93 protein-coding genes (1 of these 93 only partly in view) are annotated in these 108,928 nt (G+C 62.4%); 58 read left to right on the top strand and 35 right to left on the bottom strand.

Annotated elements, in window-relative coordinates:
• The 8 genes from Q5H89_RS13515 to groL all read left to right on the top strand — a co-directional run.
• A protein-coding gene (locus Q5H89_RS13515) for an anthranilate synthase component I family protein (RefSeq protein ID WP_305019857.1) crosses the window boundary here: on the top strand, positions 1–943 show its 3' portion. 335 nt of this gene lie to the left of the window's left edge; the window shows 943 of its 1,278 coding nt (coding positions 336–1,278); its start codon lies off the left edge, out of view; it ends in the stop codon at positions 941–943.
• Positions 944–1,082: 139 nt separating this feature from the next.
• On the top strand, positions 1,083–2,522 hold the full coding sequence (miaB, locus tag Q5H89_RS13520; protein WP_305019858.1) for a tRNA (N6-isopentenyl adenosine(37)-C2)-methylthiotransferase MiaB: 1,440 nt from the start codon (positions 1,083–1,085) through the stop codon (positions 2,520–2,522).
• A gap of 138 nt (positions 2,523–2,660) precedes the next feature.
• Complete coding sequence (locus Q5H89_RS13525; RefSeq protein WP_305019859.1) at positions 2,661–3,995, top strand: sigma-54 interaction domain-containing protein; 1,335 nt, start codon at positions 2,661–2,663, stop codon at positions 3,993–3,995.
• Positions 3,976–4,521: an LptE family protein gene (locus tag Q5H89_RS13530; RefSeq protein WP_305019860.1), complete on the top strand. Its 546-nt coding sequence runs from the start codon at positions 3,976–3,978 to the stop codon at positions 4,519–4,521. Before Q5H89_RS13525 ends, Q5H89_RS13530 begins: the two co-directional genes overlap by 20 nt.
• A gap of 103 nt (positions 4,522–4,624) precedes the next feature.
• Positions 4,625–5,809 (top strand): hypothetical protein, encoded by a 1,185-nt coding sequence (locus Q5H89_RS13535; protein ID WP_305019861.1) that lies wholly within the window; start codon positions 4,625–4,627, stop codon positions 5,807–5,809.
• A 15-nt stretch (positions 5,810–5,824) separates the two neighbouring features.
• Complete coding sequence (secG, locus tag Q5H89_RS13540) at positions 5,825–6,199, top strand: preprotein translocase subunit SecG (RefSeq protein ID WP_305019862.1); 375 nt, start codon at positions 5,825–5,827, stop codon at positions 6,197–6,199.
• 233 nt (positions 6,200–6,432) lie between these two features.
• On the top strand, positions 6,433–6,723 hold the full coding sequence (gene groES, locus Q5H89_RS13545; protein WP_305019863.1) for a co-chaperone GroES: 291 nt from the start codon (positions 6,433–6,435) through the stop codon (positions 6,721–6,723).
• 47 nt (positions 6,724–6,770) lie between these two features.
• On the top strand, positions 6,771–8,417 hold the full coding sequence (gene groL / locus Q5H89_RS13550) for a chaperonin GroEL (RefSeq protein ID WP_305019864.1): 1,647 nt from the start codon (positions 6,771–6,773) through the stop codon (positions 8,415–8,417).
• Positions 8,418–8,518: 101 nt separating this feature from the next.
• Here groL and Q5H89_RS13555 read toward each other — a convergent pair whose 3' ends face one another.
• Entirely contained in the window at positions 8,519–10,093 is a 1,575-nt protein-coding gene (locus tag Q5H89_RS13555; protein WP_305019865.1) for a peptide MFS transporter, read from the bottom strand.
• 357 nt (positions 10,094–10,450) lie between these two features.
• Between Q5H89_RS13555 and pckA the strand changes: the two genes are divergently transcribed.
• Entirely contained in the window at positions 10,451–12,070 is a 1,620-nt protein-coding gene (pckA, locus tag Q5H89_RS13560) for a phosphoenolpyruvate carboxykinase (ATP) (RefSeq protein ID WP_305019866.1), read from the top strand.
• Positions 12,071–12,158: 88 nt separating this feature from the next.
• Here pckA and Q5H89_RS13565 read toward each other — a convergent pair whose 3' ends face one another.
• Both Q5H89_RS13565 and Q5H89_RS13570 read right to left on the bottom strand, forming a co-directional pair.
• The gene (locus Q5H89_RS13565; RefSeq protein ID WP_305019867.1) at positions 12,159–12,596 is read right to left on the bottom strand and encodes a hypothetical protein; all 438 of its coding nucleotides are present in this window, start codon (positions 12,594–12,596) and stop codon (positions 12,159–12,161) included.
• Positions 12,597–12,649: 53 nt separating this feature from the next.
• Positions 12,650–13,345: an NUDIX hydrolase gene (locus tag Q5H89_RS13570; RefSeq protein ID WP_305019868.1), complete on the bottom strand. Its 696-nt coding sequence runs from the start codon at positions 13,343–13,345 to the stop codon at positions 12,650–12,652.
• Positions 13,346–13,485: 140 nt separating this feature from the next.
• Between Q5H89_RS13570 and Q5H89_RS13575 the strand changes: the two genes are divergently transcribed.
• Positions 13,486–14,010 (top strand): metallophosphoesterase family protein, encoded by a 525-nt coding sequence (locus Q5H89_RS13575; protein ID WP_305019869.1) that lies wholly within the window; start codon positions 13,486–13,488, stop codon positions 14,008–14,010.
• A gap of 56 nt (positions 14,011–14,066) precedes the next feature.
• On the opposite strand, the gene Q5H89_RS13580 is transcribed toward Q5H89_RS13575, so the two are convergent.
• The gene (locus tag Q5H89_RS13580) at positions 14,067–14,597 is read right to left on the bottom strand and encodes a hypothetical protein (protein WP_305019949.1); all 531 of its coding nucleotides are present in this window, start codon (positions 14,595–14,597) and stop codon (positions 14,067–14,069) included.
• A 98-nt stretch (positions 14,598–14,695) separates the two neighbouring features.
• Here Q5H89_RS13580 and Q5H89_RS13585 point away from each other — a divergent pair, with 98 nt between their 5' ends.
• From Q5H89_RS13585 to Q5H89_RS13625, 9 genes are all read left to right on the top strand, one after another.
• The gene (locus Q5H89_RS13585; RefSeq protein WP_305019870.1) at positions 14,696–15,748 is read left to right on the top strand and encodes a threonine aldolase family protein; all 1,053 of its coding nucleotides are present in this window, start codon (positions 14,696–14,698) and stop codon (positions 15,746–15,748) included.
• 75 nt (positions 15,749–15,823) lie between these two features.
• Positions 15,824–17,110, top strand: coding sequence for a cation:proton antiporter (locus Q5H89_RS13590; protein WP_305019871.1), 1,287 nt, complete (start codon positions 15,824–15,826; stop codon positions 17,108–17,110).
• Between the two features lie 69 nt (positions 17,111–17,179).
• Positions 17,180–17,833 (top strand): metallophosphoesterase, encoded by a 654-nt coding sequence (locus tag Q5H89_RS13595; RefSeq protein ID WP_305019872.1) that lies wholly within the window; start codon positions 17,180–17,182, stop codon positions 17,831–17,833.
• Between the two features lie 9 nt (positions 17,834–17,842).
• Positions 17,843–18,514: a DNA-3-methyladenine glycosylase family protein gene (locus tag Q5H89_RS13600; protein WP_305019873.1), complete on the top strand. Its 672-nt coding sequence runs from the start codon at positions 17,843–17,845 to the stop codon at positions 18,512–18,514.
• A 387-nt stretch (positions 18,515–18,901) separates the two neighbouring features.
• Positions 18,902–20,476: an acyl-CoA carboxylase subunit beta gene (locus tag Q5H89_RS13605; RefSeq protein WP_305019874.1), complete on the top strand. Its 1,575-nt coding sequence runs from the start codon at positions 18,902–18,904 to the stop codon at positions 20,474–20,476.
• A 137-nt stretch (positions 20,477–20,613) separates the two neighbouring features.
• Positions 20,614–21,684 carry a M42 family metallopeptidase gene (locus Q5H89_RS13610; protein WP_305019875.1) on the top strand — a complete coding sequence of 357 codons (1,071 nt, stop codon included), beginning with the start codon at positions 20,614–20,616 and terminating at the stop codon, positions 21,682–21,684.
• A 73-nt stretch (positions 21,685–21,757) separates the two neighbouring features.
• Positions 21,758–22,567 carry a helical backbone metal receptor gene (locus Q5H89_RS13615; RefSeq protein ID WP_305019876.1) on the top strand — a complete coding sequence of 270 codons (810 nt, stop codon included), beginning with the start codon at positions 21,758–21,760 and terminating at the stop codon, positions 22,565–22,567.
• A gap of 50 nt (positions 22,568–22,617) precedes the next feature.
• Positions 22,618–23,475, top strand: coding sequence for a dienelactone hydrolase family protein (locus tag Q5H89_RS13620; RefSeq protein ID WP_305019877.1), 858 nt, complete (start codon positions 22,618–22,620; stop codon positions 23,473–23,475).
• Positions 23,476–23,488: 13 nt separating this feature from the next.
• Entirely contained in the window at positions 23,489–23,881 is a 393-nt protein-coding gene (locus Q5H89_RS13625) for a hypothetical protein (RefSeq protein WP_305019878.1), read from the top strand.
• 134 nt (positions 23,882–24,015) lie between these two features.
• On the opposite strand, the gene Q5H89_RS13630 is transcribed toward Q5H89_RS13625, so the two are convergent.
• A complete protein-coding gene (locus Q5H89_RS13630) occupies positions 24,016–26,220 on the bottom strand; it encodes a xanthine dehydrogenase family protein molybdopterin-binding subunit (RefSeq protein WP_305019879.1) in 2,205 nt (734 codons plus the stop codon).
• 76 nt (positions 26,221–26,296) lie between these two features.
• Here Q5H89_RS13630 and Q5H89_RS13635 point away from each other — a divergent pair, with 76 nt between their 5' ends.
• Positions 26,297–26,815 (top strand): hypothetical protein, encoded by a 519-nt coding sequence (locus Q5H89_RS13635; RefSeq protein ID WP_305019880.1) that lies wholly within the window; start codon positions 26,297–26,299, stop codon positions 26,813–26,815.
• 75 nt (positions 26,816–26,890) lie between these two features.
• Here Q5H89_RS13635 and Q5H89_RS13640 read toward each other — a convergent pair whose 3' ends face one another.
• From Q5H89_RS13640 to Q5H89_RS13650, 3 genes are all read right to left on the bottom strand, one after another.
• Positions 26,891–28,249, bottom strand: a complete 1,359-nt coding sequence (locus Q5H89_RS13640) for an MFS transporter (RefSeq protein ID WP_305019881.1) — start codon at positions 28,247–28,249, stop codon at positions 26,891–26,893.
• Between the two features lie 182 nt (positions 28,250–28,431).
• Positions 28,432–29,118, bottom strand: a complete 687-nt coding sequence (locus Q5H89_RS13645; RefSeq protein WP_305019882.1) for a hypothetical protein — start codon at positions 29,116–29,118, stop codon at positions 28,432–28,434.
• A 262-nt stretch (positions 29,119–29,380) separates the two neighbouring features.
• Positions 29,381–30,970 carry a M28 family metallopeptidase gene (locus Q5H89_RS13650; protein WP_305019883.1) on the bottom strand — a complete coding sequence of 530 codons (1,590 nt, stop codon included), beginning with the start codon at positions 30,968–30,970 and terminating at the stop codon, positions 29,381–29,383.
• A gap of 295 nt (positions 30,971–31,265) precedes the next feature.
• On the opposite strand from Q5H89_RS13650, the gene Q5H89_RS13655 reads away from it, so the two are divergent.
• From Q5H89_RS13655 to Q5H89_RS13670, 4 genes are all read left to right on the top strand, one after another.
• Positions 31,266–32,642, top strand: a complete 1,377-nt coding sequence (locus tag Q5H89_RS13655; protein WP_305019884.1) for a TolC family protein — start codon at positions 31,266–31,268, stop codon at positions 32,640–32,642.
• A gap of 17 nt (positions 32,643–32,659) precedes the next feature.
• Positions 32,660–33,802: an efflux RND transporter periplasmic adaptor subunit gene (locus tag Q5H89_RS13660; RefSeq protein ID WP_305019885.1), complete on the top strand. Its 1,143-nt coding sequence runs from the start codon at positions 32,660–32,662 to the stop codon at positions 33,800–33,802.
• Between the two features lie 140 nt (positions 33,803–33,942).
• Positions 33,943–37,179 (top strand): efflux RND transporter permease subunit, encoded by a 3,237-nt coding sequence (locus Q5H89_RS13665; RefSeq protein WP_305019886.1) that lies wholly within the window; start codon positions 33,943–33,945, stop codon positions 37,177–37,179.
• A gap of 114 nt (positions 37,180–37,293) precedes the next feature.
• A complete protein-coding gene (locus Q5H89_RS13670) occupies positions 37,294–38,334 on the top strand; it encodes a glycoside hydrolase family 43 protein (protein ID WP_305019887.1) in 1,041 nt (346 codons plus the stop codon).
• Between the two features lie 86 nt (positions 38,335–38,420).
• On the opposite strand, the gene Q5H89_RS13675 is transcribed toward Q5H89_RS13670, so the two are convergent.
• The 8 genes from Q5H89_RS13675 to Q5H89_RS13705 all read right to left on the bottom strand — a co-directional run bounded on the left by Q5H89_RS13675 (position 38,421) and on the right by Q5H89_RS13705 (position 46,726).
• Positions 38,421–39,242: an enoyl-ACP reductase FabI gene (locus Q5H89_RS13675; RefSeq protein ID WP_305019888.1), complete on the bottom strand. Its 822-nt coding sequence runs from the start codon at positions 39,240–39,242 to the stop codon at positions 38,421–38,423.
• A 136-nt stretch (positions 39,243–39,378) separates the two neighbouring features.
• Positions 39,379–41,052: a DNA repair protein RecN gene (gene recN, locus Q5H89_RS13680; RefSeq protein ID WP_305019889.1), complete on the bottom strand. Its 1,674-nt coding sequence runs from the start codon at positions 41,050–41,052 to the stop codon at positions 39,379–39,381.
• Positions 41,053–41,334: 282 nt separating this feature from the next.
• On the bottom strand, positions 41,335–42,243 hold the full coding sequence (gene porD / locus Q5H89_RS13685; RefSeq protein WP_369810663.1) for a type IX secretion system protein PorD: 909 nt from the start codon (positions 42,241–42,243) through the stop codon (positions 41,335–41,337).
• Positions 42,236–42,889: a phosphopantothenoylcysteine decarboxylase domain-containing protein gene (locus tag Q5H89_RS23270; RefSeq protein WP_369810664.1), complete on the bottom strand. Its 654-nt coding sequence runs from the start codon at positions 42,887–42,889 to the stop codon at positions 42,236–42,238. Before Q5H89_RS23270 ends, porD begins: the two co-directional genes overlap by 8 nt.
• Before the next feature lie 47 nt (positions 42,890–42,936).
• A complete protein-coding gene (locus Q5H89_RS23275) occupies positions 42,937–43,488 on the bottom strand; it encodes a flavoprotein (protein WP_369810665.1) in 552 nt (183 codons plus the stop codon).
• Positions 43,489–43,574: 86 nt separating this feature from the next.
• Positions 43,575–43,913 (bottom strand): DNA-directed RNA polymerase subunit omega, encoded by a 339-nt coding sequence (locus Q5H89_RS13695; RefSeq protein ID WP_305019890.1) that lies wholly within the window; start codon positions 43,911–43,913, stop codon positions 43,575–43,577.
• Positions 43,914–43,999: 86 nt separating this feature from the next.
• Complete coding sequence (locus Q5H89_RS13700; RefSeq protein ID WP_305019891.1) at positions 44,000–44,857, bottom strand: outer membrane protein assembly factor BamD; 858 nt, start codon at positions 44,855–44,857, stop codon at positions 44,000–44,002.
• A gap of 93 nt (positions 44,858–44,950) precedes the next feature.
• The gene (locus tag Q5H89_RS13705) at positions 44,951–46,726 is read right to left on the bottom strand and encodes an OstA-like protein (protein ID WP_305019892.1); all 1,776 of its coding nucleotides are present in this window, start codon (positions 46,724–46,726) and stop codon (positions 44,951–44,953) included.
• Between the two features lie 89 nt (positions 46,727–46,815).
• On the opposite strand from Q5H89_RS13705, the gene Q5H89_RS13710 reads away from it, so the two are divergent.
• From Q5H89_RS13710 to mdh, 3 genes are all read left to right on the top strand, one after another.
• Positions 46,816–47,367, top strand: coding sequence for an adenylate kinase (locus Q5H89_RS13710; protein ID WP_305019893.1), 552 nt, complete (start codon positions 46,816–46,818; stop codon positions 47,365–47,367).
• A 51-nt stretch (positions 47,368–47,418) separates the two neighbouring features.
• Positions 47,419–48,747 carry a tRNA lysidine(34) synthetase TilS gene (tilS, locus tag Q5H89_RS13715; RefSeq protein WP_305019894.1) on the top strand — a complete coding sequence of 443 codons (1,329 nt, stop codon included), beginning with the start codon at positions 47,419–47,421 and terminating at the stop codon, positions 48,745–48,747.
• A 256-nt stretch (positions 48,748–49,003) separates the two neighbouring features.
• Complete coding sequence (gene mdh / locus Q5H89_RS13720) at positions 49,004–49,942, top strand: malate dehydrogenase (RefSeq protein ID WP_305019895.1); 939 nt, start codon at positions 49,004–49,006, stop codon at positions 49,940–49,942.
• Between the two features lie 179 nt (positions 49,943–50,121).
• Here the strand turns inward: mdh and Q5H89_RS13725 are convergent, their stop codons facing one another.
• Positions 50,122–50,562, bottom strand: a complete 441-nt coding sequence (locus Q5H89_RS13725) for a hypothetical protein (RefSeq protein ID WP_305019896.1) — start codon at positions 50,560–50,562, stop codon at positions 50,122–50,124.
• A 399-nt stretch (positions 50,563–50,961) separates the two neighbouring features.
• Between Q5H89_RS13725 and Q5H89_RS13730 the strand changes: the two genes are divergently transcribed.
• Positions 50,962–51,996: a glycosyltransferase family 9 protein gene (locus Q5H89_RS13730; RefSeq protein WP_305019897.1), complete on the top strand. Its 1,035-nt coding sequence runs from the start codon at positions 50,962–50,964 to the stop codon at positions 51,994–51,996.
• A gap of 3 nt (positions 51,997–51,999) precedes the next feature.
• Here Q5H89_RS13730 and Q5H89_RS13735 read toward each other — a convergent pair whose 3' ends face one another.
• From Q5H89_RS13735 to pxpB, 4 genes are read right to left on the bottom strand one after another with little or no spacing between them, the layout of a single operon-like run.
• Positions 52,000–53,187, bottom strand: a complete 1,188-nt coding sequence (locus tag Q5H89_RS13735) for an NRAMP family divalent metal transporter (protein WP_305019898.1) — start codon at positions 53,185–53,187, stop codon at positions 52,000–52,002.
• Positions 53,184–53,984 carry a LamB/YcsF family protein gene (locus tag Q5H89_RS13740; protein ID WP_305019899.1) on the bottom strand — a complete coding sequence of 267 codons (801 nt, stop codon included), beginning with the start codon at positions 53,982–53,984 and terminating at the stop codon, positions 53,184–53,186. Before Q5H89_RS13740 ends, Q5H89_RS13735 begins: the two co-directional genes overlap by 4 nt.
• Positions 53,981–54,988: a 5-oxoprolinase subunit C family protein gene (locus Q5H89_RS13745; protein ID WP_305019900.1), complete on the bottom strand. Its 1,008-nt coding sequence runs from the start codon at positions 54,986–54,988 to the stop codon at positions 53,981–53,983. The genes Q5H89_RS13740 and Q5H89_RS13745 overlap by 4 nt, the downstream gene beginning before the upstream one ends.
• Complete coding sequence (pxpB, locus tag Q5H89_RS13750) at positions 54,978–55,709, bottom strand: 5-oxoprolinase subunit PxpB (protein ID WP_305019901.1); 732 nt, start codon at positions 55,707–55,709, stop codon at positions 54,978–54,980. The genes Q5H89_RS13745 and pxpB overlap by 11 nt, the downstream gene beginning before the upstream one ends.
• 58 nt (positions 55,710–55,767) lie before the next feature.
• On the opposite strand from pxpB, the gene Q5H89_RS13755 reads away from it, so the two are divergent.
• The 7 genes from Q5H89_RS13755 (at position 55,768) to Q5H89_RS13785 (ending at position 66,994) form a co-directional block, all read left to right on the top strand.
• Complete coding sequence (locus Q5H89_RS13755) at positions 55,768–58,383, top strand: M1 family aminopeptidase (protein ID WP_305019902.1); 2,616 nt, start codon at positions 55,768–55,770, stop codon at positions 58,381–58,383.
• A gap of 187 nt (positions 58,384–58,570) precedes the next feature.
• Positions 58,571–59,809 (top strand): M16 family metallopeptidase, encoded by a 1,239-nt coding sequence (locus Q5H89_RS13760; protein WP_305019903.1) that lies wholly within the window; start codon positions 58,571–58,573, stop codon positions 59,807–59,809.
• An 8-nt stretch (positions 59,810–59,817) separates the two neighbouring features.
• The gene (locus tag Q5H89_RS13765; protein ID WP_305019904.1) at positions 59,818–60,717 is read left to right on the top strand and encodes a YDG/SRA domain-containing protein; all 900 of its coding nucleotides are present in this window, start codon (positions 59,818–59,820) and stop codon (positions 60,715–60,717) included.
• A gap of 7 nt (positions 60,718–60,724) precedes the next feature.
• Entirely contained in the window at positions 60,725–61,177 is a 453-nt protein-coding gene (locus tag Q5H89_RS13770; protein WP_305019905.1) for a YDG/SRA domain-containing protein, read from the top strand.
• 9 nt (positions 61,178–61,186) lie between these two features.
• Positions 61,187–61,831 (top strand): O-methyltransferase, encoded by a 645-nt coding sequence (locus tag Q5H89_RS13775; RefSeq protein ID WP_305019906.1) that lies wholly within the window; start codon positions 61,187–61,189, stop codon positions 61,829–61,831.
• Positions 61,832–61,928: 97 nt separating this feature from the next.
• Entirely contained in the window at positions 61,929–64,880 is a 2,952-nt protein-coding gene (locus tag Q5H89_RS13780) for a TonB-dependent receptor (RefSeq protein ID WP_305019907.1), read from the top strand.
• 257 nt (positions 64,881–65,137) lie between these two features.
• Positions 65,138–66,994 (top strand): LysM peptidoglycan-binding domain-containing protein, encoded by a 1,857-nt coding sequence (locus Q5H89_RS13785; RefSeq protein WP_305019908.1) that lies wholly within the window; start codon positions 65,138–65,140, stop codon positions 66,992–66,994.
• Positions 66,995–67,103: 109 nt separating this feature from the next.
• Here the strand turns inward: Q5H89_RS13785 and Q5H89_RS13790 are convergent, their stop codons facing one another.
• Positions 67,104–68,582 carry a TlpA family protein disulfide reductase gene (locus Q5H89_RS13790; protein WP_305019909.1) on the bottom strand — a complete coding sequence of 493 codons (1,479 nt, stop codon included), beginning with the start codon at positions 68,580–68,582 and terminating at the stop codon, positions 67,104–67,106.
• A gap of 149 nt (positions 68,583–68,731) precedes the next feature.
• Here Q5H89_RS13790 and panB point away from each other — a divergent pair, with 149 nt between their 5' ends.
• The 11 genes from panB (at position 68,732) to Q5H89_RS13845 (ending at position 79,109) form a co-directional block, all read left to right on the top strand.
• A complete protein-coding gene (panB, locus tag Q5H89_RS13795; RefSeq protein WP_305019910.1) occupies positions 68,732–69,547 on the top strand; it encodes a 3-methyl-2-oxobutanoate hydroxymethyltransferase in 816 nt (271 codons plus the stop codon).
• A gap of 204 nt (positions 69,548–69,751) precedes the next feature.
• Positions 69,752–71,209, top strand: coding sequence for a cell envelope integrity protein CreD (gene creD, locus Q5H89_RS13800; RefSeq protein WP_305019911.1), 1,458 nt, complete (start codon positions 69,752–69,754; stop codon positions 71,207–71,209).
• Between the two features lie 161 nt (positions 71,210–71,370).
• A complete protein-coding gene (locus tag Q5H89_RS13805; protein WP_305019912.1) occupies positions 71,371–72,084 on the top strand; it encodes an RluA family pseudouridine synthase in 714 nt (237 codons plus the stop codon).
• 232 nt (positions 72,085–72,316) lie between these two features.
• Complete coding sequence (locus Q5H89_RS13810; RefSeq protein ID WP_305019913.1) at positions 72,317–73,090, top strand: acyl-CoA desaturase; 774 nt, start codon at positions 72,317–72,319, stop codon at positions 73,088–73,090.
• A gap of 143 nt (positions 73,091–73,233) precedes the next feature.
• Complete coding sequence (locus Q5H89_RS13815) at positions 73,234–73,791, top strand: 30S ribosomal protein S16 (protein WP_305019914.1); 558 nt, start codon at positions 73,234–73,236, stop codon at positions 73,789–73,791.
• A 114-nt stretch (positions 73,792–73,905) separates the two neighbouring features.
• Positions 73,906–74,472, top strand: coding sequence for a ribosome maturation factor RimM (gene rimM, locus Q5H89_RS13820; RefSeq protein ID WP_305019915.1), 567 nt, complete (start codon positions 73,906–73,908; stop codon positions 74,470–74,472).
• Positions 74,473–74,538: 66 nt separating this feature from the next.
• A complete protein-coding gene (trmD, locus tag Q5H89_RS13825; RefSeq protein WP_305019916.1) occupies positions 74,539–75,219 on the top strand; it encodes a tRNA (guanosine(37)-N1)-methyltransferase TrmD in 681 nt (226 codons plus the stop codon).
• Between the two features lie 203 nt (positions 75,220–75,422).
• The gene (gene rplS / locus Q5H89_RS13830; protein WP_305019917.1) at positions 75,423–75,803 is read left to right on the top strand and encodes a 50S ribosomal protein L19; all 381 of its coding nucleotides are present in this window, start codon (positions 75,423–75,425) and stop codon (positions 75,801–75,803) included.
• A gap of 190 nt (positions 75,804–75,993) precedes the next feature.
• Positions 75,994–76,806 (top strand): rhamnogalacturonan acetylesterase, encoded by an 813-nt coding sequence (locus tag Q5H89_RS13835; RefSeq protein WP_305019918.1) that lies wholly within the window; start codon positions 75,994–75,996, stop codon positions 76,804–76,806.
• A gap of 1 nt (position 76,807) precedes the next feature.
• Positions 76,808–77,758: a pectinesterase family protein gene (locus Q5H89_RS13840; RefSeq protein WP_305019919.1), complete on the top strand. Its 951-nt coding sequence runs from the start codon at positions 76,808–76,810 to the stop codon at positions 77,756–77,758.
• Between the two features lie 91 nt (positions 77,759–77,849).
• Complete coding sequence (locus Q5H89_RS13845) at positions 77,850–79,109, top strand: pyridoxal phosphate-dependent aminotransferase (RefSeq protein ID WP_305019920.1); 1,260 nt, start codon at positions 77,850–77,852, stop codon at positions 79,107–79,109.
• Positions 79,110–79,253: 144 nt separating this feature from the next.
• Here the strand turns inward: Q5H89_RS13845 and Q5H89_RS13850 are convergent, their stop codons facing one another.
• Positions 79,254–81,554 carry a glycoside hydrolase family 3 C-terminal domain-containing protein gene (locus Q5H89_RS13850; protein ID WP_305019921.1) on the bottom strand — a complete coding sequence of 767 codons (2,301 nt, stop codon included), beginning with the start codon at positions 81,552–81,554 and terminating at the stop codon, positions 79,254–79,256.
• Positions 81,555–81,722: 168 nt separating this feature from the next.
• On the opposite strand from Q5H89_RS13850, the gene Q5H89_RS13855 reads away from it, so the two are divergent.
• Complete coding sequence (locus Q5H89_RS13855) at positions 81,723–83,159, top strand: glycoside hydrolase family 30 protein (RefSeq protein WP_305019922.1); 1,437 nt, start codon at positions 81,723–81,725, stop codon at positions 83,157–83,159.
• 33 nt (positions 83,160–83,192) lie between these two features.
• On the top strand, positions 83,193–85,592 hold the full coding sequence (locus Q5H89_RS13860) for a glycoside hydrolase family 3 C-terminal domain-containing protein (RefSeq protein WP_305019923.1): 2,400 nt from the start codon (positions 83,193–83,195) through the stop codon (positions 85,590–85,592).
• A 77-nt stretch (positions 85,593–85,669) separates the two neighbouring features.
• On the opposite strand, the gene Q5H89_RS13865 is transcribed toward Q5H89_RS13860, so the two are convergent.
• Together Q5H89_RS13865 and Q5H89_RS13870 are read right to left on the bottom strand one after the other, a co-directional pair.
• Positions 85,670–85,939, bottom strand: a complete 270-nt coding sequence (locus tag Q5H89_RS13865; protein WP_305019924.1) for a hypothetical protein — start codon at positions 85,937–85,939, stop codon at positions 85,670–85,672.
• Positions 85,940–86,019: 80 nt separating this feature from the next.
• Positions 86,020–87,087 (bottom strand): SDR family oxidoreductase, encoded by a 1,068-nt coding sequence (locus Q5H89_RS13870; RefSeq protein ID WP_305019925.1) that lies wholly within the window; start codon positions 87,085–87,087, stop codon positions 86,020–86,022.
• A gap of 138 nt (positions 87,088–87,225) precedes the next feature.
• Here Q5H89_RS13870 and Q5H89_RS13875 point away from each other — a divergent pair, with 138 nt between their 5' ends.
• From Q5H89_RS13875 to Q5H89_RS13885, 3 genes are all read left to right on the top strand, one after another.
• Positions 87,226–88,407 carry a 1-deoxy-D-xylulose-5-phosphate reductoisomerase gene (locus Q5H89_RS13875; protein WP_305019926.1) on the top strand — a complete coding sequence of 394 codons (1,182 nt, stop codon included), beginning with the start codon at positions 87,226–87,228 and terminating at the stop codon, positions 88,405–88,407.
• A 141-nt stretch (positions 88,408–88,548) separates the two neighbouring features.
• On the top strand, positions 88,549–89,892 hold the full coding sequence (rseP, locus tag Q5H89_RS13880; RefSeq protein ID WP_305019927.1) for an RIP metalloprotease RseP: 1,344 nt from the start codon (positions 88,549–88,551) through the stop codon (positions 89,890–89,892).
• A 162-nt stretch (positions 89,893–90,054) separates the two neighbouring features.
• Positions 90,055–90,561: a DUF6702 family protein gene (locus Q5H89_RS13885; RefSeq protein WP_305019928.1), complete on the top strand. Its 507-nt coding sequence runs from the start codon at positions 90,055–90,057 to the stop codon at positions 90,559–90,561.
• 49 nt (positions 90,562–90,610) lie between these two features.
• Here the strand turns inward: Q5H89_RS13885 and Q5H89_RS13890 are convergent, their stop codons facing one another.
• A complete protein-coding gene (locus Q5H89_RS13890) occupies positions 90,611–91,336 on the bottom strand; it encodes a DUF2461 domain-containing protein (RefSeq protein ID WP_305019929.1) in 726 nt (241 codons plus the stop codon).
• Between the two features lie 56 nt (positions 91,337–91,392).
• Between Q5H89_RS13890 and Q5H89_RS13895 the strand changes: the two genes are divergently transcribed.
• The 4 genes from Q5H89_RS13895 (at position 91,393) to meaB (ending at position 95,737) form a co-directional block, all read left to right on the top strand.
• A complete protein-coding gene (locus Q5H89_RS13895) occupies positions 91,393–92,139 on the top strand; it encodes a L,D-transpeptidase family protein (protein ID WP_305019930.1) in 747 nt (248 codons plus the stop codon).
• A 302-nt stretch (positions 92,140–92,441) separates the two neighbouring features.
• Positions 92,442–93,557 carry a WD40 repeat domain-containing protein gene (locus Q5H89_RS13900; RefSeq protein ID WP_305019931.1) on the top strand — a complete coding sequence of 372 codons (1,116 nt, stop codon included), beginning with the start codon at positions 92,442–92,444 and terminating at the stop codon, positions 93,555–93,557.
• A 57-nt stretch (positions 93,558–93,614) separates the two neighbouring features.
• A complete protein-coding gene (locus tag Q5H89_RS13905) occupies positions 93,615–94,535 on the top strand; it encodes an FKBP-type peptidyl-prolyl cis-trans isomerase (protein WP_305019932.1) in 921 nt (306 codons plus the stop codon).
• Between the two features lie 218 nt (positions 94,536–94,753).
• Entirely contained in the window at positions 94,754–95,737 is a 984-nt protein-coding gene (meaB, locus tag Q5H89_RS13910; protein ID WP_305019933.1) for a methylmalonyl Co-A mutase-associated GTPase MeaB, read from the top strand.
• A gap of 14 nt (positions 95,738–95,751) precedes the next feature.
• On the opposite strand, the gene Q5H89_RS13915 is transcribed toward meaB, so the two are convergent.
• Together Q5H89_RS13915 and Q5H89_RS13920 are read right to left on the bottom strand one after the other, a co-directional pair.
• The gene (locus Q5H89_RS13915; protein ID WP_305019934.1) at positions 95,752–96,474 is read right to left on the bottom strand and encodes a hypothetical protein; all 723 of its coding nucleotides are present in this window, start codon (positions 96,472–96,474) and stop codon (positions 95,752–95,754) included.
• 1 nt (position 96,475) lies between these two features.
• Positions 96,476–96,676, bottom strand: a complete 201-nt coding sequence (locus tag Q5H89_RS13920; RefSeq protein WP_305019935.1) for a hypothetical protein — start codon at positions 96,674–96,676, stop codon at positions 96,476–96,478.
• Positions 96,677–96,771: 95 nt separating this feature from the next.
• Here Q5H89_RS13920 and Q5H89_RS13925 point away from each other — a divergent pair, with 95 nt between their 5' ends.
• Positions 96,772–97,752, top strand: a complete 981-nt coding sequence (locus Q5H89_RS13925; RefSeq protein ID WP_305019936.1) for a DNA-methyltransferase — start codon at positions 96,772–96,774, stop codon at positions 97,750–97,752.
• A 124-nt stretch (positions 97,753–97,876) separates the two neighbouring features.
• On the opposite strand, the gene Q5H89_RS13930 is transcribed toward Q5H89_RS13925, so the two are convergent.
• Positions 97,877–99,343, bottom strand: a complete 1,467-nt coding sequence (locus tag Q5H89_RS13930; protein ID WP_305019937.1) for a pectate lyase family protein — start codon at positions 99,341–99,343, stop codon at positions 97,877–97,879.
• 150 nt (positions 99,344–99,493) lie between these two features.
• On the opposite strand from Q5H89_RS13930, the gene Q5H89_RS13935 reads away from it, so the two are divergent.
• Positions 99,494–100,144: a YoaK family protein gene (locus Q5H89_RS13935; protein ID WP_305019938.1), complete on the top strand. Its 651-nt coding sequence runs from the start codon at positions 99,494–99,496 to the stop codon at positions 100,142–100,144.
• 113 nt (positions 100,145–100,257) lie between these two features.
• Positions 100,258–101,028 (top strand): hypothetical protein, encoded by a 771-nt coding sequence (locus Q5H89_RS13940; protein ID WP_305019939.1) that lies wholly within the window; start codon positions 100,258–100,260, stop codon positions 101,026–101,028.
• Here the strand turns inward: Q5H89_RS13940 and Q5H89_RS13945 are convergent.
• The 6 genes from Q5H89_RS13945 to Q5H89_RS13970 all read right to left on the bottom strand — a co-directional run.
• Positions 101,025–103,616 (bottom strand): DUF5916 domain-containing protein, encoded by a 2,592-nt coding sequence (locus Q5H89_RS13945; RefSeq protein WP_305019940.1) that lies wholly within the window; start codon positions 103,614–103,616, stop codon positions 101,025–101,027. The genes Q5H89_RS13940 and Q5H89_RS13945 overlap by 4 nt on opposite strands.
• Before the next feature lie 97 nt (positions 103,617–103,713).
• Complete coding sequence (locus Q5H89_RS13950) at positions 103,714–104,580, bottom strand: DUF4097 family beta strand repeat-containing protein (RefSeq protein WP_305019941.1); 867 nt, start codon at positions 104,578–104,580, stop codon at positions 103,714–103,716.
• A 119-nt stretch (positions 104,581–104,699) separates the two neighbouring features.
• Positions 104,700–105,482: a DUF4097 family beta strand repeat-containing protein gene (locus Q5H89_RS13955; protein ID WP_305019942.1), complete on the bottom strand. Its 783-nt coding sequence runs from the start codon at positions 105,480–105,482 to the stop codon at positions 104,700–104,702.
• A 255-nt stretch (positions 105,483–105,737) separates the two neighbouring features.
• Positions 105,738–106,628: a HEAT repeat domain-containing protein gene (locus Q5H89_RS13960; protein ID WP_305019943.1), complete on the bottom strand. Its 891-nt coding sequence runs from the start codon at positions 106,626–106,628 to the stop codon at positions 105,738–105,740.
• 54 nt (positions 106,629–106,682) lie between these two features.
• Positions 106,683–107,234 carry an RNA polymerase sigma factor gene (locus tag Q5H89_RS13965; RefSeq protein ID WP_305019944.1) on the bottom strand — a complete coding sequence of 184 codons (552 nt, stop codon included), beginning with the start codon at positions 107,232–107,234 and terminating at the stop codon, positions 106,683–106,685.
• A 192-nt stretch (positions 107,235–107,426) separates the two neighbouring features.
• A partial coding sequence (locus tag Q5H89_RS13970; protein ID WP_305019945.1) for a hypothetical protein occupies positions 107,427–108,928 on the bottom strand: 1,502 nt, incomplete at its 5' end.

The raw sequence follows: 108,928 nt of genomic DNA on the forward strand, positions 1-108,928 counted from the left end.
GCGCTGGCAGGGCGAGGTGCTGCTGCTGGAGGGCCAGACGGCGGGCGTGCTGGCCGCCATCCTGACCACCGAGGTGCCTGGCGCGGCCCGGCCGGTGGTACCGCCCCTGCGCCCGCGCCTGCCCCGCGCTGAATATCTGCGCGCCGTGGAGGCCGTGCGCGAGGATATTCTCAACGGCGAAGTGTACGAGTTGAATCTGTGCCAGGAGTTCTACGCTGAAAACGTGGCGCTCGACCCTCTGGCTGCTTTTTGGCGGCTTAATGAAGTCTCACCCGCACCTTACGCGGGCTTTCTGCGCCACCACGACCACTACCTGCTGTGCGCCTCGCCCGAGCTGTTTTTAGCGCAAGCAGGCCCTGGCATCGTCTCGCAGCCCATCAAGGGCACCCGGCGCCGCGGCGCCAACCCGGCCGACGATGAGCAGCAGCGGCTAGCCTTGCTGCACGACGAAAAGGAGCGCGCCGAAAACCTGATGATAGTGGACCTCGTGCGCAACGACCTGGCCCGCGTGGCCCGCACGGGCACCGTGCGCGTGCCCGAACTGTTCGGCACCTACGGCTTCCGGCACGTGTGGCAGCTGATTTCGACCGTGCAGGCCGAGCTGCGGCCCGATGCAGAGCTAGCCGACATTCTGCGCGCCACCTTCCCGATGGGCTCGATGACGGGCGCGCCCAAAATCAAGGCCATGCAGCTGATTGAGCACTACGAGGCCAGCTGGCGTGGGCTCTACAGCGGCAGCTTTGGCTACGTGCTGCCCGGCGGCGACTTTGTCTTTAATGTGGTGATTCGCAGCCTGCAATACCGCGCCGACACGGGCTACCTGAGCCTGCAAGTGGGCTCAGCCATCACCTACGACTCGGTGCCCGCGCAGGAGTACGCCGAGTGCCTGCTCAAAGCCCAGGGCGTGCTGGAGGCGCTGGGCACTGTCATCAGTGCGCAATAAGCCGCTAGTACGTTCTCCTCAGGGTAAGTGCTGGCTGCTTGGTGATAACTGGTAATTGCACTCTGCCATTCTGTCATTTACTCGCCCCGTTTCGTATCTTTGTCGCTTGCCGCGCACCCGGCTAAGGTGCCTGCCTGCTATGTCCCAACCGCTCATTACGTTAGATTTTCTCGATAAGGCGCCGGCTGCCGAGGCGGCCGCCCCAGCCACCGACGTGCGCGTGAGCGCCGCTACCCGCACCGGCGGTGCTCGCAAGCTCTACATCGAGAGCTACGGCTGCCAGATGAATTTCTCCGATTCCGAAATCGTGTCCAGCATCCTGGCCGCTGAAGGGTTTGACACCACGGAAGACGTGGCCGTGGCCGACCTCGTGCTGCTCAATACCTGCTCCATTCGGGAGAAGGCCGAGCAAACCGTGCGCATGCGCCTCAAACAAATCAACTCGCACAAGAAGCGTAAGCCCGGCATGCTGGTGGGCGTGCTCGGCTGCATGGCCGAGCGCCTGAAAAGCAAGTTCTTGGAGGAAGAAAAAATCGTGGACCTTGTAGTTGGCCCCGATGCCTACCGCGATTTGCCCCAGCTCATTGCCCAGGTCGATGGCGGCCAAAAGGCCGTGAACGTGCTGCTGAGCCGCGAGGAAACCTACGCCGACATCACGCCCGTGCGCCTGAACTCGAACGGCGTGTCGGCCTTCATCAGCATCATGCGCGGCTGCGATAATATGTGCTCGTTTTGCGTGGTGCCCTTCACCCGCGGGCGCGAGCGCAGCCGCGATGCCCACAGCATTGTACAAGAAGCCCGCGACTTAGTGGCCGCTGGCTACAAAGAAGTTACCCTGCTGGGCCAGAATGTGGACAGCTACAAGTGGGCTAGCGAAGACGGCACCGAGCGCGTCAACTTCGCGCAGCTGCTGGAGCGCGTGGCCCTCATCAGCCCCGAATTGCGGGTGCGCTTCTCGACCTCGCACCCCAAGGATATTACCGACGAGGTGCTGCACACCATGGCGCGCTACGACAACATTTGCAAGTACCTGCACTTGCCCGCCCAAAGCGGCAACTCGCGCGTGCTGGAGCTGATGAACCGCACCTACGACCGTGCCTGGTACGAGGACCGCGTGGCCGCCGTGCGCCGCATCCTGGGCGATGACTGCGCCATCTCGACCGACATGATTGCCGGCTTTTGCTCCGAAACCGAAGCAGAACACCAGGATACGCTCAGCCTGCTCGACCACGTGCAGTACGACATGGCCTACATGTTTTTCTACTCCGAGCGCCCCGGCACCCTGGCCGCCCGCAAGCTCGAAGACGATGTGCCGCTGGAAGTCAAAAAGCGCCGCCTCCAGGAAATCATCGACCGCCAGCAGGCGCACAGCCGCGCCCGCTACGAGCGCGGCGTGGGCCGCGTGCACCAGGTGTTGGTCGAGAATTTCTCAAAGCGCTCGAAAGACGACCTTAGCGGCCGCAACAGCCAGAACCAGGTCGTAATTTTCCCCAAGGGTAATTTCCAGAAGGGCGACTACGTTAACGTACTTGTGCATACCAACACGGGCGGTTCACTCATTGGGGAAGCCATTGGCTAGGCCCTGGCCATGCAGATAATCTCCGTAGAAATAGGCTGGCTAGGGTGGTTTTATCTATCACTGATAGGCGGCGCGCTGCTTTTCGTGCTGATTCGAAAGTTTCGCGCACGTTCGCAACGCCATTAAATAGCATTTGCCTTGACAAATCAAGAAATTCAATCCATCAAGCAGCGCTTCGGCATTATCGGCAACGCGCCGGCGCTCAACTACGCCATTCAGGTGGCTACGCAGGTGGCACCCACCGATATGACCGTGCTCATCACCGGTGAGAGCGGGTCGGGCAAGGAGTCGTTTTCCAAGATTATCCACGCGCTCTCGCCCCGCAAGCACGGGCAGTTCATTGCCATCAACTGCGGCGCCATTCCGGAGGGTACCATCGACTCGGAGCTGTTCGGCCACGAGAAGGGCGCCTTTACGGGGGCTAACGAGGCGCGCAAGGGCTACTTTGAGGTCACCGACGGCGGCACCATCTTCCTGGATGAGATTGCCGAGATGCCGCTCGGTACCCAGGCCCGCCTGCTGCGCGTGCTCGAAAACGGCGAGTTTATCCGCGTGGGCAGCAGCAAGGTGCAGAAGACGGATGTGCGCGTAGTAGCCGCCACCAATGTCAATTTGCTCGACCGCGTGCAGGCCGGCAAGTTTCGCGAAGACCTGTATTACCGCCTTAATACGGTGCCCATCACGGTTCCACCTTTGCGTGAGCGCGGCGATGATATCTACTTGTTATTCCGCAAGTTTACCGCTGATTTTTCGGAGAAGCACCGCGTGAAGCCCATCAGCCTCACGCCCGACGCGGTGCGGCTGCTTACGCGCTTTCGCTTCCCCGGCAACATCCGCCAGCTCAAGAACCTGGCCGAGCAGATTTCGGTGCTGGAGATGGAGCGCGAGGTCGATGCTACCCGCTTAGCCACTTACCTCCCCGCCGCCCAAACCTCGCAACTACCGGCCCTTTTGCCCGGCCACGGGGCTAGCGGTGGTGATTTTGGCTCGTACTCGGAGCGTGACATCCTGTACCGGCTGCTCTTCGACATGCGCCGCGACATGACTGACCTCAAAAAGGTGGTGCTGGAGCTGGCCACCGGCAACCGCCCCGCCGCCGCCGACACCCAGGAGTTGCTGCGCCAGAACAGCCACCTGTTCAACAACTTAAACGAAGCCTCACCCTATCCTGGCCCCGAAAACCCGGCCGAAGCCGGCGCGGGCTACTACCTGCCCGCTAGCCCCGCCGCGCCACTGCGGGTCGATGTATCGGCCGCCAGCCCCTACGCCGACGAAGACGACATCGACCAGACCGAGGACATCTCGCACGAAACGGAGGAAGAGACGCTCTCGCTCGACGCCATTGAGAAAGAGATGATTCTCAAGGCCTTGAAAAAGCACCACAACAAGCGCAAGTACGCCGCCCAGGACCTGGGCATCTCGGAGCGTACCCTCTACCGCAAGCTCAAGCAATATGACCTCGAATCGGCTTAACTGCACGCGCCGCCGGGCGCTGGGCCTGCTAGCGCTGCCCGCCCTGCTGCTAGCCAGCGGCTGCGGCATCTACTCCTTCAACGGCACCAACATCGACCCGTCGGTGAAAACGATTTCGATTCAGACGTTCCAGAACAGCGCGCCCAACGCGCCGGCTTATCTCTCGCAGCGCTTCACGGAGGATATTAAGGACTATTTTCAACGCAACACCACGCTGAAGCTGGTGCCGCGCGATGGCGACCTGCAATTTGAGGGCAACATTGCGGCCTACGACTTTGCGCCGGCTCAGATTCAGCAAACCGGCGGCCTGCCCGGCGCCGGCGCCAACCGCCTCACCATCCAGGTGCAGCTACGCTTCACCAACACCAAGAATACCAAGCAGGATTTCGAGCAGACCTTTCAGAGCCAGAAGGACTTCGCCTCGACGCAGGACATTGCGACCGTGAACAACGACCTTAATTCGGTGCGCGAAATCACGCGTAACATCATCAGCGACATGTTCAACAAGTCGGTAGCCAACTGGTAGCCGCGGCGGCCGCACTAGCCCCTGGCGCGCTATTCTGCCTCCTTTGCCGTAATGTTGCGGGCCCAAAGCGCGCCCTTTCAACGACGCTGCCCTTCTTTTTTCTATGACCCGCGCCACGCTTTTACAGTTGCTAGCCCACCCCACGGCCCTCACCGGGGCCGACGTGCGCGCGCTGGAGCAGCTGGCCGAAGCGTTTCCGTACTGCCAAACGGCGCACCTGCTGCTGGCCAAGGCCGCGCACGACCAGGGCTCGATGCTGGCCGGCCAGCGCCTGCGCCGCGCCGCCACCTACGCCGCCGACCGCACCCGGCTGCGCCAGCTTATCGAGCTGCCGGCCCCGGCCGAGCAGCTAGCGCCCCCGGTTGCCGTTGAGGCCCAGGCCGATGCAGGAACCAGCTCGCAGCTGCCAGCGGCGGCCCTGGCCCACGTGAGCGAGCCTCTGGCCGAGCAAGAGCTTTTCGCTGCTAATGAGCAGGTTGCAGCCAGCCCCACAGCGTTACTGGAAGACAAGCCTGACCAGGTAATCGAACCACTGGCGCCCGAGCCAGCACCTGTGCTAAGCCCAGCGCCCGAAGCAGCTGCTCAACCAGAACCAACCCCAGCTGCGCCCCAGCCAGAGGCAGAAATAGAAACCGAGCTGCCGCCGCAGGCCCCGCCCATCCGGCCACCAGCCGAGGCCGAGGTAGCCCGCTTCGAATTTGGCCTGGCCCCTGAAGAGCCAGCCGAGATTATGGCCTACCGCCTGCCCGGGCTGGAGGAGGCTAGCGCGCCTGCACTTATAACTAGTGCCCCAGCCACGCCGCTATTACCCGCCTTCAATGGCTTGGCCGATGTTTGCTACGCCCCTAGCGAAGGCAGCCGCCTGGGCTTCGGTTTAGTGGCAGCTGCCAGCTCCGAGGCAATACCAGGCGCGAGCTTACCGCCCGCCGACGAGTTCTTTGCGCCCGATGCCTTGCTCCTGGCGCACCTAGCTGTCCACCAAGCGCCTGCGCAGCCCAAGCCCAGCTCGCTCGACTTGATAAACAGCTTCTTGCAGCGGGCGCCCGCGCCCACGCGCCGCCGCACGGCCCCGCTGCCCAGCGCGCCCGAACCCGATGCGCAGGCCGACCTATCGGTGCGCAGCACCCGGGCCGAGCCCGATTTGGCCTCCGAAAGCTTGGCTAAAATTCTGGCCCGACAGGGCAAAATTGACCGCGCCATCGCAGTTTATGAGCGCCTTATGGTGAAACAGCCAGAAAAAATGGCGTACTTTGTAGCCCAAATTGAATCTTTGCGCCCTTCAGCGTAGCTTTTACTTTTTCCCATGTACCTTTTTCTCGTCATTTTCATCCTGCTCATTTGCTTTCTGCTAGCCCTCGTGGTGCTGGCTCAAAACCCCAAAGGCGGCGGCCTCAGCAGCCAGTTTGGCGCGGGCGGCGCAGCTAACCTCATGGGCGTGAAGCGCACGGGCGACTTGCTTGAGAAACTAACCTGGGGCTTCGCCGTGGGGTTGATTATCCTGACCCTGGCCACGCACATCATCGGCGGCAGCAGCGTGGGCCCCGCGCGCAGCATCAACCAGCAGGCTGCACAGCGCGCCGTGGTGCCTGCTGCTCCGGCCGCCCCCGCCTCTGCGCCGACGGCGCCAGCCGCGCAGCCTTCTACTATCCCGGCTCCGGCTCCGCAGTCGGCTAAGTAGGGTAAATACTGCTTCGAATTTCCTAACAAGCCAGCGGTGCCCGTTTCAAGCGGGGTCGCTGGCTTGTTGCTTTTATGCCGGTTTGGGCAGGCTAGCGGCTGTGCTTCTGCCAATCCGGCTAGTTGGGGCGCGCATTCTGTCAGGTTTCGGCGGTTGGCACATTTCGTGTCCTTCGCGGCGCAGAAGTTCCCCACTTCTTTGACACCCCACACCTCCATTTCCCATTTCAACCAATGGCACTGAGCATTAAACCGCTAGCCGACCGCGTAGTCATTAAGGCCGCCGCCGCCGAAGCCACCACCAAATCTGGCATCATCATCCCCGACACTGCCAAGGAAAAGCCCCAGCGTGGCGAAGTAGTAGCCGTAGGCGAAGGCAAAACGTCGGATAACGGCACCGTTATCAAGCCCGAGGTGAAAGTAGGCGACCAGGTTCTGTACGGCAAGTGGACCGGTACGGAAATCACCCTAGATGGCGAGGACTACCTCATTATGCAGGAAAAGGATATCCTGGCGGTTCTCTAAGCCGGTTTTCCACTTAACATCAACCTAACCTACCACTTAACCACCCAATGGCTAAGAACATCCAATTTGACACCGAAGGCCGCGACCGCCTGAAGCGGGGCGTCGATAAACTCGCCAACGCCGTTAAAGTAACCCTCGGCCCGAAAGGTCGCAACGTTATCATCGACAAGAAGTTCGGTGCTCCTTCCATCACGAAGGACGGCGTAACGGTAGCGAAAGAAATTGAGCTGCGCGACCCCATCGAGAACATGGGCGCCCAGCTTGTGAAGGAAGTGGCTAGCAAGACGGCCGACCAGGCCGGCGACGGCACCACGACTGCTACCGTACTGGCCCAGGCCATCTACACCGCTGGCTCGAAAAACGTAGCTGCCGGCGCTAACCCGATGGACCTCAAGCGTGGCATCGACAAGGCAGTAATTGCCGTGGTTGCCAACCTGAAGGCTCAGTCGAAGCCGATTGCCAACAGCGCCGAAATCGCGCAGGTTGGTACTATCTCGGCCAACAACGACGCGGAAATCGGCAAAATGATTGCCGACGCTATGGATAAGGTTGGCAAAGAAGGTGTTATCACGGTAGAAGAAGCCCGTGGCACCGAGACCGAAGTGAAAACGGTAGAAGGCATGCAGTTCGACCGCGGCTACCTGTCGCCCTACTTCGTGACCAACCCCGAGAAGATGGAGACGGAGTTCGAGAACCCCTACATCCTCATCTACGACAAGAAAGTGAGCACCATGAAGGAGCTGCTGCCCGTGTTGGAGCAAGTGCTTCAGACCGGCAAGCCGCTGCTCATTATCTCGGAAGACGTTGACGGCGAGGCCCTGGCCACGCTCGTAGTAAACAAGCTGCGCGGCTCGCTGAAAATCGCGGCTGTAAAGGCTCCTGGCTTCGGCGACCGCCGCAAGGCCATGCTCGAAGACATCGCTACTCTCACGGGTGGTACGGTAATTTCGGAAGAGCGCGGCTACAAGCTGGAGAACGCTACCCTCGATTACCTCGGCACCGCTGAGAAAATCATCATTGACAAGGACAACACGACCATCGTCAATGGCAAAGGCCAGAAAGAGGATATCACCGCCCGCGTGAACCAGATTAAGGCCCAGATGGAAACTACCACCTCGGACTACGACAAAGAGAAGCTGCAAGAGCGCCTGGCCAAGTTGAGCGGCGGTGTAGCCATCCTCTACATCGGTGCCAGCACTGAGGTAGAAATGAAAGAGAAGAAAGACCGCGTTGACGATGCCCTGCACGCTACCCGCGCCGCCGTTGAGGAAGGCGTGGTACCCGGCGGTGGCGTGGCCCTGGTGCGCGCTATCGAAGCTCTTGACGCTGTGGAAACTCACAACAGCGACGAGAAAACCGGTGTACAAATCGTGCGCACGGCCCTCGAAGCGCCCCTGCGCACCATCGTGGCCAACGCCGGTGGCGAAGGCTCGGTAGTAGTGCAGAAAGTGCGCGAAGGCAAAGGCGACTTTGGCTACAACGCCCGCGAGGACCGCTACGAGAACATGACGGCCGCTGGCATCATCGACCCGACCAAAGTAACCCGCCTGGCGCTCGAGAACGCTGCTTCTATCGCCGGCTTGTTGCTGACGACCGAAGCCGTTATCTCGGACGAGCCTGAGCCGAAGGAAGCCGCTGGCGGCCATGGCGATGGTGGCATGGGCGGTATGGGTGGCATGGGCGGCATGATGTAGACCGCAGAGTACGGTTGATTCAACAGATTTTGCTGAGTCGACTAGCCCACAAAAAAGCCCCGCTGGACAATGTCCGGCGGGGCTTTTTGTTGGGCTAACTTTTAAGCCTGCGGAGCGGGAGCAGGATAATTGCGGGCATCCATCATCTTAGCCAGGCGGCCGCTGATGAGAAATAGGATGCCAGCGGCCACCGCGGCCGATACGACAAACACCATGAAGAAATCGTAGAGATTGGTGATGTGGAACCCTAGCACAGTGGGCGCGGGTGCCGTCGATTTAGGGTCGGGGTAGAGGCTGCTCATGTAGCCGGCCAGGTAGTTGGCGGCGGCATTGGCCAGAAACCAGACGGCCATCAGTAAGGAGGCAAACTTGGCCGGGGCCAGCTTATTTACCAGCGACAAGCCAATGGGCGACAGGCAAAGCTCGCCGGCCGAGTGCAGGAAATAGAGCGCTACCAGGAAAAACATGCTCACCTTAACGCCGGGCTGCAGGTTGTGCACCCCGAAGCACATCACGAGGTAGCCGGCGGCCAGCAAGGCTAGTCCCATTGCCATCTTAACGGGCGAAGCGGGCTCGGCGCCGCGCTTGCCCAGGGCCGTCCAGACCATGGCCATGAGCGGCGCGCCGGCCACTACGAAAATAGCATTCAGGTTTTGGAAGATGCTGGCGGGCAGCGTAATACCGAAAATGGTGCGGTCCATCTGCTCATCGGCGAAGAAGGTGAGCGAGGCGGGCGCCTGCTCGAACGCCGCCCAGAAGAAGACCACGAAGAAGGATACGATGAAGATGACCATAATGCCCTGTACATCGGCGCCGCTCAGTGACTTATCGCTGAAAATCATATAGATAATGGCGACCAGCGCAATACCCAGCAGCGGCGCAATAGTGGGAAACATGGCCGAATCGAGCCACAAAATGCCCAGTACCAGGGCTAGCAATACCGGCAGCAGCGCATAAACTCCCTTTACGCCGCCCGAGTGCACCGGCGTCAGGCCCACCTGCTCGCCTTCGGGCGTGTGCAGGTATTTGCCCTTGCCCCAGTTGAAAACGGCCGTACCGAGCAGCATGGCGATGCCACAGGCCAGGAAGGCCCAACGGAAATCGCCGGGGTGCCCGGTATCGCCGATAAGGCTGGTAATGGTGTTGCCGATAAATGAGCCCAGGTTGATACCCATGTAAAAGATGGTGTAGGCAGCATCCTTGCGCGTATCGGTGGGCGAGTAGAGCGAGCCGACCATGCTCGAAATATTGGGCTTGAAGAAGCCATTGCCCACAATCATGGTGCCCAAGCCCGCATAGAGCAGCCAGTGGCTAAGCTGGTGAGTGCTGGCGGGCCCGTAGTTGCTGGCCGAAAAGAAGAGCGTAAACTGCCCGATGGCCATCAGCAGGCCACCCACCGTAATGGAGCGCCGGTTGCCCCAGTAACGGTCGGAAATAAAGCCCCCGATGAGCGGCGTGAGGTACACCAGGCTTGTGTAGCCACCGTAGAACTTCGACGCGAACGCCTTGTCCATCATCATGGCCTTGGTAAGGAACAGCACCAGCACGGCGCGCATGCCGTAGTAGCTGAAGCGTTCCCACATCTCGGTGGCAAACAAGAGGTAAAGGCCGCGCGGGTGGCTGCCCGAGGCCGTTTGGGGCGGTTGCGGGCGCAGGCTGGCGGTAGCAGGTTGCATGCAGGTAACGAAGGGGAAAAAGAAGAAAAAAGAAAATACCCCCTGCCGCGCTGGGTTGGGGGTGGGTAAAGCTAAGAAAACTTTGGGTAATAGCCCGACGAAGGCCTAGCTGGCTCTAAGCTTACAGGTAGGGCTAGCCAGCCCCAAACCCAGGATGAGCAGGCTTAGCTAGCCCACTTTTGAGAGCCCGATAGTGGCGCTAACCGAGAATTTTCTTCAAAGCATAGCACTTACTGTATTTTTAAAAAATGGCGCGAAGTTGATTTCCGCAAACGTTTGCGGCCGAAATTTCCGCGCCTGAACTACCTTTGTGGCACGATTTCACTCTCCTCCCACCCATTTTTTCGTTCTTTTTACATGGCAGACCAAAAAGCTGTCGCTACCCGCCTGGCCTCGCTAGGCTTCCCGCAGGCCCCCACCCTCGCCCACCTCAACCTACCGCCGGCCGCCCTGGTCGAGCATGCGTTGCGGCGGGGTGAAGGCACACTCACCGACACCGGCGCGCTCATGGCCGACACCGGCGCCTTCACGGGCCGCTCGCCCAAAGACCGCTTCGTAGTGCGCGATGCCAACACCGAAGACAGCGTGTGGTGGGGCGACATCAACATTGCCTTCGACCCGGCCAAGTTTGAGCAGCTGCACCAGAAAATGGTGGCTTACCTCGCCGACAAGGAAATTTTTGTGCGCGATGCCTACGCCGGGGCGCACCCCGCTACCCAGCTCAAGCTGCGCGTGGTAAACGAATTGGCTTGGCACAACCTGTTCTGCTACAACATGTTTCTGCGCCCCGCTACTGGCGCAGACACTTCTTGGATGCCCGACTTCAGCATCATCTGCGCCCCCGGCTTCGAGGCCGACCCTAGCGTGGATGGCACTCGCCAGAAGAACTTCGCCATCATCGACTTTACCCGCAAGCTCATCCTCATTGGCGGCACGGGCTACGCGGGCGAGATGAAAAAGGGCATTTTTGGGGTGCTCAATTACCTGCTGCCCCACCAGCACGATACCCTGTCCATGCACTGCTCGGCCAACGTGGGCGAGGCCGGCGACACGGCTATTTTCTTTGGCCTTTCGGGCACGGGCAAAACGACGCTCTCTACCGACCCCAACCGCGGCCTTATCGGTGATGATGAGCACGGCTGGCTGCCCGGCGAGGGCGGTATTTTCAACTTTGAGGGCGGCTGCTACGCCAAGGTCATCGACCTGTCGGCTACTAAGGAGCCCGAAATCTGGAATGCCATTCGCTTCGGCTCCATTGTCGAAAACACGCGCTTTGTGCCCGGCACCCACACCGTAGACTACGCCAACAAGAGCGTGACCGAAAACACGCGCACGGCCTATCCCATCAGCTTCATTCCCAATGCAATAGAGCCTTCGGTGGCGGGCGCGCCGAAAAATATTTTCTTCCTCACGGCCGATGCCTTTGGGGTGTTGCCACCCATCAGCCGGCTCGATAAGAGCCACGCCATGTACCACTTCATGTCGGGCTACACGGCTAAGGTAGCCGGCACCGAGATGGGCATTACGGAGCCGCAAACTACGTTTTCGGCCTGCTTCGGCCAGGTCTTTCTGCCCCTGCACCCTACGCGCTACGCCGAGATGCTAGGCCGCCAGCTGGAGGAAAACCCGGAAATAAACGTCTGGCTCATCAATACCGGCTGGACGGGCGGCGCCTACGGCACCGGCCACCGCATGAAGCTGAGTTACACCCGCACCATGATTACGGCTGCCCTGTCGGGCGTGCTCAGCGAGGTGCAGTTCAGGACGCACCCGGTTTTCGGGGTGGCCGTGCCCGGCGCCGTGCCCGGCGTGCCCGCCGAAATTCTGGACCCGCGCAATACCTGGGCTGACAAAGAAGCCTACGACCGCACGGCCGCGAGCCTGGCCGAAAAATTCGTGAAAAACTTTGAGAAGTACGCCGAGTATGCCACGGCCGACCTGCTGGCCGGCGCCCCCCGCCTGGCAGTGGAGGCCTAGCCGCGCCCCCACACCCTGGTAACGATAAGTCCCCGCTGGCCGTGCCAGCGGGGACTTATGCGTTCTATACGAGGCTAGTATAATTCTTTTACTGCGGAGCAGTGGCGATTACGCGCAGCCCTAGCAAACGATTAGGGTTATCGGGCCGGAAAACGGGCAGCACCAGGTAGTCGCGCGCGCTGCTGCGTAGCGAAGCCCGCCCCATCAGGCTGTCTTCCTGCTGGCCAAGCACCAGCAAGTCATGCACTTGCCGGGTGTGGGCGTTATAAGTAGCTACGAGTTGCAGGCCGCCGGTGCGAAAAGCCAGCAGCGAATCGGTGCTGGCTACGCCGACCGATAGGGGGTCGAGGTAACCCGCTGGCAAGGGGTAGGCGGCGCCCAGGCGGCTGCGCAGCCCATCAATCGAGCTGTTCAGCAAAGCCGGCACATTGGTGGTAGGCGCCACGGCCGCGTGTGCCGTAGCGCTAGCCGTTTGCGTGGGCTCGTGCGCGCCCGAGCAGCTCGCCAGCCACCAAGTGGTGGCCACCAGCAATGCCCTTAAATAAGAGCGCGCTACCTGCTGTTGCCCACCACCAGCCATTAATCGGAGGTTGCTTTAGCGGGTTTGCCGGCCATCTCGCTCAGGTAGTGGCGCACTACCAGGGTGATGGAGGCGTAAGACTCTTCGAGGCGGGCTAGTGCATCCTGGGGCGACATCCAGCGCACTTCTTCAATGTATTCTTCAGTTTGCGGGCGCATCACCGAGTCATCGAGGCACTGCATCACGAACCAGCTCGTCTTTTTGAGCATTTTATTGCCCTTGTAGGCGTAGGAATGCCAGGTGCTGGGCAGTTTTTCGCCCAGCTCTACCTTGATGTTGCATTCCTCTTCCACCTCACGTATGGCGCCCAGGGCCACGTCTTCGTCGCTTTTGAGCTTACCCTTGGGCAAGTCCCATTTGCCGAGGCGGTAAATCATGAGTACCTGACCGTTTTTCACGACCAGGCCACCGGCCGCCTTGGCAATCTTAAACTGGTCTTTGAGGTGCAGAATAAGGTTGCTTTTTTTGCGGGCCATCATGGTCAGTGTTTTCAGCTTTTTCAGCTTTTTCACTTCCATCAGCCGCAGCAGGCGGTCAAGAAAGGCCGAGGTGGCGTCGCGCACCAGCACATCGCCCACCAGGTCTTTGCTGGTAAACTCGTCGTCGGCCCCGAGCACGAGGTCGTATTTGTGCTTGTACACCTTGTCGCTAACCTTTTTAATAATCAGCGGCACATCGTTGATGAAGACGTTCATCGGAAGTAATTCAAAAGAAAACGGCGGGAGTGAGCTATTGCCCGTGCCAATACCTGCCCCATACGGGAGGAAGCGCCGCAAGATACGGGCTAGCCGCTTTTCGCGGTGCCCACCGCCCCGGCTGCATCTTTGCACTTCTTATGACGCGCATCGCCCTCCTTTCAGACACCCACGGCTACTTCGATGCCCGCATTGCGCACCATTTGCGCGGGGCCGACGAAATCTGGCACGCCGGCGACTTCGGCTCGTCGGAGCTGGTGCTGCAGCTTACGGCCCTGGCCCCTACTTTCCGGGGCGTGTACGGCAACATCGACGGCACCGACATCCGCTACACCGAGCCACTGGTGCAGGATTTCAGGGTGGAGGGCCTGCACGTGCTCATGACGCACATCGGCGGCTACCCGGGCCACTACGCCCCCGCCGCGCGGCAGCTGCTGGCCCAGGTGCGTCCCGGCCTGTTTGTGTGCGGGCACTCGCACATTTTGCGGGTTATGCCCGACCCCAAGCTGGGGCTGCTTACGCTGAACCCCGGCGCGGCCGGCCGCCACGGCTTTCACAGGGTGCGCACCCTGCTGCGCTTCGGCATCGACCAAGGCAAGGTAGTAGACATGCAGGCCGTGGAGCTGGGTCCCCGCACTGCCATTTTAGACACCGAAGGATATTAAAAAAGCGTTCGGCCGGGCTGGCCAAACGCTTTTTTAAGTTTTAGAACCTGGCTGCTTTACAGCGCGATTTCGGGCTTGGGGTGCTCGCCGGCCTGGCCATCTTCGGTTACGGGCTTGGTCTCGGCCTCCGCGGCATCAAAGCCTTCCTTGCCGGTCTGGTTGGCTTCGGTAGCCTGGTTTTCTTCGGGGCTCTTGCTTTCGAGGGCGTGCTTGGCGCCTTCCACGAGGTTGTGGGCGGCTTCCTGCACGGCTTCGGTGGCTTTTTCCACGAGGCTGTTGTGGGCTACGGCATCGGCCGCATCGGCGGCCAGGTGCTTCACCTTGTCGGCAGCGGCCGAGGCGGCGTGGGCGGCTTTGGCCAGCAGGCCTTCTTCCTTAGTGGCGGGCTTAGCCGCCTCGGCCGCTACGCTAGGCTTTTTTTTTTCGTCCGCCTCCGCAGGGGCCGACGTAGTGAAACGCGATTTCAGCTCGTCCAGGTCCACGTTCTTCAGCACGGGCGTACGCAGCAAGTTCTTGATTTTGCGCGTTTCATTGTTGGCACGGGCAATGTTTTTGCGGTGCTTGCGCTTCAGACGGGTAACGGACATGATATTCGGGGCAATTAGAGTTCTAGGGGGGACTTCTGGCAAATGAGGTGCAAAAATAAGGCTTTACATTTGAAATCGCAAACCTTTTGCTCAATCCCTTGGCTTTAGCTCCTTCTCCCCTGCCGATTATCGACCTGCGCTCCGATACCGTGACGCGCCCCACTCCCGCCATGCTCGCCGCCATGCAAGCCGCCGCCGTAGGCGACGACGTGTACGACGAAGACCCCACCGTGCGTGAGCTGGAAACCAGCCTGGCCGCCCGCTTCGGCATGGAAGCCGGCCTGTTTTGCCCCTCGGGCACCATGACTAACCAGCTGGCTATCATGGCGCACTGCGCGCCCGTGTCGGAGGTTATCTGCGAAGCCACGGCCCACGTGTACTTGTGGGAAGTGGGCGGCATTATGCACCACGCCCGCGCTTCGGTGGCCCTGCTGCCCGGCGAGCGGGGCCGCCTCACGGCCAGCCAGGTGGCCGGCGCCGTGCGCCCGGCGGGCAATGTGCACTACCCCACCACCCGCCTCGTGTGCCTCGAAAACACCCACAACCGGGGCGGCGGCAGCTGCTACGCCTGGGAGGATTTAAAGGAAATTGCGGCCTTTACTAAAAAGCAGGGGCTAGCCCTGCACCTCGACGGGGCGCGCATCTTCAACGCCCTCGTGGCCACCGGCCAGCGCAGCGAGGACTACGGAAAATTATTTGACTCTATTTCGGTGTGCCTGAGCAAGGGGCTGGGCGCGCCGGTGGGCTCGGTGCTGCTGGGCGCGCAGGAGCTTATCAACGGCTGCAAGCGCCTGCGTAAGCTGTTTGGCGGCGGCTGGCGGCAGGCGGGCTACCTGGCCGCGGCCGGGCTTTATGCCCTGGAAAATAACGTGGCCCGCCTGGCCGACGACCACCGCCGCGCCGCCCAGCTAGCCGGGGCGCTGCGCCCGCTGCCCTACGTGGCCGAAATTCTGGAGCCCGAAACCAACCTCGTTATTTTCCGCCTCGACGAAAGCCGCCTCACGGTGGCCGATTTCCTGGCCCGCCTCGAAGCGCAGGGCATCAGGGCCAGCGGCTTTGGCGGCAGCTGGGTGCGCTTCGTAACGCACCTCGACGTGACGGAGGAGATGCTAACGCGGCTGCTGGCCGCCCTGCCGGGGCTAGCCGGCTAGGCCGGCCCACCGCTTGTTTCTGACCGTGGGGGCGGCCGGCTGCGTATGCACTGGCAGCCCCTACGGCTTTTTTTGATGGATTTATACAATGCGCTAGCCCTGCTGCTAGTACTGGCGGCGGCCTTCGCCTACCTCAATCACCGCTTCCTTAAAATGCCCCCCGCCATTGGGCTGATGGTGCTGGGGCTGGTGACCTCGCTGGGGCTGGTGGGGCTGGCCCGGCTGGGCGCAACGCCGGTGGTGCGGCTGGCCGGGGTAGTGGGTAAAATCGATTTCAGCGCCCTTGTGATGCAGGTGATGCTGGGCTTTCTGCTCTTCGCCGGCTCCATCCACGTCGATACCCGGCGGCTGGGGCGGCTGCGCTGGTCGGTGGGCACGCTGGCGCTGCTGGGCACGCTCCTGAGCGTGGCGCTGGTGGGCGGGGCCATGTACTGGCTGCTGCCGGTGCTGGGGCTGCCTACGCCGCTGGTATACTGCCTGCTGTTTGGGGCCCTCATCTCGCCCACCGACCCGGTGGCGGTGCTCAGCATTCTGACCAAGGCCAATATTGACAAAGACCTGGAAATTAAGATTGTGGGCGAGTCGCTGTTCAACGATGGCGTGGGCGTGGTGCTGTTTGTGGTGCTGCTCGAAATGGCGCAGCTAGGCCCGCAGGATGTGACGCTGAGCCACGCCCTGGCCGTATTTGCCCAGGAAGCCGGGGGCGGCGTGGCGCTGGGGGCAGCCCTGGGCCTGAGCGCGGCCTGGCTGCTGCGCTCGATAGACAACTACCAGGTGGAAGTGCTGCTGACGCTAGCCCTGGTGGCCGGCGGCACGGCCCTGGCCGCCAGCCTGCACACCTCGGGCCCGCTGGCCATGGTGGTGGCCGGGCTGCTGGTGGGCCATTTCAGCCGCAATGCCAGCATGCTCTCGGAGCAGTCGCAGGACTACGTGGACAAGTTTTGGGAGCTGCTAGATGAAGTACTCAATGCCGTGCTATTTGTGTTGGTGGGCCTGGAGGCGCTGGTGCTGCCCATTACGGGCCGCATAATTGGGGCGGGGCTAGCGGCGATAGTAGTGGTGCTGGGGGCGCGGCTGCTGTCGGTGTGGCTGCCGCTGGTGCTGCTGCGCGGCAGCGGCTTGTTTACGCCCTCGCACCGCAGCGTGCCGGTGCTGACCTGGGGCGGGCTGCGCGGCGGCCTGTCGGTGGCGCTGGCCCTGAGCCTGCCGGCCTCGGCGCCGCGCGAGCTGCTGGTGGGCATTACCTACGTTATCGTCGTGTTTTCCATTATTGGCCAAGGCCTTACGATTGGGCCGCTGGTGCGCTGGCTGGGGGTGAGCCGGCCGACCGGGCCGCCTGGCACCCCGCCCGATGCAGCGTAGCTTTTGCCAGCCAAAACTCGTAGTAGGGGCACTTTGGCCGACTAGCTGAAGTTCGAGATAGCCTAGCCTATGGATTTTTTCGTAATCGGCGACGTCCACGGCTGCCTGCACACGCTGCGCGAGCTGCTCACGCACTGGCGGCCCGCCGAGGAAACCCTGGTGCAGCTTGGCGACCTCGTGGACCGCGGCAATTACTCGCCCGCCGTGGTAGAGCTGTGCCGCCAGCTCAGCCAGGATTTTCCGGAGAAAACCATTTTTCTGCAAGGCAACCACGACTGGGGCATGGCCGAACACCTGGGGCCCGATGGCCCGTACCGCGCCTGGCTAAGCTGGGGCGGGCGCGCCACTTTGCAGCAATACCAGCAGCACCGCACCTGGCTAGCCGAGCACGCCGCCTGGCTGAGCCAACGCCCGTTGTACTGGCGCAACGACTATATCGTATTCTCCCATGCCGGCTTTGCCGACGTAGTTGACCCGCTCGACCCAAATAGCAACGACGGGGTGTTGTGGCGGCGCGGGCCACTGCGCAACCTCGAACTGCTGCAAGTAGTAGGCCACACGCCCACCGCCAGCCACGCGCCCGAGTACGTGGAAGCTTCCAATACTATTTACCTCGATACCGGCGCGGCCCAGGGTTACTGCCTCACCGCCCTGCGCCTGCGCGAAACCGGCGAGGTACTTGAAACTGTTGCTATCCCGACCCACGAGGCCGATTTCCAGTAGTCCTGCTTTATGTCTGATTCCATTTCCGAACCCCACTGGCACGCCGCCGCGCTGGCCCACCTGCGCCAGGCCGACCCTATTCTGGCCCAGGCCATTGCCCGCGTAGCCGGCCCGGTGCGCCCCGCCGCCCACGAAGACCTGTACCTGGCGCTGCTGCGCGCCATCGTCAGCCAGCAGATTTCGACCAAGGCGGCGGCGGCCATCTGGCGGCGCTTCACCGCCCTCTTTCGGCCCGATGGCTACCCCGAGCCCCGCGAGGTGCTGCGCCTGGAAGAAGATGAGCTGCGCGAGGCTGGCCTGTCGCGCCAAAAAATTGGCTACCTCAAGGCCATTGCCGAATACCAGGAGCGCGGCCAGCTCGACTACGAGCACCTGAGCCAGCTCGATGAGGAAGCCTTCACCGCCCACCTCACCGCCATCAAAGGCGTAGGCCGCTGGACCGCCCAGATGCTGCAAATGTTTGCCCTCGACCAGCCCGATGTGTTCAGCGAAGGCGACCTGGGCATCCAGAACGCCATGCGCAAGCTCTACGGCCTGGAAGAAACCGGCCGCGCCCTGCACAAAAAAATGCTGTTGCTGGCCGAGCCCTGGCGCCCCTACCGCTCGCTAGCCTGCAAATACCTGTGGCGGTCGCTCGACCCCACGCCTCCTATTAATGCCGACCTGGGCTGGGATGGCTAACTTTCTGCCATGAAAAAGTCCGCTCAAGTTGGCATCTACTACGTGTTTGCTGTGCTAGTAATACTTTATTGCTCAAAGTATTATAGAACCGGACCTTGCACACCAAATTTTGACCTTTTGTCTTTCTTAGTGTTACTGCCGTTGAGCTTTGCACTGCTAGTACAAAGCTTTTTGAGAATTGTGACTAGAAGACAGGAAAGAAAAACTTCTCTTCTTATTCACGCAGTTGGAGTCGCTGCGATGTTACTTCTATTTCTAAAATAGAAACACAGTCATATCGCCTCACAATAAGGGGGCTGCTTCAGCAACAGGAAATCAAGGTCTGCGCTACGGCCGCCTATCTTTGGGCTTTACCTGAAAGTTATCCCAACCTCCCCGCCCTACCCAATGGCCGACCCCCACGTAGCCGCCCACCCTACCCTCTCCAAAACTGAGCTGCTCGCTGCCAAAAACCAGGAAGCCCTGCTCGGCGGCGGCCAGACCCGCATCGATGCCCAGCACAAAAAAGGCAAGCTCACCGCCCGCGAACGCATTGACTTACTGCTTGATGAAGGCTCCTTCGAGGAAATCGGCAAGTTTGTGATGCACCGCGCCAAAGACTTTGGCCTCGACAAAGAATACTACCTCGGCGACGGCGTGGTGACCGGCTACGGCACCATCCACGGCCGCCTGGTCTACGTTTTCTCGCAGGATTTTACGGTGTTCGGTGGCTCGCTGAGCGAGACGCACGCCGAGAAAATCGTCAAGATAATGGACCTGGCCATGAAGAACGGCGCGCCCGTTATCGGCCTCAACGACTCGGGCGGCGCCCGCATTCAGGAGGGCGTGGTGAGCCTCGGCGGCTACGCCGATATCTTCTACAAGAATACCCTGGCCAGCGGCGTGGTGCCGCAGCTTTCGGCCATTATGGGGCCGTGCGCGGGCGGCGCGGTGTACTCGCCGGCCATTACGGACTTCATTCTGATGGTCGAAAACACGAGCTACATGTTCGTGACCGGCCCCAACGTGGTGAAGACCGTAACCCACGAAAACGTGACCAGCGAGGAATTGGGCGGGGCCAGCACCCACTCGGCCAAGAGCGGCGTCACGCACTTCACGGCACCCAACGAGGTGGTCATCATTCAGCAGCTCAAGCAATTGCTGAGCTACATGCCCCAGAACTGCGAGGAAACCGCCCCCGCCGCGCCCTACGAGGCTAGCAGCGACGAAAGCCGCCCGGCGCTCGACACGCTCATCCCCGACAACGCCAACCAGCCCTATGACATCCGCGAAGTCATTGAAGGCCTGATTGATACTGGCTCGTTCATGGAAGTGCACCAGAACTTTGCCGAGAACATCGTGGTGGGTTTTGCGCGGCTGGCGGGCCGCAGCATCGGCATCGTGGGCAACCAGCCGGCCGTGCTCGCCGGCGTGCTCGACATCAACGCCAGCACCAAGGCCGCGCGCTTCGTGCGCTTCTGCGACTCGTTTAATATCCCGCTGCTCGTGCTCGAAGACGTGCCCGGCTTCCTGCCCGGCACCGACCAGGAGTGGCGCGGCATCATCACCAACGGCGCCAAGCTGCTCTACGCTTTCTGCGAGGCCACCGTGCCGCGCATCACCGTCATCACCCGTAAAGCCTACGGCGGGGCCTACGACGTGATGAACAGCAAGCACATCGGGGCCGACCTCAACTTTGCCTGGCCCACCGCCGAAATCGCGGTAATGGGCGCCAAGGGCGCCGCCGAAATCATTTTCAAGCGCGAAATCGCCCAAGCCGAAGACCCCGAAGCCAAACTCCAGGAAAAGGTAGACGAGTACCAGCAAAAATTTGCCACGCCCTACCGCGCCGCCCACCGCGGCTTTGTCGATGAAGTAATTCTGCCTTCGCAAACGCGCCAGAAATTAATTCGCGCCTTTAAAATGCTGGAAAATAAAGTGGACACGCTGCCGCGCAAGAAACACGGTAACATTCCGCTGTAAACCTTGGCTCTTTCCTATTTGTCATGCTGACGAAGGAAGCATCTTATCACGGCTGCTTTTATCAGCATTTATTCCGAACCCGAGCATTGCGAACGTGATAAGATGCTTCGCAAGCTCAGCATGACACCGTTTTAAAAATGCGTTCCGAATCGTTCGAGTTTCTTGAGAAATACCTGAATAATCCCTCGCCCACCGGCTTCGAAAAAGAAGGCCAGAAGCTGTGGCTGGACTACATCAAGCCATATATCGACGAGTATTTTGTTGATACCTACGGCACCGTAGTTGGGGTAATTAACCCCGACGCGAAATACAAAGTCGTCATTGAGGCGCACGCCGATGAGATTTCGTATTTCGTTAACTACATCACCAAGGAGGGTTACCTGTATCTGCGCCGCAACGGCGGCTCCGATGCACTGGTAGCCCCTAGCAAGCGGGTAAATATTTTCGGTGAAAAAGGCATTGTGAAAGCCGTGTTCGGCTGGCCCGCCATCCACGTGCGCAAGGTGGAGCAGGACAAAGCGCCCACCATCGAAACCATATTTCTCGACTGCGGGGCCAGCAGCGCCGACGAGGTAGCCGAAATGGGCATTCACGTGGGCTCAGTCGTGACGTTTGAGGACGAGTTTACCGTGCTCAACGATAAGTATTACGTGGGCCGCGCCCTCGACAACCGCGTGGGGGGCTTCATGGTAGCCGAGGTGGCCCGGATGCTGAAAGAAAACGGTAAAAAGCTGCCTTTCGGCCTGTATATCGTGAATGCAGTGCAGGAAGAAATAGGCCTGCGCGGCGCCGAAATGGTGGCGCACCGCATTAACCCCGATGTGGCAATCATTACCGACGTGACGCACGATACGCAGTCGCCGATGTACGAGAAGAAAACCAGCGGCGATATTTTCTGCGGCAAAGGCCCGGTAATTACCTATGGCCCGGCCGTGCAAAATAATCTGCGCGACTTAATTATTAATACGGCCAAGGAAACGGACATTCCGTTTCAGCGGGCCGCCGCGACCCGCGCCACCGGCACCGACACGGATGCGTTCGCCTACTCGGGCTCGGGCGTGGCTGCCGCGCTTATTTCGCTGCCACTCAAGTATATGCATACCACGGTAGAGACCGTGCACAAGGACGACGTGGACAGCGTGACGCGCCTCATTTACGAAACGCTGCTGCGTATTGAAGACGGGCAGGATTTCCGGTATTTCTCGTAATACTTTATTTCCTTCTAAAAAGCGGCTGCATCCCTTATGCAGCCGCTTTTTTGCTTCGTACTAGCTCCTTACAATGGCCTATAATTCTCACCAACGCCAGGTTAAAACAATCGACCAGATGGGTCGGGAAGTCCACTTTCCGTACCCACCCCTACGTATTGTCTCGCTAGTACCTTCCCAAACCGAGCTATTATTCGACCTCGGCTTGCAAAAACAATTAGAAGGCGTTACAAAGTTTTGCACGCATCCACACAATGCCCGCCACAAGGCTAGTGTGATTGGGGGCACGAAGAATTTTGATTTTATCAAAATCAGGGCCGCCCGCCCTGACTTGATTATTGGTAATAAGGAGGAGAATTATCAGGATGGGATTACAGAGCTGGCCAAGCACTACCCCGTGTGGATGAGCAACGTAACGGATTTGCCAGAGGCGCTAGAGATGATTCGCGGCGTTGGGGAAATTACCGGAAAATTGCACCTTGCTGAGTCATTAGCAGCAGCAATTAAAGCCAAGTTTGATGCAATCCAGGCACGGCCTGCTTTGGTGCCAGTCGCCTATTTCATCTGGCGTAAGCCCTATATGGTGGCCGCCGCCGGCACATTTATTAATGACATGCTGCAGCGGGCTGGCTTTTCCAATGTATTTGCCCACCTAGGGCGCTACCCCGAAGTGATACCCGAACAACTAGCCAAGGCTGCCCCGGCTCGCATTTTCCTGTCGTCGGAACCCTACCCTTTTGGAGAAAAACACGTGGCTGAATTTCAGGAGATTTGCCCGGCCGCAAAAATTCAATTAATAGATGGGGAGCTTTTTAGCTGGTATGGCACAAGGTTATTATTCTCAGCTTCTTACTTCCAGACGCTACAACACGTGCAAGGCTAAGAATCAACTGGTGCGCAATATCTTGCGGCTATAATCTCACCCTACCCCCTATGGACCAGCGCATCATCAACCTGTTCGACGAGTACACCCACCGCCCGCTGTCGCGCAAGGAATTTCTGGACCGCCTGCTGATGCTGGCGGGCAGCGCTGCCCTGGCCACTACTGCTCTTTCCGTGTTGGAACCCGGTTATGCCCACGCGGCCACTATCTCGCCCCTGGCCGAAAATCTGGTGGAGGAAACCGTGACCTGGCCGGGCGATGGGGCCACCGTGAGTGGCTACCTGGTGCATCCTAAGGCCAAGAAAAAGCGCGGCGCAGTAGTCGTAATCCACGAAAATCGGGGCCTTACGCCCCACATAAAAGATGTGACGCGGCGGGTGGCGCAGGCCGGCTACCTGGCGCTGGGCGTCGATGCGCTGTCGGTGGCAGGCGGCACGCCCGCCGACGAGGATAAGGGCCGCGAACTCATCGGCCAGCTCGACCCGCAGAAAAACCTGAATAATTACCTGGCGGCCCTCACCTATCTGCGCGCCCGGCCCGAGTGCAACGGCCGCACCGGCTGCGTGGGCTTCTGCTGGGGCGGCGGGCTAGTCAACCAGCTGGCGGTGCACGACCCCAAGCTCAACGCCGCCGTGGCCTACTACGGCCAGCAGCCCAAGGCCGAAGACGTGCCCCGGATTAAAGCCGCTCTCATGCTGCACTACGCCGGCCTCGACCAGCGCATCGACGCCGGCATCCCGGCCTATGAAGCCGCCCTGAAAGCCGCTCACATTCCCTACGAGCTGTTTGTGTACGAAGGCGTTAACCACGCGTTTAATAACGACACCTCGCCCGCTCGCTACAATGCCGAGGCGGCTAAATTGGCCTGGGAGCGCACGTTGCGGCTGTTTAAGGAAAAGCTGGGGTAAGCCGCAAGTAGACATGAGAGTTTGCTATCTATTTGCCGCTTCCGCGTTGTTGGCGACGAGCTGTTCAATGCTTAATTATGAATCTGATTTCATAGATTCTCCCCAGGCAGATTATTCTATAAAATCGAAAGTCAATCGCTTAGATTCTAACCGTAAGGATTATGCGTTGGTAAAGCTATTTTTATTTGATAAAAATCACAAGCAGCTGGATAGCTTAAATACTCATGCCAGCGATGTAATGGCTTGGGCCGTTGGCTGGGCCAATGCCAATAATCTTGTAGTATACAGCGGTGACGTAGGTACTCAGGCATGGGCTGTAAATGGTGGTAAGTTCCAGCCAATAGCAGTTACCCAGACCTTGCAGAAGCAAGCCGATACCTTCTATAAAAAGAAGTTTAAGGAATAGCTGGTTAGAACTTTGCAAGAGCCATATTCTGTCATGCTGAACGCAGTGAAGCATCTCGCCTAGCGCAGTAATCAGTGCGTAAGCAACAACGCGAACGAGATACTTCACTGCGTTCAGCATGACAAATGTGTTCGCTATATTAGTTTATCCGGTGTAATCGGCAAGTCGCGCACGCGCTTGCCGGTGGCGTGAAATACCGCATTCGCAATAGCGGCGCTGACGCCGACAATACCGATTTCGCCTAAACCTTTGGCACCCATGGGGTCTAAGTAATTATCAGGCTTATCGATGAAAATGACGTCGATATTGAGGGGCATGTCGGCGTTGACGGGTACGTGGTAATTGGCCAGGTCGTGGTTGGTGATGCGGCCGTAGCGGTGGTCGAGCACGGCGTCTTCCATCAGGGCTAGCCCCAGGCCCCAGGTGAGGGCGCCGTAGACCTGGCTGCGGGCAGTTTTGTGGTTCATAATGCGGCCCGCGTCGATGGCTGATACCACGCGGCTCACGCGCACCTCGCGGGTATGGGCGTGCACGCGCACCTCCACAAAGCAGGCGCCGAACGACTTGCCCGACTTCTCGCCTTTCTCGGGCACCTCGGGCGATTCATGGGTGACTTCGAGCGCGGGCTGACCGGCCTGGCGCAGCACGTCGGCGTAGGTGCGGCTGGTGGCGGGGTGGCTAGCCAGGTGCACGGTGCCGCCCTCGGCCACCAGGTCGGGTAGCTTGGCTTTGGCGAAGGGCGAGCCGGGCATACTGAATGCGAGGTTAACCAGCTGCTGGCGGAGCGCCGTGCAGGTGTCGTGCACGGCCGCGCCTACCGAGGCCACGGTGTGCGAGCCAAACTGGCCCGGTGCCTCGGGGTAGGCCGCGTCGCCGAGTTCGAAGCGGATGTTTTCGGGGGCTACGCCGCTGGCGTCGGCCGCAATCTGGGTCATGACGGTGGCGGTGCCGGGGCCCACGTCGGCGGTGGCGCTTTGCACCAGCAGGGTGCCGTCGGGCAGCAGGCGGGCGCGGGCGCTGGCCTTGGCCCGCGAGGCGTGGTAGATGCCCATAGCCATACCCTGGCCCACCAGCCAGTCGCCGTCGTGGGTGGCACCGGGGGTCGGGTTGCGCTTTTGCCAGTTAAATTTCTCGGCGCCCTGGGCGTAGCACTCGCGCAGGTAGTTGCTGCTCCAGGGCTTGTCGCCTTCGGGGTCTACCTCGGCAAAATTCTTCAGCCGCAAGGCTAGCGGGTCAATTTTGAGGGCGTATGCCAGCTCATCCATCGCCGACTCGAGGGCGAAGGAGCCGGTGGTTTCGCCGGGGCCGCGCGCCCAGCAGGGCGTGCTCATGTCGAGCGGCACGAGGTGGTAAGTCAATTCGGCATTGGGGCAGCGGTAGCCCGATTTGGTGGGGTGCAGCGTGCGCTCGGTAAACTGCTCGTAGCGCGAGGTGGCCCCGAAAGCCTCATGCGATACGCCCACCAGGGTACCATCGGCCTGCGCCCCCAGCGCCACGCGCTGCACCGAGCGCGGCCGGTAGCCCACCATGTTGAACTCCTGCTCGCGCTCATTCATCACCTTCACTGGCCGGCCCACCACCTTGGCGCCCAAAATAGCGGCCATTTCGGGCGGCCAGATGCGCGAGGCACCCCCAAACGCCCCGCCTACGAATGGCGAATGCACCTGCACGCTTTCCTTGGGCAAGGCCCAGAGCTTCATCAGGTCTTTCTGGGCTAGCGAGGGCGCCTGGGTTTTATTCCAGACCGTCAGGTTATTACCTTGCCACTGGGCGATGGCCGCGTGCATCTCCAGGGGGTTGTGCACTTGCAGCGGCGTCTGGTACTCGTGGGCTAGCTGCACGGGAGCCGTTTTGTAGGCCTGCGCCTGGCCGCGCAGGTAGTCCTCGGCTTTTTTGGGTTTGTAGCTGCTGGCCAGGCCCTGGATTATATCGGTTTGCGGCGCGGCTTGCTCAACCTGCACGCGCACTAGGGCAGCGGCGTACTGCGCCTGCTCCAGCGTGCCCGCGATGGCCAGGGCCACCGGCTGGTTGCTGAAGTGAATTTTATCGTCGAAAAACACCCGCATCTGCTGGCCTTCCACGCGCTGGTCGGGCTGCGGGTTTTCGTAGCCGGGCACCTTGGGCGAGTTCAGGTGCGACACAATGGCCAGCACGCCGGGCGCTTTGGCCGCGTCATTTATATCGAGGTGCGTGATGCGGCCGGCGGCTATCGTGCTGGTTACTAACACGCCGTGCACGCAGCCTGGCACGGCGTGCTCGGTAGCATAGCGGGCCTGGCCGGTTACTTTCAGGCGGCCGTCGACGCGGCTACGGGGTTGGCCAATGGCGGGAATTTGCATAGCAAAGCTGGAAAATAGTACCTTGCTTCTCTACGCCGCTTCCGGTCTTACGTTTACTGCCGGCCTGCAACTACCAATGAAACTGCTGGTGCTTTTACTACCCTGTTTATTGGGTTTCTCCAACGCCTTAGGCCAAAAGCTTACTTGTAATTGCGAGGCAGTGGTTGAGTATAAGCATCGGTATGCAGTACCCATCTTCGACAAGCCTAGTGGAAAGATTATGCACCAAGTAAAGCACAATCTTAAAGAGGAAGATTTTCTGGCAATGAACATCGACCGCGAACAAAGCGGCTTTTTTCACGGGAGAATTTTCTACGCTATTGCAGGCAAGTCTTACTGCGGCTGGGTAAGAAAATCAGCGTGGCTTGGCACCTACGCACGCGCTTATGGCAAGGAGAAACTAGCCCTTTACCGGGCTCCGGCTTTGTCGGCGCCGGCTAGTGCCCACGTCCCCGGCCCAGTACCTGGCTTGCTTCCCATTCGACATTGCGCAGGTGGGTGGATATATGTGCAGCTTATTTATCGGGGCCGAACGTACGAAGGTTGGCTACCACCAGCAATGCAGTGCGCAAACTCCTACACGACCTGCAATTAGAAACATAAAATAGCGCCCCACAGCTAAGCTCGGCAGGGCGCTATTCCAAACAAAAGCCCCACCTCCTATTGGGCCTTACCCTGCCACCGGCTGCATTTTTTCTTTGCTCTTTTCCAGCGTTTCGGGCATAAAAACCCAAAACACAACCAGCCCCACGGCGGCAATGCTGGCTAGCGTGAGAAAAGTAAAATTATCGCCTTGGTTCTTAGCCAGGTACCCCGCCACGGAGTTGCTCAGAAAAGCGCCAATGCCCTGCGCCGTGGCGATGGCGCCCTGCGCGGCGTTAAAACGCCCGGTACCCTTGGTGAGGTCGGCAATGATGAGCACGCCTACCACGCCGAAGATGCCGGCCCCCAGCCCATCCATGCACTGCACGGCGATGAGCGCGGCCGGGTGATGGCTGAGCGTGTAGAGCACCCCACGCGCCGCCAGGGCCGCAAAGCCAAAGAGAAACAAGGGCTTACGCCCTACCTTACCGGCCAGCTTGCCGCTAACGGCGGCTACTACCATAAATACGAGTTGCGAGGCCACCATGTAGCCCGAGGTAAATAGTACCGCCTGCTTCACCCCTACGCCCCTGGCCAGCAGCTGGGTTACGAGGGGCACCATCGCGGCGTTGGCGAAGTGAAAAATGACCGCCGACACCAGAAAAACCAGCACTGGCTTTTGGCGCAGCAGGTCGCGGAAGCATTCAAGCAGCTCTTTAATACCGTCCCAGACGCTGCCTGCCGGGGCAGCGGCCGCGCCTGCCGGGGCGGCCTTATTGGCTGGCTCGTCGCCGCAGGCATCGCCCTTGTCGGCACCCCGCGCCTGGTCGAAATCAATGTCATCGCCCTTGATGCGCAGCACGCAGAGCACGGCGCCCACGCACAAAATACCCACGAAGTAGAACATCCAGCGCAGGTTGAAGTAGTAGCCTACTGCACCCAGCGCCAGGGCCGCGAACATATTGCCCGCCGCATTAAACGCCTGGTTGGTCCCCTGGGCCTGGTCAAACCTTTTTCGCCCCACCAACCCTAGCGCAATAGCCGACAAGCACAGCGGAAAGATGGCCCCGGCCACGCCGATGAGCGCCTGCCCACTCATTACCACGGGCTTAACGGTGAAAAAGGCCGTGGCCAGCACCGCCAGCGCAATCAGCCCGATGCCGATGAGCAGCAGCGCCCGCTTCTGGCGCAGGCGGTCGATGAGGGCGCCGGCGGGCGTTTGGGCCAGTACCTGGGCAATATTGCCGGCCGCCAGGGCCGAGCCAATCTGGGCCGGCCCCCAGTGCACGCTCGATTGCAGGTACATGGCCATGTAGGGGCCCATGCCATTCTGCACATCGGCAATAAAAAAATTGAGCGCCCGCAGTGCCCGGATGCTCCCCTTTTTGGGGTCGTTGGCCAGGTCGAGCGCGGCGTTTTGGTCGGCAGAGGGCTTGGGGTCGGGCATGGCGCCAGCTGAGGAAAGCAAAGTGAAACTAAATGACGCTACTGCCTACGGCTCAGCTCGGAATAGGCTACACCCCGGCAGCAAAAAAGGCCACTCTACGCCTGGTATCAGGCAGTAGAATGGCCTTGATAATTTTAGATTAGGGCTGGCAGCATCTCAGCTCCCGGCGCTTTGCCTAGCCCCTAGCGAATCAGGAACGACTCGCCGCCCACCGTGAGCAGCTCTAGGTGCAGCGGGGCAACGCTGCCGGGGGCGCGCACCTCGCCGGGGCGGTCGGCGCGGCGCTGGCCGCTGGCCTGCACCGCAGCGCCAGGCGCCAGGTATTCAGCCAGCTGCTCGCCCAGGTGGGGTGGGAAGCGCAACTCACCCGCCGCACCGGCCAGGCGCAGGGCGCGGGGGTGGCCTTTGGGGTCGCGCAGCAGCTCGGCTACTTTGCCTTGCACGGTTACGGGCTCGGCGGCAGGGCTAGCAGGCTGGGGCTGCAGGGGCTGGCCGCCTACTTCGAGGCTGGCCAGGTGCAGGTGCTCGTCGCCCTTGGGCGTGGTGTGCAGGTACCCCAGCACCGTAGCAGCGGCGCCCGACTGGGCCGCGCCCTGCAGCGCCTGGCCAAAATGGGGCGGAAACTTCACGGTGTACGCCGCATCGGCGGTAGCGAGCGTGAGGCGGTCGTAGATACCGTCGGGGTTAGCGCCGTACTCGCCCACCGTGCCGGCGTAGGTGGCTAGCTTATGCAGTTGGGCCTTGGGCTTATCGTGCTTGGGGTCAGGCTTTTTAGGCTTGTCTTTTTCTGATTTATCGGCCGGGGCCTTGGGGGCGGGCTTGGCGGTTTTAGCTTCTTTTACTTCGAGGTTTTTGATTTCACCGGACATAACAAAGGGAGGTTTACAACGCAGTAACTTGCTTACTGTGCTGCAAACCTCCCCTAGTCAACTGAACCCGGCCTTAAGTCGAGGTTAATTTTTCTTCAGCAAGGTGGGCGGTGGGTGAACTACTCTAATTTTCCATCAATCGTCCGTCATGCTGAGCTTGCCGAAGCATCTCTACCGCGCCGCTAGGGTCACTAACCTAACGAAGCGGTAGAGATGCTTCGGCAAGCTCAGCATGACGGACGCCAGGGCTTAAACATCAGTGCTACTGGGCCTTGGCGGCGGCGGGCAGCGGCTTGCGGGGCAGCTTCTGGTCGCGCATGGCGGCGTTGTACACGAACGAGGCCACCACTACCGAAGCCTGCTTGAGGTCGTCGGCCACGAGGCGGTCGTAGGTATCCTGGTTGGAGTGGTGGGTGCGGGCGAAATAATCGAGGCCATCCTGAATGAACTGGAAGCCGGGCAGGCCCACGGCGTCGAAGGCCACGTGGTCGGTGCTGCCGGTGTTGCGCGAGGTCACGGTGGTGGCGCCCATGTCGGCGAAGGGGGCTAGCCAGGCGGTAAAAATTGGCTTCACAGCCTCGTTGCCCTGGGCGTAGATGCCGCGGATTTTGCCGGCGCCATTGTCGAGGTTGAAGTAGGCCGCCAGCTTCTCGTGGTCGGGCTTGAGCTGCATGGTGGCGGGGTCGGCAAAGTGGTTTTTCACGTAGTTGCGCGAGCCATGCAGGCCTTCCTCCTCCTCGCCCCACAGCGCGATGCGGATAGTGCGGCGCGGCTTGAGGCCGCTAGCCTTCAGGATGCGCACGGCCTCCATCATCACGGCCACGCCGGCGGCGTTGTCGGTGGCGCCGGTGGCGGCGTGCCACGAGTCGAGGTGGCCGCCGAGCATGACGACTTCGCTTTTGAGCTTCTTGTCGGTACCCGGAATTTCGGCCACCACGTTGTAGCCTTTCAGGTCCTGGGTCTGGAAATGGGTCTTGGTTTCCAGCTCCACCTCCACCGGAATACCGGCCTCCACGAGGCGAATGAGGCGCAGTTGGTCCTCGCTGCTCATTTCCAGCTCGGGCAGTACCGGCTTGGCATCGGCGGCGTAGGGCGCGCCGTTGGTGGTGAACACGGTGCCATCGGTGCCGCGGCCGGGGCTGAGGATAGCGGCGGCGCCTTCGGCCAGCAGCAGGTCGTTCAGCTTGGTGCGCAGCTCGCGGGCGGCGAGCATGGCGGCGCGGCGCGCTTCGGGATTGGCCTCGGCGGGGCGGTTGGCGGCGGTGGGGGCGCCGCCGCCAGCGGGCGCGTCGGCCAGCTTCTGCAAGTCTTCGGCGGTGAGGCGCTTGGCATCGGGCTCGAAGTTGGGCTGGGGCGGCGTGGCCACGGGCAGCACCACAATCTTATCGCGCAGCTGGCCCTGGTACTTGGCCAGGTCGGCTTCGGTTTTCACGTTCACGTAGGCTACTTGCTTGCGCAGGCTGCCGGCGGTGCTAGGCGTCCAGGCTTTGGGCACGCCGATGAGGGCGTGGTAGTAGGGCGCCGTCATGGCCACGTAGCTCTTGTCGATGTCCCAGCCGCGGCCAAAGTCGCCCCAGGCCTCCACGTTGGCGTTGGCCAGGCCGTAGTCGGTGAGGCGCTTCTTGGTCCAGGCGTTGGCGCGGGCTAGCCCCTCAGAGCCGGCCAGGCGCGGGCCACACACGTCGGTGAGGTAAAAGGCGGTTTCCATCACCTTCGAGCGGTTCAGGCCTTCGTCCTTGATTTTGGCCAGGGCGGCGGCATCGAGCTTTTCGGGGGCCTGGGCCGGGGTTTGGGCCAGCGCGGGCGCAGCGAGCAGGCCTGCGGCGGCGAGGGTAAAGAAGATTTTCTGCATCCAGCAAGAAGGGGTTGGTTTAGCGAAAGGGAAGCGGCGGTAACGGGTAAAGACACGGCGGGCCGGGCCGACGTTGCGCGCGCCCAGCCGCTGGATGTTCAGCACGGCAGCAGATGCCGGAAGCCAGCAGTCCGCAAGCAACCAATTGACTTGAAAATAGAAAGCCCTACGGTATAGCGGGGCTTTTTTTATTAACCCGAACGCATTCTATCCGTTTGGCTTAGCGATAAGCCTCCGCGCTAGGGCATGAGCGGCTCCCATAACCTTTCGCAGGCCCGCCCGGTTACTGTTACTTATGAACAAACCATTCTACGCTACACAAGGCTGGCTGGCAGCGTTGCTTGCGTGTTTTTTGCTTAGCAGCGGCGCCGCCACGGGCCAAAATCTGCCCGACGCGCCACCTCCTCCCCCCGCCGCCCCGCTCACGCTACCGCAGTGCCTGGGCTACGCGCTGGCCTACCAGCCGCTGGTGCGCCAGGCCCGCCTCGACGAGGGCATTGCCGATGCCGGCAACCGCGTGGCGCTCTCGGCCTGGCTGCCGCAGGTAAGTGCCACGGCCGTGGGCCAGCATTATTTCGGGCTGCCGTTTACCGTTTTTCCCGACCCCACCACGGGCATTCCTACGCCGCGCCAGCTAGGGGTGAAAAACGTGACGACGCTCGGGCTGGCCGGCACGCAGGTTATCTATAACAACGACGTGCGGCTGGCCGCCCGCCAGGCGCCCCTCAACCGGCTGGCGGCGGGCCAGAACACGGTGAACAACAAAATCGCCACCGTGTCGGACGTGAGCAAGGCGTTTTACAGCGTGCTGCTGTCGCAGCGCCAGGCCAAGGTATTTGACGAGGATATCCGGCGCCTGACCCGCAACTACGTGGATGCCCGCAACCGCTACGACGCCGGCATTGTGGACAAAACTGACTTTTTGCAGGCCCAGATTTCGCTCAACAACTCGAAGGCCAGCCGCAAGCAGGCCCTGGAGGCGGTGAACGCCAACACGGCCTATTTGCAGCAGCTCATGGGCTTTCCGGCCACCCGGCTCGTGGAGCTGAAGTACGACACGCTGCAACTAGAGCAGGAGGCGGTGGTAGATACCCTGGCCCAGCTCGACCCCGCCAACCGCATTGAGTATCAGCAGGTGCTCACGCAAAAGTCGCTGCAGGGCACTACCGTCGACTACTACCGGCTAGGGTTCCTGCCGTCGCTGTCGGCCTTCGGCAACTACAACTCGGTGTACCAGGCCAATACCTTTAGCGAGCAGTACCAGCAGCGCTTCCCCAACTCCTACGCGGGCTTGCAGGTGGCGCTGCCGCTGTTCACGGGCTTCCGGCGCCTCCAAAACCTGCGCCTGGCCCGGCTGCAAGACCAGCGCGTGGACCAGGACCTGCTGAGCACCCGCAACCAGGTGACCACGGAATATGCCACGGCCCTGGCCAACTACAAGGGCTACTACGAAGCCTACGTGCAAAGCCGCCAGAACCTCGACCTCTCGCGCCAGGTGTACACCGTGGTCGACTTGCAGTACCGCGAGGGCATCAAGGCCTACCTCGATTTGCTCGTGGCTCAAACCACGCTGCGCACCTCGCAGCTCAACTACTACAGCGCCCTGTTTCAGGTATTGACCGGCAAGGTAGAGCTGCTGCGCACGCTGGGCACGCTGCCCACCAACTATTAAGCTCCTTTCGCTTTTGTATGACTACTAACTACCTGGCTCTGTGCGCCATGGCGGGCCTAGCGGCCAGCACCGCGTGCGGTAAAAAAGACGATAAAAAGAACGCCGCCCCGCCGCCCACCGCCGTGAGCGTGGTGACGGCGCGCACCACCGATGCCGTGTACTACGACCAGTACCCGGCCACCGTGGTGGCCCTCAAGAGCGTTGAGCTGCGCTCGCAGGTGACGGGCTTTATCACGGGGCTGTACTTCAAGGAGGGCGACCTGGTGCCGGCCGGCAAGGTGCTGTATGAAATCGACAAGCGCCAGTACGAAGGCGCCTACCAGCAGGCGCTGGCCAACCTGCGCAGCGCCCAGGCCTCGGCCCAGAATGCCCAGGTGAATCAGGCCCGCTACCAGCGCCTGCTGCAACAGGACGCCGTGGCCCGGCAGCTGGCCGAAAATGCCGTTACCAACGCCAGCACGGCCTCGGCGCAGGTGGCCTCGGCCCAGGCGGCGGTGGCTATTGCGCGCACCAACCTGGGGTTTGCTACGATAACTGCGCCGTTTACGGGGCGCATCGGCATTTCGCAGGTGCGGCTAGGGGCGCAGGTGAGCGCCGGCGCCACGCTCCTCAACACCATCTCGACCGAGGACCCGATTGCCGTGGACTTCGCGGTGAATGAAACGGACATTCAGCGCTTTATCACCCTGCAAAACCAGCGGGGCGCGGTCAGCGACTCGACGCTGCGCTTTGTGCTGCCCAGCGGCCAGGCCTACAACCAGCCGGGTAAAATCCAGACCATCGACCGGGGCGTGGATGCCCAAACGGGGACCATCACGGTGCGCGTGCAGTTTCCCAACCCGCAGCACCAGCTTAAGGATGGCCTGAGCGGTGTGCTTAAAGTATTGAACACTAAGTCGGGTAACCGCCTCGTGATTCCCAACAAAGCCATTGTGGAGCAGATGGGCGAAAACTTTGTGTACGTAGCCCTCGGCGACAGCGCCAAGCAGCGCAAGGTGCAGCTAGGCCCGCGCCTGCGCGACGACATCGTGATTTTGAGCGGTATCAAGGACGGCGATAAAATCGTGACCGAAGGCGTACAGAAGCTGCGCGACGGCGGTAAAATCCAGGTGAGTGCCCCGGGGGCGCCGGTGGCCGCCCCGGCGGGGCCGCCCAAATAATCGTCCGTCATGCTGAACGCAGTGAAGCATCTCGCGTGCAGCAGTAACTCTAACCGATAGCAACGACGCGAGCGAGATGCTTCACTGCGTTCAGCATGACGCTCTTTTTTAGCGTACTGCCCTAGCCCGACTACCTTCTTATGATTGCAGAAACCTTTATTCGCCGGCCCGTCACGGCCATTGTCGCCTCGCTGGTGATAGTGCTGGTGGGCGTGCTGGCCATGCTGAACCTGCCCATTGGGCAGTACCCCGAAATCACGCCGCCCACGGTGTCGGTGACGGGCAACTACATCGGGGCCGACGCCCAAACCGTGGAGCAAACCGTAGCCACGCCCGTGGAGGTGCAGGTAAACGGCACGCCCGGCATGACCTACCTGCAAAGCAACAGCACCAGCAACGGGCAGATGAGCATGACGGTGAACTTCGAGGTGGGCACCGACATCAACATTGCCGCCCTCGACGTGCAAAACCGTGTGGGCATTGCCACGCCTACCCTGCCCCAGGAGGTGCAGCGCCTGGGCCTTACGGTGCGCAAGCGCAACCCCAGCATCCTGATGCTGGTGGCTATGTACGCGCCCAAAGGCTCGCACAACACGACTTTCCTCGACAACTACGCCAACGTTTTTATCAAGGACGCGCTGCTGCGCACCAAGGGCGTGGGCGATATTGTGAGCCGCGCCGACGACTTCTCGATGCGCCTCTGGCTGAAGCCCGATAAGCTGGCCCAGCTAGGGGTGACGGCCGCCGATATCCAGGCCGCCCTCAACGAGCAGAACGCCCAGATTGCGGCCGGCTCGGTGGGCGCTCCGCCCGCCCAGCGCGGGCAGTCGTTTGAGTACATCGTGACAGTGCAGGGCCGGCTGGCCACCATTCAGCAGTTTGGCGATGTGGTGGTGAAAACCCGGCCCGAAGATGGCTCGCTGGTGTATCTGCGCGACGTGGCCCGCATCGAGCTGGGCAAGTTCAACTACGCCAACAACTCGTATGTAGATGGCAAGCGTGCCGCCTATCTGCTTGTTTACCAGGCGCCCGGCGCCAACGCTCTCCAAACCTACGAGAACGTAATCGCCACCATGAACGACCTAAAAAAGCAGTTTCCGGCCGACCTCGACTACGTGGTGCCGTTTGAGGCGGCTAGCGTGGTGCAGGTGTCCATTGAGGAAGTGGTGCACACGCTGGTCGAGGCCCTGCTGCTGGTGGTCGTGGTGGTGTTCATCTTTTTGCAAAGCTGGCGTACCACGCTCATTCCGGTGCTCGCCATTCCGGTGTCCATCATCGGCACGTTCATCTTCTTTATTCCGCTAGGGTTTACCATTAACACGCTGACGCTCTTTGGCTTCGTGCTCGCCATCGGTATTGTAGTCGATGACGCCATCGTGGTGGTCGAGGCCGTGGAGGTGAACATCAACGAGCGCAAGATGAGCCCCGTGGATGCCACCCTGGAGGCCATGCGCGAGATATCGGCGCCGGTTATTGCCATTGCGCTCATTCTGGCGGCGGTGTTTGTGCCGGTGGGCTTCATCCCGGGCATTACGGGGCGGCTCTATCAGCAGTTTGCCATTACCATCGCCATCTCGGTGCTGATTTCGGCCTTCGTGGCCTTGTCGCTCACCCCGGCGCTGTGCGTGCTGCTGCTCCGGCCTCACGAGGAAGGCCAGGAGTCGAAAGGATTCATTAACAAGGGCTTCAAAAAATTCAACGACTGGTTTGGGCGCGTTACCGAGAAGTACGGCAACGGCGTGCAGCGCGGCATCAAGCACTCGCGCTTCGTAGTGGTTATTCTGCTGTGCATCCTGGTGGGCGCGGGCCTGTTGTTCCGCAGCAAGCCTAGCGGCTTCCTGCCCACCGAGGATGAAGGCCGGATTATCATCACCTTCAACCTGCCCGAAGGCGCCTCTACCGGCCGCACTGTGGCCACGCTGCAGGAGATGATGAAGGAGCTGAGCCAGACCAAAGGCATTGCGCACTACGCCGCGCTGGGCGGCCTGAATGCCGTTAACTTCTCTTCTAAATCGAACTCGGGCACCATTTTCTGCCAGCTGCAGCCCTGGGAAGACCGCAAGGCCAAGGAGCTGCAACTCACCGGCCTCATGGCCAACGTGCAGCAGCGCATGGCCCGCTACAAGGAAGCTACCACGGTCGTGATTTCGCCGCCCGCCATTCCGGGCCTGGGCAACACGGGTGGCTTCTCGTTCATTTTCCAGGAGCGCGAGGCCGGGGGCGACATCAAGGCCTTTGATGCCAACCTGCAGAAATTCCTGGGAGCCATTCGTCAGCGGCCCGAAATCGCGTCGAGCTTCTCATTCTTCACCGCCAATACGCCGGGCTACCGGCTCGACATCGACCGCCAGAAGGCCAAGAAGCTCGGGGTGTCCATCACGGAAGTGGGCAACGCGTTGCGCACCTACCTGGGTAGCGCCTACATCAACGACTTTACGCTCTACGGCCGCACGTTCCGGGTGGTGGCGCAGGCCGACTCGTCGTATCGCGGCGACATTTCCGACCTGGGCCAGTACTACGTGCGCAACAGCGCCGGCGCAATGGTGCCGCTGAGCACGCTCACCACCTACAAGCGCACCGAAACCGCGCCGCTCATCTCGCACTACAACCTGTTCCGCTCGGCCGAAATCAACGGCAACCCGAACGCGGGCTATAGCTCGGGCGATGCCATCAAGGCCTTGCAGGAAACGGCCGCGCAGACATTGCCGCAGGGCTACGGCTTCGAGTTTTCGGGCCTGAGCCGCGAGGAGCTGCTGGCCGGCGGCCAAACGATTTACATCTTCGGCCTGTCCATCATCTTCGTCTTCCTGTTCCTGGCCGCGCTGTACGAAAGCTGGTCGGTGCCGTTCTCGGTGCTGCTGGCGGTGCCGGTGGGCATTTTTGGCGCTATCCTGGCACTGTTCTTCCTGCCCAAGCTCACAAACAACGTGTACGCCCAAATCGGCATGATTACGCTCATCGGCCTTTCAGCCAAAAACGCTATCCTGATTGTGGAGTTTGCCAAAGAGCGGGTCGATAAGGGTATGCCGCTGGTCGATGCTACGCTCGATGCCGTGCGCCAGCGCCTGCGCCCCATCATCATGACCTCGCTAGCCTTCATCCTCGGTATTCTGCCGCTGATATTCGCGTCCGGCGCCGGCGCCCAGAGCCGCCAGACGCTGGGCTGGACCGTGATGGGCGGCATGCTGGCCGCCACGGGCATGGGTATTTTCATCGTGCCGGTGCTCTACGTCATCATCACGCGCTTCGCCTACGGCAAAGAGAAGCTGGCCGAGCTGGAGAAAAACTACAAGCCCGACGAGCACGGCGGCCCGCCCAAGGAGGGCGACGCCCCCCACGAAGGCGAGGCACCCCAGGGCGCCCCCGTACCGGCCTAGCACCACTTAGGTAGTTTCCCCAAAACAAGCCAGGTCTTGCGGCCTGGCTTGTTTTGTTATTTTGACCCTCGGCGGCTTTTCTGGCTAGCCCTCCCACGTACCCAACCCGTTCTTATGCGCTTTCGCTATCTGTTTTTGGTGCTGCTAGGCACCCTCGGCCAGGCCTGGGGCCAAACGTTTACTAACCCGCTGCTGCCCGGCGGGGCCGACCCGTGGGCCGTGTACCACGACGGCAGCTACTACTACATGCACACCACCGGCCGCGACCTCACCATCTGGAAAACGCCCAACCTGGCGCAGCTGGCCCAGGCCGAGAAAACCACCATCTGGACGCCGCCCGCCGCCGGGCCTTATTCCAAGGAAATCTGGGCACCCGAGCTGCATTTTCTGGCCGGCAAGTGGTATGTGTACTTCGCCGCCGACAATGGCAGCAATAACAACCACCGCCTCTACGTGCTCGAAAACCCCTCGCCTGACCCCACCAAGGGCAAATGGACGCTTAAGGGCCAACTCAAAACGCCTGACGATAAGTGGGCCATCGACGGCTCGGTGTTTGAAAGCCAGGGCCAGCTCTACGCCATCTGGTCGGGCTGGGAGGGTGATGAGAACGGCCGCCAGGACATCTACCTGGCCCGCATGAGCAACCCCTGGACTACTACCGGCCCGCGCCTGCGCATTTCCGACCCGCGCTTTGGCTGGGAGCAGCACGGCCTGCTGCCCCGCTTCAGCCCCGGCGAGCCGGCCTACGTGCTCGTCAACGAAGGCCCGCAATTTTTGGCTAGCCCCAACGGCCGGGTCAACATTGTGTACTCGGCCAGCGGCTGCTGGACCGACTTCTACGCCCTGGGCCTGGTCTGGACCGAGCCGGGCGCCGACCTGCTCAACCCTGCCTCCTGGCACAAGGAATCTGAGCCCGTGTTCCGCGCTCAAAACGTGAAAGGCACCTACGCCGCCGGCCACAACAGCTTCTTCGACTCGCCCAACGGCAAGCAGCACTGGCTACTCTACCACGCCAACGCCGAGCCCGGCCAGGGCTGCGGCCGCGAGCGCACGCCCCGCATGCAGCCCTTCACCTTTGCCGCCGACGGCGCCCCAGTCTTCGGCGACCCACTGCCGCTGGGCCAGGAGCTTTCGGCGCCGGGCGGGGCCAAATAAGGGCTAGCCAATAGCTCCTCTTCACGCACAAAAAAGGCCCGGCTGCAACGCGGGGCCTTTTTTATAGTAGCAAACTAGCCGAGCGATTACTCGCCGGCCTTCTCCATCAAATCGGCCATCTCCTGCGAGATGCCGGTGCTGCTGAAGCCGCCGTCGTGCATCAGGTTTTGCATGGTTACGTAGCGCGTCAGGTCCGAGAAGAGCGATACGCAGTAGTCGGCGCACGCCTCGGCGGGCGCGTTGCCGAGCGGCGACATCTTGCTGGCGTACTCATAAAACGCGTTGAACCCGCTGATGCCGGTGCCGGCCGTGGTCTTGGTCGGCGACTGCGACACCGTGTTCACGCGCACCTTTTTGAGGTGGCCTAGCCGCTGGCCGTAGCTGCGGGCAATGCTCTCGAGCACAGCCTTGGCCTGCGCCATATCGGTATAGTCGAGGAAGGCACGCTGGGCCGCGATGTAGCTGAGCGCCACCACGCTACCCCACTCGTTGAAGGCGTCTTGCTTCTCAGCCACCGCCAGCATCTTGTGCAGCGACAGCGCCGACACGTCCAGCGTCTGCTGAAAGAATTTGTAGTCGAGGTCGCCGTAGCTCTTGCCCTTGCGGATGTTGGCGCTCATGCCAATGGAGTGCAGCAAGAAATCAATTTTGCCGCCGAAGTGGGTTTGCGCCTCCGTAAACAGCGTGCCTAGCTCCTCAATCGACGTAGCATCGGCCGGAATAATGGGCGCGTCAATCTCGGCGGCCAGGGCCTTGATTTCGCCCATGCGCATGGCTAGCGGCGCGTTGGTGAGCACGATGCGCGCGCCTTGCTCGTGGGCTTTCTGGGCCACTTTCCAGGCAATAGATTGGGAGTTGAGAGCGCCGGAGATGATGCCGACTTTGCCGGCGAGGAGGTTAGAGGACATAAGTGGGGGGTAAGCTTTAGCTTGCCAGAGGAACAAACAGTCAGCAAAAGTAGGTATTTACGCGCAAGCAAAAGCCGGCCGCCAGCGTAGGGCTCGCTACCGGCTTGGCAGCTGGCGCTGTGGTGCCAGCCGGCGCTTATCCCACAAGTTCTTCCCCGCGCAAGGCCAGCAGTTCGCGGGCACTCTGCAAGGCATGTTCGCTAGGCTTGGCGCCCGCTATCATGTGCGCAATTTCCTTGATGCGGTCGTCGGGCGAGAGCTGCCGGATGCGACTCACGGTGCGGTCGGCGCGGTCTTCCTTGTACACGAAATAGTGGGTGTCGCCGGCCGCCGCCATCTGCGGCAGGTGCGAAATGGCCACGAGTTGGTGCTTGTGCGCCATTTGCTGCATCATGCGGCCCACTTTCACCGCAATCTCACCGCTGATGCCGGTGTCAATTTCGTCGAAAACAATGGTCGGCAGCGCCGTTTTGTCGGCTAGCATATACTTGATGCACAGCATCAGGCGCGAAAACTCACCGCCCGAGGCAGCCTTGCTCAAGGTTTGCGGCTGGGCGCCCTTATTGGCCGTAAACAGGATGCTCACCACGTCGGAGCCGCTAGCCGAGAGCGGGCCCGTTTTGTGCTCGACCACGATGCGGGCATGCGGCATCCCGAGGTCGGCGAGCAGCGCGCTCAGCTCCTTCTCAAACTTCGGGAAGGCCTTGCGGCGGCTCTCCGATAGCTTGGCAGCCTGGGCAGTAGCCTGCTTCAGCGCGGCGTCGGAGTCTTTACGCAGGCGGCTGATTTCCTTGTCCAGATTCAGCACCGAGCCCACTTTCTGGCGCAGGGTTTCGCGGGTTTCGAGCAGGCCCTCCACGTCGCGGCGCTGGTGCTTGCGCTGCAGGTTGTAGAGCACCGTGAGGCGCGCCTGCAACTCCTCGGCGCGGGCGGGGTCGCCCTCGGTGCGGCGCTCGGCGGTTTCCACCTCGTCGGCAATGTCGTGCAGCTCAATCAGGCAGCTTTCCAGGCGCTGGCGCAGCTCGCGGAAGGCCTCCGAGTAGCCCGATACCTGCCCTAGCAGCGTCGAGGCGTCCTTCATGGTGCCGGTGGCGCAGCTTTCGCTGTCGCGCAGGCCGTGCAGCGCCTGGCTCAGCTTGTATTTGATTTCCTCGGCGTGCTCCAGCTGCTTCACTTCCTGCTCCAGCGCCTCCTGGTCTTCCTTATCGAGGCTAGCGTCTTCCAGCTCACTCAGCAAAAAGCTATTGTAATCCAACTCTTTGCTGGCCTGGGCCGATTGGTCTTCCAGCGTCTTAAGGTCGGTTTCGAGCTTGCGGTACTGGCGGTAGGCATTACCGTACTGCGTACGCGTGGGCACGAGGTTGGCGTAGAGGTCGAGCAGGTTGAGCTGAAACACGGCATCGCCCAGCAGCAGCGTATCGTGCTGCGAGTGAATGTCCATGAGGTTGGCCCCAATCTTACGCAGGGCATCCAGCGTCACGGGCGTATCATTCACGAAAGCCCGCGACTTGCCCGAGGGGCTTATTTCGCGCCGCAGAATGCACTGCGTATCGTAGTCCAGGTCTTCGGCCTCAAAAATATCCTGAAGCTGGTAATTCTTGATGTCGAACTGCCCCTCAATCACGCACTTGCGCTCGGTATGGAAGAGCATCCGCGAGTCGGCCCGGTTGCCCAGCAGCAACCCGATAGCCCCTAGCATAATGGACTTGCCCGCCCCGGTTTCGCCGGTAATAATATTGAGCAGCGGCGACGGGCGCAGCTCTAACTGCTCGATAAGAGCGTAATTCTGAATACGAAGGTCTACTAACATCGACCGCAGGTTTAACGGATTGAACGAATTTCGCGGACACGCCCGCTCCGCGGGCGGGCTATGCGCTTGGTTTAGTGCCGGGCCAATTGCTTATGGCTTGCCGCCGGGCTACGCTACACTAAAATTAGTAGCTAACCGGCAAATACGCTTACCAATTTGCTTGGCAGAAGCTAAAAAGACGGCTCACGCCACTCCAAGCAGCGCATAAAAAACGGGCAGGCGAAACCGCCCACCCGTTAGCCTAGTCAGCCCACGCAGTGGGCATATCCGCGAAATCAGCAGTTATTGGCGGATAACGGTTTGGTATTTAGCCAGATTTCCGGGGTCTACATCCGTCAAGAGAGCAATGAGCTGCTGCTTCTGCTGCGAATCGGTGCTGGTGCGGAAGATATTGGTAATCTCGTCGGCCTTCGCATCGAAGAAGGCACGCACGAACAGCGTGCTGGGCCGCACCGTATTAGCTTTCTGAATGCCAGTGAGCGCCGCTAAGATGGAGGTGCGCGCTTCGTCGGGCTTCTCAATAAAAATATCCATCCCCTGCCGGTAATACGCATAAAGGCCGGTGCGGAAGGCTTCGAGCTGCGGGTCGGTGAGGTTGTTGAGCAGCCAGTAGCGATTACGCGGGCTGGTATCGGTCCAGCCCGCATCTGGCTCGGTAGTCTGGCTAGCCGAATATTGCAAAATCACTCGCGCCTGGTCGTAATAGATGGTGCCGCCGAGCCGCGAAAAGGTATCCTGGTCAGCCCCAATTACCATGTAGGCATAAAAAGCCAGCAGCGACGACAGGTTATTGACGAAGTTGCTAGGCGAGTAGTCAAGCTGTATTTGGGGGGTATAAATAAAATTAAAGCTTCTATCGTTAATATTCAATAAATTAGTCTCATAACTGGTACCATACACGGGCCGAGTAGCAATAAGCCGCATTGTAGCCTGATACGTGCCATTTTGCGCATTAGTGAGGCCGATAAACATTCGGAGTTTAATGCGCTCTGCTTGCTGATAAGATTGTTTGGTCCAAGAGCGCCCATTCAAAAACTCAGTTATTCTTGCTTGAAGCTGAGCAATTAACGCAGGGTCTGTTACCGTTGTGTTTTCCTGCGTGATAGCTACCACAGCGTTCAACTCCTGCGCCTGGCTAGGGCGGGCCATTGCTGCGAGCAGCAGGCAGCACAACGTGAAAATCTTACGCATAAACGGCGGTAAAACGGGTCAGAATAAGGGCAACCAGCGTGCGGGCCAGCTCCGATTTGGCTTGCAGCTCAAAGTTAAGCACCTGCCCGGCGCGGTCGAGCACGGTCACCTTGTTGGTATCGTGGCCGAAGCCGGCGCCGGCATCGCGCAAGGAATTGAGCACCACTAAGTCGAAGTTTTTGCGCACCAGCTTGCCCTGGGCGTGGGCCAGCTCGTTGGTAGTTTCCAACGCAAAACCGACCGAAAATTGTTCAGGCCGCTTGGTTTGGCCGAGCGTGGCGGCGATGTCCACGTTTTTCACCAGCTCCAGCGTGAGCGTATCGCCTTCTTTTTTAATCTTTTCGGCCGCTGCGTGGGCCGGGCGGTAGTCGGCCACGGCGGCGGCAAACACCCACACGTCGGCCAGCGGCGCGGCCTCAGCGGCGGCCTCGTACATCTGCTGGGCTGTTTCGACGCGCACCGTGCTGATGAGGGGGCTAGCCGGGGCGGGCAGCGCCGTAGGCCCGCTTACTAGGGTCACGCCGGCGCTGGCAGCCGCAAAAGCTTCGGCCAGGGCGTAGCCCATCTTGCCGGTCGAGCGGTTGCCCAGAAACCGCACCGGGTCGAGGGGCTCGTAGGTAGGGCCGGCGGTCAGGAGAACACGCATTTTTTCAATCATCAATTAACGGTGAGCAATTAACAATTGAAAGCTGCTCAGCCAGGTACGCCAAAAAAAGTTGATAGCTCGGCCACTATTTGCTCGGGCTCCAGCATACGGCCGGGGCCGCTGAGGCCGCTGGCCAGCGCGCCACTAGGCGAATCGAACACGTGGTTGCCGAACGAGCGCAGGCGCGCAATATTTTGCTGCACCGCCGGGTGGGCATACATGTCCAGGTCCATGGCCGGGGCCAGAAACACCGGGCAGCGCGCCGATAAGTACACCGCGCTCAGCAGGTTAGGGCACAAGCCATTGGCGAGCTGGCCGAGCGTATTGGCGCTGGCCGGGGCAATGAGGTAGGCGTCGGCCCACAGGCCTAGCTCCACGTGGTTGTGCCACTGCCCACTGGCCGCATCACGCAAAAAGCCCGTCAGGACGGGCTTTTTGGAGAGGGTACCCAGCGTGAGGGGCGTGACGAACAGCGCGGCGGCTTCGGTGAGGATAACCTGCACCTCGGCGCCGGCCTGCACCAGCAGCCGCACTAGGGGCGCAGCTTTGTAGGCCGCAATGCTGCCGCTCACCCCTAGCAGGATGCGGCGGCCGGGCAAAGTTGACAGTTGACTGCTGATTGTCGGTTGTTGATTGTTAGCACTCATTAAAATAATCACTTAACAATCAACAGCTAACAAGTCATCTAGAACAGCTCGCGGGGAATGATAACGGGCGCGGCCTCGGGCGTTTCGTAGTGCAGCTCGCCGGCGATGAACTCTTCGATGGCCTGGCTGGTGGGCTTGGGCATCCGCTCGTACTGCTTGCTGATTTCAATCTGCTCGCGGTTTTCGAACACTTCTTCGAGGTTATCGACGGTGGTGGCAAACTCGGCCAGGCGGTCGGTCAGCTCCTCTTTCAGCTTCACCGACAGCTGGTTGGCGCGCTTCGAGATGATGGAAATCGCCTCGTACACGTTGTTGTTGGTGGTCGTGATGTCGGCCAGGTTGCGGGTGATGATGGAGGCGGAGGCGGGGGTCTTCATGATGTTGGGTAGTCGGTTGCTGGTTGGCAGTCGAAAGCACAGGGCCAGCCGCAAAAGCTGGGAACAAGTAACTAGCGACCGAAAAATTAGTTTGTGCCGGGGGCCGGCGCCGGGCTGGCTGCCGCGTTGGCGTCAGGAATGCTCTTGAGGCGCTCCAGCTCGGCGCGGCTGTCGTCGTACATGGTTTGGGCCAGGCGCAGGTTTTTGCTCTGCGGATAGGTGTCCACGAAGCGCTGGTAGAAGGCTACCACGTCCAGGAAGCGCTCGCGCTGCTTCGATTCGATGCTTTCCTTGGCCCAGGCATACTGGGCTTGCAGCTTGATGTAGTCGGCTTGCTCGCCGTAGGCCGAGCCGGGATATTGCAGCGTAAAGTTGCCGAGCGAGGTTACGGCCGCCTGGTTGTAGCGCAGGGCGTAGTAGAGCTTGGCACTCTGGAAAGCCTTGTTTTCCAGTTTCTTCTGCAATTCCTGCGACATGCTTTCGGCCTCGGCCCGGAACTGGCTGGTGGCGTAGGTATTCAGAAAATCCTGAATCGTTTCGACGGCCGTAATCGTGTTGGTCTGGTCCAGCTCGTAGCCCGGCGAGTCGCGGTAGAGCGACTTGGCCCGCAAAAACGACGCCTCCTCCACCTGCGGCGAGTTGGGGTAGGTATCGATAAACTGCTTGAAGTAGTAGGCGCTCAGCACGTAGTTGCGCTGCTTGTAATTCGTATTGGCGAAGTAAAACTGCGCCTTCTCGGCTTCGGGCCGGCCCTTGAGCAGCGGAATCAGCTCTTCGAGCAGCGTACCCGAGCGGAAGAAATCGCCCTTGTCGTAGTACTTGATGGCCGCCTCGTACTTCTCATTCACACTGCCGCTTTTCAGCAGCTTCTGGTAGCCCGTGCAGGACCCTAGCGTGAGGGTGCTGGTGAGCAGGGCGGCGGTAATCAAACGGGAGAATCGCATACAAAGGGCAAAGGTACAAGTAAAACGGCAGCCGCGCGGCCCGGAGTTCCACCGCAAGCCTGTAGTGGCCCGGCTAGCGTAGGAGCCGCCAGGCTAGCGGGGGGTTGCAGCGGCGGCCGGCGGGGCGGCAGCGGGCCGGGCCGGCGCCGCTTTAGGGGTGGCCGGACGCGGGGGCCGGGCCTTGGCTTTCGTTTTTGGTTTCACCTTGCCAGCCTTGGCTTTAGGCTTCGCCTTGGGCTTGGCGCGCTTGATGTCGGCGGCGAAATGCTTGCCGAATACCACGCGGCGGGTGGGCCGCTCGGTAGGCCGCCAGCGAAAGCCTTTCAGCTCTTTATCAGTGGCTTTAAGCTCGTGAATGGGCGTATAGCTGGCGTCGGGGTTGGTGACCCAGGTGAGCTGCTTGATTTTATTGTCGACAAAGCGCAGCGTCATCGAAGCCGAAAACGACTTGTTCATACCGCTCATATAAGACTTGCTTATACCGCTTCTGCTGGAGTCATTTTCCAGGGTAAAGTACAGGCTTTCGGCGTTGCCCAGCACGTCGATGCGGGCCATCTGGCTGCGTCGGAAGTAGGCTATCATGTTGCGGCCTTTTACCTGGTTGTAGTCCAGCACGGTGTCTTCCTGAATGGCAAAGGCATTAGAAAACAGGCTGGCGCGGTCGAGTTGGCCGCGCTTGAAGCGCAGGTTCATCGAGTCGGAAGTGAGCTGGTTGCGAGCCTGCCAGATTACCGGGTCGCGGTTGAGGTAGATAACGCTGTCCTGGCGGTCGTAGGTGAGCGAATCGCAGCGCCCCTGCATTTTCCCCCTGAAAATCTGCACCTTGGGCCAGGCGTAGAGGATGGGCCGCTGGCTAGCCCGCCCCAGCCGCGACTCCACGCTGAGCAGCGTATCGGCGGCCATATACAGCGTGTCCTTGCCCGAAATATTGCGCACCACCGGCCGCGAGCCAAAAAGCTTGGTGCGGCCCAGCGCCCGCCAGTAGCGGCCCTGGTCGCCGCGCAGCACGAGGTTATCCTTCTTCGAAATCAGTGACACGTGGCCCGTAGCCACGCCGTAGAGCTTCACCTGGTCGTACACCAGCACGTCGCCCCCTAGCAAGTAGCCGGGCGTTTCAATCTGCGCTTTGCGGGCAAAATTGGACACCCGCGTTACGGTATTATAGGTACCCTTCTCGGCGTAGAGGTCGCCCTGCGTGCTTTTAATGCGCGTGGGGCCGTCGAAATACGCGATTTTAGTGCTCGTGTTAAAGGTCAGCGTATCGTTGCGCAGGTCGGTGGGCTGGCCCTGCTCATCGAGCGAAACCAGGTGCACATCGCGCTTAAAGACAAAGACTTTGCTATTAGTATCGTAGAAGCCCTGCTGGCTATCGAGGGTGTTTTTAGGGTCTACGATGTGGCCGCCCACGGTGTAGAAGGCCGTTTTGCGGGTCAGGTCGTAGTCGAGGGCCGTGGTGGTGAGCGTCATGCGCGGGTCGCGCATGGTCACGACCTGGCCGGTCATGCGGGCCAGGCGCTTGTTGCCGTCGTAAAAGCCGTGGTCGCCGGTGATGGTCATCGTGTCGCTCTGCACAATGCGCACGTTGCTGAACGCCTCAATCTCGTTGCGCTCCAGGTACTGGTAGGCCGAGTCGCAGTAGAGCAGCACATCCTGCTGCTTGAAGACCACGCTACCCAGCAACTTGCGGATTTTCACGCCGTTAAAGTCGCCGCCGCTCAGCTTGCCGGCGTGTTGCAGGTCTACGGGGGCGCCCTTCACGGTCTGGGGGCGCGGGCCGGGCTGGGGCGCGGCGCCAGGCCGGGTCTGGGCCCACACGGCACCCAGCGGCAGCAAAAGCAGGAGCAGTACGAAAAAGCGAGGAAGCGGCATTCGGGCCAAAGTTACGGCGGTAGGCCGGGGCTAACGCGCATCTTTGCCGCCTAGTGCCCGCAGGCCGGGCCAGCCCCTTCCCTTACCGCATGAAGCTGCACCTTTTCGGCGCCTCGGGCACGGGCGTCAGCACCCTGGGCGAAGCGCTCGCGCAGGTGCTGCCCGTGCCGTATTTCAACACCGACGATTACTTCTGGGAAACATCGGACCCGCCCTTCACCCGGCGGCGCCCGCCGGCCGTGCGCGCTGCCCGGCTAGCCCACGACCTGGCCCGGCAAGAAAGCTGGATAGTGGGCGGCTCCATCGTGGGCTGGGACGAAAAATGGCTGGCCGCGTTCGACCTCGTTGTATTTTTGTGGCTGCCGCCGGCCCTGCGGCTGCAGCGCCTGCGCCTGCGCGAACACGCCCGCTACGGCCATCTACTGCTTACCGACCCTGGCCAGGCCGCCCGAACCCAGGCATTTCTGGACTGGGCGGCGGGCTACGACGACAGTAGCACGGGCGGCACCCGCACCCTGGCCACTCATACCCGCTGGCTAGCCCAGTTTGCCTGCCCGGTGCTGGAACTGCGCGGCGACCTCCCGGTGGCCGAGCGCCTGGCCGCCGTGCGGGCGCGGCTGCACCAGCTGGGGCCAGCGTAATTTTTCACTGCTTATTTACAGGGCTGCGCTGCTAGCCCCCGTTTTTTGCTCATGCTCGACCAGATTCGCCGCTTTATTACCGAGAACTCGCTTTTCGACCTCGAAACCGATACCATACTCGTGGCCGTGAGCGGCGGGCTCGACTCGGTGGTGCTGCTCGATGTGCTGCACCGGCTCGGGGCGCAGCTGGCCGTGGCGCACTGCCACTTCGGGTTGCGCGGCGAGGAGGCCGACGCCGACGAGCAGTTTGTGCGCAAGCTGGCCAAGCAGTACGAGGTACCCTACTTCGCCGAGTTTTTTCAAACCAAGGCCTTTGCCGAGCGCGAAGGCATCTCGACCCAGATGGCCGCCCGGCTGCTGCGCTACCGCTGGTGGGAGCAGGTGCGCGCCACCAACGGCTACGCCGCCATTGCCACGGCCCACCACCGCCGCGATGCCGCCGAGACGATGCTGCTCAACCTCACCCACGGCACGGGGCTAGCCGGCCTGCACGGCATTCAGGCCAAAAATGGCTACGTGGTGCGCCCGCTGCTGGCCAGCGCCAAGGATGACCTGTATGACTACTTGGTTGAGAACCGCCTTATCTGGCGCGAAGATGCCTCCAACGACAGCCCCGTGTACCAGCGCAACCGCCTGCGACAGCAGGTGCTGCCGGTGCTGCGCGAAATCAACCCCAACCTCGATAACACCCTGGCCAGCACCGCCGAGCGCGTGGGCGGCGCCGAAGAAATAGTGCGCCGCTACGTGGCCGACACCGCCGCCCAGGCCCGGCGCGATGCGCCCGAAGCCACGTATTTCAGCATTGCCACGCTGCAAAACACGGCCGCCACCACCCTGGTGCTGCACGAGCTGCTGCGGCCCTTCGGCTTTTCGTGGCCCGTGACCAAGGAGATTGTGGCGAGCCTGGGCGGGCTTTCGGGCAAGCAGTTCGACTCGCCCACCCACCGCCTGGTGAAGGACCGCGACCAGCTCGTCATTACGCCGCGGCGGCTGGCCCAGTACGGCACCTTCCAGCTGGCTGAGGGCCAGGAAGACCTGCTGGCCGACGGCCTGCGCCTGCGCGCCAGCCAGCACGACGGCGCCGGCTACGAGATTCCGCGCTCGCGCAGCACGGCGGCGCTGGACATCGACAAGCTCAAGTTTCCGCTCACGCTGCGCCGCTGGCAGGAGGGCGACTGGTTTATGCCGCTGGGGATGAAGGGCAAAAAGCACCTCAGCGACTTTCTCATCGACCAGAAAGTGCCGCTCAACCTCAAAGACGAGGTGCGCGTGCTGACCTCGGCCGACGGCAAAATCTGCTGGGTGGTGGGCTTGCGCGTCGATGACCGCTTTAAGGTAGACGAGGCAACCGCCCGCGTGCTGGCCGTGCAGCGGCTGTGATTACGGCAGTTTAGCAACTCTGCTGGCTAGTTATTTTTTAAGCATGTATTTATAGCATACCTAACCATTAGCGGGTGTGCCGTTCGCCTTTATTTTTACTGGCCGGCTAGCCGGCTGCGAGGCACCGGCGCGCAGTCCTAAACCAGCTGCGGTCGGTATAAGTCTGCGCTACCGATGCTGCCGCGCCGCTTTCGGGTGTACTTTTACCGCGCCAGACTTAGCTGGCGCTGTTCCCTCCTACCCTTCATTAATTCCCATGAAAGTCACCGTAGTTGGGGCTGGCAACGTGGGCGCTACCTGCGCCGATGTGCTTGCCACCCGAGAAATTGCCAATGAAGTTGTTTTAGTTGACATCAAGGAGGGCTTCGCCGAAGGCAAAGCCCTCGATATCTGGCAGAAAGCGCCCATCATTGGCTACGACACCCGCACCGTGGGCGTTACCAACGACTACGCCCGTACGGCGGGCTCCGATGTGGTTGTGATTACCTCGGGCCTGCCCCGCAAGCCCGGCATGAGCCGCGACGACCTGATTGCCACCAACGCCGGCATCGTGAAATCGGTGACCGAGCAGGTGGTGAAGCACTCGCCCAAGGCCATTATTATCATCGTGAGCAACCCGCTCGACGTGATGACTTACCAGGCGCACCTCACCGCCAAGCTGCCCCGCGAAAAGGTGTTCGGCATGGCCGGCATCCTGGACACGGCTCGCTACCGCGCCTTTTTGGCCGAGGCCCTGAACGTAAGCCCCAAAGACATTCAGGCCGTGCTGATGGGTGGCCACGGCGATACGATGGTGCCCCTGCCCCGCTATACCACCGTGGGCGGCATCCCGGTTACCGAGCTGATTGACAAAGCCAGGCTCGATGCCATTGTGGAGCGCACCAAGAACGGCGGCGGCGAGCTGGTGAAGCTCATGGGTACCTCGGCCTGGTACGCGCCCGGCGCGGCGGCGGCCCAAATGGTCGAAGCCATCGTGCGCGACCAGCGTCGCGTATTCCCGGTGTGCCTCGAGCTGCAGGGCGAGTACGGCATAAACGGCGTGTACCTCGGCGCCCCGGTCATTCTGGGCAAAAACGGTGTGGAGCGCGTGATTGAATTGCAGCTCAACGACGAAGAGAAAGCGCTGCTCGAAACCTCGCGCGGCCACGTGAAAGAAGTAATGGACGCGCTGGACAAGATGAGCCAGCCGGCGTAAAGCTGGTCCAGAACAAATCAAGAAAGCCCTGCTAAATATGATTTAGCAGGGCTTTCTTGGTAAGAAGCACGGGCGCAATGCCCGCACAACAGGAAGTAGATTATAAAGAAGTCAGTACGGCGACATGCATTATTCCTACTTATGAGAAGCGTAGCAATTTTTCAAAGCCCGGAAGCGTATTAGTTGTAAACGCTTTTGACGTGCATTTCGACAGTACCATTCTTTTGCCAGGTGGTCTTCGTTTCAATTACGATGTTACCCACGGTGGCTCCGCCTCTAAAGATGTAGGATAGCGAAACCGGATTATTGTTCTCATCCAAGGGAAGGTATTGTGCTGGCACAACGTCGTCCGACACCCATTCTTCTATTGTGCTTCCCGGAGTGACATGCAAGGTCTTCATCGTCATCGGGATATAATACCCGGTTGCCCCAGTAAGAACCGGGTAATGGTTGTAGTGGGTGCCTACTTCAGCATAGATAAGATGGTTGACGGGCATCACATTGGTGGACACGGCGGCTGAGGCAGCCGGCTTAATGTTGTCGGACTCCTTCTGGCAGGAAGAAGCTAGCAGACTGCAGCTGAGGACAGCGGCAAGGTGCAGAGGAAGGTAAGCTTTCATAAGCAAAATAGGTAAAGAGTGTGAGAGAAATGGGTAGTGGGCGGAGGTGGGTGGGGGCACTGTCTGGGTCGTACTGGCACGGAACTGGAGGTGAATGACTTAGTATGAATTAAATGTACTAAAATCATCTTAAATTCACAATCAATCTCAAAAAGTTCATATAAAATCCATCAGCAAATGGAGATTTTTTCAAAAAATCTTTTTATCATTATATTTTACACAAAACTAAAATCTGATTTTTATCTGTTTTTAGCCTGTGCTTTAGCTCTCTTTAAGGTTACGCTTAGTGCGGCTGCCACTAGCCCCCGAGTGCTATTGGCAAGTGCTCGCACCCGTGCTCGGCAATGAGGGCCGGCGCACAGCCGTTTTAAAGACGGACCCTACCTTTGGGGCCTGCCCATGCCCGATTCGCCCCTAGCCACCCTCCTCCTTCAAACCGCCTTTATCGGCGATGTCATCCTGGCCACGGCGCTGGTTGAGCACCTGGCATTACACGCGCCGCACGCGCCGCTCGATGTGCTGGTGCGGCGCGGCAATGAAGGCTTGCTGGCGGGCAATCCGCACATTCGGCGGGTGCTGGTTTGGGACAAGAAAAGCCGGAAATACCCCAACCTGCTGCGTTTGCTAGGGCAGATTCGGCGGGAGCGATACGGGCAGGTAGTGACGTTGCAGCGCTTCGCCAGCACGGGGTTTCTCACGGCCTTTTCGGGCGCGCCAGTGCGGGCGGGCTTTGCCGAAAACCCGTTCAGCCGGTTTTTCACGCGGCGCGTGCCGCACGTTATCGGCGACGGCACGCACGAGGTGACGCGCAACCTACGGCTGCTGACGGAGGCAGTTTGTGCGCCTGCGCTGCCCCGCCCGCGCCTCTACCCCACCCTGGCCGACGAGGGCGCGGCCGCACCCTACGCCGCTGTGGGCGAATACGTGTGCCTGGCGCCCACTTCGGTGTGGTTTACCAAGCAGTACCCCGAGGAAAAGTGGCTGGAGCTGCTGGCCGCCCTGCCCGCTAGCCTGCCGGTGTACCTGCTGGGCGGCCCGCCCGATGCGGCCGCCTGCGAGCGGCTGGCCCAGGCGGCGGCCCGGCCAGGGCTGGTGAATTTATCGGGCAAATTATCCTTGCTCGCCTCGGCGGCGCTGATGCGCGGGGCGGTGCTGAACTACGTGAATGACTCGGCGCCGCTGCACCTATGCTCGGCCACCGATGCGCCGGTGTGCACCATTTTCTGCTCGACGGTGCCCGCGTTTGGGTTTGGGCCGCTCAGCACGTTTTCGCGCATTGTCGAGCACCCGGGGCCGCTGGCCTGCCGGCCCTGCGGGCTGCATGGCCACGCCCGCTGCCCGCTAGGGCACTTCCGCTGCGCCCGCGAGATAGAAACGCCGCAGCTGCTGGCGGTGCTGGCCGAAGCGCGGGCGTGGCGAGCCGCAGCGAATTAATAATCAAGCCATAAGCTGCTCCCACAAGGCCAGTACGCTAAGGCTGCCCATCGCGACTACAACGACCCAGCCGGCAGCCAGCATCCAGCGCGGGTGGCGGTAGGTGCCCATGAGGCGGCGGCTGGTGGCGGCCACCAGCACGATGGCCAGGGCAATGGGCAGTATCAGCCCATTGACGGCCCCGGCAAAGATGAGCAGCTGCGTGGGCTTGCCAACAAGCACGAAAATGGTGGTAGACAAGATGATAAAGACCGAGATGCAGGCCCGCTCGTAGCGCGCAAACACCGGGTGAAACGTCTTGAAAAACGACACCGACGTGTAGGCCGCGCCCACCACCGACGAGATGGCCGCGCTCCACAGCACAACGCCGAACACGCGGAAACCCACCTCGCCCGCCGCCGACCGGAACACGCTGGCCGCCGGGTTGTCGGCCGCCAGGGTGGCGCCGTGGCTCAGCACGCCCACAATGGCCAGGAACAGCACAAACCGCATAACGGTAGAAATGACAATGCCGCTGACGGCACTGCGCGTTACTACTTTTTGATTATCAATACCTTTTATACCCGCATCGAGCAGGCGGTGCGCCCCCGAAAACGTGATGTAGCCGCCCACCGTGCCGCCCACGATGGTAACGATGGCCGCCGCGCTCACCTTGGCCGGCAGCAGCGTGTGGTGCAGCGCTTGCAGCAGCGGCGGGTGCGCGCTGAAGGCAATGCCCAGGGTGAGTAAAATCTTGACCGTGCCCAGAATTTTGGTGAAGCCGTCGAGCATTTTGCCCACTTCGCGCACCCAAAACAGCAGCAAGGCCACCGCGCAGCTCAGCATGGCGCCCTGCTCGTAGGTGATGCCCGTGAGTACGTTCAGCCCCAGCCCGCAGCCAGCAATATTGCCAATATTAAAGGCGAAGCCGCCCAAAATAACCATGCCCGCCAGGAAGTAGCCTAGCCCCGGCAGCAGCCGGTTGGCCAGGTCCTGGGCGCGCAGCTCGCTCACCGTGAGGATGCGCCAGGTGTTGAGCTGCGCGCCCACATCGAGCAGCACCGACACGAGGATGACGAAGCCGAAGCTGGTAAACAGCTCCTGCGTGAACTTGGCCGTCTGGGTCAGAAAACCGGGGCCGATGGACGAGTTGGCCATCAGGAAGGCGGCGCCCAGGCTAGCCCCGCCCCAGGTGCGCAGTTTGCCCTTCATCGGCCGCTGGGGGCTGGGGCGGGGCTGGCGCTGGCCGGGGCCTGCACCACCACGCCGGCCCCGGCCAGCGCCGTGCGCAGCTGCCGGGCAAACTCCAGGGCGTGGGCGCCGTCGCCGTGCAGGCACACCGTATCGGCCCGAATGGCCACTTCGGGGCCCTGCTGGGTGCGCACCCAGCCGCCCTGCACCATGCGCAGCACCTGGGCAATGGCCACGTCGGCGCTGGTGATGAGGGCATCGGGCTGGCGGCGCGGCGTGAGGATGCCGTTGCTTTGGTAGGTGCGGTCGGCAAACACCTCGTGGGCCGTGCGCAGGCCGATTTTCTCGCCGGCCTTGGTCAGCTCCGAGCCGGCCAGGCCGTAGAGCATCAGCTCGGGCTGCACTTTGTAAATGGCCTCGGCAATGGCTTCGGCCAGGGCCGCGTTGGTGGCGGCCATGTTATAGAGCGCGCCGTGGGGCTTGAGGTGGTGCAGCTGGCCGCCCTCGGCGCGCACCACGGCGGCCAGGGCCCCTAGCTGGTACACCGTCATATCAAACGCCTCCTCGGCCGAAATATCCAGGTTGCGGCGGCCAAAGCCCACCAAATCGGGCAGGCCGGGGTGGGCGCCGATGGCCACATTGTGCGCCAGGGCGCGGCGCACAGTTTGGCGCATCACGCCAGGGTCGCCGGCGTGAAAGCCGCAGGCCACGTTGGCCGAAGTAATAAGGGGCATCAGCTCGGCGTCCTGGCCCAGGGTCCAGGCGCCGAAGCTTTCGCCCATGTCGCAGTTCAAATCGACGGTAGCAGCAGGGGTCATAGTAACAATGATTTCAAGTGAACAGCCCGCGCCAAAGCCCGCAGCCACTGCTCCTGCGCAAGATACAGCGCCTGCGCCCGGGCCAGCGTTACGGGCTCGAAGCGCAGCCGCGTGCCCGGCAGCGCCTGCGCCAGCCGGCCCAGGTCGGCCGAGATAACCTGGGCCAGCCGGGGGTAGCCGCCGGTGGTCTGGCAATCGGCCAGCAGCACAATGGGCTGGCCGCCGCCCGGCACCTGCACCGTGCCGGCGGCCACGGCGCTCGACAGCAGCTCGGCGTTGGTAGTGCGGGCCAGTTCGGGCCCGCTGAGCCGGGCGCCCATGCGGTCGGCCTCGGTGCTCACAGTGAAAATTTCCTCCCAAAAAGCCTGCTGGCTGGCTGGCGCAAACTGCGCATACTCGAGCCCGGGCAAAGCCCGCACCCTTAGCGGCGCGCCAGGCTGAGCCACTGGCGCGGGGGCCGCGTGCCACCGGGCGGCCGTCCAGCCAGCAGTTCCTTCCGGCTTCAACCGCTCAAACAATCGCCGCGCGCGGGCTGGCCACTCGCCTACTGGTAACTCGTCGCCGACTTGCAGGGCGCGGCCGGCCAGCCCGCCCAGCGCGGCGCGCAGGTAGGTGGCGCGGCTGCCCAGCACGAGCGGCACGGCCACGCCGCCGGCCACCGCCAGCCAGGCCCGGCCCGCCGCCCGGGGCGCGCCAAAGGCCAGCACCGTGCCGGCCCGCACCGCCACTGGCCGGCCCAACGGCACGGGCTGGCCGCCGATAGTCGCCGCCAGGTCGGCCCCGGTGAGGGCGAGCAGGGCATCGGTTTCGAAGCAAAGTGTGGGGCCGCGCAGCGTGGTTTCAAGGCCGGCCGCCGTTTCGGCGTTGCCCACCAGCAGGTTGGCGGTGCGCAGGGCGCAGGCGTCGAGGGCGCCACCCACGACCACGCCGGTTTTTTGGTGGCCCGCCCGCCCCAGGTCCTGCACGGTGGTGAGCAGGCCGGGCTTTCGCACGCTAATGGCCATTTGCGGGGGCTAGCAAGTGAAAATCAGCCGCCGAAATGGGCACGAAGCGCAGCCTGTCGCCGGCTTGCAGCAGGCTGGGCCGGGCCCGGCCAGGGTCGAACAGCCGCAGCGGCGTGCGCCCGATGAGCTGCCAGCCGCCCGGCGTGGGCAGCGAGTACACCCCCGTTTGCACGCCCGCAATGCCCACCGCCCCGGCCGGCACCAGCGGCCGGGGCGTGGCCCGGCGCGGGGTGGCCAGCCCGGCATCGAGCCCGCCGAGGTAAGGAAAGCCGGGCGCGAAACCCACCATGTACACCAGGTACTCGGGCCGGGCGTGGCGGGCAATCACGGCCGCGGGGGCTAGCTGCGTGTGCTGGGCCACGGCGGCCAGGTCGGGGCCGAAGTCGCCGCCGTAGCACACGGGTATTTCCATCAGCGGGCCAGGCCGGTAGTCGGCCGCGGCGGCCCGGGCGGCGGGCAGCAGGGCTTGTAACGCGCTCGCCATCTGCTCGTAGGGCAGCACTTCGCTAGCCTGGCTCAGCAGCCAGGGGTCGTAGTACACGGTGAGGGTGGTGAAGGCCGGCACGTACTCGCGCAGGCCGGGCGGCGGGTGCTGGTCGAGCAGCCGGGCCAGCGCCTGAAGGAGCCGGTGCGTGGCCGGCGCAATGGCCTGGCCCAGCTCCAGCACCACGGCCGCGTCGCCGAGCGGGTAGAGGCGCACGAGCGGCAGAGAGTCAGCCATGCGGGGAGCGGCTTAGTTTTGGGGAAATTGTTTGTTGTTCGTCACGCTTGCTATGCCCGTGAACTACCGTAAATATGGGGCCCTCGGCGGCCTGTTGCTGGCCGCCGCCTGCCAGCGCGCCTCCTACCCTAGCGCGGCCACTGCGCCGGCCGCTACCTCTGCCGCCCCGAGCGCGCCGCCCGTAGTGCCCGGCGTGAGCCGCGAGCTGGCCGAGTTTCGCAAGCTGACTATTAGCCGCGTGGCCTACGACCTGCGCCTAAGCGTGCCCGGCCGCAAAGCCGACCCGGTGCGGGCCGAGGAAACCATCAGCTTCCGGCTGCGCGACAACCGCGCCCCGGTGCAGCTCGATTTTAAGGGGCTAGCCAGCCAGCTGCACAGCCTGACTATCAACGGCCAACCCGCTGCCATCGATTACCGCCAGGAGCATGTGGTATTGCCCGTCAACACATTGCGCATTGGTGATAACGAAGTGAAAATCAGCCTCGATGCCGGCGACTTATCACTCAATCGCAACGCCGACTACCTCTATACGCTGCTCGTGCCTGACCGCGCCCGCACGGTGGTGCCGGTGTTCGACCAGCCTAATCTGAAGGCCACGTTTGCGCTGACGCTCAACGTGCCCGGCGCTTGGCAGGCCGTGGCCAATGGTCCACTACGCGAGGCCTCACCTCCTACGCTCGACGGCCGGGTGCCTAGCACGAGAAGCTACGCTTTTCTACCCTCCGACTCTATCAGCACCTACCTGTTTTCATTTGCGGCGGGCCAGTTTACGAAGGTGACGCAGCAGGTCAATGGCCGGCCCATGAATTTTCTGCACCGCGAAACGGACACGACCAAAATCCGCCTCAGTATACCCGCCATTTTTCGGCTGCACGGCGAGGCGCTGGCTTTCCTGGAGAAGTATACGGGCATTCCTTATCCGTTTCAAAAATTTGACTTCACGGCCATTCCCGACTTTCAGTACGGCGGCATGGAGCACGTGGGCAACATTGATTACAAGGCCAGTACGCTGTTTCTCGACGAGGGCGCGACCAAGGACCAGGTGCTGGCCCGCCAGAACCTCATTGCCCACGAAACGGCCCACATGTGGTTTGGCGACCTCGTGACCATGCAGTGGTTCAACGATGTGTGGATGAAGGAGGTATTTGCCAACTTCATGGCCGATAAGCTGAACCCCGAGGCCGCCGCCGGCCCGGCGCAGCTGCTCAAATTCGTGACCGACCACTACCCCGCCGCCTACGCCGTGGACCGCACCGCCGGGGCCAACCCCATTCGGCAGCCGCTGGAAAACTTGCAGGAAGCGGGCTCGCTCTACGGCAACATCATCTACCACAAGGCGCCCATTATGATGCGCCAGCTGGAGCGGCTGATGGGCGAAGAGCCCTTCCGGGTCGGTATTCAGGAATACCTCGCAACCTACGCCCACGGCAACGCCACCTGGCCCGACCTCATCGCCATTCTGGATGCCCACACGCCCGCCGACCTCGCCGCCTGGAACCAGGTGTGGGTGAACCAGCCCGGCCGCCCGGTGTTCGACTACGAGCTGCAACCCACCGCTAGCCAGCTCGTTATCCGCCAGCGGGCCGAGGATGGCTCCGACCGCCTCTGGCCCCAGCAGTTTGAGGTGCTGGCCGTGTACCCGGGCGGGCCGGTGCCGGTGCCCGTCAACATGAGCCAGCGCGAGGTGACGGTGCCGCTGCCCGCCGGCCGGGGCACCCCTAGCTACGTGCTGCTCAACGCGCAGGGCCTAGGCTACGGCGTGTTTCCGGTGGCGCCCCAGGCTGCCGACCACCTGGCCGCCCTCGCCGACCCGGTGGCCCGCGCCAGCACCTACATTGCGCTTTATGAGAATATGCTGGCCGGCCGGGGGCTAGCCCCGCGCCCGCTGCTCGACCGCTACCTGGCCCAGACCGCGCACGAAACCAACGACCTCAACATCAAGCTGCTCACCGACCAGCTCGGCCGCATCTACTGGCAGTTTCTGACGCCCGCCGAGCGCACCGCGCTCGCCCCAACGGTAGAAAAAGCCCTCTGGCAGGCCCTGCAAAAGCAGCCCCGGCCCGGCGAGCAAAAGCTGTATTTCAAAGCCTACCAAAGCATTGCCCTCACGCTGGCCGCCCAAAAGCGCCTCTACCACATCTGGCAAACCCAGAATGCGCCGGGCCTGGTGAGGCTTACCGAAGACGACTACACCAGCCTGGCGCTGGCCCTGGCCGTGCGCGACTACCCGGCCCCGCAGCCCATTTTGCCCCAGCAGCTAGCCCGCATTCCGAACCTGGACCGCCGCCAGCGCCTGGAGTTTCTGATGCCCGCGCTCTCGCCCGAGGTGGCCGTGCGCGACCAGTTTTTTGCCTCGCTCAAGGACGAGAAAAACCGCGAAAAAGAAGCCTGGGTGCAAACCGCCCTGGGCTACCTGCACCACCCGCTGCGCCAGGCTACCTCCGAAAAATACCTGCCCGCCAGCCTCGATTTGCTCCAGGAAATTCAGCAGACGGGCGATATTTTCTTCCCGGCCGGCTGGCTGCAAGGCACGCTGGGCTACTACCAGTCGGCCACGGCGGCGCGCACGGTGCGGGCGTTTCTGGCCGCCCACCCGAACTACAACCCCCAGCTGCGCAACAAGCTGCTGCAGGCGGCCGACGACCTGTTTCGGGCCGAGAAGCTGGTCATGTAAGCTGCTTTTCCTATTTCACAATCGGCTGTCATGCTGAGCTTGCGAAGCATCTTATCAGGTTTGAGCGAGTCGCTCCTCTGTGATAAAATGCTTCGCAAGCTCAGTATGACAGCCGATTGTGATAAGCCGCAGAGAAAAGCCGGCGCCCAGGCGCGAACTTTGTTGCTTTCGTCGGTTTATAGCTACAATGTCTGATTACCACCAGTTCGAATACCCCAACGGCATCCGCCTGCTGCACAAGGAGGTGCCGCACACCAAGATTGCGCACTGCGGCTTTTTGCTCGACATCGGCTCGCGCGATGAGCAGGCGCACCAGCAGGGGCTAGCCCATTTCTGGGAGCACATGGCCTTCAAGGGCACCCGCAAGCGCAAGTCGTTTCACATCCTCAACCGCCTCGAAACCGTGGGCGGCGAGCTGAACGCCTACACCACCAAGGAAAAAATCTGCTTCTACGCCACGCTGCTCAGCACCCACTTCGAGCGGGCGTTTGAGCTGCTTACCGACCTGACCTTCAACTCCGTATTTCCGGAGCGCGAGGTGGAGAAAGAGCGCGGCGTGATTCTGGAAGAGATGAGCATGTACCAGGATGCGCCCGAGGATGCCATCATCGACGACTTCGACGCCGTGATATATGGCGAGCATCCGCTAGGGGTCAACATCCTGGGCACCCGCGAAAGCGTGAGCGGCTTCCAAACGGCTGACTTTCACGCCTTCTACAACGAGAATGTGCGCACCGACCGGCTGATTTTCAGCTCGGTCAGCAATCTGCCGTTCAAGGAAGTGAAGCGGCTGGCCGACCGCTTTCTGGCGCCTATTCCGGCCCGGCTAGGGCCGCGCGAGCGCCTGCCCTTCAGCGGCTACGAGCGGCGCGACCGCACCGAGAAGCGGCCCATTTCGCAGGCGCACTGCCTGGTGGGCGGCCCCGCCTACCCGCTCACCGACGAGCGCCGGGTGCCGTTTTTCATGCTCAACAACATTCTGGGTGGCCCCGGCATGAACTCGCGCCTCAACCTGGCCGTGCGCGAAAAGTACGGCCTCGTGTACACCATCGACAGCTCGTACTCGCCCTATACCGACACTGGTTTGTTCGGTATTTACTTCGGCACCGAGGCCAGGCAGCTCAACCGCACGCTGGGCCTGGTGCAGAAGGAATTGAAGCTGCTGCGTGAGAAAGAGCTGACTTCCAGCCAGCTGCACGTAGCCAAAAACCAGCTCATGGGCCAGCTCGCCATGAGCGAGGAAAGCAACTCGGGCCTGATGCAGCTGCTGGGCAAAAGCACCCTCGACCTGGGCCGCGTGGAGCCGCTGCCCGAGATTTTTACCCGCATTGAAAACGTGACGGCTAGCCAGCTGCGCGAGCTAGCCAACGAGGTGCTGGCCGAGGATAACCTCAGCATTTTGCAGTACGTGCCGGAAGAAAAGTAGCGCGCAGCATGGCCAAGTCAGCGTCCGTCTTCGGCCCGGTGCAGGGCATTGCGCCCGGCCACGAGTTTGCCAACCGCCTGGAGCTGTGGAGTGCCGGCGTGCACCGCCAAACCCAGGCTGGCATCAGCGCGCGGCAAGGTGAGGGCGCCGAAAGCATTGTGCTCTCGGGTGGTTACGAAGACGACGAGGACCTGGGCCCGGTCATCATTTATACCGGCCGGGGCGGGCGCAGCGCCGAAAGCCAGCAGCAGGTGGCCGACCAGACCCTAACCGGCGCCAACCGCGAGCTGGCCCGCAACGTGCTCACGGGCTTGCCCGTGCGCGTGACGCGCAAGGTGCTGGAGGCTGGCCGCAGCTTTTACCGCTACGCCGGCCTCTACCGCATCGCGCGCTACTGGGCCGAAACCGGCAAGTCGGGCCACCGCGTGTGGCGCTTCCGGCTCGAAGAGCTAGCCGAATGGGAGGCTGAGCCCGCAACCGCCGCGCCCGACCTTTTTGCAGCCCAAGAGCCCACGTCCGCCTACGGCCCCGCGCCGCGCCGGCTAGCTACCACGCTGCGCCTGGTGCGCGATACCGCCATCACGCGCCAGGTGAAGCTGCTGCACGATTACCACTGCCAGGTGTGTGGCGAGCGGCTGGCTAGCCCCGCCGGCCCGTATGCCGAAGCCGCGCACATTCGGCCGCTAGGGGCTCCGCACCACGGGCCCGATGTGCTAGCCAACGTACTGTGTCTCTGCCCCAATCACCACGTGCTGTTCGACCTGGGCAGCTTCGGCGTGGCGGAGGATGGCACCCTGCTGGGGCTAGCCGGGCAGCTGCGGCAGCATCGCCAGCACCCGGTGGCGCCCGAGTTTCTGGCCTACCACCGCACGCACTTTTACGAGCCGCAGGCCGGCGAGCTACCCTAGCGCCGCCATGCCGCTTCCCACTTTCGGCCACGTTGGCTCGGCCCGGCCGGGCGACTTATTTGCCTCGCGCCTCGACTTGTCTTTGCGCGGCCAGCACCGGCCACCACGCGCGGGCGTGTGCGCCACCGTGGCCCACGGCGCCGAAAGCATCATTCTGGCCGACCAGTACGAGGATGATGAGATTCACGATGACTATTTCTGGTATGCCGGCCACGGCGGGCGCGACGGCCAGACCGGCCGCCAGGTAGCCGACCAGGACTTCAACCACCGCAACCGGGCGCTGGCCCGCAGCCAGGAAACCGGCCGGCCCGTGCGCGTGTACCGGCGCATCGACAGCGCTCCGGCGGCCTGGCAGTTTCGCTACGAAGGGCTGTGGCGCGTAGTAGCCCACACGTACGCACCCGGCCGCTCGGGCTACCGCGTGTACCGCTTCCGGCTGGAGCCGTGGCTAGCCCCTTAACCTAAATCCATGACCGACAACGACATTCAGGCCTACGCCAACCAGCACACCGAGCCCGAGCCGCCGCTGCTGCACCAGCTCTGGCGCGAAACGCACTTGCAGCTGCTGATGCCGCGCATGGCCACCGGCCACTGGCAGGGCCGCCTGCTGAGCTTGCTTTCGCACCTCGTTAAGCCTAGCCGCATTCTGGAAATCGGCACCTTCACCGGCTACGCCACCCTGAGCCTGGCCGAGGGGCTAGCGGCGGGCGGCCAGCTGCACACCATCGAAATCAACCCCGAGCGCGAAAGCCGCATCCGGCGCTACGTGGCGGCGGCCGGGCTGGCCGGGCGCGTGCGCCTGCACATCGGCGACGCGCGCGATGTTTTGGCCGGCTTGGTCGGCGAAGTGTGGGACTTAGTCTTTATTGACGCCGACAAGTTGCACAATGGCCAGTACTTTGAGCTAGTAGTCAACCAGGTGCGGGCCGGCGGCTTGCTGGTTGTGGACAATGTGCTGTGGGGCGGCAAGGCGTTGCCGGGTTATCCCCTCAAAGCCAACGACCACGATACAAGAGCCGTGCGCGCCTTCAACGAACACGTGCGCCACGACCCGCGCGTGGTGCCGCTGCTGCTGCCCGTGCGCGATGGGCTGCTGCTGCTGCGCAAAGTGTAAGGCGTTTTTTAGTGTGTGCTTCTCGTTTTTCGTAAGCACAATTCAAAGCTGCCGAACAACAAAAAACTATCCACGAATCTCAAACACCGCCTGCCCTATGCGTTTTTTACTCTTTGCCGGGCTAGCCTGGCTCCTGGCTTTCAGCGCCTCGGCCCAAAGCATTGTGCGCGGCCGGGTGCTGGATGGCAAAGACCAGAGCCCGCTCATCGGGGCCAATGCCGTGCTCATTCACCTGCCCGACTCGGTGCGCACCGGCACGGCCGTGGGCGCCGACGGCAGCTTTGAGATAACGGGCGTGGCGCCGGGCCGCTACCTGTTTTCGGCCTCCTACATCGGCTACCAGGAGCAGCGCCAGGCCCTGACCGTGCCGGCCGGCGGCGCGCCCATCGCGCTGGGCACCGTGGCGCTGGCCACGGGCGGCATCGCCCTCAAAACCGTGGTAGTAACCGGCCAGGAGGTGCAGGCCGTGCAGCGCGGCGACACCACCAGCCTGAATGCGAAAGCCTTTAAAACCAACCCCGATGCCACGGCTGGCGACCTCATCACCAAGATGCCGGGCATCTCGGTTGATGCCAGCGGCAAAACCCAGGCCCAGGGCGAGCAGGTGCAGCAGGTGCTCGTAGATGGCAAGCCTTTCTTCGGCACCGACCCCGACGCGGTGCTCAAAAACCTGCCGGCCGAGGCCATCGACCGGGTCGAGATTTTTGACCAGCAGAGCGAGCAGAGCCGCTTCTCGGGCTTCAACGACGGCAACACCCAGAAAACGCTGAACATCATCACCAAGCCCTCGTTTCGGAACGGGCAGTTTGGGCGGGCCGTGGTGGGCGCCGGGGCCGGCAACTCGCCCACCGATACCCGCGACGGCCGCTACCGGGCCAGCCTGAACCTTAACGACTTTCACGGCGACCGGCGCGTAACGGTGCTGGGCCAGAGCAACAACGTGAACGAGCAGAACTTCGGCACCGACGACCTGCTAGGCGTAATCGGCAACTCGGCGCCCGGCGGCGCGCGCGGCGGCGGTGGAGGCGGTGGTGGTGGGGGCGGCGGCTCGGGCTCAAACGCGGGCGACTTTCTGGTGAGCCAGAGCGGCGGCATCAGCAAGACCACGGCGGCGGGCCTCAACTACTCCAATACCTGGAACAAGAAAACCGAGCTGACGGGCAGCTACTTCTTCAACCACTCGGATAACACGCTGAACAGCACCACCAACCGCCAGTTTGTGACGGGCGCGCTGTATAACGAAACCTCGTTTTCGGGCAGCACCAATACCAACCACCGCGCTAATTTTCGGCTCGACCAGAAAATCGACTCCATGACGTCGGTGCTGTTTCGGCCCCGCATTTCGTGGCAGCAAAACGACGCCAACCGCCGGCTGCTAGGCCTCACCTCGCGCGAGAACATCACGCAGAGCCAGATTAATACGCTGTACCAGAGCGATAACCAAGCTCTTAACCCGGCCGGCGACATCTTGCTGCGCCGCAAGCTGGGCCGCCGCGCCGGCCGCACGCTCTCGCTCAGCGTCAACGGCTCGTACACGGGCCGCACCGGCAATTCGGTGCTGAATACCACCAACATCGGCAGCACCAACACCAACCTCAACCAGCAGTCGCTGCTGACCCAGCACGGCGGCACGGTGGCCGGCAACCTGGCCTATACCGAGCCGGTGGGCCAGCACGCCCAGCTGCAGGGCAACTACGCGCTGAGCTACGCGCCCAACAACTCGGACAAGCGCACCTACGATTTCGACGACCGCACCCAGCAGTACGACCTGCTGAACCAGTCGCTGAGCAACGTGTTCTCGAACTACTACCTCACCCAGGGCGGCGGCCTCAGCTACCGCTACAACAACCGCAAGGTGCAGCTGTCGGTGGGCGCCAACGCCCAAGTGGCGCGCCTGCAGGGCAACCAGGAGTTTCCGCTGCCCGCCGGGGCCATCGACTACACGTTTTGGAGCGTGCTGCCCCAGGCCAACCTGATGTGGCGGCCCGACCGCTCGCACAACCTGCGCCTGTTTTACCGCACCAACACCAACGCCCCTAGCCTCAACCAGTTGCAGGCCGTGGTCAACAACTCCAACCCCTTGCAGCTGACCGTGGGCAACCCTACGCTGCGCCAGGAGTACGCCCACAACCTGGTGGCCCGCTACTCGGGCGCCCGGGCCGATAAGAACAGCAATTTCTTTGCCCTGCTCTCGGGCAGCTACACCCAAAACCCGATTTCGAACAGTACCATCGTGGCCGCGCGCGACACCACCGTGACCGTGCCCACCGGCCCGAACACCGGCCAGGCGGTGCGCCTGCCGGCCGGCGGCCAGCTCACGCAATCAACTAACTTACAGCAGCAGTACAGCCTGCGCGCCCAGGCCAACTACGGCCGGCCGCTGAAGGTCATCAAATCGAACATCAACGCGACGCTGGGGGCTAGCTTCAGCCAAACCCCGGGCCTGGTGAACAACCTGCTCAACTACGCCCGCACGCCGGCCCTCACCGGCGCCCTCACCCTGAGCAGCAACGTGAGCGAGAAGCTCGACTTCACGCTCTCCTCGGCCTCGACCCAGAGCTACGTGCGCAACACGCTGCGCCGCCAGCTCGACAATACGTATTTCAACCAGCTTACCCGCCTGAAGCTGAGCTGGATAGTGGGCCCGGGTATCTCGTTCCAAACCGACGTAACCCACCAGCTCTACCGCGGCCTGAGCGCCGCCTACAACCAGAACTACGTGCTCTGGAATGCCAGCCTCGGCAAGAAGCTGTTTCCGGGCCAGCGCGGCGAAATCAAGCTCTACGCCTTCGACATCCTAAAGCAGAACCGCGCCATTCAGCGCAACGTAACGGTGGCTTACTACGAAGATGTGCAAACCACCGTGTTGCAGCAGTATTTTATGCTGATGTTCACCTACAACATCCGCTCGGCCAACATGACGACCCTGCCCACCGCCCCCGAAGGGCCGGGCGGCCGGCGCGGGCGCGGCGGCTTCGACGGCCCGCCCGGCGGCGGGCCGCCCCCCGGTGGCGGGCCGGGTGGCTTCGGCGGCCCGCCCGGCGGCTAGGGCCTCAGGAGCAGTTTGAGCTAACAAACAGCTTGTCATGGCCAGGAGAGCCGAAGAAGCAATCGCCCAAGGACGAGCCACGCTGGTGTCGTTCAGGTGCGGTTGCTTTGTCGGTTTTCCTCGCCATCACAGGCTATTTGTCAGTTTAAAACCGGCAGCATGACATTCTCATAGCCTGATTCGCACTATCCTTCCTTCGTGTTTTTCAACTAACTTGCCAACCGTAGGCGGCGGGGCACGTTGACTGGCATCTTGTTATGAAGAAACTTTTCCCGGCTTTGCTGCTGGGGCTGGCCAGCCGCCCGGCGCTGGCCGTAGCCCCGCCCACCGTGCCCGCCAGCCTCGATTTGGTGGGGCTGCACCTGACCCTCGACGACGAGGCCCGGCAGCTAGTGCAGGAAAAAGTAAACAGCCTGTGCCGCCACACCGGCTCGTTTGAGGCGCGGGTGGCGCTGGCCGAAGCCGCGTTTCCGCTCATCGACCAGGTGCTGGCCGAAGAAGGTGTGCCCACCGATTTCCGCTACCTCGTGCTGCAGGAAAGCGCCCTGCAGGGCAATGCCGAGAGCGTGCACGGCGCCGTGGGCTACTGGCAGTTCAAGCGCGAAACGGCCCTGAGCCTGGGCCTGACGGTGAACGGCAGCATCGACGAGCGCCGCCACCTCACGGCCAGTACCCGCGCCGCCGCCCGCTACCTTACGCGCCACAATGCCACGCTGCACAACTGGGCCAATGCCCTGCTCAGCTACAACACCGGCCTGAGCGGCGTGCGCCCCTACACCCGCCCCACCGACGCCGATGCCACCAGCATGGTTTTCACGGGCGAAACCAACCAGTACCTGCTCGATTTCATTGCCCAGAAGGTGGCCTTCGAGCCGGCGTGCGCGCAGCACGTGGTGCCGTTTGTGCCCTGGCGCGAGGTGCCCGCCGCCCCCGGCCAAACCCTGGCCCAGCAGGCCACCGCCCTCGCTACCGAGCCCGCCGCCCTGGCCCAGCTCAACCCCTGGCTGCTGGCCCGCGCCGTGCCCCAGGATGGCCACGCCTACACCCTGCTCGTGCCCCTGGCCAGCGCGCCGCCCGTGGCCGCTGGCCCGGCCCCCACGCTGCCGGCCGCCGCATTGCCCGCTCCTACCTACTTGCGCATCAATGGCATAAAGGCCCTGCTGGCCCGCCCGGGCGAAACGGCCGCCGCCCTGGCCCAGCGCGGCGGGGCTAGCCTGGGCTTTTTCCTGAAAGTAAACGAGATGGAGGCCGGCGAGGCCCTGCAACCCGGCGAGCCCTACTTTTTTCAGCGCAAAAAGGAATCGGCCGAGGAGGACTATCACGTAGTGGCCCCCGGCCAGCGCCTGGCCACGGTGGCCCAGCGCTACGGCGTGCTGCGCCACGCCCTGCGCACCTTCAACCACCTGCCCAACGACGAGGCCATTCGGCCGGGCCTGGTGCTGTGGCTCAGCCACATTCGCCCGCGCACCATGGCGGCCGAGTACCAGCCGGTGCCCGGGTCGCGCCCGGTGGCGGCCGCTCGGCCACCGGCGCCGGCGCCGGCGCCCACTCCGGCCCCCGCCCCGGTAGCGCCCCCTAGCCGCGACGACGACAGCGACGAGCTGGCCTCCATCAACGACTTGCCTACGGAGGTACCCGGCCCGCCCGTGCAGCCCCTGCCCACCCCGCGCCCGGCCGTGGTGGCGGCTAGCCCGGCCGCCCCCGACCGGCCGGCGGTGCTGGCGCCGGTGGCCGTGCGGCCGGTGGTGTACACTGCCCCGGCGCCGCACCCGCCCGACAGCAGCCGCCCCTATGCGGTGGCCCCCGGCGAAACGCTGTATGCGCTGGCCCGGCGCGTGGGCGTGCGCCCCGCCGAGCTAGCCGCCTGGAACGGCCTGCCGCCCGCCGCGCCCCTGCGGGCCGGCCAGCTGCTCTACCTCAGCCCCACCGCTGCCGAGCCCGCGCCAGTGGTCGCCTCTGCGGCCACGCCGGGCCTGTATACGGTGGCTACCGGCGATACCTTTTTCAGTATTTCGCGGCGCTACGGCTGCACCGTGGCCGACCTGCTAGCCCACAATGAGCGCCCGAACCCGACGCTGCGCGTGGGCGAAACGCTGCGCGTGCCCCGGCAGTAGACCAAAATTTTACTTTTCCTTGAGATAGCAAAAAGCCCGGCCTGCTGGCAGCAGGCCGGGCTTTTTTATGGGTGGTTTCAAACGAAGCCTTGCGCGGTGCGCACCCGGCTTACAGCTTGTTCAGCGCCACGGCGCGGTAGGCGGCGGCGCGGCCCACTGCGGCCTTCAGGTCGTCTTGCAGGGCGCGGCTGCTGAGCGTGCGCGGGTGCAGGTCGAGCAGGGTGCCATCTTCGGCAATGACAACGGCGCCAGGCAGGCGCTCGATGCTATAGGCCTGGCGCACGGCTTCTTTCTGCCCTGGGGGCACGTAGGCCTGCACCACCGACGGCAGCGGGCGGGCATCGGCCACGGTTTGCTGCCAGTTGGTGAGCGACTCGTCGAGGGCCGCCATTACGATAACGATGGGCTGCCCCGCCAGGCTGGCCGTTACTTCCTTTAAGTAGGGCAGCTCGCGCTGGCTGGCCGGAAAGCGGCTGTCCCAGAACATGAGGTACACCAGCTTGCCGCGCAGGTCGGCGAGCGAGAGGCTGCGGCCATCGGCCGAGCGCAACGCCACCGGCGGAGCCGCGCTGCCAATGGCAAACGACTGATTATCGGCCAAATCGGTGCGCAGCTGCGCTACCCAGCCGGGCGGGGCCTGGGCCGTGGCCGCGTAGCTGCTAAGCATAGCCTGGGCGTGGGCCACGTGGCCCTGCCGAATGGTTTCGAGCACAAGGCGGCCTAGCACCACGGGGCGCGCCTCGCCGCGCAACAGCTGGTCGGCCAGCTGGTAGCACGTCGGGTAATAATCGGGGGCGGTGGGCTGGTGGCCGGTGGTGCGCGCCTGGTAGTGCACGTAATCCAGCAAAAAGTCCTGGTAGTGCGAGCTGGTGACGGCCTGCTCGTTGCCGGGCAGCAGGCCCGGCGTTTGCAGAAAGCTATAGTAATCGGGCGACAGCTCGAGGCGCGGCTGGCCGGCCACGGTTTGCTCGCGCAGGTCGGCGTAGGTCAGGCGGTCCTCGGCGTAGGTGTAGGTGATGTCGGCGGCGGCGTAGGCCTGGAAAGCAGGCGTGAAGTTGCCGTGGCGGCTGGCCTGCTTCAGCAGTGCGCTCTCGTGGTCGCGCCGGTACTCCAGAAAATCCAGGAAGCCTTTTTCGCCCATCTTGATATTATCCGGCAGTACCTGATAATCATCGTTGTTGGCAAACTTCCGGCTCAGCTCCTGCAAGTAATTGTTGGCCGCGGCGGCCGGCCGGTTGGCAGCCCCATTGCCCGGGTCAAACCTGCCGGTAGCGGCCAGGTCGGCGGCATCGCCGCGCAGGTCCAGGCTGTTGCCGGGCTCCAGGAAAATGGGCATCTCCTCGTCGCCGTAGCTCAGCTGCACCAGCGTGGGCCGCGTAATAGGCACGGCCACGCTGAAGTCGCCGTTGGGCTCCACGTGCACGGCGCGCTGCTGCTCGTGGGTGGCTAGCGGCTGGCTCCACCAGCTCAGCAGCAATTTTTCGGTGCCGGTATTAGCCAGGTGGCCGTGCAGCGTGGCGGTGGTTTGGGCCGATACGGGGGCGGCCAGCAACGTCAGGCCTGTCAGCCAGAAGGTCAGTGCTTTCATGTAGGAGAATACAGTGAACAGAGCAACAAGCGCTTGCAGCAAATTGTTGCTCCTTTTTACTACGCCGATTCAAGGCCGGACGTTCCCGCCCGGCGGGTATTTCCAAAATTGTCGCCAGCTTTGCGCCCCCAAACCCCTTTCCCGGCCCCATGTCGCAGCACAAAGAAGTTAAGCTCGTAACCACCCACCAGATGCTGGCCATGAAGCAGCGGGGCGAAAAAATTTCCATGCTCACGGCCTACGACTTCTCGATGGCCCAGATTCTGGACGGCGCCGGGGTGGACGTGCTACTGGTGGGCGACTCGGCTTCCAACGTGATGGCGGGCCACGAAACTACGCTGCCCATCACCCTCGACCAAATGATTTACCACGCCCAGAGCGTGGTGCGCGCCGTGAAGCGCGCCTTCGTGGTGGTGGATATGCCCTTCGGCTCGTACCAGGGCAACTCGTCGGTGGCCCTGCAATCGGCGGTGCGCATTATGAAGGAGAGCGGCGGCCACGGCCTTAAGCTCGAAGGCGGCGCCGAGATTAAGGACAGCATTATCCGCATCCTCACGGCCGGCATTCCGGTGATGGGCCACCTCGGCCTCACGCCGCAAAGCATCTATAAGTTTGGCACGTACAACGTGCGGGCCAAGGAAGAAGCCGAGGCCAACAAGCTGATTGAGGACGCCCACCTGCTGCAGGAAATCGGCTGCTTCGGCCTGGTACTCGAAAAAATACCCGCCGCCCTGGCCAAGCGCGTAGCCGAGGAGCTGACCATTCCGGTTATCGGCATCGGCGCCGGGCCCGATGTAGACGGCCAGGTGCTGGTGGTGCACGATGTGCTAGGCATTACCAAGGAGTTTAAGCCGCGCTTTCTGCGCCGCTACGCCGAGCTGCACGACATTATGACCGAGGCCGTGCAGCACTACGTGGCCGACGTGAAGAGCCGCGAGTTTCCGAGCAAGGAAGAAGGCTACTAGGGTACTTGTGAGTTAAAAATCAGAAGTTATAAAGCTGCTAAAACCAACTTTAACCCGTAGCTCCCAACTTTAAGTTTACCTTCTGCGCCCCCCTGCTGTTAGCGGCAGGGGGGCGCTTTTATTTTTCGCTGATAGACATAGAGCGCTGGCAAATTCGAGCTTTTCGTTGCACATTTGCTTTGAAAAACAAAGTTCTTCGTCACCATGGAACAACCTACGCCTCCCCTGCTCGCCCGCTCTGCGGCCTGGGCGCGCAATTCGGTCACGCTCAAGCTGCTCAGTGTGGGGCTGCTGTTGGTTATACTGCTTATTCCGACGAGCATGGTAGAGTCGCTCATCAGCGAGCGGGCCAGCAACCGCGACAGCGCCACCGAGGCCATCAGCGCGCAGTGGGGCGGCGCGCAGCTGGTGCTGGGGCCGGTGCTGGTGCTGCCCTACACGGCCCTCGAAACCAACGACGGCCACACCAGTGAAGTAACGCGCTACCTGAGCCTGCTGCCCGACACGCTCGGCAGCACCGGCACGCTAGCCCCCGAGCGCCGCCACCGGGGCATTTACGAGGCGGTGGTGTACCGGGCCCGGCTGCGGGTGCAGGGCGTGTTTCGGGCCCCGCCGCTGGCCGACCTGGGCGTGCCGGCGGCCGCCGTGCGCTGGCCCGAGGCCTTCGTAGCGCTGGGTATTTCTGACCTCAAGGGCATTCGGAGTGGGCTAGCCCTGCGCTGGGACGGGCAGGCCCGACCTTTTGAACCGGGCTTGCCGAGTGGGGAAGTCCTTCCGGCTGGCTCAGCCCCCATCGCCAGCACGCAGGTAAACGAAGTATGGCAGGCGCGCAACGGCTATTCGAGTAGGGTCGAAACCGACGACAACGGCCACGGCGACGCCGCCAACGGCCTCCAGGCCCTGGTGCCCCTGGCCGATGCCGCGGCCCTGGCTCAGCGCCACACCTTCGCCTTCGACCTCGACCTGAACGGCAGCACCGGCCTGCTGCAAGCGCCGCTAGGCCGCCAAACCACCCTGCACCTGAGCGCACCCTGGGCCGACCCCAGCTTCATTGGCGCGTTTTTGCCCACTCAGCGCACCCTTACCGGGCAGCAGTTTACGGCCGACTGGAAGGTGTTTCACCTCAACCGCAACTACCCGCAGCACTGGCGCAGCACCGAGGCGCGGCCCGACGTGGACGCCTCCACGTTTGGCGTGCGGCTGCTGGTGCCGGTTAATGAGTACCTGAAAACCATGCGGGCGGCCAAGTACGCGCTGCTGCCGCTGGCGCTCACGTTCCTGGTGTTTTTCTTCGTCGAAATCCTTAATCGGCTGCGCATTCACCCTTTTCAGTACCTGCTGGTGGGGCTGGCGCTGGTTATTTTCTACGTGCTGCTGCTGGCCTTGTCCGAGCAAATGCCTTTTGATGCGGCCTATGGGCTAGCCGGGCTCACCATTGTGGGGCTGGTAACGGCCTACGCGGCGGCGAGCTTCCGGCAGCGGCAGGCCACGCTGGCCACGGCCGGGGTGCTGGCGGTGGTCTACGGCTTCGTGTTTGTGGTGCTGCAGCTGCAGGATTATGCCCTGCTGGTGGGCAGCCTGGGGCTGGTGGTAGTGCTGGCGGTGGTGATGTTTCTCTCACGCAACATCAATTGGTACAGCGTGGCCGAGGAGCCGGCGTAGGTTCGGGCGGCGCGGCTTTCTATCGGGCCGCGCCGCTTATATTTGCCCGCAGCAGCAGGTGCACCGCGTTCGGTGCCGAGGGTTTGCGCACGCGTAAAGGCCTATTAGTTTGGGGCTAGCGTCGCCCCTGCCGCCGCCCACATACCCCCGCCTACCCCCGCGTGAACCGCCCCAATCTCTGGTCGGAGCAGAAGGAAATTCTGTTCGAAGACAACCATTTGCTCGTCATCAATAAGCCCGCCGGCATCCTGGTGCAGGGCGACGAAACCGGCGACGAGCCGCTCTCCAAAAAAGCCGAGGAGTACCTGAAATTCAAGTACAAGAAGCCCGGCGCCGCCTTCGTGGGCGTGGCCCACCGCATCGACCGGCCGGTGTCGGGCATCGTGGTGCTGGCCAAAACGAGCAAGGCCCTGAGCCGGCTCAACGAGATGTTTCGCGATAGCCAGATGCAGAAAACCTACTGGGCGCTCACCGGCAAGCCGCCGGTGCCCGAGCAGGGCAAGCTGGTGCACTGGCTGGTGAAGGACCCCATGCGCAACGTCACGAAGGCTTATACCGACAAGCACGGCCAGGGCCAGCGCTCGGAGCTGAGCTATGAGCTGCTAGGCCCCGCCGCCAACCGCTACCTGCTGCAAGTGAAGCCCGTGACGGGCCGCCCCCACCAGATTCGGGTGCAGCTGGCCACCGGCCTGGGCACGCCCATCGTGGGCGATGTGAAGTATGGCTTCCTCAACCCCCTGCCCGACGTGAGCATTGCCCTGCACGCCCGCCAGCTCGAATTGCAGCACCCCGTCACCAAGGAGGCCATGAAATTTGTGGCGCCCCTGCCCGATGCCCCGCACTGGGACGCGGCGCGGGCTTTTTACCCGGCATAGCGCAGCAGCAGCTTTATTCTAACGGCCTCTGCCGTGGCTATGCGCCACGGCGGGGGCCGTTGTGCGTTGGGCCGGCGGGCTAGCCCGGGCGGGGTATAACATTATGGCATTGTGCAACCCCGGGGCCATTCGGGCTAAACAACGGCCGTAATTTTGTCTTAACGGTTGAACCAAGCCCGGCGGGAATAGCTTAGTGCGGGCGGCGTCTTCCTCACGTTTATTTCATTACCGAATGGCCATTCTGGTTTTCTTCGTTGCCCACTACTACCTGTCGCTGTTCACGCAGACGTTTTACCTGCACCGCTACGCAGCGCATAAGATGTTCACGATGAACAAGTTCTGGGAGAAATTCTTCTTCCTTTTCACGTACATCTGCCAGGGCAGCTCATTTTTGTCGCCGCGCGCCTACGCGCTGCTGCACCGCATGCACCACGCCTACTCCGACACGGAGCTGGACCCACACTCGCCGCTGTTCTCCAACAACGCGTTTGACATGATGTGGAAGACCAAGAACATCTACAACGACGTGCTCAACAACAAGTATGAGCTGGCCGAGCGCTTCGAGGGCGACTACCCGGTGTGGCAGGCCATCGAAGATTTTGGCGATAAGTGGTACTCGCGCCTGGGCTGGGGTACGCTCTACGTGCTGTTTTACATCCAGTTTGCGACCGCCTGGTGGCAGTATCTGCTGCTGCCGATTCACTTCCTGATGGGCCCCATCCACGGCGCCATCGTGAATTGGGGCGGCCACAAGTACGGCTACCAGAACTTCGACAACCACGACCACAGCAAAAACACGCTAGCCCTTGACTTTCTGGCTTTTGGCGAGCTGTTCCAAAATAATCACCACAAGCTGCCCATGCGCGTCAACTTCGGCGTGAAGTGGTGGGAGTTTGACCCCACCTACGTGGCTATCTGGACGCTGGACAAGGCGCGCATCATCAAAATCAAGCGCAAGAACGTGCAGCCCAAGCAGCGCACCAAGAAGCTAGCCCAGGCTGCCTAGGCGCTTAGCATAGCAGAAAGTAAGAGGTCGAAGTTTGACTTCGACCTTTTTTATTGCCTTGGCATTCCGTACCTTTGCGGCCCCAAACAGGGAAAAGAATTTCACCCAGACGCACGAGTTGCGTCGCACAACCCCCAAGGTTTATGGCAGTTAAAATCCGCCTCGCCCGCCGTGGCCGCAAAAAGGCCGCGTCTTACGACATCGTAGTAGCCGACGCCCGCGCTCCGCGCGATGGCCGCTTCATCGAGAAGCTCGGTACCTACAACCCCAACACCAACCCCGCCACCATCAACTACGACGGCGACCGCGCCTTTTACTGGGTGATGAACGGCGCCCAGCCCACCGAAACGGTGCGTGCCATGCTCGCCTACCGCGGCGTATTGCTGCGTCGTCACCTCCAGCTCGGCGTTACCAAAGGCGCCCTGACCCAGGAAGTGGCCGACCAGCGCTACCAGCAGTGGCTGAGCGACAAAGACGCTAAAATCGAAGCCAAGAAGACCGGCCTCGTTGATACCAAGGCCGAGAGCCGCGCTGCTGCCCTAGCTGCCGAAACCAAAGTGAAAGAAGCTCGCTCGGCTGCCCTGGCCGCCAAGCAAGCTGCTGCCTTGGCTGCTGCTACCCCCGCGCCGGCTGCTGCCGAAGGCGAGGCTACCGAAGGCTCGACGGAAACCGCCGAAACTTCGGCCGAGGCTGCTGCCTAGGTTTTCGGGGCAACCCGCTACGAAAGAACGTCATGCCGAGCGCGCTCGGCATGACGTTCTTTTTTGAGCCCGCGCCCGCATTTTTGTCAACCCGCTTATTCCGCTCCCCCAGCCATGACTCTCGACGAATGCTTTGAGCTAGGTTTTATTGTGAAGCCCCACGCCCTGAAAGGCATGATGGTGACCCAGTTGGACGTAGACGACGCAGCTACCTACGACCGGCTCAAAACCGTGTACCTGGCCCTGCCCACCGCGCCCACCAAGCTCACTGCCTACGGCGTGGAGCGCGTCAACCCGCAGGATGGCTTGCGCGTGCTGCTCAAGCTGCGCGGCATCGACCGCATTGAGGAGGCCGAGCCCCTGCGCGGCGCCAAGCTCTGGCTGCCCCTGAGCGAGCTGCCCGCGCTGGAAGAGCACCAGTTCTACTTCCACGATGTCATTGGCTTTCAGGTAGTTGATGAAAAGGAAGGTGAGTTGGGTGTGGTAGAAAACTTCTACGAGCTGCCGCAGCAAGACGTGCTGGCCATGCGCTACAAAGGCCAGGAAGTGCTGCTGCCAGTAGTAGACGAGCTGGTGAGCCACGCCGACATGGAAGCCAAGAAGCTGTTTGTCAACATGCCCGAGGGCTTGCTCGACATCTACATGAACCCCGGCGCCCACAAAAACCCGAACGCCGACTAGCTCCTGCTTCGCTAGCCCGCGCAGCGGGCGTATCTGCCAAATCCATTAAACTCAGTTACCTCTGCGGTGCGTATCGACATCCTAACCTGCCAGCCGGACTTGCTCGCCAGCCCGTTTGCCCACTCCATTGTAAAGCGGGCGCAGGATAAGGGGCTGGCCGAAATACTCGTGCACAACCTGCGCGACTACGCCATTAATAAGCACGGCCAACTCGACGACTACGTATTTGGCGGCGGGGCCGGCATGGTGCTGCGCGTGGAGCCCATTGCCAGCTGGATTGATGAGTTGCAGGCCCAGCGGACGTACGAGGCCATCATCTACCTCACGCCCGACGGCGAGACGCTGCGCCAGCCGCTGGCCAATCGGCTCTCGCTGCTGGGCAACATGATTATCATCTGCGGCCACTACAAAGGCGTGGACCAACGCATTCGCGACCACTACGTTACGCACGAAATCAGCCTCGGCGACTTTGTGCTGAGCGGCGGCGAGCTGGCTGCCGCCGTGCTGGTCGATGCCGTGGTGCGGCTGCTGCCCGGCGTGCTGGGCAATGAAGAATCGGCGCTGTCCGACTCTTTCCAGGATGACTTGCTGGCGCCGCCCGTGTACACCCGCCCGGCCGAGTGGCGGGGGCTAGCCGTACCCGAAATTCTGCTCTCCGGCAATACGCCCAAGATTGAGGAGTGGCGGCACGAGCAGGCGCTGGCCCGCACCCAGGCCCGCCGGCCCGATTTACTAGGGCAAGAATGAGTTGTGAAACGTGTAGAGCACCCCAATCAGCCCGGCCAGCGCCGCCAGCCGGCTGATTTTGCCTTGCTTTTCACTTAATCCCCTCATTACCTTCTCACCCCATTTGCATTTGCGCACTTAATTTTCTATCTTTGCGCTCCGTTTCGCAAAATACCAACCTGTGGGCAGCGGCGCTGCCCGCTTTGTAATTCTTTTTTTTCGCCATGAGCGTACTACTCGACTTTATCAATGCCGAAGGCCAGGAGCGCCGCGCCAGCTTTCCCAAGTTTGCTGCCGGTGACACCATCAACGTGCACGTAAAAATCCGCGAGGGCAACAAGGAGCGCATTCAGCAGTTCCAGGGCGTGGTTATCCAGCGCCGCAACCCTAGCAGCAACGGTGAAACCTTCACCGTGCGCAAGATTTCGAACCAGATTGGCACCGAGCGGATTTTCCCGCTGCTGTCGCCCAACATCGACAAAATTGAGGTTATCCGCCGCGGTAAAGTGCGTCGTGCTCGCCTGTTTTACCTGCGCGGCCTCTCGGGCAAAGCTGCTCGTATCAAGGAGCGTCGTCGCGACGTGGTAAAAGAGGTGGCCGCATAAGCTGCGCGCTTCGACCAACATGTAGCCGGCCTTTCCCTCGCGGGGAAGGCCGGTTTTTTTTGTGCCGCGCTGCCAGCTGGCAACGTTGTCGGCAACGATTGCGCAGATAAAGCGGCCTGGCGCCGGCGATACGTAGCGGGTTTGGCAGCAACAGACCGGAATTTAGCGGCCTGTTCCTACCCTCCTGCTCATGATATTCCGTAGTTCGGCAGCCGCGCTGGGCGTGCTGGGCGTGCTGGCTTTTGCGCCCGCGGCCCCGCCCCACAAGACCAAGGTATACCTGATTGGCGACTCCACGATGGCCAATAAGATTCCGGCCACTTTCCCCGAAACGGGCTGGGGGATGCCGCTGGTCACATTTTTCGACTCGACGGTGGTGGTTGATAACCGGGCGCAGAACGGGCGCAGTACCCGCACGTTTATTGCCGAAAACCGCTGGCAGCCGGTGGTCGATGCCTTGCAGCCCGGCGACTACGTGCTTATCCAGTTTGGGCACAATGACGAGTCGCCCGAGAAAGTGGACCGCTACACGCCGCCCGCCGATTTTCGGCGCAACCTGCTGCGGTTTGTGAGCGAGGCGCGCAGCAAGCGGGCTTTTCCCATTCTGATTACACCCGTGTCGCGGCGGCAATTTGATAAAGAGGGGCACGTGAAGGAAACGCACGTCACGTACTCGGCCCTCACCGCCGCCGCCGCTACCGAGGCCAAGGTGCCGCTGGTTGACCTCGACCGGCTGAGCCGCGACCTCTTGCAAAAGCTGGGCGATGAGAACTCCAAGCTGCTGTTTATGCAGCTTGCCCCCGGCGACCATCCCAACTACCCGCTGGGCCGCAACGACAATACGCACTTCAACGAGCTAGGCGCCCGTAAGATGGCCCAACTCGTGGTGAATGAATTGCGCGCCCAGCACGTTCCGCTGGCCGAGCAGCACCTCGCCAAAGCCCTGGCCAAGAACATGGTAGCTGCCCCTACGGGTGCGGGTGCGCAGCCCACTACCCCGTAAAATGAAAACGCTTTACGTATTGGCTGGCCTCGGCCTCCTGGCTCTGGCCAGCCACGCCCAGACTGGCCCGCTCGTGGTGGCGGCCGATGGCAGCGGGCAGTTTCGCACGGTGCAGGCGGCTATTGAGGCGGCTCCTAATCAGGCAGATAAGCCGGTTATCATTCAGCTCAAGCCGGGCATTTACCACGAAAAAGTAACGGTGCCCGCGCTAAAAACGCACCTGGTGCTGCGCGGCGCCGACGCGGCTACGACCGTCATCACGTACAGCGACCACGTGGGTATGCCCGGCCTCACAACCCCTGGCTCGTACTCAGTGATGGTGCAGGCCAACGACTTCACGGCGGAGAACGTGACCTTTGAGAACGCGGCGGGCTACACCGCCGGCCAGGCCGTGGCGCTGAGCGTGGAGGGCGACCGGGCTGTTTTCCGGCACTGCCGCATGGTGGGCAACCAGGATGTGCTGCTGCTGGCCACGGGCGGCAGCCGGCAGTATTACCAGGATTGCTACCTTGAGGGCACGACCGATTTTATTTTCGGGGCTAGCACGGGCGTGTTCGACCACTGCGTGATTAAGAGCAAGAAAAACTCGTTTGTCACGGCTGCTTCCACGCCGGCGGGGCAGGCTTACGGCTTTGTGTTCCTGGACTGCCAACTGACGGCCGACACGACCCTGGCCAGGAAAGTATACCTCGGCCGGCCCTGGCGGCCCCAGGCGCAGGTGGTGTACCTGCGCTGCGCGCTGGGCGGCCACATTGCGCCCGCTGGCTGGGACAACTGGAAAAACGCGGAAAACGAGAAAACCGCTTATTACGCAGAATATAAGTCGGTTGGGCCCGGGGCCAACCCCGCAGCGCGGGTGCCGTGGAGCCACCAGCTCACGGCTAAGGAGGCGAAGAAATATACATTAAAGCAGATTTTTGCGGGCAAAGAAGCCTGGGAACCAGCGCCTTGAGGCATACGCCAGCGAGCAGCTTCCCCAACGGCCCCGCAACCAATGATACCTTTGCCGGGTCATTGCTCCTCTCTCCCCTACTTCCTACCCCATGCGTATTTCCCGGCTAGCCGACCAATTGAGCGGCTCCGAAATTATTCGAATTGGCAACGCCGTGAGCGAGCAGATTCGCCAGGGCGCCACTATCTGCAACCTGACCATTGGAGATTTCGACCCCAAGCTTTTTCCCATTCCGGAGGAGCTGCGCAAGGGGGTAATGGCGGCCTACGAAGCTGGCCAGACCAACTACCCGCCGGCCGCCGGCATCGCCGACCTGCGCCAGGCGGCCGCCGACTTTTTGCAAAGCCGCCTCGGCCTGAGCTATTCGGCCAACGACGAGCTTCTGGTGGCCGGGGGCTCGCGCCCGCTCATCTACGCCGCCTATCTGGCCCTGGTAGACCCCGGCGACCGCGTGGTGTACCCGGTGCCGTCGTGGAACAACAACCACTACTGCCACCTGTCGGGGGCTAGCCAGGTGCTGGTGCCCACCCAGCCCGAAAATGCCTTCATGCCCACGGCGGCGGAAGTAGCTCCGCACCTGGCCGGCGCCACGCTGCTCGCCCTGTGCTCGCCGCTCAACCCCACCGGCACGGTCTTTACCAAGGAAGTGCTGGAGGAAATCTGCGACCTCGTGCTGGCCGAAAACAAGCGCCGGGGCCCCGATGAGAAGCCGCTCTACATTCTCTACGACCAGATTTACTGGCTCCTGACCTTCGGCCAGACCCAGCATTTCGACCCGGTGAGCCTGCGCCCCGAGCTGCGCGACTACGTGGTGTACATCGATGGCATCTCGAAGTGCTTTGCCGCCACCGGCGTGCGCGTGGGCTATTCGTTCGGCCCTAAGCTGGTGATTGACAAGATGAAATCGCTGCTGGGCCATATCGGCGCCTGGGCACCCAAGGCCGAGCAGGTGGCTACCGCCGCCCTGCTGCCGCAGGCCGACGTAGTAGACGACTACCTCAGCGACCTCAAAACCAGGCTGCAAGCCAGCCTGGAGGCCGCCTACCAGGGCCTGAAGGACCTGCGCAGCCAGGGCTACCCGGTCGATGCCATTACGCCGGCCGGCGCCATCTACCTCACGGCCCAGGTTAACATCATCGGCCGCACCACGGCGGCAGGTACCGTGCTAGCCAGCACCAAGGAAATCACTGATTACCTGCTCACCGAGGCGCAGCTGGCGGTGGTGCCATTCAGCGCCTTCGGCGCCTCGGCGGCCGAGCCGTGGTTCCGCCTCTCGGTGGGCGCCGAGTCGGCCAACTCTATCAAGGCGGCGCTGCCGCGCCTGCAAGCGGCGCTGGATAAGCTGCAGTAGGTTAGCCAGTTGTACTGGGCTTCTTATAGGCCGTCATGCTGAACGCAGTGAAGCATGACGACTGTTAAGTTTAAATTATAAATAAAAAAAGGGCTGACTTCGCAGCAACGAAGTCAGCCCTTTTTTATTTGCTTATTTACTGATTTACAAGGTCACGCTGCCCGTTTGGCGAATGTCGCGCGAGGAGCTGCCGACCAGCAGGTCAAACTTGCCGGGGGCCAGCACCCAGTCCTTTTTGGCTTCGTCATAATATTTAAACGACTCGGCGGGCAGCGCCAGGGTGATGGTCTTGGTTTCGCCGGGCTTGAGGAAGACCTTTTCGAAAGCCTTCAGCTCCTTCTCGGGGCGCTTCACGGCCGTTTGGCCGGGCTTGACGTAGAGCTGCACCACCTCGGCGCCGGCCACCGGGCCGGAATTGGTAACGGTAAGCTTCACGGTGGCGCTCTGCCTGCCGGGCGTCACGGTGAGAGCGCCGTACTTGAAGGTGGTGTAGCTCAGGCCGTGGCCGAAGGCGAACTGCGGTGCTACGTTGTAGGTGTCGAAGTAGCGGTAGCCCACGTAGATATCGTCTTTGTAGGTTTGCTTCAGCGGGTTGCCGGGCGTGCTAGGGTACTCGCCGAGCTTCATGGCCGGCGAGTCTTCCAGCTTTACGGGGAAGGTGAAGGGCAGCTTGCCCGACGGGTTCACATCGCCGAACAGGATGTGGGCCAGCGCGTTGCCGCCTTCCATGCCGGGGTACCAGGCCTCTACAATGCCCTTGGCCTGGCTAACCCAGGCCGACACGTCGATGGGCCCGCCGCCGAGCAGCACCACGGCCGTGCGGGGGTTGGCGGCCAGTACGGCCTGCACCAGCTCGTCCTGGCCGAAGGGCAGGTTCATGTCGGGCTTATCGACGCCTTCGGCGTCGTAGGCGTTGTCGCTCCACTTGGTGTAGTCGTAGCCGTGGGTAGAGCCGCCCACGTAAATCACCACGTCGGCGGCCTTGGCGGCGGCCACCGCCTGCTGAATGAGCTGCGGGTCAGCCTTGTGGTCGCGGGCGATGGTGTAGCCGGGCGAATACGTAACCGCCACCTGGCTACCCAGCTCATTTTTAATACCTTGCAGCGCCGAAATCTCATACTTGGCCTTGATTTGACCGCTGCCGCCGCCCATTGAGTTCATGCGCTCGGCATTGGCCCCGATGACAGCCACGGTTTTCACCGACTTCTTGAACGGCAACAGGTTGCCCTCGTTTTTGAGCAGCACAATGCCTTCTTCGGCCACTTTGAGGGCGGTGGCCTGGTGCTCCTTGGTGTTGTAGGCGCCGGGCTGGCGCTTGGCAGGGCCTAGCTGGTGGGTGGCGTACATCACGCGCAGGATGCGGCGTACCTTGTCGTCGAGCACAGGCAGCAGCGTAGGGTCTTTCTTGATGGCGGCCAGGGCCGGGTCGGCCAGGAAAAAGCGGTCGTAGTAGCTGCGGGCGGGCGCAGCGGCGCCGGCGCTGGCGCTGGCCTGGCTCTGGTCGACATTGCCGTACATCATGGCCAGGTCGCTGCCCATTTCGAGGTCGGTGCCGTTGCGCAGCGCCTCCTGCGTATCGTGTACCGAACCCCAGTCGCTCATTACCAACCCTTTAAAGCCCCATTCCCCTTTCAGAATGGTGTTCATCAAATAGGCGTTTTCGGTGGCGTAGGTGCCCCGAAACTTGTTGTAGGAGCCCATGAGCGAGTATACGCCGCCCTGCTGCACAGCGGCCTTGAAGCCCGGCAGGTAGATTTCGCGCAGCGCCCGCTCGCTCATGTTCACGTCGATATCGTCGCGGTGGGTTTCCTGGTTATTGGCCGCGTAGTGCTTCACGCAGGCCGACACGCCCTGGCTTTGCACGCCCTGAATGTAGCCCACCACCATTTTCGACACCAGAAACGGGTCCTCGCTGAGGTACTCGAAGTTGCGGCCGTTGAGCGGGGCACGCACGATGTTGATGCCGGGGCCGAGGATAATGTCCTTGCCGCGCGCGTTGGCCTCGCTGCCCAGCACCGTGCCGTAGGCGTGGCCGAGCGCGGGGTTCCAGGTTGAGGCCAGGGTGTTGTTGGTGGGCATATAGCTACCCGCATCGTCGGCGCCCACGGGCGGCTTCCAGTTGCGGCCCTGCTCGGGGCGCACGCCGTGCGGCCCGTCGGAGGTCATAACCTCGGGGATGCCCAGGCGCGGCACGCCCCCGGCCGCGAAGGCCGAGTTGGCGTGAATCATGTGCACTTTTTCTTCCAGTGTGAGCTTGGCGAGCAGGGCGGTGATTTCGGCTTCGTGGCCGAGCAGCGCCTGCTGGGCATTGGGGCTAGCCATCGACGTAGAAGTAGTAGCCGGACGCGAGCCAGGCTTGGCTTTTTGGGCCTGGGCACCGCCGGTGGCAGCGCAAAACAGCGCCGCCGCCAGCAAAGCCTGGGCACGAATGGAAGTGTATTGCATGCAGCAAGACAGGGAAATAAGGGTGGGAAAAGGCAGCTTGGCCGCGGCCAGGGCTAGCGGTGGCCGAAGTTATGGGCTAGCGGGGCAGCCCGCTCGCTTTTTCTGCGGCGGGCCGCTACCTTTAGCCGCCACCCCTGCCCAAAGCTTCGCTTTCCCACCCGACTGTATATGCCAATTAAGCTACTTGCTATCAGCTTACTGCTAGCCCCAGGCCTAGCCCGGGCCCAGGGCAGCGCCGAGTGGGTAACAACTACCGTCACCGCGCCCTGGCAAACCCGGCCGGCGCTGCGCGCCACGGCTGCCCCCGCCGGCCCGGCCGATGTGACCATCGACCTCGCTAGGCCCGCCCAAACGATTACCGGCTTCGGCGCCTGCTTTAATGAGCTGGGCTGGACTTCGCTGAGCTTGCTGCCGGCCGCCGACCGCGATAAGGTGTTTCGGGAGCTGTTTGCGCCGGGCGTGGGGGCCAGTTTCACCATTTGCCGGATGCCGGTGGGGGCCAATGACTTCTCGCGCGACTGGTACTCGTATGACGAAACGCCGGGCGATTTTGCGATGCAGCATTTCAGCATTGCCAACGACCGCGAAACGCTCATTCCCTTCATCAGGCAAGCCCAGCGGCAGTACCCGGCCCTGCGCCTGTGGGCCTCGCCCTGGAGCCCGCCCACCTGGATGAAGCGCAACCAGCACTACGCCGCCGCGGCCGTGCTACCCGAGTACCGCAAGGCGTTTCCGACCCTGGCCGACAACGGGCTAGCCCCCGACAAGCAGGGCCAGGAGGGCCACGACCTGTTCATTCAGGAGGACAAGTACTTCGCGGCCTACGCCCTATACTTCGCCAAGTTCATCGAGGCCTACCGCCAGGAGGGCATTACGGTGGGCATGGTAATGCCGCAGAATGAATTCAACTCGGCCCAGGTTTTCCCGAGCTGCCCCTGGACGGCCACCGGGCTGGCCCGCTTCGTGGGCTACCTGGGGCCGCAGATGCAGAAGCTGAAAACCGACGTGTTCTTCGGCACGATGGAGCGGGCCAACGAGGCCCTGGTCGATACCGTGCTGCGCGACCCGCGCAGCGCGCCCTACGTGCACGGCGTGGGCTTTCAGTGGGCCGGCAAGGGGGCCATTGCCGGCATTCACCGGCGCTACCCCAGCCTGGCGCTCTACCAGAGCGAGCAGGAATGCGGCGATGGCCAGAACGACTGGAAATACTGTCGCTACACCTGGAGCCTCATGCGCCACTACCTCAGCAGCGGCGCCAATGCCTACCTGTACTGGAACATTGCCCTGCGCCAGGGCGGCCTCAGCCGCTGGGGCTGGCGCCAAAACTCGCTGCTGACCGTGGACGAGGCCAGCCGCACCTACCGCTGGACGCCCGAGTACTACCTGCTCAAGCACCTGAGCCACTACGTGTTGACGGGCGCTAAACGATTGACTACCAGCGGCCAGTTCGACAATGTGCTAGCCTTCCAAAACCCCGATAAAAGCATTATTCTCGTGGCCCAAAACCCCGATGCCGCGCCGCGCACCGTGGCCATTCGGGTGGGCCAGCGGGTGCTCACGCCCCGGCTGCCGGCCGATTCTTTCAGTACGCTGGTGCTGCGCTAGGCTCTCATTTTCACCATTTTCACCTTCCGTCTTATGTCCACCCCCTACTCCAACCTGCGGCCCACCCCCTTTAGGCCGCCGGCCCTGCGCCTGCTGGCGCTGGCCGCCCTGCTTGGCGCGTCCAGCCCCGCCCGCGCCCAAACCGCTAGCCCGCCCCAGCTCGGCAAGGCCAGTATTAAGGAAATTCTGGCGGCCCTCACCACCGAGGAAAAAGTAAAGCTGGTGGTTGGCATGGGCTTTTACCCCTCGGGCTTTCCCGAAGGCCTGCTGCCGCCCGGCAACCCCGGCGACCGTGAGGTGCCCGAAAAAGTGCCCGGCGCGGCCGGCCGCACCCACGCCATTGCCCGGCTGGGCATCCCATCGCTCACGCTTTCGGATGGGCCGGCGGGCGTGCGCATCGACGCCATTCGGGGCAAAGACAGTACGAAGACGTACTACGCCACGGCCTTCCCGGTGGCTACGCTGCTCGCCTCCAGCTGGGACACCACGCTGGTGCGCCGCGTGGGCGTGGCCTTCGGCAGCGAGGTGCGCGACTTTGGCATCGACGTGCTGCTGGCGCCGGGCATGAACATTCACCGCAACCCGCTGGGCGGGCGCAACTTCGAGTACTACTCCGAAGACCCGGTGGTGGCCGGCAACGTGGCGGCGGCGTTTGTGAACGGCATTGAGAGCAACGGCGTGGGCACGTCCATCAAGCACTTTGCGCTTAACAACCAGGAATTTAACCGTATGCAGCTCAACTCGCACATCAACGAGCGGGCGCTGCGCGAAGTCTACCTCAAGGGCTTTCAGCTGGCGGTGAAAAAGTCGCAGCCCTGGACGGTGATGTCGTCTTACAACAAGATAAACGGCACTTACACCTCCGAAAGCCACGACCTGCTCACGAGCCTGCTGCGCCAGGAATGGGGCTTTAAGGGGCTGGTGATGACTGACTGGTACGGCGGCGCCGACGCCGTAGCGCAGCTCAAGGCCGGCAACGATTTGCTGGAGCCCGGCACCTACAAGCAGACGCAGGCCATTTTGGCGGGCCTCCAAAGCGGCCAGCTCACCTCGGCCCAGCTCGACCAAAACGTGACCCGCGTGCTGGAGCTGGTGTTGAAGTCGCCCACTTTCAAGGGCTACAAATACAGCAGCCAGCCGGCCCTGAAGGCCAACGCCGCCGTGGCCCGCCAGGCCGCCGCCGAGAGCATGGTGCTGCTGCGCAACGAGGCCAGGGCCCTGCCCCTGGCGGCTGGCCAGCAGGTGGCGCTGTTTGGCAATACCTCTTACAGCCTCATTGCGGGCGGCACGGGCAGCGGCGACGTGAACCGCGCCTACACCGTGTCGCTGGCGCAGGGCCTGAGTAGCGCGGGTTTCACGGTGGCCACGGCCCCTGGCCAGGCCTACGCGCAGTACCTGAAAGTTGAAAAAGCCAAGCTGCCCAAGAAGAAAAACTTTTTCGACCCGGTGCCCGTCATTCCCGAAATGATGCCCGACGCGGCCATGCTGGCGCAGCAAGCCCAGGCAGCCGACGTGGCCCTCATCACGCTGGGGCGCAGCGCCGGCGAGGGCGGCGACCGCCAGGTGGCCGACGACTTCGACCTGACGGCCGCCGAGCAGGCCCTGCTCAAGCAGGTAGCCACGGCCTTCCACGCCCAGGGCAAAAAGGTGGTGGTTATCCTCAACACCGGCGGCGTAATGGAGGTGGCTAGCTGGCGCAACCAGGCCGATGCCATCTTGCTGGGCTGGCAGCCCGGCCAGGAGGGCGGCCACGCGCTGGCCGACGTGCTGAGCGGCCAGGTAGCGCCGTCGGGCAAGCTCGCCACTACGTTTCCGGTGGCGTATGCCGATGTGCCCTACGCGGCCGACTTTCCGGGCAAGCTGCTGGCTAGCACTGATAAAGGCAACTCGCTCTCGGGTCAGCCTTCCGAAAACTTTTATAATGAAGGTATTTACGTCGGCTACCGCTACTACAACACCTTCAAGGTAAAGCCGGCCTATGAGTTTGGCTATGGCTTGAGCTACAGCACCTTCACCTACGGCAAGCTGCAACTCAGCGCGCCTTCGCTGGCGGGCAAAATTACGGCCAGCCTCAAAGTGACCAACAGCGGCGCCGTGGCGGGCAAGGAAGTGGTGCAGCTTTACGTGCACGCCCCAAAAGGCACCCTGGCCAAGCCCGAGAGCGAGCTGCGCGCCTTTGCCAAAACCAATCTGCTAGCCCCCGGCCAGTCGCAAACCCTCACCTTCACCCTCACCGCCGCCGACCTGGCCTCGTACAACACGGCCGCCGAGGCCTGGCAGACCGATGCCGGCACCTACACGGCCCGCGCCGGGGCCTCGTCGCTCGACATTCGCCAGTCGGCCACCTTCACCGTGCCCAAGCTGGTAGTGGTGCAGAAAAGCCGCCGGCTGCTAGCCCCGCAAAGCCCCGTAAAGGAGCTGAGCGCAAAGTAACCCGGTTGATTTCCAGCAGAAAAAAAGGCTTCCCGATGGTATCGGGAAGCCTTTTTTTTCTGCTGGAAATCAACCAGCTACATGGTAGAGGCCGGCTGACTCTTCATTTTCGTCTTGCCGTTTTTGCGCTTCATGGCGCGGTTGCTGCGCATGGTCGGCTTATCGGCTGGATTGGTCTGGATAAAGCCGGTATTAGCCTGGGTTTCAATGGTGGCATCGGGCTTGGGAGCCGAGGTAGAACTTGCGGGCGAAGTTGTGCTCGGGGGCGGGGTGCCCATAGGCGTTTGCGCCGAAGCGGTGAAAGCAGTCCCGGCTACCAGGGCGCAGGCAAAAAAGAGATTTTTCATGGGAAAGAGAATTTAAGAAGAAGTGAGCCAGCAAGTTGAACCCTGATACTACGCGGGATATCCGCCAGGGTTAGCCTGCCTTAGTTATCAGTAACGGGCACGCGGGGCTCGGCGCCCGATTCGCGCGGCACGCCGGCATCCTGGAGCGGCGCTTTGCTGGCCAGAAACAGGCCGATGGTGGCGGCCAGGCCCGTGGCCACTACCACACCGGCCACCACCGGGTTGAGGCGGGCGCGGGTGTAGAGGCTGGTTTTCATCACGTGGCCGGGGTTGTGGCCGTGCACCCGGGCGTGGGGGCCATTGGGGCGGTGCAGCGAGCCGGCGGGGTCTACGGCGCGGGTGCCGTCCTGCTTTTGCTGGGCCACGCCGGTTTTGGCTTCTACCCAGTCCATTACGCCGGGCACGTATTTATTCACGCTGCTCATGATTTTGCCGCCGCCGCCCACAAATACGTCGCGCATGGGGTTCACGGCGGCGTGCAGAATGGCGTTGGCCACCTCCTCGGGGGCATATACGGGCTGGGGCAGCTTGGGCTTCTCAGCCAGATAGTTGCGGGCGTGGTCGGGGAAGGGGGTATTGATGGCCGCCGGCTTGATGAGCGTTACCGACACGGGCGCTTTCTCATCGGCCAGCTCGATGCGCAGGGCATCGGTAAAGCCCTTCACGGCGTGCTTGCTGGAGGCGTACATGCCCTGGATGGGCACCGACACGTCCGATACCACGCTGCCCAGGTTGATAAGCGCCCCGCCGTGTTTTTTGAGGTGCTTGATGGCTTCGAGCGACCCATTCACAATACCCCAGAAGTTGGTGTCGTAAAGGCGCTTAAAGTCCTCAAGGTTGCCCTGCTCAAGCTTGCCCCACATGCCCACGCCGGCATTGTTGACCCAGGTATCGAAGCCGCCAAAGTTGGCGTGCGCGGCGTGGTGGATGCGGCGCACGGCGGCGGGGTCGGCCACGTCGGCGGCCACAGTCACAACCTTGCCGCCCAGCTGGCGGGCCACGGTGTCGAGGTCGGGCTGCGAGCGGGCGGCCAGCACGAGGCGGGCGCCGGCCTTGGCGGCGGCTTTGGCCGTGGCTAGCCCAATGCCGCTGGTGGCGCCGGTGATAACGATAACTTGCTGGTCGAGGGGTTTGAGCTTGACGGACATCGGGGAGGAGGTGGAAAAGGATAGTTGGAACGGCTGGGCCGGGCTTGCTTCTACGGGCGGCCGCAGTAAATGGATAAGGCGGAGGTTGCGCCGCCGGGGCTGGCCCTACCTTTGGGCTTCCATTCCCAACCCTCGCGCATGGCGGATTTTTTTTCTCAACAAGCTTCTCTTAAATCGCTGGCGCTGCTGGGCTCCACGGGTTCCATCGGCACGCAGGCCCTGGAAGTGGTGCGCGAGCAGCCGGGCCGGTTTCGGGTGGCGGTGCTCACGGCCGGGCGCCAGTGGCAGCTGCTGGTGGCGCAGGCCCAGGAGTTTCGGCCGGCGGCCGTGGTTATCAGCGACGAGTTTTACCACGAAGTGAAAGCTGCCCTGGCCGGCCAGCCCGAAACCCAGGTGCTGGCCGGCGCCGCGGCCCTGGCCGAAGTAGTGCAGCGCCCCGACGTCGACGTGGTGCTTACGGCCCTGGTCGGCTACGCCGGGCTGGTGCCCACGGTGGCCGCCATCCGGGCCGGCAAGGCCATTGCCCTGGCCAACAAGGAAACCCTGGTAGTAGCCGGCGAGCTGATAACCAAGCTGGTGCGCGAGCACGGCGTGGCGCTGCTGCCCGTCGATTCGGAGCACTCGGCCATCTTCCAGTGCCTGGCCGGCGAGGCCCAGAATCCCATCGAAAAAGTTATTCTCACCGCCTCGGGCGGGCCTTTCCGGGGGCGCGGGGCTAGCGAGCTGGCGCATATTACCAAAGCCCAGGCCCTGAAGCATCCCAACTGGACGATGGGCGCCAAAATCACCATCGATTCGGCCACGCTCATGAACAAGGGCCTCGAAGTAATTGAGGCCAAGTGGCTGTTCGGCCTTGACAATGAGCAGATTGAAGCCGTGGTGCATCCCCAAAGCATCGTGCACTCGCTGGTGCAGTTTCAGGATGGCTCGCTGAAGGCGCAGCTAGGCCTGCCCGATATGAAGTTGCCCATCCAGTACGCGCTGGGCTACCCCGCGCGCCTGCGGAATGAATTTCCCCGGTTTTCGTTTCTCGATTATCCCACCCTCACCTTCGAGGCGCCCGACCTGGGCACGTTTCGGCACCTGCCGCTGGCCTACGCGGCCATGCGGCGCGGCGGCACCGCCGCCTGCGTGCTCAACGCCGCCAACGAGGTGGCGGTGGCCGCCTTTTTGCAAGACAAGGTCAGCTTCTTGGGCATGGCCGACGTGGTAGCCGGGAGCCTGGAAAGGGTGCCGTATCTTGCAGCCCCAACCCTGGCCGACTACGCCGCTACTGACTTGGAAGCACGTAGAATCGCTACTGAGTTACTTGACAAATAATTACCTGACACCCGATACGTCTGTCATGCTGAGCTTGCCGAAGCATCTTGCTCGCTTCGTTGAAAAGCACTCGAAAGATGCGAGCGAGATGCTTCGGCAAGCTCAGCATGACGGTTAGTTATTACCTACAAACCCCTCTCTTTGGAAATTCTCGTTATGATTGGCCAGCTGGTGCTGGGCCTTTCGCTACTAGTTGGCTTACACGAATTTGGGCACTTTGCCTTCGCCAAGCTCTTTAAGATTAAAGTCACGAAGTTTTACATCTTCTTCGACTTCCTCTTTCCGCTGCCCCACGTCTGGAATTTCAGCCTGCTCAAGAAAAAAGTGGGCGAAACGGAGTACGGCATTGGATGGTTTCCGCTGGGGGGCTACGTGGCCATCCACGGCATGGTGGACGAAACCCAGGACGCCGACGCCCTGGCCGGCCCGCCGCAGCCCGATGAGTTTCGGGCCAAGCCGGCCTGGCAGCGCCTGCTGGTGATGCTCGGCGGCATTATCATGAACGTGCTTACGGGCATCGTCATTTTCACGGCCCTCACCTACAAGCTGGGCGAGAGCTACCTGCCCGCCTCGGAGGCCCGCTACGGCGTGGTGACCACCAGCCTGGGCCGCGAAATGGGCTTCCGCAACGGCGACCAGATTGTGAAAATCAACGGCCGGCCCTTCGCTGAGTTCAACGACGTGTACGACCCCAATGTGCTGCTAGGGTCAGAAAGCTACTACACGGTGGAGCGCGGCGGCCAGCTCCTCGACCTGCCCAAGCTGCCCCCGCGCTTCATGGACAAGATGAGCAAGGCCGGCGACAGCCTGTTTGTGGAGCCGCGCCAGCCCTTCACCCTCAAGGAGGTAGTGCCCGGCAACCCGGCCGCCAAGGCCGGCATCGTGGCCGGCGACCGCATCACCCAAATCGGCACCACGCCCATTCAGTACTACGACGAGTTGCTGCGCACGCTGCCGCTTTACAAGGGCAAAACGGTGCCCGTGCAGGTGCAGCGCGCCGGCCAGACCCTGACCCTGCCCGTAGCCGTGAGCGCCACCGGCAAAATTGGGGTGCGCCCCGAGCCGCAGCTGCACTTCAGCACCCGCTACTACGGCCTGGGCGAGTCGGTACCGCAGGGCATCAAAAAGGCGTTTGGCGTTATCACCTTGCAAGCCAAGGCGTTTACGATGATTGCCAAGGGCCAGGCTTCGGCTTCGGAAAGCCTGGGTGGGCCGGTGGAGATTGCCCAGCAGTTTGGCGGGCACTTCGACTGGCCGCACTTCTGGACCCTGGTAGGGATGCTGAGCATGGTGCTGGCCTTTATGAACCTGCTGCCCATTCCGGCCCTCGACGGTGGCCACGTGCTGTTCCTGCTCTACGAGATGATTCTGCGCCGTAAGCCGTCGGAGAAATTTCTGGAGGGCGCCCAGCGCGTAGGCACGGTGCTCATCCTGGCCCTGATGGTGTATGTGATTGTGATTAAGCAGGTAATGAAGCTGTTTTAACTTACTTATCGACTCCTAAAAACGGCTGTCATTGCGAGCGAAGCGCGGCAATCTTTCCTTTACGTCAGGGTTACTAATCCAACGAAAGAGGAAAAATTACCGCGCTTCACTTCGTTACGCTCGCAATGACAGCCGTCTTTTAGACTGTTCTTCTCCTCCACCATGCGTAAACTTCCCCTCCTTCTGAGCCTGCTGCTAGGCCTGCCCGGCGTGGCGGGCACCCGCCACGCCTACCACACCAGCATTCTGGAGCTGAAGCTGAACCCGCAGAAGCAGCAGGTAGAGCTGGCGCTGAAGGTCTTTACCGACGATTTTACCAAGGCACTTTCCAAGGGCCAGCCCAAGGCCGTGGACCTGCGCGAGCCCCGCGCCCTGCCCCTGGCCGAACTCTATCTGCATCAGCACCTTAAGCTGACGCTGCCCGCCGCCCCGCGCCAGCCCCGCCTACCGCTCGATGTGCAGTTTCTGGGCCTGCAGCCCGAAAAGGACGCCTACTGGCTCTACGCCAAAGTGCCGCTGCCGCACCCCACCAGGGAGCTACTTATTCAACAGGAAGTACTCCTGGACGAGTTTGCCGACCAGATGAACATCGTGAATGCCGAAGGCAACGGCAAGAAAATCAGCGCATTGCTGCGCAACGGCCACGAAGAGGAAGTGCTGAATTTTTAGACTACCGAAACACGCCGGCACGCGCGCCAGCCGTATCCCTAATTGGAGGCTAGCCGCCGTGGCTGGCCTCGCCCAGCCACTCGCCAAACGGCCCCAGCGCCCGCAGCGCCGCCAGGATATGCGCCCGAAATGCCTCGGGCGAGAGCTTGCGCACCTCGGCATCGGGCAAGTAGTGCATGAGCAGAAACTGTTTGTGGCGCAGCCAATTAGCTTCCGGATGGCTAGCCTCGTAGCCGGGCGGCATCTTCTTGAGCTGGTCGCCGGCCAGGCCCTGCGGGAAAAACTGCCGGGCCTCGGGCGTGGCTAGCCGCGCGTGCAGCTCCTCGGGCGAATAATCAATTTCCTGCCGGATGGCGGCCAGCTGCTCTTTGGTGGGCTCGTAGAGGCCGCCGGCCACGAGCGTCTGGCCGTTGGTGCCGATTTGCACGTAGCGGCCGGGCGCCTCCGAGTGCTTGCCGCCGGGGGCGAAGTAGGCCGAGAAGTGCGTTTTGTAGGGCACTTTCACCTTGGAAAAGCGCACATCGCGGTAAATGCGGAAGATGCACTTCCTGGGGTCGAGGCCGGCCAGGGCGGGCTCGTCCGGCACCAGCTCGCGCAGCCAGTAGGCTACGTCCTGCTCAAAACCGGCGCGCAGGCGGTCGTAGATGGATTTGTGGTCCTGAAACCACTCGCGGTCGTTGTGGTGGGCGAGGTCGTGGAGAAAGTCGAGCAGGGCGGCGGGGTTCATAGCCGCAAAGATGCGGCGGGCGGCGGCCCGGCCAGGCCCGGCGCGCATACCAAGGGGGTTGCCACCGGCGTTGTTTGGCGGCCTACCTGCTCAGCCCCTGCACCTTGCCTCTGCTACTACTGCTGTTTGCATTCTTGCTAGCCGGGCCGGCCGCCGCCCAGGCGCCCAGCCCGTTGCCTCCGTCCTTCTGGGTGCGGCAGCTTGGCTACCCGCGCGTGCGGGCGGCCTATGCCCGGTGCTGGCCCGCGCTGGCCGCCCGGCTGCAAGCCCAGCACCTCGATTCGGCCCGGCTGGAAGTATTTTTCCGGCTCATCAAAACCCACCGGGCCCTGGAAGTGTGGGCCCGCAACCGGGGCGAGGCGGCGTTCCGGCAGCTGCGGAGCTACCCGCTGGCCGCCACGTCGGGCACGCTGGGGCCCAAGCGCCGGGCCGGCGACGGCCAGGTGCCCGAGGGCTTTTACACCATCGACCGCTTCAACCCGCAGAGTGCCTACCACCTCTCGCTGGGCCTCGACTACCCCACGGCCGACGACCTCCTGGCCACCGGCCTGGCCGACCCGGGCGGCGACATCTTTCTGCACGGCGCCGACGTGACGGACGGCTGCCTGCCGCTCACCGACGCGGGCATCGAGGAAGTATACCTGCTGGCCGTGGCAGCCCGGGCGGCCGGGCAGGTCAGCATTAGCGTGCACCTCTTCCCTTTCCCATTACTAGAAAGCGAGCTGCGCCAGCGCGCGGCTAGCCCACACGCGGCCTTTTGGCGGGGGCTGGCACCGGGCTACGCTTATTTTGAGGCGCACCGGGCGCCGGCCCCACCGCTAGCCCAGTACGCGGCGCCGGCCACCAGGTAGGTTGGGAACTTCGAGGATGTTGAGCTGGACTAGCGCGGCGCCGGCGCTTTTCTCAGGCAGCTAGGCCAATGCCCCAGGCAAGCAGCAGATGGCCGACGCCGGCGCCAGCCTGGATAAGCAGCAGCTTGCCAATGCCCGCCGCCGCCAGGCAAAATCCAATACTCATGCTAAGCGCGCGGTTGTTTATATAGCCCTTGAAGCGCGCCGGCAAAATACTGCCGGGCCAGCCAGGCCCGGCGCCCGCTAGCCTCCCGGCACGGTTTTTTCGTTTATGCGGGCTACTAACCCTTTCTGCTTTGCCTATGCGCCGGCTCCTGCTTGCTTTTTTCGCTTTAGCTATTCTGTCCCCAGCGGCCAGGGCCCAGCGGCCTACCGACCGCTGGTATTTTGGCCGCCAGGCCGGCCTCGACTTTAGCAGCGGCACTCCCACGCCCCTGCTCGACGGAGCCATGACTACCTACGAGGGCTGCGCCACGGCCACTACCAAGCGCGGCGAGCTGCTCTTTTACACCGATGGCCAAACCGTGTGGAACCGCCAGCACCAGCCCATGCCGGGCGGGCGCCACCTCATGGGCTCGGGCAGCAGCACGCAGTCGGCACTCATCGTACCCGACCCGGGCTCGGGCAACATTTTCTACATCTTCACAGTGGCGGCGCAGGGCGCGCCCGACGGCCTGCGCTACTCGGTGGTAGACATGACCCGCGCCAATGGGCTCGGCGACGTGCCGCGGGCCAACCTCTTGCTTATCACGCCGGTAGCGGAGAAGCTAGCCGCCGTGCGCCACGCCAATGGCCGCGACGTGTGGGTGGTGGCTCACCGCTGGAACTCTAACGCCTTCGTTTCCTACCTCGTCACGGCCGAGGGCGTGAGCTCGGGCAAGCCTATCCTGAGCAACGTGGGCGCTATGAACGCCGGCCCCGGCCGCAATGCCATCGGGGCGCTCAAGTTCTCGCCCGATGGCACCAGGCTGGCTGCTGCGCTGTGGCGCGAAAACAACAAGTTTGAGGTCTACGACTTTGACCGCAGCACCGGCAAGGTGCGCAATGCCCGCAGCTTTGGGCCCTATGAAGAAGCCTACGGCGTTGAGTTTTCGCCCGATGGCCGCCTGCTCTACGGCTCCTGCAATGGCAATACCAAGGAGAAGAAAGTAGCCGCTGCCAGCGAAACCCAGCTGGTGCAGTTCGACCTGAAAACCGGCAAAGCCAGCCAGGTAGGCCATTCCTCCAACCACAAGCTGGGCGCCTTGCAGCGCGGGCCCGATGGCAAAATCTACGTGGCCCGCGAAGACAACTCCTTTCTGGGCGTGATTGAGCAGCCCAACACCAGCGGCCCGGCCTGCGGCTACGTCGACGATGGCCTGAAGCTGGGGGGCCGCCGCAGCAAGCTGGGCCTGCCGGCCTTCATTGCGGAGCCATAGGCCGGCGCGGCCTAGCGCAGACTAGCGCCGCTGGCGTATTTTTACAAAAAATAGCCTATGAAAGCCTCTTTGCTTGCCGCCAAATTTCGCCTGCTCACGTTGCTGCTCCTCGCCACGGGCAGCCTGCTCGCTACTTCCTGCAAAAAGGACGACGTGGTGACCGACTACTCGGCCGCCGACGACGCCACCATCAAGAAGTACCTCACCGACAACTCCATAACCACCGCCCAGAAGCAAGCCTCGGGGCTCTACTTCGTGCCCACCTTAACCAATGCCAGCGCCGCGCTGCCCAAGGCCGGCGAGGTGGTATCGGTGCTGTACACCGGCACGCTGCTCAACGGCACCGTTTTTTATTCCACGGCGCAAAACGACAATACGCCCGTCAGCTTCGCGCTGCTGCCCAACCAGGTTATCCCGGGCTTTGGCGAAGGCGTTGCGCTCATGCACAAGGGCGATAAGGCAACGTTCCTGATTCCGTCGGGGCTAGCCTTCGGCACCTCCGGCTCGGCCCCCACGGTACCCGCCAACACGGTGGTGCGCTACGATGTCGAGCTGGTAGACATCAACCCCAGCTTTGCCGTGCCCGACGACAACCTACTCAAGAAGTACCTGGATAAGAACAAGATAACTACGGCCCAAAAACAAGCGTCGGGGCTTTACTTCATCCCTACCGTGAGCAACCCCAGCGGCACGCCGGCCAAGGCCGGCACTACGGCTTCGGTGCTGTACACGGGCAAGCTGCTCGATGGCACCGTGTTCGACGCCTCGTCGCTGCACGCCAACGTGCCGCTCAACTTTGTAGTGGGCAGCGGCTCCCTCATCACGGGCTTCGACCAGGGGGTGAGCCTGATGCGCAAGGGCGAGAAAGCGACGCTGCTCCTTCCGTCGGCCCTAGCCTACGGCAGCACCGGCTCCTCGCCCAATATTGCCCCTAACACCCCCATCATCTTCGACATCGAAGTAGTGGATGTAAAGTAACAGTCTTGATTACCAGGCCACAAGGGCGACCCGGCACGTGCCGGGTCGCCCTTGTGGCTGCCCGCCAGGGGCTAGCTCCTGCCGGTGCGGAAGCGTCGAAAGCCCAGGCCGGTATTTTCGGTAAAGGAAAATTTACTCATCCGCTTACGCAGTTCATCCCCCGCTGCCTTTGGTTGAACACGGCGGTGAGGCGCGGGCGGCGTGCGTATTTTGCGGCCGTGCCCGCTCCCCCTCTTTCCGCCGCCGACTATGCCCAGGGCCTTGCCGCCGGGCAGCGCGGCACCCTGGCCCGCGCCATCACGCTCGTCGAGAGCACTTTGCCTCAGCATCAGGCCCTGGCGCAAGAAGTGCTGCAAGCCGTGCTGCCGCGCACGGGCGGCGCGCTGCGGCTGGGCATCACGGGCGTGCCGGGCGTGGGCAAAAGCACCTTTATCGAGGCGCTAGGGCTGTATTTAGTCGAAAAGTTGGGCAAGAAGCTGGCCGTGCTGGCCGTCGACCCCAGCTCGCCGCGCGGCGGGGGCAGCATCCTGGGCGATAAAACCCGGATGCCGCAGCTCACGCTGCACCCGCGGGCGTTCATCCGGCCCTCGCCGGCCAGCGGCAGCCTGGGCGGCGTGGCCCGCGCCACCCGCGAGGCCCTGCTGCTGTGCGAGGCGGCCGGCTACGACGTTATTTTCGTCGAAACCGTGGGCGTGGGCCAGAGCGAAGTAGCTGTGCACGGCCTGGTCGATTTCTTCCTGCTGCTGATGCTGGCCGGTGCCGGCGACGAGCTGCAGGGTGTGAAGCGCGGCATCATGGAAATGGCTGATGCGCTGCTCATTACCAAGGCCGACCAGGGCAACGAGCAGGCCGCCCGCCGCGCCGCCCGCGACTACGAGGGCGCGCTGCACCTCTTCCCGCCCGCCGCCAGCGGCTGGGCCGTGCCCGTGCGCACCTGCTCAGCCCTCAGCGGCGCGGGCCTGCCCGAAGCCTGGCAGCTCATCGAGGCCTACGCCGCCCAAACCCAGGCTAGCGGCTACTGGCAGCAGCGCCGCGCCCAGCAGCAGCTCCAGTGGCTGGAAGAAGCCGTGCGCCAGGCCCTGGAGGCGCAGTTTTACGGCCGGGCCGGGGTGCAACAGTCGCTGCCGGGTATGCGAGAGGCCGTGGCGGCGGGGCAGCTTACGCCGTGGGCGGCGGCGGGGCGTTTGCTAGCATTAGTTTAGCAACCAGAATACAATTACAGTGCGAGTGATTGCTGGGCAGGAGGGGTATCGGTCAAGGCAATAGTCTTTTGCTGCCGCGACTTAAGCCATGCAATAGCCTGCTCTAAAGAGTCTGTCCAATCAGCATTCGGCCTTTGTGCCACTGGCTGAAAGGTAGCTAAGGCGTTAGTTTCTGTGGCATGGGGTACCAGCCATTTCTCCACGGTATACAGGTAAGTATCCCAACGGCCAGTTGAAGGATACATGCAAACAGCCAGTATATCAAACTCTCCAAATCGGTAAGGGCGTGTCTTTACCCCGTCTACCGTCCCTCCCCTTGTTCGCTGTGTCTCAACAGAAAACATGTTCTTACCTGTTTTTTTATTGAATACAGAAGGCCCGTTCTTGGCACTTCGCTGTAACTTTATTTGGATGGTCACTTCTTCCTCAGCTGCATTCCGCAACTTGTAGTCATAAGGCAAATCCCCAACAAAAGCCACATCATCCCAACCACTGAGCGTCGGCAACACTATCACCTCAAAAAGTAAATCAGCCAAGCTCCCGCGTAGCATTCGCCAAGGCATTCCATCCTGAAGCTTCATTTTTTGAAGCGCTGACAGTACTTCGTCACTCGTCAGGTTCAATACCGCCTCCATTGGGTGCGCACCATGCATTAGTTTGAGTTCACGATAAAGCCCTAACTGTTCATCGGGGGTAAGCGTGGCTAAAATCCGCCGCACTCGGGAATCAGGACTCATATTAGATTCTTTTTTTTCGTCCTTTTGGGGCGGGTGTATACTGGCTTACTTGCTCACTGCTGACGAATACTGAACCGCCTATTTCCAGCGTCTTGAGCCTTCCAGCCTTCACAAGTTTGTTAATTGCCTGACGAGACACGCCTTTCCTTCGGGCTGCCTCGGCCTGGCTTATCCAGTCTTGGTTAGGAGTATCGTTAGTCACAGTCAAAAATTAATAGGTTGACATTGTCAACCTATTTCATTACCTTGCGGCCAGATTGAGCATCAAACTTATCTTCAATATTGACAATTCCACTAATGAAATCTACTTTGCAGCAAGAACTGACATTTGCGCCTCAGCCCATACTGACTGACATAGAAGGGTTTGCTCCATTTTACGAAACAAATTTTGGCCGTGCTTACTTAGCGAATTCGCTGGAATTACTGAAAGCTATACCCTCTAGCTCAGTGAACCTCGTAGTAACATCTCCCCCGTATGCTCTTCACTTTAAGAAAGAGTATGGGAATGTGACCAAGCAAGAGTACGTGCAATGGTTTCTGGTATTTGCCAAAGAAATTCAACGGGTTCTGACCGATGATGGCAGCTTCGTTCTAAATATCGGGGGAAGTTTCAACAAAGGCGAACCAACACGTTCGCTTTATCACTACAAACTCTTAATTGAACTCGTAGACACCATTGGTTTCAATCTAGCCCAAGAGCTCTTCTGGTACAATCCCGCAAAAATGCCTGTACCTGCTGAATGGGTTACGATTCGGCGCATCCGAGTGAAAGACTCTGTTGAGAATGTCTTTTGGCTCAGTAAAACTGCGTGGCCTAAAGCCAGCAATCGAGGAGTGCTCCGACCCTATGGAGACGATATGTTACGACTGAACAAGAAGGGTCTTAGTAAGACAGTACGCCCTTCAGGCCATAACATTAACGAGAGCTTTACTAGTGTAGATGCGGGCGGTTCTATTCCCCCAAACGTCATCGAGGAACCTCTTTCTGAAGAGGTGGTTGTAGATGGAATGCTCAAGTTTGGCAACAACTCTGCCAACGACCCATATACTAAGCTATGCAAGGAGAACGGGCTAAAAATCCATCCTGCACGCTTTCCGGCTGCTCTACCGGAATTCTTCATCAAACTACTCACGGAGGAGGGTGATATAGTACTGGACCCATTTGCGGGCTCGAACACAACAGGGGCCGTTGCTGAACGCTTAGGGCGTCGGTGGATTTGCTCAGACAGTAGTGAGCCCTATTTGGAAGCCAGCAAATTTCGATTTGCTAAGGTGTAGCAATTAAAACGACGAAGGGGAAGGCAAGCATATTGCTGCCTTCCCCTTCGTCGTTTTATGTACTTCTCCGAAAAGGGTGTCAGCTAAGATTTAAGGCAATTCCTAACATACACAAGCAGCTCCCCTACTTGCCGTTGGCCAGCTCGGCCAGGTAAACCTCCAGCGTAGTATACCCGCTAGCCCCAATCTTGCCGCGGTCGGCCGCGTCCTTAGGGTTGAGCTTGTGGGCTAGCTCCCAGGTGTCGGGCATGCCGTCGTGGTCAGTATCGATGGGCACGGGCTTTGAGGCTAACACCGGCCAGGCGTTGCGCGACACGCTGTAGGGCGTGCCGTGCGGGTAGCCGCCCTGCACGTCGATGAGGCGGCCGGTGCGGGTGCGCACTTCGCGCACCAAGCGCTGGTCGAGGGTATCGCGCAAGGGGCGGCTGGCCCCGGCGCCGGCCAGCACGAGGTCGTAGGCTTGGGCGGCGGGCTGGGTGGCTACGGGGCCGAGGTCGAAGGGCTGGCTAGCCTGGGCCAGGGCCGTGTCGGCGCGGGTGCCCTCGTTCATGTCCACGCCGCGCCAGTTGTGGGCAGTTACTTCGGCGCTGGCCTCCTGGTAATTGCCGGCCAGGTAGAAGTGGCCGTAGGGCAGCGGGTTGTTGCCCTTGGTGAGCTTGTAGGGGTTGAGCAGGCGGGCGCGCACGGCAGGCTTGGTGCTGGGGCCGGGCTTGTAGTAATTATTGACAATGTTGTAGTTACCGCCCTCGCCGGCGTACACGTTGTTCTCGCCCCAGTCGTAGATGACGTTGTTGCGGAAGTCGCAGTTCTCATAGCCCGCCGCGTGGGTGTAGCGGCTGCCATTAAAGCGCGGCGTGCGCGAGTTGCAGTGCACAAACAGGTTGTGGTGCATGCTGGCGTGCTGCCCGCCCCAGATGCCGCCGTAGCCGTGGCGCTCGTAGTCGGTATCGCCGTCCTCGAAGTGATACGAGTAGTTGAGCGGCGGCCCAATGAGGTTCCAGCTGAGCGTGGTGCTGTCGCCCTCGTACACCGAGAAGCACTCGTCGGTGCTCCAACTCATCGAGCAGTGGTCGATGACGAGCCGGTTATTGCGCTGGCCGCCGAAGGCATCGTCGCCGCCCGCCCCGTCTTTGAAACCCTGGTTCTGGTTTTTATCGCCCATGCGAAAGCGCACGAAGCGCACCACCACGTTGCTAGCCTTCACCTGCACCGGGTAGTCGGCCAGGCAAATGCCGCCGGGCGAAGTTTGGCCCGCAATAGTCGTGTTGCCTTTGCTGAACGTGAGCGGCGAGAGCAGATGAATGGTGCCCGACACCCGAAACACGATGGTGCGCGCCGGGGCCTTTTGCTCGCTCAGCTGCACGGCGTAGCGCAGGCTGCCGGGCTGGCCATCATCGAGCAAGTTGGTGACTTCGAGCACCGTAGTAGGCTGGGCCTTTGTGCCGCGCCCGCCCGTAGCAAAGCGACCGGCGCCCTCGGCCCCCGGAAAGGCGAGCAGCGCAGGTGCGGCGGGCGCCGCCAGGCGCAGGGCCCAGCCGGTGGCCATGGTCGACAACAAAAGCGCGTGGCGCAGCCCGAAACCTAGCAGCATAGCAGTCAAAACAAAGGGGTGGGAAGCAAGAGCAGGCCGCAAATATGCCCCGGCCGGCTAGCCCCCGCGCCCGACCGCGGGCTTTTCTTTGCGCAATCGTTGTCGGCAACGTTGCCAGCCCCGGCGGCCGCTAGCCCTCTTTCCTTTATCATGCCTGCTACTACTGCTGCCCCAGACGCCCTGCCGCTGGGTGCGCTCAGCTTTACCCTGGCGCTGGTGGCGCTGGCCGGCTACGTCGATGCCGTGGGCTACCTACGGTTTCAGGGCGTGTTTGTGTCGTTTATGAGCGGCAACACTACCTCGCTGGGCGTGGCCGTGGCCGAAGAAGACACCGGCAAGCTGCTGGAGCTGGCCGGCGTTATCGGCCTGTTTGTGGCGGGCGTGGTGGGCGGCAGCCTGCTGCACCGCCGGGCCGGCCGCTGGGGCAATACGGTGCTCCTGCTCGTTATTCTCAACCTGCTGGTGCTGGCGTATGCGCTGCCGGAGGCGGCCATCGAGAGCCTGGTGCTGGCCATGGGCGCGCTCAACGCTTCGGTGCACCAGGTGGGCCGCGTCAAGGTCAGCCTCACTTTCGTTACGGGTACGCTCGTGCGCTTCGGCACGGGGCTGGCCGACTGGCTCAGCGGCCAAGCGCCGGCCCAGGACTGGCTGTGGCCCGTGGCGCTGTGGCTGGCGTTTTTGGCCGGGGCGCTGGGCGGCGCGGCGGCCCTGCGGCACCTGGGCCCGGGGGCTCTGCTGGGGGCCGCCGGCCTGAGTTTGGGGCTAGCCCTGCTGGCCCGGCGCGTGCGGGGCACAGCGTAGCTGGCGAGCCCAGCGCCGTCTTCACCGCCCCCTATCTTTGAGCTAGCCGGTTGGCCCCGGCTCAGGCAGCCGGCACCGACCATTGAGCTGCTTTAACTACCCAGGTTTTTCGCATGGCCGCCCTCGTTACTTGGTTGCGTCGTTTTGGCTTTTGGCTTGGCCCCATTGTGCTGGTTGGCAGCCTGCTGCTGGCTGTGCTGCTAGTGCTGGGCGGCGTCGTTTTTTACCCGCTGTTTATTCCGGCGCTCCTGCTTTTGGTGGTGCCGGCCGGCGGGCTATGGCTAGGGTGGTCGCTCCTTACGGGCAGTACGCAGCCGCTGTGGGCCAAGCTGCTGGCCCCGGTGCTCAGCCCGGTGCTCGGCTGGCTGCTCTGGGTGCTGGTGATAGCACCTGCCTTCTCCGCCCGTGACCGACTGATTTTTCTGGTTCCCGTCGGCTTTAGGGGGGATGTAGTCCTCCTTCAGGACCCCAAAGCTGACAAGCCTTTGCCGCCGGCCTACGACGGCTACATTACCCTCTACGTGCCACCCAACGGCCTGCTTACTACCTCAGACAATCTCAGGAGCGACTGGCTGACCACGGCCCAGTATTACGCGGTCAATGCGGCGATTCAGCGCCTGGGTGAACTGCCCCAGCTTGACGGCCGCGACGCCAACCAAAATGGACAACTACCTGAAAATAATCCGATTGGCGTATTTCTAACGGGCCCGGGGCGTAAGCGGGCGAAGGCCGGCTTGGCCGGCAGCCACCCAGCCCTGCCAGCCAGCTACCTCGACCAAACAACGGAACACCTTTCCTTTACCGTCGCCCCGGCCCTCGTTGTGCCGACGTGGCGCGCCCCCCTGCCAACGCAGCACCTACGCCCAGAGACAACCAACCCCTAGCCGCGGCGGTGCCGCAAACTCAGGTAGTCGAGGTAGTACAAGACCTTCACCGACACGTTGTTATTGTGCGGGGTGTTGGCCACGTTGGTGAGGTTGTCGAAGTAAAGCGGCGTAGCCTCGTTGCCTTGCAGGTAGCTGGCGGTGGCATCCTTGTACACCAGGCTCACCTGCGAGCCGGGGGCAAACCACCACACCAGGGCCGCGTCCACGTTGAAGGCGTTGAAGCTCGTATCGTGGTTGCGCTGGTAGCCGGGCAGGTTTTCCTCGGCGCCGTTGGGCCGCAGGCGGGCAAAGTCGAGGTAGTGCACCGTGCTCACGTAGTGGCGCACGCGCATGGTGAAGGAAATGCGGTTGGTGAAGGTGTAGTTGGTCGTCAGCGTGTTGGTGAAGGTCGACACGTCGCGGCGGCCCAGCAGCACGTCGGCCCCCAGCAGGTCGCTGTAGGTCTGGTCGATGGGCAGGCTCAGGTCGAAGCCGTCGTTGACGTAGCCGACCTGGTTCTTCTTCAGGCTGTAGTCAAACGTGTAGCGGAAGTTCAGCTTGTCGCTCACGCGGTAGCGCGGGCTCAGCGTGAGGCCAAAGCCGAGGCGGCGCGGGCGGGCCAGCCGGTCGTCGAGGGCGTAGGGCCGGATGCCCGCGTTCACGTCGTAGGCCAGCTTTTTGCGGTAGTCGCTCGACACGAACGCGCCCAGGTTAAAGCTCGTGGGCACCCGCACGTAGTACTGGCCCAGCTCGGCCTTGCGCGGCTCGTAAAAGTCGTGCTTATACAGGTCCAGGTTGATGTTAAACCCGGTCGTTAAGAAGCTCTTGGTGAAGGTGGTGTTGGCGCTGCCATAAATGCCCGCGTTCTGGTACAGCAGCGGCTGAAACAACGCCGAGTGGTACACCCCGAGCGTGGTATACAGGTTATTAACCTTCCAGAAGGCGTCGTACTTGTTGTAGTTCACGGTGGCCGACTGGCTCACGTTGTTGTTGCCAAACAGGATGCCCAGGTCGTTGGGGTTGTAGGTGTCCGACTCGATGCCGTGGTCCACGTTCCAGGTCCAGTTGCCCGAAATTTTGCCGTAGTTGAGGTAGTACTTGTAGCCGGTGCGGTCGCTCACGGGCGCGTCCGAAAACATGTTCTGGCCGCGCCGCTGCGAGTAGTTGAGCTGGCCGCTGAAGGCGTACTGGTTTTTCTTGTCGGCAAAGCGAAACAGGCCGGCCGTCACGTTGGCGTCGTAGGTGGTGCCGGCGCGTGTCACGTTGGTGTTGATGAGCGACACGTACGAGTTGTGCGGCAGGCTCTGGTCGAGCACCACGATGTTGTAGTTGGTCAGCGGCTGGGTCAACACGTCGCGCTCGTGGCCGCCCACGCTGTCGCGCAGCGTGGCGTAGCTAGGGGCCGATAGCGCATTGAACACCCCGATACCCAGCCCCTTACTAGTGCGCCCGCTCACCTTGGTGGCGTTGAGGAGGCGCGTCACGCCCTGGTTGTGGTAGAGGTATTCGCCCTTGCCCAGCTGCCCGGCCACGTCGTTGAAGCCTAGCGGCTGCGCCCCCACCCGGCGCGAGTAAAACAGACCGCCTTTGTTGAAAAGCTCGGTGCCTTCGGTGAAAAACGGCCGGTTTTCCTGGTACTGCACCTCGAAGGGCGAGAGGTTGAGCACCTGGTTGTCGCTGATGGTCTGGCCAAAGTCGGGTATCAGCGTGGCATCCAGCGTAAAGCTCTCGTTGATGCCCCACTTGATATCGGCGCCGGCGTTGAAGCTGGTGCTCGTATTCTGCTTGCCCTGCTCGTTGTAGGGGTAGTGGTTGACGTAGCTGCTGACGTAGGGCGTGAGCGAGAGGCGTAGCGGCGGGTGCAGGTTTTCGAGGTTGGTAAGCTCGCCCCACTGGTTCACGAAGCCGTCAATCTGGGGCTGAATGGCGTTCCAGGTCAGCTGCTGGTTGTCTTTTTTGCGCTGGCGCATGAAGTTGACACCCCAGGTTTGCACCGGCGCCTGGGCAAAGCGGATGGCCGAGTACGGAATCCGGATTTCGACGCTCCAGCCCTTGCCGTCGGGCAGCGGGGCCACGCGGCTGTCCCACACGGCGTTCCAGGCAAAGTCCTCGCCGTTGGCGGGCGAGTAGCGGCTGTCCATCTGCACGCCCGTGCTCAGCACAATGAAGCCGTAGCCGTTGAGGTGGTCGCGGTAGGGGTCGAGGAAAATGGCGAAGAAGTCGGTGTTGCCGCCGTTGTCGCGCTGGGTCAGCTCGCGCTTGATGCTGTCGGGGCTAGCCTCCACCATTTTGGCGCCCACGTACAGCGCGGCATCGTCGTAGAGCACGCGCACCTCGGTGGGCAGGCGCTCGGGGCGGCCGGGCCGGGGCCGGTTTTCGATAAACTTATCGGCCACCGGGGCGGCCTGCCAGGCGGCATCGTCGAGCAGGCCATCGAGCTTGATAGGGGCGGCCGTGCGGTGGGCGGCCAGCTGGCGGCGCGGCGCGGCGGCGGCGGCCGGGGCGGCCGGCAGGCTTTTTTGGGCGGCAGCGGGGCTAGCCCCGGCCAGGCAGAGTAAGCCTAGCAACAACCCCCAAAGGCCCCGCTTAGCTTGTAAAAACGACATGATGGGTGGGTGAAGTAAACGTACAGCCGCGCCATAGACGCCGGCATAAGCCCGGCCGTTGTCTGGCCCCGCAAGTATTTTTTGGGCTGGTTTTGCGCTAGGGCTGCTTGCGGAAAAACACGTCGCCGCTCACCGACTCCAGCTTCACGAGCGGGCCACCGCCGCTGCCGTAGCTGCCGTGCAGCTGGTAGCCCACGTAGCTGCGCTGCTTGAGGTTGGTGAAGCTCACGGCCGGGTCGGCGTAGACCTCGCCGGTGATGGACTTGAGGCTAAGCTCGGCGGCTTTGGCGGGCGGCCAGGCCAGGTCCACGTCGCCGCTCACGGTGGTGGCTTCCACGGGGCTGCCGCTCAGGCCGTTGAGCTTCACGTCGCCGCTCACGCTGCGCACGTTCACGGGGCCGCTCAGGGCGCTCAGCAGCAGGTCGCCGCTCACAGTTTTGGCCGTAATGGCCCCGCTGAGGCCGCTCAGGTCCACGTCGCCGGTGAGGGTGGTGATGCGCAGGGCCGTGCCGGCGGGCAGGGTCACCTCGTAGGTTATCTTGGCGCAGTAGCTGTACTCGTCCTTGCTGTAGCTGAGGGTGGGCCGCAGGCCGCCCGTTTTGCTGCTGCGGGTGTAGCCGCCGTGCACGCCGCCGCCCGAGTTGTTGCGGCTGCCGCCCTCGCAGGGGCCCTCGTAGTGGCTTTGGCGCAGCTTGTCCTCGTCCAGCTTCTCCACTACGCTCAGCTCGGTATCGCTTTTTTCAAGGGCCAGGCTGTAGAGGTCATTCTGCTGGTTGTCGTTGATAGTCACCTTGGCCTGCACGCTCAGGCTAGCCCCCGGCCGCACCCGGATGCTGTGGGCATACTTCAGGTCGAGAAACACGCCCTGGCCGGCGGCCAGCGGGGCGGTCTGGGTCACGAGGCGCTGGGCCAGGGCCGGGCGCAGGCCGCTCAAAAGCAGCAGGGCAAGCAGAAAACGGTTCATAAAAAGGCAAGGGAGGAGGTGATGGGAAGGGGTACCTTTTGGGCAAGCCGCGGGCTAGCGGAGCCACCTTCAGCGGCTCCGGCAGGCAGGCATACCCTGGCTGGCTAGGGGGCGCGGCGTTACTTGGCCTTGCGCAAGAACACGTCGCCGCTCACCGATTTGAGCGAGAAATTGCTGCCGCCGCCGTTGGCGCGGCCCTCAATGGTTTGGCCGCCCACGTGGCGCATGCCGTTGCTACCGTCGAGGTTGAGGTCGAAGTCGGTGTAGATTTCGCCCGAAATCGAGCGCAGCGAAAGCGTCAGCTTGGCGGCGGCGGGCAGGGTCACGTCCACGTTGCCGCTCACCGAGGTGATGGCGCTGGGTTGGCTAGGGGTGGCGCTGAACTGCACCTTGATGTCGCCGCTCACGGTGTTGGCCACCACCGGGCCGCTCACGTTCAGCAGGCGCATATCGCCCGAAAGCAGGCGGGCCTCAATGCGCCCGCTCAGGTCGCGGATGGTCAGGTCGTCGGAGCCGCCCATGGGGTCCGAGTTGAAGAGCACGTCGGTTTGGCGCGGCACGCGCACCGTGTAGTGGCCGTCGCTGCGGGCCGTGCGGGCCACGCGCAGCGTGTTGTCGCCGGTAGCCGTCACGGCCAGGCCGAGCTGCGTGTTATCGGCCCCGCCGCTGTAGATGGGGCGCAGGCCGTGGGCCAGGGCGGGCGGCGCCTCAAAGTGGCCCGTGCCGTGGATTTGCAGCTCGTCGCCGTTGTAGCCCTCCACCGTCACGTCGCTGCCGCGCATGTCGAGCACCACCTTGCGATTGGTCGGGCCGCTGAATTTCATTTTAAAATCCTGGGCGCGCACGGCGGCCGGCAGGGCCAGCCCGAGGGCTAGCAGGGGTACGAAAGCAAACTTTTTCATAATCAGGAAAGCGAAAGAAAATACGACGGCAGCCCCAGAGCGCGGTGGCACCGCCCTCCCCCACCCGCTGCCGAAACCTTCGCGGTGGGTTTGTCCAGAGGCGGCGTGCCACGCCGCTTGGTAGTTTTTATCAATTGTTAGTTGTTAATTGTTAATTGTTAGCTAACTACATAATCTTGTACTTCGTCATGCTGAGCGGAGTAGCAACCTGTATCGTCATCTAACAATTAATCATTTACCATTAATAATTAACCATTAAATCAATTGCCCCAGGCCGCTTTCGGCTTGCAGGCGCACGGCGGGCAGCGCGTCGGGCTTTTTGGCGAGTTCTTCGAGGCCGGGCACGGCGCGCTTTTCGCGCAGCGTCACCAGGGTTTCGATGAGGGTAATCTGCACGTTGGGGTCGGTTTGCAGGGGCAGCGCCTCCACCAGGGCCGGGCCCACGCGCGGGTCGCTGCGCAGCCGGAACAGCGCCTCGCAGGCGGCTAGCCGCACGTTCGGATTAGGGTCAGTATCAAGGGTATGAATGAGCGTGAGCACGGCCGGGTCGTTGGGCTCCACGATGGCCGCCGGGGCCTGGCTCACGAGCTGCAGGCGCTGGCTGGCCGTGGCGGGCTGCTGGCGCGCCGCCGCCAATTTTACCGACAGGGAGGGCTGGGCCGGCTGCTCAGTTTGGGTTAGCTGGGCCAGCGGGCTAGCCGGCTGCCCGCCGCGCAGCAACAAGCCCAAAACGGCCCCCACTGCTACCAGCGCCACGCTGGCCGCCACACGCAGCCACTGCTGGCTGGGGGTATTTTTCTGATTAACAACCACTTGCTCGACCTGGGGCGAGGCCAGCGGCTGGCCGCCACGGGCGGCCGTCAGCCCGGCGGGCGAAGCAGCGGCCTGCTTCGCCTTTTCCTCGGCCAGCATGGCCTGAAAATCGTCGCGCATGGCTAGCGGCGGCAGCTCGGGGGGCAGCGCGTCGAGGTCGTTGAAGAGCTGGCGCAGCTCGGCCAGCTCGGCCTGGCAGGCGGGGCAAGTGGGCAGGTGCGCGGCCAGGTGGGCGGCCTCGGGCGGCAGCGGCTGGCCGTCGGCCAGCTCGGGCAGCCAGAGGCGCAGCTCGGCGCAGGCCGGGTCAGTCAGGTGAGCAGAATTAATAGCCACTGTTTTAATTATGAGTTGTGAATTATAAAGTATGAGTTGCTTTTTATCAGCTGGTTAACTTAAGTAAATCTTACGCAGCGCGTCGAGGGCGCGGTGGGCCTTGACCCTGGCCGCGCCGGCGGTGCAGCCGAGCTGCTCGCCGATTTCGGCGTAGTCGAAGCCCTGGAAGCGGTGCAGCAGCAGCACCTCGCGCTGGGCGGCGGGCAGCAGGCCTAGCGCTTCGTGCAGGGCCTGGTGCTGGTCGGTGGCGGCGCGCTGGGCCTGGGCCTGGCGGCCGTGGGCAGCGGTTTTTTCGACTTCTTCCAGGTCGGCGCTGGGGCGCTGGCGCTGGTAGTGGTCGGCCCACACGTGGCGGGCCAGCTGGTAGACCCAGGCCCGAAACGGCTGGCCCGGCTGGTAGCTGGCGCGGTAGCGCAGCACCCGCACAAACACGTTCTGGGTCAGGTCCTGGGCCAGGTCGCGGTCGCCGTTGGCCAGCCTGGCCAGGAAACCGAACAGCGGGCCGTGGTAGCGCTCAAACAGCCCGGTTAGCTGGTCGAGGTCGCCGGCCTGCACCTGGGCCATCAAGGCTTCGTCGCTGAGCGCAGTAGCGGTGGCGGCAGGCATAGGGGCGGCGGTAAGGAGGTCAGGAGTGGTAGGTTTTGCAGGGAGTACCGGCGAGGTAGCCATTCGTTACAGCGAAGAAAGAATTATTTTCAAAAAAGGCCACACCCGGCCGCACCGGGCACAAAAAAGCGGGCCGGCCATCTGCAATCTCAGACAACCGGCCCGCTAGCCTCTGGCATCAGTGCCAAGGAGTTAGTTTTCGTTCACGTTGATGTTAAACGTTGAGGACCTGCCCTTGCCGCTCACCGGCTGGCCTAGCAGCTGGCGGTAGCGGGCCACCTGGTCGGGCGTGAGCTTCCTGCCATTCACGCGGCCGCCCTTGTCGGTGAGCTGGAAGGAGAAGCTGCGCTCGGCCGGGCCGATGAGGCCATCCTGGCGCAGGGCAGCGCGCAGCTCGGCTGTTTTGGGGGCGGCGGGGGCCGGCGGGGCGGGCGGCGCCTGCGGCGTAACTGGCGCTTGCGGGGCACGCGGCGGGCGGGGCGGCGTGGGCAGGCTGGCGCGGCCATCGAGGGTGCGCAGCTCGGCCTCGGCGGCGGCAATGCGGGCGCGCAATTCAGCGCGGCGCCCGGTGGCCTCCGCCCGGGTGGCAGCCTGGTCGGCTTGTTCTGCATCGCGGTCGGCTTGTTCCGCATCGCGGTCGGCCTGGGCAGCGGCACGGTCGGCCTGGGCAGCAGCCCGGTCGGCTTGGGCGGCGGCGCGGTCGCTTTGCCAGTCGGCATCGCCGTGCAGCATTTTGCCCTGCTTGTCAACTCTCAGCCGCACGTAGCCGCGCTTGCTGCGGTCCAGGTGAAAGGTAGGGTCGGCAGGATGGCTGGCGGCTGCGCCATTGAGGCCGTTCAGCTCGAGTCGGAAAGTGCGGAACTGTTTTTGCAGCTCACCCTGCTGGCGGCCTAGCTCAGCTTGCACGCGGCGCATTTCCCGTTCTATTTCCTGGCGCTGCTCGGCATTGAGGGTTGGCTCGCGCAGGGTTTTAGCCAAGCTTTCGCGAGCAGCTTGCAGGGCCTGGTCGTTCAAGTCATCAGTCGAAAAATCAAAGCTGAAAGAGCCCGTGCCCGCGCGTTCGGGCCGCTCCGGGCGCTCAATGCGCACCGAAGGGCTGGGTACCGTTACGACCTCCACGGTGCGCACCTTCTTGGCGCGCTTGGCTTTTTTATCGGTCGTCTCGATGCGCTGGCCATCCACGGTCAGGTTTACGACGCGGCCTTTTTTGTCTTTCTCGATTACAACGGTGCTGGCCTGGCCCCGGCGCGGAGCAATTTGGCGTAGGCGGCGCAAGCGCCCCAGAGGCTCATTATCAAGTATTTCTATCTGCTCTTCCTGCCCTATTTGCTCCGGCGCTTCTCGTGCTTCCACGCCGGGCACGGCCGGAATGCCGGGCACCGCCGGCATACTGGGCAGGGCCGGAATACCAGGCAAAGCCGGCAAAGCTGGTAGAGCGGCCACGCGCCGCCGGGCCGTATCGGCGGGGCTAGCGGCAGGGGCTGTTTGGCTGGGCACGGTTTGGGCCGGGCGGGCGGCCAGTACCACGCCGGTGCTCAGGCCCAGCAGCCCTAGCAGGGTGAGGGAGCCAGCCAGCAGGCGCTCGCTCATAGTAGGGGCCTGGGGGCGGCCCAGCGCCAGGCGGCGCACCCGGGCCAACAGGCCGCCGCGCCCGCCGGCGCCGGCAGCGGCCAGCGCCAGGCGCGGCGCGGTAC

Source organism: Hymenobacter cheonanensis (assembly GCF_030581075.1).
Lineage (GTDB): Bacteria > Bacteroidota > Bacteroidia > Cytophagales > Hymenobacteraceae > Hymenobacter.

What these genes read in the sequence shown, in the direction of transcription:
- miaB (WP_305019858.1), top strand. Translation starts at nt 1,083, where the DNA reads ATGTCCCAACCGCTCATTACGTTAGATTTTCTCGATAAGGCGCCGGCT.
- Q5H89_RS13530 (WP_305019860.1), top strand. Translation starts at nt 3,976, where the DNA reads ATGACCTCGAATCGGCTTAACTGCACGCGCCGCCGGGCGCTGGGCCTG.
- Q5H89_RS13535 (WP_305019861.1), top strand. Translation starts at nt 4,625, where the DNA reads ATGACCCGCGCCACGCTTTTACAGTTGCTAGCCCACCCCACGGCCCTC.
- secG (WP_305019862.1), top strand. Translation starts at nt 5,825, where the DNA reads ATGTACCTTTTTCTCGTCATTTTCATCCTGCTCATTTGCTTTCTGCTA.
- groES (WP_305019863.1), top strand. Translation starts at nt 6,433, where the DNA reads ATGGCACTGAGCATTAAACCGCTAGCCGACCGCGTAGTCATTAAGGCC.
- groL (WP_305019864.1), top strand. Translation starts at nt 6,771, where the DNA reads ATGGCTAAGAACATCCAATTTGACACCGAAGGCCGCGACCGCCTGAAG.
- Q5H89_RS13555 (WP_305019865.1), bottom strand. Translation starts at nt 10,093, where the DNA reads ATGCAACCTGCTACCGCCAGCCTGCGCCCGCAACCGCCCCAAACGGCC.
- pckA (WP_305019866.1), top strand. Translation starts at nt 10,451, where the DNA reads ATGGCAGACCAAAAAGCTGTCGCTACCCGCCTGGCCTCGCTAGGCTTC.
- Q5H89_RS13570 (WP_305019868.1), bottom strand. Translation starts at nt 13,345, where the DNA reads ATGAACGTCTTCATCAACGATGTGCCGCTGATTATTAAAAAGGTTAGC.
- Q5H89_RS13575 (WP_305019869.1), top strand. Translation starts at nt 13,486, where the DNA reads ATGACGCGCATCGCCCTCCTTTCAGACACCCACGGCTACTTCGATGCC.
- Q5H89_RS13580 (WP_305019949.1), bottom strand. Translation starts at nt 14,597, where the DNA reads ATGTCCGTTACCCGTCTGAAGCGCAAGCACCGCAAAAACATTGCCCGT.
- Q5H89_RS13590 (WP_305019871.1), top strand. Translation starts at nt 15,824, where the DNA reads ATGGATTTATACAATGCGCTAGCCCTGCTGCTAGTACTGGCGGCGGCC.
- Q5H89_RS13595 (WP_305019872.1), top strand. Translation starts at nt 17,180, where the DNA reads ATGGATTTTTTCGTAATCGGCGACGTCCACGGCTGCCTGCACACGCTG.
- Q5H89_RS13600 (WP_305019873.1), top strand. Translation starts at nt 17,843, where the DNA reads ATGTCTGATTCCATTTCCGAACCCCACTGGCACGCCGCCGCGCTGGCC.
- Q5H89_RS13605 (WP_305019874.1), top strand. Translation starts at nt 18,902, where the DNA reads ATGGCCGACCCCCACGTAGCCGCCCACCCTACCCTCTCCAAAACTGAG.
- Q5H89_RS13610 (WP_305019875.1), top strand. Translation starts at nt 20,614, where the DNA reads ATGCGTTCCGAATCGTTCGAGTTTCTTGAGAAATACCTGAATAATCCC.
- Q5H89_RS13615 (WP_305019876.1), top strand. Translation starts at nt 21,758, where the DNA reads ATGGCCTATAATTCTCACCAACGCCAGGTTAAAACAATCGACCAGATG.
- Q5H89_RS13620 (WP_305019877.1), top strand. Translation starts at nt 22,618, where the DNA reads ATGGACCAGCGCATCATCAACCTGTTCGACGAGTACACCCACCGCCCG.
- Q5H89_RS13625 (WP_305019878.1), top strand. Translation starts at nt 23,489, where the DNA reads ATGAGAGTTTGCTATCTATTTGCCGCTTCCGCGTTGTTGGCGACGAGC.
- Q5H89_RS13630 (WP_305019879.1), bottom strand. Translation starts at nt 26,220, where the DNA reads ATGCAAATTCCCGCCATTGGCCAACCCCGTAGCCGCGTCGACGGCCGC.
- Q5H89_RS13635 (WP_305019880.1), top strand. Translation starts at nt 26,297, where the DNA reads ATGAAACTGCTGGTGCTTTTACTACCCTGTTTATTGGGTTTCTCCAAC.
- Q5H89_RS13640 (WP_305019881.1), bottom strand. Translation starts at nt 28,249, where the DNA reads ATGCCCGACCCCAAGCCCTCTGCCGACCAAAACGCCGCGCTCGACCTG.
- Q5H89_RS13645 (WP_305019882.1), bottom strand. Translation starts at nt 29,118, where the DNA reads ATGTCCGGTGAAATCAAAAACCTCGAAGTAAAAGAAGCTAAAACCGCC.
- Q5H89_RS13650 (WP_305019883.1), bottom strand. Translation starts at nt 30,970, where the DNA reads ATGCAGAAAATCTTCTTTACCCTCGCCGCCGCAGGCCTGCTCGCTGCG.
- Q5H89_RS13655 (WP_305019884.1), top strand. Translation starts at nt 31,266, where the DNA reads ATGAACAAACCATTCTACGCTACACAAGGCTGGCTGGCAGCGTTGCTT.
- Q5H89_RS13660 (WP_305019885.1), top strand. Translation starts at nt 32,660, where the DNA reads ATGACTACTAACTACCTGGCTCTGTGCGCCATGGCGGGCCTAGCGGCC.
- Q5H89_RS13665 (WP_305019886.1), top strand. Translation starts at nt 33,943, where the DNA reads ATGATTGCAGAAACCTTTATTCGCCGGCCCGTCACGGCCATTGTCGCC.
- Q5H89_RS13670 (WP_305019887.1), top strand. Translation starts at nt 37,294, where the DNA reads ATGCGCTTTCGCTATCTGTTTTTGGTGCTGCTAGGCACCCTCGGCCAG.
- Q5H89_RS13675 (WP_305019888.1), bottom strand. Translation starts at nt 39,242, where the DNA reads ATGTCCTCTAACCTCCTCGCCGGCAAAGTCGGCATCATCTCCGGCGCT.
- recN (WP_305019889.1), bottom strand. Translation starts at nt 41,052, where the DNA reads ATGTTAGTAGACCTTCGTATTCAGAATTACGCTCTTATCGAGCAGTTA.
- porD (WP_369810663.1), bottom strand. Translation starts at nt 42,243, where the DNA reads ATGCGTAAGATTTTCACGTTGTGCTGCCTGCTGCTCGCAGCAATGGCC.
- Q5H89_RS23270 (WP_369810664.1), bottom strand. Translation starts at nt 42,889, where the DNA reads ATGCGTGTTCTCCTGACCGCCGGCCCTACCTACGAGCCCCTCGACCCG.
- Q5H89_RS13695 (WP_305019890.1), bottom strand. Translation starts at nt 43,913, where the DNA reads ATGAAGACCCCCGCCTCCGCCTCCATCATCACCCGCAACCTGGCCGAC.
- Q5H89_RS13700 (WP_305019891.1), bottom strand. Translation starts at nt 44,857, where the DNA reads ATGCGATTCTCCCGTTTGATTACCGCCGCCCTGCTCACCAGCACCCTC.
- Q5H89_RS13705 (WP_305019892.1), bottom strand. Translation starts at nt 46,726, where the DNA reads ATGCCGCTTCCTCGCTTTTTCGTACTGCTCCTGCTTTTGCTGCCGCTG.
- Q5H89_RS13710 (WP_305019893.1), top strand. Translation starts at nt 46,816, where the DNA reads ATGAAGCTGCACCTTTTCGGCGCCTCGGGCACGGGCGTCAGCACCCTG.
- tilS (WP_305019894.1), top strand. Translation starts at nt 47,419, where the DNA reads ATGCTCGACCAGATTCGCCGCTTTATTACCGAGAACTCGCTTTTCGAC.
- mdh (WP_305019895.1), top strand. Translation starts at nt 49,004, where the DNA reads ATGAAAGTCACCGTAGTTGGGGCTGGCAACGTGGGCGCTACCTGCGCC.
- Q5H89_RS13725 (WP_305019896.1), bottom strand. Translation starts at nt 50,562, where the DNA reads ATGAAAGCTTACCTTCCTCTGCACCTTGCCGCTGTCCTCAGCTGCAGT.
- Q5H89_RS13730 (WP_305019897.1), top strand. Translation starts at nt 50,962, where the DNA reads ATGCCCGATTCGCCCCTAGCCACCCTCCTCCTTCAAACCGCCTTTATC.
- Q5H89_RS13735 (WP_305019898.1), bottom strand. Translation starts at nt 53,187, where the DNA reads ATGAAGGGCAAACTGCGCACCTGGGGCGGGGCTAGCCTGGGCGCCGCC.
- Q5H89_RS13740 (WP_305019899.1), bottom strand. Translation starts at nt 53,984, where the DNA reads ATGACCCCTGCTGCTACCGTCGATTTGAACTGCGACATGGGCGAAAGC.
- Q5H89_RS13745 (WP_305019900.1), bottom strand. Translation starts at nt 54,988, where the DNA reads ATGGCCATTAGCGTGCGAAAGCCCGGCCTGCTCACCACCGTGCAGGAC.
- pxpB (WP_305019901.1), bottom strand. Translation starts at nt 55,709, where the DNA reads ATGGCTGACTCTCTGCCGCTCGTGCGCCTCTACCCGCTCGGCGACGCG.
- Q5H89_RS13760 (WP_305019903.1), top strand. Translation starts at nt 58,571, where the DNA reads ATGTCTGATTACCACCAGTTCGAATACCCCAACGGCATCCGCCTGCTG.
- Q5H89_RS13765 (WP_305019904.1), top strand. Translation starts at nt 59,818, where the DNA reads ATGGCCAAGTCAGCGTCCGTCTTCGGCCCGGTGCAGGGCATTGCGCCC.
- Q5H89_RS13770 (WP_305019905.1), top strand. Translation starts at nt 60,725, where the DNA reads ATGCCGCTTCCCACTTTCGGCCACGTTGGCTCGGCCCGGCCGGGCGAC.
- Q5H89_RS13775 (WP_305019906.1), top strand. Translation starts at nt 61,187, where the DNA reads ATGACCGACAACGACATTCAGGCCTACGCCAACCAGCACACCGAGCCC.
- Q5H89_RS13780 (WP_305019907.1), top strand. Translation starts at nt 61,929, where the DNA reads ATGCGTTTTTTACTCTTTGCCGGGCTAGCCTGGCTCCTGGCTTTCAGC.
- Q5H89_RS13785 (WP_305019908.1), top strand. Translation starts at nt 65,138, where the DNA reads ATGAAGAAACTTTTCCCGGCTTTGCTGCTGGGGCTGGCCAGCCGCCCG.
- Q5H89_RS13790 (WP_305019909.1), bottom strand. Translation starts at nt 68,582, where the DNA reads ATGAAAGCACTGACCTTCTGGCTGACAGGCCTGACGTTGCTGGCCGCC.
- panB (WP_305019910.1), top strand. Translation starts at nt 68,732, where the DNA reads ATGTCGCAGCACAAAGAAGTTAAGCTCGTAACCACCCACCAGATGCTG.
- creD (WP_305019911.1), top strand. Translation starts at nt 69,752, where the DNA reads ATGGAACAACCTACGCCTCCCCTGCTCGCCCGCTCTGCGGCCTGGGCG.
- Q5H89_RS13810 (WP_305019913.1), top strand. Translation starts at nt 72,317, where the DNA reads ATGGCCATTCTGGTTTTCTTCGTTGCCCACTACTACCTGTCGCTGTTC.
- Q5H89_RS13815 (WP_305019914.1), top strand. Translation starts at nt 73,234, where the DNA reads ATGGCAGTTAAAATCCGCCTCGCCCGCCGTGGCCGCAAAAAGGCCGCG.
- rimM (WP_305019915.1), top strand. Translation starts at nt 73,906, where the DNA reads ATGACTCTCGACGAATGCTTTGAGCTAGGTTTTATTGTGAAGCCCCAC.
- rplS (WP_305019917.1), top strand. Translation starts at nt 75,423, where the DNA reads ATGAGCGTACTACTCGACTTTATCAATGCCGAAGGCCAGGAGCGCCGC.
- Q5H89_RS13835 (WP_305019918.1), top strand. Translation starts at nt 75,994, where the DNA reads ATGATATTCCGTAGTTCGGCAGCCGCGCTGGGCGTGCTGGGCGTGCTG.
- Q5H89_RS13840 (WP_305019919.1), top strand. Translation starts at nt 76,808, where the DNA reads ATGAAAACGCTTTACGTATTGGCTGGCCTCGGCCTCCTGGCTCTGGCC.
- Q5H89_RS13845 (WP_305019920.1), top strand. Translation starts at nt 77,850, where the DNA reads ATGCGTATTTCCCGGCTAGCCGACCAATTGAGCGGCTCCGAAATTATT.
- Q5H89_RS13850 (WP_305019921.1), bottom strand. Translation starts at nt 81,554, where the DNA reads ATGCAATACACTTCCATTCGTGCCCAGGCTTTGCTGGCGGCGGCGCTG.
- Q5H89_RS13855 (WP_305019922.1), top strand. Translation starts at nt 81,723, where the DNA reads ATGCCAATTAAGCTACTTGCTATCAGCTTACTGCTAGCCCCAGGCCTA.
- Q5H89_RS13860 (WP_305019923.1), top strand. Translation starts at nt 83,193, where the DNA reads ATGTCCACCCCCTACTCCAACCTGCGGCCCACCCCCTTTAGGCCGCCG.
- Q5H89_RS13865 (WP_305019924.1), bottom strand. Translation starts at nt 85,939, where the DNA reads ATGAAAAATCTCTTTTTTGCCTGCGCCCTGGTAGCCGGGACTGCTTTC.
- Q5H89_RS13870 (WP_305019925.1), bottom strand. Translation starts at nt 87,087, where the DNA reads ATGTCCGTCAAGCTCAAACCCCTCGACCAGCAAGTTATCGTTATCACC.
- Q5H89_RS13875 (WP_305019926.1), top strand. Translation starts at nt 87,226, where the DNA reads ATGGCGGATTTTTTTTCTCAACAAGCTTCTCTTAAATCGCTGGCGCTG.
- Q5H89_RS13885 (WP_305019928.1), top strand. Translation starts at nt 90,055, where the DNA reads ATGCGTAAACTTCCCCTCCTTCTGAGCCTGCTGCTAGGCCTGCCCGGC.
- Q5H89_RS13890 (WP_305019929.1), bottom strand. Translation starts at nt 91,336, where the DNA reads ATGCGCGCCGGGCCTGGCCGGGCCGCCGCCCGCCGCATCTTTGCGGCT.
- Q5H89_RS13900 (WP_305019931.1), top strand. Translation starts at nt 92,442, where the DNA reads ATGCGCCGGCTCCTGCTTGCTTTTTTCGCTTTAGCTATTCTGTCCCCA.
- Q5H89_RS13905 (WP_305019932.1), top strand. Translation starts at nt 93,615, where the DNA reads ATGAAAGCCTCTTTGCTTGCCGCCAAATTTCGCCTGCTCACGTTGCTG.
- Q5H89_RS13915 (WP_305019934.1), bottom strand. Translation starts at nt 96,474, where the DNA reads ATGAGTCCTGATTCCCGAGTGCGGCGGATTTTAGCCACGCTTACCCCC.
- Q5H89_RS13925 (WP_305019936.1), top strand. Translation starts at nt 96,772, where the DNA reads ATGAAATCTACTTTGCAGCAAGAACTGACATTTGCGCCTCAGCCCATA.
- Q5H89_RS13930 (WP_305019937.1), bottom strand. Translation starts at nt 99,343, where the DNA reads ATGCTGCTAGGTTTCGGGCTGCGCCACGCGCTTTTGTTGTCGACCATG.
- Q5H89_RS13935 (WP_305019938.1), top strand. Translation starts at nt 99,494, where the DNA reads ATGCCTGCTACTACTGCTGCCCCAGACGCCCTGCCGCTGGGTGCGCTC.
- Q5H89_RS13940 (WP_305019939.1), top strand. Translation starts at nt 100,258, where the DNA reads ATGGCCGCCCTCGTTACTTGGTTGCGTCGTTTTGGCTTTTGGCTTGGC.
- Q5H89_RS13945 (WP_305019940.1), bottom strand. Translation starts at nt 103,616, where the DNA reads ATGTCGTTTTTACAAGCTAAGCGGGGCCTTTGGGGGTTGTTGCTAGGC.
- Q5H89_RS13950 (WP_305019941.1), bottom strand. Translation starts at nt 104,580, where the DNA reads ATGAACCGTTTTCTGCTTGCCCTGCTGCTTTTGAGCGGCCTGCGCCCG.
- Q5H89_RS13955 (WP_305019942.1), bottom strand. Translation starts at nt 105,482, where the DNA reads ATGAAAAAGTTTGCTTTCGTACCCCTGCTAGCCCTCGGGCTGGCCCTG.
- Q5H89_RS13965 (WP_305019944.1), bottom strand. Translation starts at nt 107,234, where the DNA reads ATGCCTGCCGCCACCGCTACTGCGCTCAGCGACGAAGCCTTGATGGCC.